Origin of the sequence: Clostridium sp. (assembly GCF_047777555.1) — a bacterium.
Lineage (GTDB): Bacteria > Bacillota > Clostridia > Clostridiales > Clostridiaceae > Clostridium_H.
On the sequence record NZ_JBKEEV010000001.1, the window covers coordinates 346,027 to 461,369 of the forward strand.

Genomic DNA, 115,343 nt, shown 5'->3' on the forward strand with positions numbered 1-115,343 from the left:
TTGAGAGATTAAAGAAGATTTTATATTAACGGAGGTAAAAAGTGTGGCTAAAAAGGAATATAGAGACAAAGTTATAGTAAAGCGAAGGATGCTGGTAGTTTTTGGCATGCTTTTGCTTTTGTTTTTTGGACTGACAATTAGATTAGGGTATATTATGATGGTAAAGTCTCCAAAGTATAAAAATATTGCTACAGATCAATGGACAAGTGAAGTTAAAATCGAGGCAAGAAGAGGAAAAATTTTGGATAGAAATGGTCAAGAGTTAGCAGTAAGCGCTAACGTATATAGAGTTGACTTAGATATGAATACTCTAAGACAAACAAAGGCAAAATATGAAATCGATGATGAAGAAATAGCATCAGCATTAGCTACAGCTCTTAATATGGACAAGGAAGAAGTACTTAAAACTCTAAAAAAGACTCTGCCAAGCGGATTACCTCTTGGTTCAGCTACTTTAAAAAGAAGAATTGAAAAAGAAGAGGCGGATAAGGTCAGAAACATTGAAATTAAAGGACAAAAATTGAGAGGAGTTATAGTATCACCTGATACAAAAAGGTATTATCCTAATGGGAATTTCCTAGCCCATGTATTAGGACATACAAGATCAGATGGAGAGGGCTTAACAGGCGTAGAATTAACCTATAATAAATACTTAGCAGGGATTCCAGGAGTAAAAATTGCAGAGACAGATAACAAAAGTCAAGATCTTCCTTATACAATTTCAGAATACACAAAGCCTGTACCTGGGAAAGATGTAGTACTTACTATAGACGAAATGATACAGCACTTTGCTGAGAAAGCTGCAGATCAAGCTTTAATTGATAACAAGGCTAAAGCGGTTACTGTTATGGTGATGAATCCTAAGAATGGAGAAGTGCTTGCTATGGCTAATAAACCAGATTATAATCCTAATTCTCCTTGGGAGGAAGGGAAGACATATGAAGAACTTCAAAAGAATTGGAGAAATAGGGCTGTCAGTGATACCTTTGAACCAGGTTCTATTTTTAAGGTTATAACAGCAGCTGCTGCTTTAGAAGAAAAAGTAGTAGATGAGGACAGTTATGAAGTTACCTGCGGAGGCGGTACAACCATTGGGAAAAGAACAATTCACTGTTGGAAAAGAACTGGTCATGGAACAGAAACATTTGCTGATATACTCAAAAATTCATGTAATGTAGGATTTATGGATTTAGGAAGAAAGTTAGGAGCAGAAAAGCTAAATAAACATATACAACTCTTTGGATTAGGCGAAAAAACCGGTATAGATCTTCCAGGAGAAGCGAAAGGAATAGTTAAGAAAACTGAAAATATAAGTGAAACAGATTTAGCTACCATATCTTTTGGTCAGACAAATACATTAACAGCTATACAGTATATGAGAGCTTTAAATGCAATAGCTAACGGGGGATACTTAATAAAACCTCATGTAGTAAAAGAAATAGTTCATTATGATGAAAATAATAAAAGAATAGTTGATGTGAATTTTGATAATATAGAACAGGAAAAGAAAAAAATTGAAGATGAAGATGTAATGGCTAAATTAAGAGGATATTTAGAAAAGGTAGTATCAGAAGGTGGAGGACAAAATGCTTTTGTAGATGGATATAAAATAGCTGGTAAGACAGGGACAGCACAAAAGGTTGTAAATGGTAAGTATGCTGCAGGTAAATATATTGCATCTTTTGGAGGCATGGCACCAGCTGATGATCCTAAAATTACTGTGTTTATATCTATTGATGAACCAGATCCATCTAAATACTATGCTGGACAGATTGCTGCACCAGTTGCAAAACAAGTATTTACTGATATATTTAATTATATGGCTCTAAATAGCAGCGATGCTGATAAAATTATGGTTAGAAATGTAACTGTTCCTGAAGTAAGAGGACTAAAAAAAGAAGAGGCTACAAAGATTTTAAAAGATGCTAAACTAAGTTATGAAATAACTGGTGATGGTGAATATATAGTAGATATGACGCCTAAACCAGGTTATGCCGTAAGCGAAGGCGGCAAAATAGTACTTTACAGCGGGGACTCACAAAACTATAATAAGGAAGTAGTGGTACCAAATCTTAAAGGATATGATAAGGATAAAGCTATAGAACTTCTTAAAAGCCTTGGAATTGAGGCTAAAATTATTGGAGAAGGAGTAGTATCTGAGCAGAGCATAGCAGCAGGAAACAAAGTAAATAAAGGCACTGCTACAATAGTTTTAACTCTTAATGAGTTTGGAGATTAAAAAAGAGAAATTTAAAAAGTTTTAACTTAAAGATAATATGTGATTAGCATAACCATGCTAATCACATTAATTTGTTAATTAAGAGGTGATTATTAATATGAAGCTTTCAGAAATATTACGAGGATTAGAGTACAGTGTTGTTCAAGGAAACATAGATTTAAACATAAGTGAAGTTCAATATGATTCGAGAAAAGTCAAAAAAGAAGATTTATTTGTTTGCATTGAGGGATTTAATGTTGATGGACATAAATATGTAAATAGCGCTGTTAAAAATGGTGCGGCAGCTATAGTTTGCAGCAAGGACTTAGAAGATAGTTTGAATTGTACTGTAATAAAAGTTAAGGATACAAGAGAAGCGCTTGCTGTAATATCAAATAATTTCTATAAAAATGCAGCAGAGACAATAAAATTAATAGGAATCACAGGAACAAATGGTAAAACGACTTCTACGTATATGATTAAATCGATTTTAGAGCATGCTGGATATAATGTAGGTCTTATAGGAACCATAGCAAATTATATTGGAAACGAAAAAATTAAATCGGAAAGGACTACACCTGAATCCTTAGAACTTCATGAATTGTTTAACAAAATGAAGGAAAAGGGTGTAGACTATTGTGTAATGGAAGTATCTTCTCATTCCTTAAGTTTAAATAGAGTCTATGGATTAAATTTCTCCCAGGCTATATTTACTAACTTAACTCAGGACCACTTAGATTTTCATAAGACCTTTGAAAATTATTACAAAGCTAAGCTTAAGTTATTTAAAAATGCAAAAAGTTCTATAATTAATGTAGATGATATGTATGGAAGAAGGATGCTTAAGGACATACCACAAGCTAGTGATATACTAACTTATTCCCTTGAGAGCGGAGATTTAATTGCAAAAAATATTATGAATCATTCAAGAGGAGCAGAGTTTGACTTATATTATAAGAATGATTATATACATATTCAGTTAAGTATTCCAGGAAGATATAATGTCTATAATGCTTTATGTAGCGCTGGAGCATGTATTAAAGAAGGAATTTCATTAGAAAAAATAAAAGAAGGGCTTGAAAAGGTAGTTGTTCCTGGAAGATGTGAAATAGCAACAAAAGATTACAATTTAGGATTTGATGTTATTATTGATTACGCTCATACTCCAGATGGATTAGAAAATATATTAAAAACAGCAAGAGAGTTTACAAAAGGAAGATTAATAAGCGTATTTGGATGCGGAGGAGATAGAGATAAGACCAAAAGACCTATAATGGGTAGAATAGGTTCAGAGCTATCGGATATAGCTATAATTACATCTGATAATCCAAGAACTGAAGACCCTATGCTTATATTAAAAGATATTGTAAATGGAATAGAGAAGGACAATTACATTTTAATTGAAAATAGGAAAGAAGCTATAAAAAAAGCCATGGAGATAGCTGAAAAAGGTGATGTTATAGTTGTTGCTGGTAAAGGTCATGAGGACTATCAGATACTAAAGGATAAAGTTATACATTTTGATGAAAGAGAAGTAATAAGAGATATTATAAAGGAGTTGTTTTAAGTGGAATCACTAAGTTTTGAAGAAATTGTTGAAGCAATAAATGGAAAAGTATACATAAATGCTGGCGATAATAAATATAATAATTTGAGTACAGATACAAGAAAAATATGCAAAGATAGTATATTTATAGCTCTAAAAGGTCAGAATTTTAATGGAAATGATTATATAAAAGAAGCTAGTGAGAAAGGTGCTAATCTTTGCATAGTTGATGAAATAAAATTTAAAAGTAAAGATCTAAGCAAAAGTACTTCTATTATATTAGTAGAAGATACAAAAAAAGCTTTGCTAGACTTAGCGGAGTATTACAGAAGTAAGTTAAAAGTAAAGGTAATAGGAATAACAGGATCAACAGGAAAAACATCTACTAAAGATCTAACCGCGGCAGCTTTAGGTTCTAAGTTCAAGGTTTTTAAAACAAAAGGTAACTTTAATAATGAAATAGGCCTTCCTTTGATGATATTTGAACTAGATAACAGCTATGATATAGCAGTTTTAGAAATGGGCATGAGCAACCTAGGAGAAATACACAGATTAGCAAAAACTGCAAGACCAGATATTGCTATAATGACTAACATAGGAATATCGCATATTGAAAATTTAAAAACTAGAGAAAATATCCTAAAAGCAAAAATGGAAATTACAGACTTTTTCACTAAAGATAATGTACTAATAGTAAATGGAGAAAATGATCTATTATCAACTATTTCTTCAAAAGAGTATAAAATAGTGAAAGTTGGGTTTAAAGAAGGAGACTTTAAGGCGATTGATATATTCACGGATGAAGAACACGTTGAATTTACTGTAGATGATGGAATAGAGAAGGAGAGGTTTAATATACCGGTTCCAGGTAATCATAATGTACTAAATTCCTTACTAGCAATTGCAGCTGGTAGAATTATGAATATAGAATACGGCAAATTAAAAGAAGGAATCAAAAATTTGAGCGCTACGTCAATGAGATTAGACATAATAAAAGGAAATAAATTTACTATAATTGATGATAGTTATAACGCAAGTCCTGATTCTATGAAAGCTGCTCTTGATGTAATGAGCACTATGAAGGTTGGTAGAAAGATAGCAGTACTTGGAACTATGAAAGAGCTAGGAGATGAGTCTTATAAGTTTCATAAAGAAGTTGCTAAATATGCCAAGGATAAAGGAATAGATTTACTTGTTACTATAGGAGAATTTAATAAGGCATATAAAGAAGGATTCAATGATGATGGTAAATTTAAGGAGTTCAACAATGTAGATGATGCTTGTGAATTTTTAGAAGAAAATATCAAAGAGAAAGATTGTATATTGATAAAAGCTTCAAGAAGCATGAAATTTGAAACTATAGTAAACAAGCTTAAAGCTAAAAACTGCTAAAGGAGATAGAATTATGAGTTTGATGATTTATTCAGTATTAGTAGCATTTATTATATCTATACTTCAAGGACCTATACTAATACCTCTATTGCATAAACTGAAATTTGGTCAAAATATAAGAGATGAAGGACCTCAAAGTCATAAAAAAAAGTCTGGAACACCTACCATGGGCGGAATTATATTCATTCTTTCTAGTATAATAACAGTGTTTATTGTATTAAAGAAACCAGGTTTTGAAACTTTACTTGCAATATTTGCTTTTGTGTCTTTCGGAATAATAGGGTTAGTCGATGATTTATTAAAAATAATACATAAAAAAAATGAAGGATTAAAGGCGTATCAAAAAATGTTATTACTCCTTATCGTATCATCGATAATCGCTTTTTATGCATATAATGATCCTAAGATAGGCAGCAGTATAATAGTTCCTTTTATACACAAGACATGGAATTTGGGAATTTTTTATGTACCATTTATAATATTGTACTTCGCAGCAACTACTAATGCTGTAAATTTGACAGATGGATTGGATGGTTTAGCTACAAGTATTACTTTGCTTGTTATAACTTTTTTTGCTGTGGTAAGCTATGCTACAGGCTATTATACACTTTCTATATTCTGCGCTGCAATAGGCGGAGGACTTTTAGGATTCTTGAGATATAACGCTCATCCAGCACAAATCTTTATGGGAGATACTGGTTCATTAGCATTAGGAGGAGCAGTAGCAGTAGTGGCTATGATACTGAAACTTCCTTTAATAGTTATAATTGTTGGTGGTATTTATTTAGCAGAAACATTGTCTGTAATAATTCAAGTTACATCTTTTAAGTTATTTGGAAAGAGAGTTTTTAAGATGAGTCCATTACACCATCATTTTGAACTGAGTGGGTGGCATGAAACGAAAGTTGTTTCAGTATTTTCTATAGTAACAGTAATATTGTGCTTGATTGGCTTTTTGTCCTTAATGCAAATGAATAGGTTAACTCTATAATCAATCTAAATAGGAGGATATGTTATGGAAAAACCCAAAAATAAAATGGGTCAGGTTGATTTTGTATTATTTACAACTATATTAATTTTAGTGGCAATAGGCATAATCATGGTATATAGTGCTAGCTCATATGCTTCACTGCACAGTAAAGCTTATAATTATGATGATATGTATTTTCTAAAAAAGCAGGGATTATGGGCAATTATAGGCAGTACTTTTATGATTATTGCTGAAAAAAGAGATTATCACAAACTAAAGAAAGATACAAAGTTTCTTATGATAGTAACAATAATTTTACTTTTTGCTGTATTTGCTTTTCCTGATAATCATGGAGCTAGAAGGTGGATATACCTTCCAGGAGGTGCTTCTATTCAGCCATCAGAAATTGCTAAATATGTAGTTGTACTATATTTGGCTAAAAGCATAGAGCAAAAGGGTGAAAAGATAAAAACATTCAGATATGGTATTTTGCCGTATTTGTTGGTATCAGGTTTCTTTGCAGGTATAGTACTGATGGAAAAAAATCTTAGTATTGCATCAGTTATAATGATTGTTACAATGATTGTATTATTTGCATCAGGCTGCAGGATAAAGCATATGGCTATGCTGTTTTCATTTGTATTTGCGGCAGGAATAACTTTTACAGTAACTGAGTCATACAGAATGAAGAGGCTTCTAAGTTTCCTAGATCCATGGAAAGATCCAAAGGGAGATGGATATCAATTAATTCAATCTCTTTTAGCCTTGGGATCAGGGGGAATATTAGGAATGGGTATTGGAAAGTCAAGACAAAAGTGCTACTACATACCAGAACCTCACAATGATTTTATATTCTCAATTATTGGTGAGGAACTAGGATTAATAGGATGTATTATCATTATTTGCTTATTCTTAGTATTTATTTGGAGAGGAATTAGAACAGCTGTGAGAGCTAAAGATATATTTGGTACTTTATTGGCTATAGGAATAACAGGAGTAATTGCCGTTCAAGCTATAATAAACATAGCAGTTGTAACTGGATCAATGCCTGTTACAGGGGTACCATTACCTTTTATAAGCTACGGAGGATCTTCTCTAGTATTTAATTTAATTGCCATGGGAGTGCTTCTTAACATATCTAGGCAGACTAATTAAAACTTAAATAAAAAAGCATTGTTCACAGGAGCGATGCTTTTTTGTATTATAATTACAAATATATTAATTTAATTAAAAAAAGTATTAAACAAGTTTAATCTTAATATATTATGTGGTATTATAGAGATAGAAATTTTAAAAGCTTTGAAAGGATTCAATTATGAAAAGTAGCTTAATATCAAAAAACAACTTTCAAAATAAATATGGAGAAAATGAGCTGATTCAAAAAAGAAGGAAAAGAAAAAAAATAAAGAGATATATACTTTTAAGTATCCTGCTCATATCTATAAGTATTATATTATGTTTGAAATTGCCATATTTTAATATTAATACTATAGAGGTAGAAAATAATAGAAATATAACTTCTAATGAGATTATAAAGTTATCAAACATTGAAATAGGAAAAAATATTTTCTATATAAATCTAAAGCGTAGTAAGACTAATATAATGAAAAACTCGTATATATTGGATGTAAAGATAAGAAGACAGTTGCCTAATAAGATTAAAATTCATGTAGAAGAAAGAACAGCAGTGTTTTATATTAAAAGAGGTGAAAAATATCTTGTAGTAGATAGTAATGGAGTTATATTAGAAGAAAAAGAAATAATAAATGGAATGAAGCTTATTAGACTTGATGGATTTGATAAAGATAATTACAAGGTTGGAGAAGTAATCAAAGTACAGGATACTAGAAAAATAGAGATTATAACTGAAATAACTAAGCTTATTAAAAATTTGAATGAAGGTATACCAGAACCATCTATAGTGGATTTAAAGGATTTAACGGATATAAAAATATGTTATGGTGATATGGTAATTAAATTAGGGACAAGCGATAACATGGAAAAAAAATATAACATGGCTATAAATATTTTAATGTATAACAAATTAGCAAATAAAAAAGGGTATATTGATGTAAGTTATAAAGGAGACCCAGTATTTTTAGTAGAAAGCTAGGAGGACCTTATATGAATAAGTTACGTTCGCAAATATCTGTAGGTATTGTATGCGTACTTTTAGGATTTATGATAACGTATCAGTTAAAGTCAATAATGAAACAACAAAAGGAAGCTGATGATAAAAGAAATGTGGCACAGATTACTGTAGAAATGGAACAGTTAAAAAAGCAAAAGCAAAGCTTAGAGGATAAAGTAAATGAACTTCAGACTCAGATTAAAAGCTACGAAGATGCTGCTTCCAACAATGATGAGTTAACAAAAGAAATAGTGAAAAAGTTAGAAGATACCAGAATACTTACTGGAAGTGTCACTGTAGAAGGAGAAGGTGCTATAATATACTTAACCCCTCAAAATGAGTTTTTCGGAGGAACTATGGAAGGGCCAACTATCATAGATACAGATTTAATTAGGATCGTAAATGAATTAAATGCAGCGGATGCAGAAGCTATATCTATAAATGATATAAGAATTACATCCAGGACTGGCATAAGAAACGCTGGTAACTATATTACAATAAATGATGAAAGAATTTCTCCGTATAGAAGGATTACTATTAAAGCCATAGGTAATAAAGCAAAGTTAAAGCAGGCCTTAGAGTTTCCAGAAGTGCTAAATACAGGCTTTGATGGATATGAGGTAAAGTATGAAGTAGTAGATAAAGTACAGATTAACAAGTATGATAAGAGTTTAAAGTTAGAATATGCTAAACCTATAGAAGATAAATAGAGGTGTTTTTATGATTATATTAATTGGACTTATATTAGGTACTATAATAGGAATGTTCTGGGATGTAAGTATTCCTTTGAAGTTTTCGCCGTATATTTCTGTTGCGATTTTTGCATGCTTAGATTCAGTTTTTGGAGCTATTAAGGCATCTATAGATAAAAAGTTTAGAGCAGATATATTTATTTCTGGTTTTTTTGGTAATGCCGTTTTAGCTGTTGCCCTTACCTACTTAGGAGATAAGCTAGGCATGCCAATATATTTGGCAGCTATAATAGTATTTGGAGAAAGAATATTTAATAATTTCTCTTCAGTAAGAAGGTTACTCTTAGAAAGGGCAAAGCCACATCAATGAGGTGATTAAATGAAGACTAATGAAGCTAATATATTTATTTTTATAGCTTCAATATTTATAGGAATACTGATAGCATCTAATATGAACTTTAGTGAAATTAATAATAAGGTATTTCTAACACCAGCAGAATATCAAGAAGCATATGATTATAACAGAAAGCTCACTAGTGACATTAAAAATTTAACTGAGAAATATTATGATTATTATGAAAAACTTCAAGCGTATAAAGAAAATAAAAATAATAAGGACGATGTATTAGAGGAAGTAAACAAAGAAATATATAATAATGATATTATACTAGGAAATGTAGATGTTGAAGGAGAAGGAATAGTAATAAACTTAAGCGATGCTAGTGATGAATTTCAAGAAAGTGTAGTAGATCCAACTGATTATTCAGCTAGGATAGTACATGATGCTGATATTGTGAATGTAATAAATGAACTAAAGGTTGCAGGAGCAGAAGCTATTTCTCTCAATGGACAGAGAATAACTGATAGATCTAGCATATTATGTTGGGGAGTTTTTGTTGAATTAGATGGAGTCAAGGTTCCTGGACCTTTTAACATAAAAGCAATAGGAAATAAAGATAAGCTATATAGCTATATGATAGCAGATGGTGGGTATATATCTTTTCTAAAAATTAGAGGAATTAAAGTTGATATTAGTAAATATGATAAAATAAAAATTTTAGCTAGCGATAAAAGCTATGATTATAGTTTTATGAGGGAATTAAAAGAAAAATAACTTGTAAGGAGACGGTGAAAGTGTCCATAGAGGAAAAAATTAATAATATTATTAATGAGATTCCAGAAAGTATTACCTTAGTTGCTGTTTCAAAGACTAGAAGCTTAGATGAAATGGAAGAAGCTTATAAAGCTGGTATAAGAGACTATGGTGAAAATAAAGTACAAGAACTTATAGAAAAAGAAGAAAAGTTCCACAAGGATGTCAGATGGCATTTAATTGGTCATTTACAAAGAAACAAAGTAAAGTATATTGTAGGTAAGGTTTATCTAATACATTCTTTAGACAGCATTAAATTATTAGAAGAAATAGAAAAAAGATATTCTGAAAAAGGAAAGATAGCTAATGCTCTAATTCAGATAAACATAGGAAAAGATCCTAATAAGACTGGGATTTTATTAGAGGAATTGGAAGATCTTATTGAAGCTTGTGAAAAGTGTAATAATGTTAAAATAAAAGGTCTCATGACTGTGCTTCCGAAGGAAAGTGAGGAAAAATGCAGAAAGTACTTTAATGATATGAAAAAAATATATGATTTACTGTCAAAAAAGAGTTATAATAATATAACAATGGAATATCTTTCAATGGGTATGACTGGAGACTATAGAATAGCTATTGAAGAAGGTGCCAATATTATTAGGATTGGTGAAGGAATATTTGGTAAAAGAATATATAATAATATTTAGGAGGGTGCAAAATGGCAGGTAAAATGATTAACAAAGTTATGGATTTTTTAGGTTTAGAAGAAGAAGCAGAAGAAATAGAAGAAGTAGAAAATGAAAATATAGAACAAGAAGAAGAACAGATAGAAAATGTATTTAATACAGCTGCTTCAAGAAAATCTAAAAATGGTAAAGTTGTAAGTATTCATACTACAGCCAGTGCAAAGATACTAATAGTTAAGCCTACTGATTATGATGAGGCAATAGAAATATGTGATAATTTAAAAAATAGAAAAATAATAGTAGTAAATATGACCAAACTTGAAGGAAAAATAGCTCAGAGGTTATTAGATTTTATGGGAGGAGCTAGTTATGCATTAGGTGGTTCATTAGAAGAAGTTGAAAAGGGAGTATACATTATTTCTCCATCTAATGTGGAAATTTCTAATGAATTAAAAAATGAATTATCAAGTAAAGGGATACTAAGTTGGACTAAGTAATATTGGAGGACAAAATGATATTGTTACAAAAGGCTTTTAGTTTGTTATTTTCCCTAATAGAATTACTAATAATGATTGATGTAATTTTGTCATGGGTATATATGAGAGAGAATTCTTTTACAAGGCTGATACATATCTTTACAGAACCTTTTTTGTCTCCAGGTAGGAAAATACAGGATAGGTTAATGCCAGGACTTCCAGTTGATTTATCTCCTATAATGGGATTGTTTATATTATGGATAATCGAATCTATAGTAAACACAGTATTAGGAATTTTTTAAGATGAATAAGAAAGAATTTTTAAGAAAAATAAACTATGAAGATAAGGTGATTTTATCAAATATATATGATAAAATCTTTCTTCATGAAAAAATAGGAAGACCCGTATATACAAATGAATTCTATCCACCTGTTATTTGGAAGAGTTTAATTAAGATTGGCGTGGAATTAAACTGCAAAATTAGTACTTATGGTGTTTTTGATGAAAGTGATAGAAGGCTTATCTGTATAATGTCAAAAGATGAAATTGATACTATATATGATTATCCAGTGGAGTTGTTAAAAATAAAGAATAAGTCTAATTTTGTTCAATTAAAACACGGTGATTTTTTAGGTGCTTTAATGAGTCAAGGTATAAAAAGAGAAAAATTTGGAGATTTAATATTGGAAGACCAAGATTGCTATGTCCCTGTATGCAGCGATATTTCAAAATTTATAAAGGAAAACTTGGTCAGAATAGGTAAAAGTCCTTGTGAAATTGAAACTATAGATGTAGAAAGTACTAAAGTTCCTGAATATAAATTCGAAAAAAGGAATATAGTGGTTACATCTATGAGAATTGATTCTGTGGTTGCGGGAATATGTGGTGTATCTAGAAATATTTCTGCAGATATGATTAAAAAGGGGTTAATTTTACTCGATTATGAAAAGATTGTAGAAAAAGATGTAAATGTAGATGTTGGCGCTATTATAACTGCTAGAGGATACGGAAAATTTGAAATTCATGAGATCACTGGTAAAACCCAAAAGGGTAGAGAAAAGCTAGTTATAAAAAAATACGTATAAGTATGGGGTGGATGACATGGTAATTACATCAATGGATATTAATAACAAGGAGTTTAAGAAGTCTCTTAGAGGCTATGATTGTGATGAAGTAGATGAATTCTTAGACAAAATTTCTGAAGATTATGAGATTATCTATAAAGAAAATTCATCTCTTAAAGAAAAAATAGAAATACTAGAAGAAAGATTAAAGCACTATGCCCAGATAGAGGAAAATATTCAGAAAACTTTATTATTAGCTCAAACCGCTGCAGAGCAAGCTAGAACTGCTGCTCAAAATGAATCTGAATTGCTAATTAGACAAGCAAATGAATCAGCTCAAAAAATAATAGATAAGGCTCACAATGATGTTATAAAGATACAGGATAATTACGAAGCTATGAAGCAAGAGTTTTTAAAATTTAGAGCTCAATTTAAGGGATTTATGAATGCACAATTAGATACATTCAATAGCTTGGAAAAAGAATTTATGAAAAATTATAATGTCGGAAGTGCGGTTGAGGTTTCGGATATTGTTAAGCCTAAAGAAATAGAAAATGAGTCTTTAGAGGAAAACGAGCAAGTTGATGATGATTTAGATTCTATAAAAAGTTTTTTTGTAAAAGACAACTAAAAGTCTCATATTGAGGCTTTTTATTTTTAGTTAAAAAGGGCATCATTGACAATAAAAAAGTATTACTGTATTCTATTATAAGCATATATACATATTTAAAGAAGGAGAGATATTATGATTATTGGAATTATTGGTGCTATGGATGAAGAAATTGAAATATTATTAAAAAATATTGAACTTATAAAGAAGGATAAAAAGGCAAGTATGGAATTCAATTTGGGAAAACTTTGGGAAAAAGATGTTGTTGTAGTAAGAAGCGGCATAGGCAAGGTGAATGCAGCAGTTTGTGCTCAAATTTTGATAGATGATTACAAAGTAGATAGAATTATTAACGTGGGAGTTGCTGGAGGCATAGGTAAAGAAATAATGCCTGGAGATGTAGTTATAGGTGATAGCTTGATTCAACATGATGTGGATACATCAGTATTTGGAGATGAGCTTGGACAGATACCTAGATTGGGAACTTACGATTTTAAAGCTGATTTGGATTTAGTTAGATTAGCGAAGAAGGTTTGTGAAAATTCTACAGAACATAAAAGCTTTATTGGAAGGATAGCCTCAGGTGATCAGTTTATAGCAAGTGTTGAGAAAATTAGATGGTTAAATGAAAAATTTAATGCTATTGCATGTGAGATGGAAGGTGCAAGTATAGCCCAAGTATGTTATTTAAATTCAATTCCTTTTGTAATAATAAGATCTATTTCGGATAATGCTAATAATGGAGCTCATATAGATTATGAAAGGTTTGTTCCAATTGGTGTAAAAAATTCTACTAATATATTAAAAGGTATGTTGCAAGCTATGTAGGTGATAATAAATGGATAAATTACTTGTTGAAAAAACAGATGAAAACTCATCTAGAGTACAGATAAAAGATGTAGTCATTGGAGGAAAGAAAAAGGTTATAATTTCTGGACCCTGTGCAGTGGAAGATTATGATATCATGCTTTCTATTGGCAAGAAATTAAAGTCCTTAGGAGTAGATATAATAAGGGGAGGGGCATTTAAACCTAGGACATCTCCCTACAGTTTTCAAGGACTGAAAGATGAAGGACTTAAAATATTAAAAAAAGTTGGAAAAGAAATAGGATTACCCGTGGTTAGTGAGATAATGGATACTAGAGATGTGGAGAAAGCTGTAGATTATATAGATATGATTCAGATTGGTTCTAGAAACATGTATAACTATAGTTTGCTGAAAGAAGTTGGAAAAACAAAAACTCCTATTCTTCTTAAAAGAGGTATGAGTTCAACCATAGAGGAATGGCTTTATGCAGCAGAATACATTATGGCAGAAGGTAATTATAATGTAGTGTTATGCGAAAGAGGTATACGTACCTTCGAAAACTATACAAGAAATACACTAGATTTAAATGCAGTTGCTGTAATAAAAGAAAAGTACAAATTGCCTATAATTGTAGATCCGAGTCATGGTACAGGAATAAGAGAACTGGTTCCAAGAATGTCTATGGCAGCTATAGCTGCTGGCGCAGATGGACTAGAAATTGAAAGTCATATAGTACCTAATGAAGCAATGTCAGATTCTTCACAGACTATTTCTATGGAAACACTAAAGAATATAATTGAAAATGTAAAAAAAATTAATATAGATTTTAGCCTAGTGTAATAAAATAAATTTCTTTGAAAAAAATAAATAACAGATTCTGATTATTATTTTAAAGGGGCTGTTATTATATGGATAAGGCTAAAATGGAACAGTTAAAAAAACGATTATTAGATGAAAAGTCAAGAGTGCTTAATCTTATAGAAAAAATAGAGGAGTTTGAAAACATAAAGTCTGATAATGAATTATCATCAGAATTATCTCTTTATGACAACCATCCGGCAGATACTGGGCAACAATTTTATGATAAAGCTAAAGGTGCCGCTCTTCATAAAAATGAAATTGAAATATTAAACTCTATAAATGATGCTTTAAAAGAGATAGATATGGGCACATATGGAAAATGTAAAGCTTGTGGAAGAGAAATTTCAGAAGAAAGATTAGAATTTATTCCTTATACTCAGTACTGCATTAATTGTAAAAAGGCTCAATACGAATCTATGCCTCCAGAAAATCATAATAGACCACCAGAAGAGGAAGTAATAGAAGAACCTTTTGGATATGGACATAATGATGGCTCAGATGCAATTGGATTTGACACTGAGGATAGCTATCAAAGCGTTGATAAATTTAACAGAATGGAAAATGTATATGATTATGGACATTATGGTGAAGATGATGATGAAATAGGATATGTGGAAGATGTAGAAAAGATAAGCAATGAACAATATAAAAGACAATTACCAGATTAAACAACTTACTATTATATGAAATAAATATTTTTACAGCTTATACTTGATATTGTAAAATTATTAATATTGTAATAAAACTTTATGTATAAGCTGTAAGTTATAGTTTACTATGGGGGGGATATTTTGGAGATTGCAATTATTATAATTGGAATATTAATGGACAGAATTACTAAAGTATGGGCCTTAAAGACTATAAAATTTGGAAATGATATAGTAATTATAAAAGACTTTTTTTCTATTCAATATTTAGAAAACAGAGGAGCTGCTTTCGGAATATTTCAAGGAAAGACTTTATTACTATCAATAGTAACTTTAATAGTAATTTTGGCAATAATATATTATTTAATAAAATATAAGAAGGAAATTCATAAACTGACTAGAATTAGTTTAGCTCTTATAATAGGAGGAGCTTTAGGAAATCTATATGATAGAATTATATATAAATATGTAGTAGACTTTATAATGTTACATTATAAAGATATATATTATTTTCCTACTTTTAATATAGCAGATATATTAGTAGTTGTGGGAACTGTAGCATTAGCAATTTCAATATTAAGGGAAGGTAAGTAATGGACATAGAACGACTAATTGTAGATGATGAACATGTTAATTTTAGACTAGATGTTTTTTTATCAAAAAACTATGAAGATAAATCAAGATCATACATACAAAAACTTATAGAAGAAGAAAATGTAAAGGTAAATGATAAAATAAAAAAAAGCAATTATAAGTTGAGACTAAATGATATTATTACTATAAATATTCCTGAAACTCAGGAGCTAATAGTAGAACCTGAAAATATACCTCTAAATATATTGTATGAGGATGAAGATGTTATAGTAGTAAATAAGCCACAAGGAATGGTCGTTCACCCTGCGCCAGGTAATTATAGTGGAACACTTGTAAATGCTCTATTATACCATTGTAAGGATTTATCAGGTATAAATGGTGTTGCAAGACCAGGGATTGTTCATAGAATAGATAAGGATACTTCTGGAATATTAGTAGTAGCTAAAAATGATAAGGCTCATAAAAGATTAGCAGAACAATTGAAAGAACATACAATGAAAAGAGAGTATATAGCTTTATTAGAAGGTAGACTAAAAAATGATGAAGGGATTATTGATAAACCAATAGGAAGAAATCCTAAAGATAGATTAAAGATGGGAGTAGTTGAAGGAGGAAAAAAGGCTGTAACTCATTATAAGGTCATAGAAAGATATGAGAAAAATACTTTAGTAAAATGTATTTTGGAAACAGGGAGAACTCATCAAATAAGAGTACATATGTCATATATAGGACATCCTCTAGTAGGAGATCCTATATATGGATTTAAAAAGTCGAAATTTAGTTTAAATGGTCAGATGCTTCATGCTAAAAAATTAGGGTTTATACATCCTTCATCAGGAAAATATATTGAATTTGAATCAGATTTACCAGATTATTTTAAGGAAGTATTGAGAAAGCTTTCTTAATAAATTATGGTTTATTATGAATTACTAAAATTACTTAATATAAAAGATGGGGAGGAGCAAATATGGAGTTTAAGTCGGTTCTTTTGGATGAAAAAGCAATGAAAAGAACTCTCACAAGAATAGCACATGAAATAATTGAAAAAAATAAGGGTGTAGAGAATTTATTGCTTGTAGGAATAGAAAGAAGGGGAGTTCCTATAGCAAAAAGAATAAGTAAACTTATAGAAGAGTTTGAAAACGCAAAGGTTGAAGTAGGTTCTGTAGATATAACTCTATATAGAGATGATTTAACAGAGATTGGGGAACAACCAATACTTAATAAAAGCTGCTTGGATATGGGAGTTAAAGATAAAAGGGTTGTTTTAGTTGATGATGTGCTCTATACAGGAAGAACAGCAAGAGCTGCTATGGAAGCTGTTATTAAATGTGGAAGGCCTGCTAATATTCAGCTGGCAGTGCTTGTAGATAGAGGACATAGGGAACTTCCTATAAGAGCCGATTATGTTGGTAAAAATGTTCCAACTTCAAGGAAAGAGATAATTTCTGTAATGGTTTCAGAAATTGATAATGAAGATTCTGTTAAAATATTTGAGACATAATTGCTGCAAAAGTGGCTGTTGCAAAACGAATATTTATAAACTATCATAAATAAAAGCCATGCATATAAGGAAATATATTTCCCTATTTATGCATGGCTTTTGATTTTATACAGGACTTTTATGCATATTGCAATAGCCACTTTTTATTTATATTTAATCTATTATTTGCTTTAGATTAGGTATTTCAGGTGTTACATATATAGTTTGGTTAGTATAATATATAACCATTCCAGGCTTTGCTCCACTAGGTTTTTTCACATTTCTTACTTGTGTATAATCTACGGGAACATTGGAAGAATTCTGAGACTTACTGTAATATGCTGCTAAGTTTGCAGCTTCCTTTAGGGTATTTTCCGGTATAGTATCTACACTTTTTATAATAACATGAGATCCAGGAATATTTTTAGTATGGAGCCAAATATCGTTTTTATGTGCAAATTTTAATGTAAGATAATCGTTTTGAATATTGTTTTTTCCTACATAAATATGAAATCCATCTGTAGAAACAAAATGCATAGGCTTTGACATCTTTGTTTTGCTGGACTTATATGATTTTTTAAATTTAATGTAGCCAGTTTCTATTAGTTCCTTTTTTATTTCTTCAATTTCAGCATAATTATCTACATTTTGTATATTTGTTAAAACGGATTGTAGGTATTCTAATTCATCATCATTTTGTTTAAGTTGTTCATAGGCAGATTCTTCTGATTTTTTTAACTTATTATATTTTTTATAATAAGATTGAATATTTTCTGAAGGAGTTTTGTTTTCATCTAAGTATATTTTTACTTTATCATAGTTTTCGCTGTAATAGTTGTCAACTTCGATTTCTTTCATGCCTTTTTTTAATGCATATATATTTGCAGTTAAAAGTTCACCAAATAGTCTATAGTTTTCTTTATCTTTACATTGTTTTAATGTATTGTTCAATATTTTACTCTTTTTAGTACATCTATTTATATTGTTAATTATAACCTTTTGAAGATCCGAACTTTTAGATTTTAATCTGTCTAACTTGTCTTTAGTAAAATAAAAATCTTCTATTAAATTGGATGGCGATGAATATGAAACCTTTATATATTCATTTAAACTGCTAAGTTCTATGCAATAAAAATCTATAAAATTTCTTTCGCTGCTCTTGTATAAGGTGTATTTAAAATCTTTAGTTAAGATTTTATTAATTATAATTTTAGTATAATCTAATATTTTATTTAGAAAACTTGCCTCTAAAGGTATATTATTTAATGTTAAATTGAAACATATTTCTGTAGATAAAGTTTTGCTTATACCGGTAAAGAGACTAGAAAACATGTATTTATTAAAATTTATATTGTTATCCTTTATATAAGCATAAACATCATTATAAGTAAAATTGAAAGGGTTGAGCTTATTGGACTTTGGAGGATAGATATATTTAACTCCTGGAAATATGCTTCTATAGGTATTTATATCAGAAGTAATATGTTTTATACTATCCATGACCATATTATCGCGTTCTCTAACTAATGTTATATTACTATGTCTTCCCATAATCTCAGTGATAAGGAAATATACACTATTAAATCCTAATTCATCTGTGCTTTCGAAACGAATAATTACAATTCTATCACTGTCTATTTGGCTTATATCTAGTATTTTAGCATTGGTAAGATACTTTCTAAGGACCATACAAAACATAGGAGCTTTCATAGGATTAGGTTTATTTAACTTAGTTAAATGTATCCTAGGGTAGGTAGAACTAGAACTTATAAGCAATTTGTGATTTATTCTCCCCTTACGTATGTTTAAAATTATTTCATCCTTTTCAGGTTGATTTATTTTATCAATTTTTCCTCCTATAATAACATTTTTCAATTCTTCTACTAAGCTAAATAAGAATATTCCATCTAATGCCATATTATCATCCTTTCTTAAGTTACAACTACATAGCTGCAAGGCAAGAAGTTTAAACACTTCACAAGTAGTTACTCTTTATAGTATAGTATTTACATAGACAATAATCAATAATTGAATAAGTAATAGAGAAAATACATTGGCCAAAAGTATGTGCTTTTTAATTGGAGGGATTTAATTGAAATTTACTAAGATGCACGGAACAGGAAATGATTTTATAGTTATTGAAGATTTAAATAGAAATTTGAAAGGAAAGGAGAGCGATATAGCGCAAAAGTTATGTAATAGAAGATTTGGAATTGGAGCTGATGGGATACTTTTTGTCAGAAAAAGTAGTATAGCAGATATAGAGATGAAAATTATAAATGCTGATGGGTCATATGCAGCTATGTGCGGTAATGGCATAAGATGTTTTGCAAAATATGTATTTGATAAAAAAATTATATGCAAAGACAAAATTAAAATTGAAACAGGAAACGGTGTTAAAATAGCTGATTTAACAGTTAAAAATGAAGAGGTTTCTGAAGTAACTATTGATATGGGGACTTATTCGTTAAACCCTAAATTAATACCAGCTGAATCAGAAGAAGAAATTATAAATAAAAATATAGTTGCAAATGGTAAGGAATATACTATAACTTCTATGCTAATGGGAGTACCTCATACAGTTATTTTTTGTAACTTAGATGATATAAATGTTGAAGAAGGAAAGTATATAGAAAAACATAACATGTTTTGTGAAGGTACTAATGTAAACTTTTGTGAGATAGTTAGCAGAAATGTTATCAAGGTAAAGACTTGGGAGAGAGGTGCAGGTCCAACTTTAGCTTGTGGAACAGGAAGTTGCGCATCTGTAGTAGCTGCTAAGTTATTGGGATATATAGATGATGAAGTAAAAGTAATGGTGCCGGGTGGAGAACTTTTAATCAAGCTGTTAGATAAAGAAGTACTTATGACTGGACCAGCAGTTACAGTTTTTGAGGGAGAAACAGTTTAGTATAAGTTTAATATGAAATGATAAAAATCCTATTTAATTAATGGGATTTTTATTTTTTGGAAAAATTGATTAAAAAGTTTTATGTTGGAAAGAATATGTAAATGATTTGATAATTAAATAAATTTAGTTATGGTGATAAATATGATGAATAGACTGGTAAAAGTTCTTATAAAAAATAATATCATAACAAAACTAGATTATGAAAACATAATAAATATTCAAAATACTACTGGAAAAGCAATGGATGAAATACTTATATCTAATGGATTTATTGATGAAAATATGTTTTATGAAATCATTGGTAAAGAATTTGATATAAAAAATGCAAACCTAGATAAAGCTTCCATTCCAACTAAAGTTATAAAAATTTTACCAAAGGAAATAGTAAAAAAATATTGTGTTATTCCATTTGATATAGAAGGAAATGATTTATATGTCGCTATGTACAATCCATTAAATGATTCTGCAATCGATGATATAAGGTTTATTACTAATAAGCAGGTTATTCCTTACATAGAGAAAAAAAGCAAAATACTCTGTGCAATAGAAAATTATTATGAGAATTATGAATCACAGAATCATAGTTATCTGATAAAGAAAAAAGTTGATGATGAAATAGTTGAAAAAACATCTATAGTTAAACTAACTGATTCAATAATTAGTGAGGCTATAAAAGAAAGAGCGAGTGATATACATATAGAACCAAGAGAAAATGACTCTATAGTGAGATTTAGAATTGATGGGTTATTAAAAGAAGAAATGATAATTCCAAAGGAAATATACTCATTAATATGTACTAGGATAAAGATAAAATCAGGTATGGATATATCACAAAAGCTGCTTCCACAGGATGGCAAAATGGGATATACATTTAATAATCAAGAATTTGATTTAAGGGTATCATCAATTCCAATTTTATATGGAGAAAAAATAGCAATAAGAATCCTATATAAACTAAGTAAAGGAATATATATAGAAAATTTATTAAATGATGTAACACAAAGAGAAGAAATAAAAAACATTTTGAGAAATCCAAACGGCATCATACTAGTGACTGGTCCAACTGGAAGCGGTAAGACCACTACTTTGTGTGCTATGTTGAATCATCTAAATTCTAAAGAAAAAAATATAATTACTATTGAAGATCCAGTAGAGTATGAAATACAAGGAATTAATCAAATGAACGTAAATAGCAAGGCTGGACTTACTTTTTCAACAGGACTTAGAAGTATACTAAGGCAAGATCCAGATATAATCATGGTTGGAGAAATAAGAGATGAAGAAACAGCTAAAATTGCTATAAAAGCGGCTATAACAGGCCATCTAGTATTATCTACTCTCCATACTAATGATGCTGCTAGTGCAATAGTAAGACTTGCTGATATGAATGTGCCTAATTATTTAATAGCCGATTCACTGGTTGCAGTAATTGCACAAAGACTTTTAAGAAATATATGTGAAAACTGCAAAATAGAATATAGTCCTACAGATAAGGAGAAGAAAATTTTATCATTAGATAATAATGTGAAGATTTTTAAGGGTGCAGGATGTAAATACTGCAATGGAACAGGGTATAAGGGAAGAAGTGCCATATTCGAAATTATGCATATCACTAATAATCATAGAGAATTGATAAGAAAAAAATCTTCTTCTCTTGAAATAAGCGAATTTAGTACAAAGAACGGGATGTCAACATTAAAAAATAAGTGCATGGAGCTGGTTATGAATGGAATTACAACAGTTGATGAAATGATGAGGATTTGTTATGAAAACATATAAATACAAAGCTTTAGATATGAAAGGAAAAATTGTTAGAGGTAAATATGCATTAAAAGATGAGAGAGAACTGTTCCATATAATTCATGAAAAAAATCTATTTTTATTAAATTATAGATTAAGTAAAAGTAAAGTTTTGTTTAGTAAAGTTACTTTTAAAGATATAGCTATATTTTGCAAGCAGTTTTCAGAGATATTAAAATCTGGAATAAATTTATCAAAAGGATTGGATATTCTCTGTACTCAAAGATTAAATTCTTCAATTAGGGATAGTTTATACAGCATAAAATGCGATGTAGAAAATGGCAAAGAAATTCACTCTAGTTTAAGTAATTTTCCTCAAATTTATCCTGAATTCATGATTCAAATGATAAAAATAGGTGAATATAGTGGTAATCTAGATAATATACTCTCTAGTCTGTCGGAATATTATATTGAACAATACAACATTCAAAAGAAGATAAAAACTTCATTAGTATATCCGCTATCGGTTCTTATTAGTACAATAATAATTGTGTTATTTCTTACTTTAAAAATATTACCTAATTTTATAAGCGATATTTCTAAAACTAGTGACTTATCTATAGATGCAGAAAGCATGATGAGTATAATGAATATGAATAAAGTAATTACATTCAATACATTTAAGATATCTTTTATAATTGCATGTATTTTATTATTGATTTTATATAAAAAGATGAATTTAACTAAAGTAATAAATCACTTTAAGTTTGAAGTCCCTATAATAAGTAAAGTTTTTTTAAGCATATGGGAAATTAACATTGCTAGAAGTTTAAATATTTTGATAAATAGCGGAATACCAATTATTTCTGCTTTTGAAATTATTAAGGATAGTGTAGATAATGATCAGATTAAAAGCAAATTATCTAAAGTCATTTCTGATATAAGAGAAGGAATGAGTTTATCCAAGGCTTTAGAAGAAGAAAGTTTGTTTGATAATATGTTTATATCAATGATATCTATAGGAGAAGAGACGGGAAATTTGGAAGATATGATAGAGAATGCAGCAGCAATTCATAAATTTGATATAGATGAAACAATACATAAAATTTCTAAGCTTGTTGAGCCAATTACTATACTAATAGTAGGTGGAATAGTCGTTTGTGTTATTATGAAAATTTTAATTCCAGTAATGAATACACTAGATTCAATTGAATCTATATACTAAGTATATGATTGTAAGGAGGAATAAGTTTGAAAAATAGGAAGCTATCTAAAAATAAAAAAAAGGGATTTACTTTAATTGAGCTTATAATAGTTATGTCAATAATATTAGTTATGGCCAGTTTTTTAATACCTAAATTCAATGGATATAGAGCTAAAGCTCAAAGATTAAAAGTAGTGGATACTGGAAGGCAAATTTACTTAGCAGTAATGGACAGTTATATTGAAGGAAATGAAAGTTTTAGCCAGCAAGGGATTGCCAAAACAACGGAAGAATTGCTAGGAATAGATAATATAGAATTTGATGAAAGTTCTAAAAATGTAATGAGCGTTAAATATGAAGTAGATAAAAAGCAATACTATTTGGAATTTAATACAACTAGTACTGGATTTAAGATTCAAGACAATGCGCATAATCAGATATATCCTCCAACGGATAGCATACAGGCGTTAGCTCAGGAGGAATAGAGTGCAGACATTACAAAATGGAAGTTATAAGGTAAAGACACACAAAGGAATAACTATGATTGAACTAATTATTGCTTTAAGCATATTAGCTATGGCAATAGGAGTTTGCATTACTAATTATTTTAAATTTTATGATAGTTGGACCAATAGTACTAGTGTAGATTTGTGTAATAACTATATACTACATATGATAAAAAATTCTGCGCTATATTGTAAAAATAAGAATAAAAGTGGATATCTATTATTTTCTGAAGAAAATAAGGTTAAATTTTTCTGTGGAAATAAAAAAATAGAAGAATATGAAATTCCATTGGAATTTAAGTTTAAAAATACAGAAAGCTTTTATAAAAGGATAAATATAAATAACTTGGGAGAAGTTTTAACATCGTGTACTATAAATTATCAAGATAAGCAGGGAGAACTTCATAGGATAACAATAAGGGTAGGAACAAGATATGTGCAGATTAAAAACGAATAAAGGTTATATTTTATTAGAAGCAGTTTTTAGTATAATTCTACTTTCTTTAGTACTGAGTTTTATTTTTAGTATGGAGATGAGAAATATAAATTTAAAAAAATATAATTTAGAGATAAATAAATATGCAGAGTTTCTAGAAGGTTTAAAAAACACATTGATTTTTAATAAAACTTATGAAGATATAAAAAATATAGCTTATGAAGGAGAAAATTTAAACGATGAGAGTTGTGCTACTAAAAAGTTATACATAAATAATGAAAATATAAATTTAGATGTTCTTAAAAACAAAGAATTTTCAGAAATAATTACTTTTGAAAAACCTAACAAATTACCATATTTAGAAATAAAAGTTCATGGAGAGCCTAATAATGTTATAAAACTTAACTTAAATCTTATATTTAGATTAGTTGATGAAACTAATAATATAAGCACTTCTTTTTATAAAGGGGATTACTAATAATGAAAAAAGGGTTTACTATAATAGAAGTTATAGTAGCAATGGGAATTGGGATAACTATATTGCTTATAGAGATAAATATGTTATCAACACAAGCAATAAAATACAAAAAATTTATAAAAGCCGATAGAGAAGAGAGTTATTGCAGAGAAGCCCTAAGATTTATAGAGGGTGAGGTTTATGCATTAGATAACAAATCTGTTAAAGTGAATGAAGACACTATAATCATAAAAAAACTTAACGGTGATGAGAATATAATAAAAGCTCTTAAAAAGTATAATGGCAAATTTAAAATTGTTATAACTTATAATAAGGTAAAAAATACAAGTAAAGTTACTGACACTATTATAGAAGATGTAGCTGCATTCAAAATCACATTAAAAGAAAATCTCATATTTATTTCTATAAATACATTAGAGGGAGAAAATTATGAAAGATGTTTCGGAATAGGAAAAAAAGAGGATATATTATGATAAGCACACTAATAATCAGTAGCGTTGTTATTGGAATGCTATTGTATGAGTATAAGCTTCGAATTATGGAAAAAAGGTATATTATAAGCACTATTGAAAGTGAGCTTAAATCTGATCCTTATGAAGAATATAGGGTGCATTTGTTAGCTAGTTTAAACAAGTATCTTAAGGATAATATAAAAACTTGGGATGATGAAAATATACATAATAAATTATTAGAATTAGATAAAAATAGATTGCATTATGAGGATTCTTTTGTGGAATATGACTCACAATCCAAAGAAATAATTTTATCTTTACATACTAGAGATGGATTAAGTAAAAAAGAGTTTTATAGATGTATACTCACTAAAAATGATAAAGAAGAAACAGTATGTAGTATAGCTAAAATTTAAAATTAAATAAGGAGATAGTAATACTATGGGAAGAAATATGCTATTAACTATATCTAAAGAATATATTAAAACTTTAGAATTTAATAATAAATTTTTGAAAAATAAAAAAATAGATTATGAATCTATGCTTAATGAGGAAAAGATTAATGTTAATTTTAAGAATAGAAATGTATATATAATTATAGAAGGTGAGGAAATATATATTAAGTATTTAAAGTTACCAAATATAAAAAACAAGCATAGTCTAAACTCTATTATTAAAAATGAATTAATTTTTATGTATGGGAAAAAGTCAGAAAATATATTTTATACTTACACTATTTTAAATGAAGAAAATAATGAATTAGAAGTTTTGGTTTTTTGTATATATTGTGATAAATTGAGCTGTTTAGAAAAATGTATTAATGATAATAGAGTAAAAAAAATAAATTTAATACAATTTTGCTTTTTAAATTATTTTGAAAAGAGAATAGAAGAAAAAGATTATGTATTCTTATTTAGATTTAATAATAGTTTATATATTTTAGGGGTAATGAAAAAAAGAATGATAGCTAATAGAATAATAAATGAAGTAGACTGTAATTATGACTTAATAGTAGATGGCTTAGATTATGTTTTACATAAGCTAGATCAATATAATGGAAAAGTATCGAAGATATATAGTGCTAATTTTAATGATAAAGAGTTTATAGATTATATTAACAATCTAATGAAATATAAATATGTAGATTTGGGAAGTTTAAGTAGTAATAAAATGATAGAATATTTTACTATAACGAGGAAATAGGTATGCAGGATCATAATTTTTTACCATTGTGGTATAGAAACAAAATAGAAAAGAAAAAAAGGATTAAGTTCAGAATTTACATGTGTATAATGTGTTTTATAATCGTGGTTGGAAGCGCTAGACTTTTTAAATACGAAAAAGAATTCAAAAGATTGAGAAATATGAATGATTTAAAAAGCAATAAGACTTTAAAGAATGAGGATAAAATAAATGAGACTCAGGTTATGAAATATGATACCATAAATGCTTTTAATAGTTTAAAAAAATATGTACAGGATAAAATAGTTTTTGATTCACTAGAAATAAGTGGAGAAGAGATTTGTGTGGAAAATAGTTTTAATAATATAAAAGCTGCTAGAAAAATGATAGAGAGTATAGAAAAAGGGAAGAGCTATAGAATTAAAAGTATAGATATACAAAATATAAATGAAAATAAGATTGTAACTAAAATAGAGTTAGAGGTAAAAGATGATGAATAGAGATTACAAAAAAGGTTCTATATTACTTATAGCACTAATTGGAATTATAATAATTATTGCTTTAAATTTTATTGTAGTCCAACGAATTTCTTTTCAAAAGGAAAAGCTAGAGAGCTTTTCTTATACAGACACTACAAAGAAAAAAGTCAGCAATATACAATACTCTAATATAATTAAAGATATAGAAAAGAGAGAATACATAAAAATTGAAAGAATAGTCAACAATATGGATAGTAATATAGTTAATATAAATTTGAAATTTAAAGGAACGCTATATCTATTAGAAATTTTTATTGAAGATATAAAGAACAAAGATAATTTTTACAGTGTAAGTTCCATAAAACTAAAGAGGGAGAACAATGAAACTTATATTGGAGAACTAAGTATAAATTTCATAGATGGTTATTAAAATAATAAAAATTTATGCATAAAATAAATCTATTTGCAAATATTCGCAAGTTTTGATAAAATATCATTGGTTACAATCAGGAGCTGAAAAAATTAAGTGTGTAAATACTGTTTTATTTCTTGATAAAGCATATGTTTATATATTTAGTTTGATACAAGAAAAAACTCTAAAAGCAATTAATTCATATTTAAAATATATAAGTCATGTTTTATAATATGATATAAAGTATAATATAGAGTAATAGATGTCCTTATATATTTTAAATGATGTAGAATTGGTGTTAATATATGTTTTAGAGTTATAATAAAATTTATAATTAATTAGTGGAGGGATACATAATGATTTCAGCTGGAGATTTAAGAAAAGGAACTACTTTTGAACTAGATGGACAAGTTTATAATGTAGTTGATTTTTTACACGTTAAGCCAGGTAAGGGAGCTGCATTCGTAAGAACAAAACTTAAGAATGTTAAAACAGGTGCGGTTACAGAAACAACTTTTAACCCAACTGCTAAATTCCAAGAAGCAGTTATTGAAAGAAAAGAAATGCAATACTTATATAGTGATGGAGAACTTTATTATTTTATGGATCAAGAAACTTTTGACCAAATTCCTTTAAACTATAGTCAAGTAGAAGAAGCCATTAAGTATTTAAAAGAGAACATGTTTGCAATAATTAAATTTTATAAAGGAGAGGCTTTCTCTGTTGAAGCTCCTAACTTTGTAGAATTGCAAATTGTTGAATGTGAACCAGGAGTTAGAGGAAACACTACATCAAATGTAATGAAACCAGCAAAATTAGAAACTGGAGCAATAGTTCAAGTTCCACTATTTGTAAATGAAGGAGAGACAATAAGAGTGGATACTAGAACTGGAGAATATATGGAGAGAGTATAACTACTCTAAGGGAGTGGTAAAATGAGTTCTCTTATATCAAGATTATCTTCTTTAAAAGAGGAAATTAAAGATATAGAATCTAAGGGCAATTTTAAAGAGTATAAGATCTTATCTGATATAAGTGATATTCTAATGGATATTGCTAAGAAAATAGATAAAACAGAGGATAGTATAAATGAAATTAACGAATATGTAACTGTCCTTGATGAAAATTTAGGCAATATAGAAGAAGAAATATATGGATTTGAAGATGAAGAAGAAGAGTTTAATAGCTATGATTATGTAGATATAGAATGTAACAAATGTCATGAAATTTTAGCTGTTGAAAAGGAATTTTTAAATGAAGAAGATGAATTAAAATGCCCTAATTGCCATAATTCCATATATTTAAAATAATAAAAAAATATTTAATAATTAAGCATATATGTTTGCAAATGAAATATTGCGAACATATATGCTTTTTTTATTACAGAAATTTATATTGAAAATAGTCGAAGAAACTTAAATATATTTGTGTTTTAATTTTTTTATTAAATGGAATAATTATAGAACCATATAAATAAAAATTTAATAAGAAAGGAGGATGAAAATTATGAACACTAAAGATATATTTTATATTTTACCTCAATCTATAAAAAACATTATTGAAAAGATAAAAGAACTGGAAAAACTTCAGGAGATAAGAATAAAAATAAATAAACCTATATTAATTTATGCTGACAACAAGGAAATTGTAACCAATTATATAGTTACAAAAGAAGAATTAAAAACAATTGTACAAAGAATTAGTAATTACTCAATTTATGCTTTTGAAGAAGAGATAAAGCAAGGGTATATTACTATAAAAGGCGGTCATAGGGTTGGGCTATGTGGCTCATGTGTTATTGATAACAATAAAATTAGGACTATAAAAAACATAGCTTCTCTAAACATAAGAATATGCAGAGAGGTTATAGGATGCTCAAAACAAGTAATGCCATACATAATTGAAGATAATAGAGTTCTAAATACTATACTGATATCTCCTCCTAAATGTGGAAAAACTACTCTATTAAGAGATATAAGTAAAAGTATATCAAGTGGAATGAAAATAGCAAATTTGAGCTTTGTTGGTAAAAAGGTTTGCATAATAGATGAAAGAAGTGAGATAGGAGGATGTTATGACGGAGTACCACAAATGGATGTAGGTTTAAGGACAGATATTCTTGATAATTGCCTAAAAAGTGAAGGGATTATGATGGCTATAAGAAGTATGGCTCCTGATGTTATTGTCTGTGATGAGATAGGAACATATAAAGATATGGAAAGTGTGTTAATGGCTATGAATTCTGGAGTAAATCTAATTACAACTATACATGGTGCAGGAGTGGAAGATTTATATAAAAGACCAGTCTTTAAAGAAATATTAGAAAATCAAGTGTTTCAAAGAGCTATAGTACTGAGCGGTTTGGGTGGTGTAGGTACAATCGAGTATATATATGATTTTAGCAAAAAAGAAAAACTATGGAGGAGATAGTATGCTGTATTTAAAGATAGTTGGATGCACTTTGATTTTATTATGTTCTTCGTTTATAGGTTTTTTATATGGTGAAAGTTTAAAAAAACGGGTTTTTCAGTTAAAAGAAATTGAACAAGCATTATTAGAACTTAGGAGCAAGATAATTTATGCAAACGAATCTCTTCCAGAAGCTTTTCAAGATATAGGGCATAAATGCAATAAGCCAATAGGAGGCATATTCTTAGAAATTTCTAACTTACTATATAGCAACGAGGTAGATAGCGTAAATGAAGGATTTAAAAGAATGTTCAAGCAAAATAGAGACAAGTTAAATTTGAAACAAAATGATATTGATATAATGCTAAATCTATCAAAATCTTTAGGAGAATCAGATATAGAGGGACAAAAAAGTATATTAGCATTGACCTTGGAAAATATAAAAAAGCAAATTCATGATGCAGAAATTGAAATGAATAAAAATGTAAAAATGTATAGATATCTCGGATTTTCCTTCGGGGCTATACTTACAATTATGATTATATGAGGGGGTATAGGAATGTTAGATGTGAGTTTAATTTTCAAAATAGCTGCTGTTAGTATATTAATTATTATTCTTGATAAAATTTTAGAGACTACTGGAAAAAAGGATTATGCCATAATAGCAAATCTAGCTGGAATAATCATTGTGCTGATGATGGTAATAAATCTTATAAATAAGTTATTTAGTACAGTAAGAACTATGTTCCAGTTTTAGGAGGAATGTATGGAGATAGTAAAGGTAGTTGCATTTACATTTGTTACACTATTTGTAGTGTTGGTATTTAAAAATAGAAGAAACGATCTAGCTATACACATTAGTATAGCAGCAGGAATACTAATTTTTCTATTTATGCTTGATAAGATTACTTCCGTATTACAATTACTTCAACAGCTCGCATTAAAGGCAAATATAGATTTTGTATATCTAAATATAGTATTTAAAATACTTGGAATTGCATATTTGGCGTCCTTTTGTAGTGAAATATGTAAGGATGCAGGAGAAAATGCATTAGCATCTAAGGTAGAGTTTGCTGGAAAAATATTGATTTTAGTATTGGCAATTCCTATCTTAATGGCAGTATTACAATCTATAATGAAAATTATGTGAAAAAGACATAGGAGTAAAATTATGAAAAGATTAATATTTATATTGTTACTGTTTTTGTTAATTCCTCTTAATGTACAAGCCTCTGAACCAGCACCGATGATGAAACAAGAGGAGATTCAGCAGGTTGAACAATTATATAATTATATGACAAATATGAAAACAAAATATGAAATTTTAAATGACGTAGATATAAAAACATATGTTGAGGATTACATGAAAAGTGGAGATGGTAAGCTTTCTACTAAAAAAATTTTTAAAGCATTGCTAAGTTATGGATTTAGAGAAGTAATAGCATGCGGGAAACTTATGTATATGATAATAATAATATGCATTATTTGTGCTCTTATAAATAATCTTGAGAATGCATTTAGTAATGGCAATCTATCAAATATAGCATATTTTGCATGTTATGCACTGCTTATAATATTGATATCTAGAACATTCTATATAGGTGTATCTACCGCAAGAGAAGCAATAAAAGATATGACTGACTTTATGGCAGCCTTAATGCCGGTTTTACTAATGTTATTAGCCTCTGTTGGAGGATTTTCACAAGCAGCTGTTATGGATCCTATAATAATTGGAGTTATAAATATAAGCGCTAGAATATTTATAAATTTAATAATACCTATTATTGGGTTATCTTTTGTAATACAATTTGTAAACAATATATCTCAAGAGTATAAAGTAGATAATCTATCAAAACTATTAAATAAATCTGCTCTTTGGATACAAGGGATTATAATGACTATTTTTATAGGAACTGTGACTATAAGAAGTATGGCTACAGCTACAATAGATGCTGTAGCAGAAAAAACTGCAAAGTTTGCTGTAGATAGCTTTATACCAATAGTTGGTAAAAGCCTTTCAGATGCAATTTCTACTGTAGCGGGGTATTCTTTACTTTTAAAAAATGCATTAAGTAGTATAGGATTAATTATTTTAATAGTAATACTAATATTTCCGGTAATTAAAATTGTAGTTATGGCATTTATATATAAATTGACCGCAGCACTTATAGAACCTATCAGCGATAGTAGACTAGTTAAGTGCATAGCTTCAGCAGGAGATTCTCTTATACTTATAAATTCATGCCTCATCAGCGTTTCAGTAATGTTTTTTATAATTATATCAATAATTGCATCTGCAGGCAGAAGTATTTTAGGAGGATAAAGGAGGAAAGATATGATAGATGCTCTTAAAGGATGGGTTATGAATGTTTGTACTGCTATATTTTTTATAACAGCAGTAGAAATGATACTCCCAAGTAACTCTATGAAAAAGTATACTAAGTTTGTTTTAGGATTAATTTTAATAACTGTATTGATCAATCCTATAATAAAAATATTTAATAATGATTTTAATATAGATAATTACATAGACGCAGCATCTGAATATTTTGATAATAAAAAATACGAGAAAAATTATGAAAAATATAAGAACAGTAGTATTGATAATACAACAGAAGTTTTTGCAAGTAATTTGGAAAACATGTGTACTCAGAAATTAAAAGAAAAATATCCTAAAGATAATTATAAAGTAGGTGTAGAAGTTAAATACGACGACAAAAAAGAAGAATTTATAATAAATGAAATAAAAGTTGGAGTTAGTGAGGGAAAAGTAAAGAAGATAGAAAAGGTGAATATAGGAAATAGTAAAGAAGTAAATGGTCAAGAAACGATTGATGATAAAAAAAGCCACAGCATTGTGGAATATCTCAGCGAAATCATTAGCATACCTAAAGAAAAAATTAAAGTTTATAAATTGTAGTTAAAATTTAAGTAAAAAGAGAGGGTGAACTTATGGATTTAAAAAAGATATTCAATCCAGACAAATTAAAAAGTAAAGCAAAGGAAAAGAGCGAGAAAAATTACATTACTAATTTATTTATATTACTTTTAATAGGAGTCTTATTAGCTGTACTCAGCAATACTTTTAAGGACGAAAGTGTTGCTGCATCTAATAGCAGCTCTGAAAATGTGAAAAATATAGAAGAAAATGCATCAACTGCGGCAAGTAAGGAGCAAGATGAAGTAATTGCTAAGGAAGAGGCAGAAGTGGAAAGAAAATTGAAGGACACACTGGAAAATATTCAAGGGGTAGGAAAGGTAAAGGTAATGATTTACTTTAAAGGGGGTGAAGAGCAGATACCAGCAATAAATATAAACGATTCTACTAGTTTAACTGAAGAAAAAGATACAGACGGAGGAACAAGAAAAATAACACAGAAAAACGATGGAAGAACTATTGTTATGATGAATACTGATAATGGAACAAAGCCTTTTGTAGTGAAGAAGTATAAGCCTGAGGTTACAGGAGTTTGTGTAGTAGCTGAAGGAGCAGAAAATAATTTAATAAAGCTCCAAATTCACAAAGCCGTTGTAAATTTATTTGGATTAAAAGAAAATCAAGTAAACGTGTACTCTATGAAAAAGTAACATATATTTAAGGTCAAAAGCATATAAATTTTTAAGAAAGATAAAATAAAAATAATCATAATTAGGAGGTATTTAAATGAATAAGAAACAAGGAGTCATTATTGTTGTTCTATTAGCACTTATTGTATGTGCTGGTGTACTAGCTACAAAGTTAAATGCAGATTTAGATTATGTAGCAGGAAACGACATAACAAACGGAAAGGACGCTATTTCACTTAATGATTCAAGCAAAAATACAAGTAGTTCAAATTATTTTGAGGAATCTCAAATTATAAGAGATAATGATGCAGCTCAGGCATTACAAAATCTAAAAGCATTAATAGATGATGAACATACATCAAAAGAAGATAGAGCTGAGTTATCTAAAAAGTATACTAATTTAGCTTTAGCAACTACTAATCAATCACAGATAGAAACTATTTTAAAGAGCAAAGGCTATGAAGATGTATTATGCTATGTTCAAGATAATAAAGTTACAGTGATTGTAAAATCATCTAAAAAGCTAAGTGAAAGTCAACAGAAACAGATCCAAGATGTAGTTATGGATGTTACTCAAATACGAGATGTAGAAATTCAATTAAAAGAATAATTATATTTGTAAAAACATGCTATGTTTGATATAATAATCTTAAGAATAATTTGTTTTGAAGTAATCAAAACAAGGGGGTACATAAATGGACGAAAATTTAAACAAGGAAATGGAAGCAGGTATCGTAAAGATATCAGACGAAGTAGTAGAAGTTATTGCAGGTCTAGCTGCTTCAGAAATAGATGGAATTGAAGGAATGAGTACTACATTAGTTGGAGGCATAACTCAAATTCTTAGTGGAAAGAAAAATGTCTCTAAGGGGATTAAAGTAAATGTAGGAGAAGACAGTGCTGCTATAGATCTGTATGTGGTGGTTAAATATGGTATTAAGATTGGTGATGTAGCTAAAAAGGTTCAAGAAAATGTTAAAAAGTCAGTAGAACTTATGACAGGATTAAATGTAACAGCAGTTAATGTTTATGTTCAAAATGTGGTGCTTCCTAAAGCGGAAGAAAAGATTAAAGAAAATGAAGATTAATTTTACACCCTCTGAAATCAGAGGGTGTTTCCATGTTTAAATATGCATAAGAATAAATAAGTTGATAATAATTAAAATATGCTTTATTTTTATATTAACTACATGAATTATAGGAGGAAAATATGAATAGAAGAAAAACAAGAGAAATAGCTATGAAATTATTATTTGAAATGAGCATTAATAAGGAATCGTACGAGGAAATATTAAACAACTTTAAAGAAAATACAGAGATGGATTTGCATGATGTGGATTTTAGTTATGTGGAAAGTATTATAAAAGGGATAAATGAAAATCTTGAACTCATAGATAGAAAAATAGAAAGTAATTTAAAAAATTGGAAGCTAAACAGGTTATCAAAAATAGATCTTTCAATACTTAGAATTTCTACTTATGAAATTGTGTTTAATGAAGATATACCAAATAAAGTTGCTGTAAATGAAGGCATAGAACTTGCTAAAAAATATTCCACTGATAACTCACCTTCATTTATAAATGGAGTTCTTGGAAGCATGGTACAGGAATAAATTATGATTTGGGGTGTGAGTAATGGGAATTAAACTGGATGGAAAAGAGCTTTCTAAAAAAATTCAGGAAGAGATCAAACAAATTATTAAATTTAAAAATACCAATGGAGAAAAAATTCCTTGTCTAGCTAATATTTTAGTAGGCAGGGATGATGCTTCAGCTTACTACATGAATAGTCAAAATAAACTATGTGCTAAGCTAGGTATAAAAGTAAAAAGTGTTTATTTAGAAAAAGATGTTGAGGAAGAAAGGTTGATAAAAGTTATAGAGAATTTAAATAAAGATGACAAAATAGATGGAATAATTCTACAACTTCCTCTTCCGAAACATTTAGATGAAGCTAAAATAACATCTTTCATATCCTATGAAAAGGATATAGATGCTCTTAGTACTTTAAGTTTAGGCAAGCTATATAAAGGAGAAAAATGCTTTATCCCGTGCACTCCTAAAGGAATAATAGAATTAATAAAAAGTACGGGCGTGGAAATAGAGGGAAAGCATGCTGTAATTATTGGACGAAGCAATATTGTTGGAAAACCAGTATCACAATTGCTTCTAAATGAGAATGCTACAGTTACTATTTGTCATTCTAAAACAAATAATTTGAAGGAAATTTGCTGTAATGCAGATATTTTAATAGTAGCTATTGGAAAACCTAGATTTATTACAAAAGAGCATATAAAAGCAGGAGCTATTGTGATTGATGTGGGTACTACAGTTATAGAAGGAACGCTTGTTGGAGATGTGTGTTTTGATGAAGTTTTAGAAAAAGCAAGTTTTGTAACACCAGTACCAGGGGGAGTTGGATCTATGACAACAACTATGCTTATAAAAAATTTATGTGAGGGATTAAATTAATATGCATATAAAGACATTAAGTGTTTCTCAATTAAATAATTACATAAAAAAAATAATGGATAATGATTTTATATTAAGGAACTCTTATGTTAAGGGGGAAATATCTAATTTTAAAATACACAACAGTGGACATATATATTTTTCTCTAAAAGATGAATATAGTAAGATAAATTGTATTATGTTTAAAAGCTATGCTGAAAATATTATTTCAATGCCTAAAGATGGAGATAATGTTATATTAAAAGGTAGAGTTTCTGTATATTCAAAGGATGGATTATATCAGTTTTATTGCGAAGAATTAGAAAAGGAAGGTATAGGAGACTTATTTTTAGAATTTGAAAAATTGAAAAAAAAGTTGTATAAGAAAGGAATATTTGATGATGAACATAAGAAAGATATACCGCCATATGCAAGAAAAATAGGTATAATTACATCTCCTACAGGAGCTGCTATACGAGATATAATAAATGTAACAAGAAGAAGAAATCCTACTGTAGAACTTATAATCTATCCATCACTTGTCCAAGGTGATAAAGCAAGCCATCAATTAATAGAAGGAATAAAGTATTTTGACAATAGAGATGATTTGGATTTAATTATACTAGCAAGAGGAGGAGGCTCTTTAGAAGAACTGTGGGCTTTTAATGATGAGAATTTAGCTTATGCTATATATAATTGCAATAAGCCGATTATAAGCGCTGTTGGACATGAAACAGATTTTACAATAAGCGATTTTGTCAGCGATATGAGAGCACCAACTCCATCTGCAGCTGCTGAGATAGCTGTATTTAGTTTAAATGAATTTGACAAAAAAATAGAAGCATATGAAGATAAAATATTTAAGACTATGAAAAATACTATAAGCTCCAAATATGATAACTTAAATATTCTTATTAACAATTTGAAGATTAATAATCCTATAAAATATATCGCAAATGAGTATATCAGATTGGATGGTATGAGAGATAAGTTGCTGTACATAATGAAATCAAAATTGGAGCATGAAAAAAGACATTTGGCAAAACTAAATTCTTTAATTCAAGCACATAATCCATTGAATATATTAAATAAAGGATTTTCTGTGATTGAAGATGAAAATAATAAATTAATAACTGATGTAGATCAGTTATCTAATAATAAAGTAATAAATGTAATTCTAAAAAAAGGTAAAGCTAAAGTTAGTTTAAATAATGTTGAAAAAATAGAATGATTGTGTTTAAAAGCTTTGGAGGTTTAATAATGGGAAAGAGGAAAGAGTCTTATGAAGATCTAGTGAATAAGTTAGAGTCTATTATTAAGCAAATGGAAGATGGTGAGCTATCTTTGGAGAGTTCTATGAAAAATTATGAAGATGGGATTAATATTTGTAATAGAATATATAAGTTGTTAAATGAAGCTGAAGGTAAAATAAAGGTTTTAACTGAAAGAGGAGAAATAAATTTTATAGAGGGCGATGAATAATATGGATATTAGTAGGTTAAAAATTGAAATAAATGATTGGCTAGAAAAGTATTTTGAAGGAAAAGGAAGTTATAATAGATTAATATATGAAGCTATGGAGTATAGTATTAAAGTGGGAGGAAAAAGAATAAGACCTATACTAATGCTGTGTACAGCTAATATTTATAAAGATGATTATGAATGTTTTATGCCAATTGCTTGTGCTTTAGAAATGATTCATACATATTCATTAATACATGATGATTTACCTTGTATGGATAACGATGATTTAAGACGTGGAAAGCCTACAAATCATAAAGTTTATGGTGAAGCTATAGCAGTATTGGCAGGAGATGGCCTTTTAAATGAGGCGATGAACATAATGTTTGAACTTTGTTTAAAAGGAGGAAAAAAAGAATTAGAAGCTTGCTCTATTATTTCTAAATCTGCTGGGGTTGAAGGAATGATAGGCGGACAGGTAGTAGACATTATTAGTGAGGGCAAAGAGATAAGCGATGAACAGCTATTTTATATGCATGAGCATAAAACAGGTAAGCTGATTAAAGCTGCAATAGTAGCAGGTGCTATTTTAGGTGGTGCAAAGGAAGAAGATATAAGAACTTTAAGCATTTTTGGAGAAAAGTTAGGTTTAGCATTCCAAATAAAGGATGACATATTAGATGTAATAGGAAACACAAAAACATTAGGTAAGAATATAAATAGCGATAAAAATAATAATAAAACTAATTTTGTTTCAAAATTTGGATTGAAAAAATGTGAAGAAATGTGCAAATCATTAACCGATGAATCACTAAGTTTGTTAGATAGGATTTACGGAAACACCGAAAACCTAAAGAATATAACTTTATTTCTCTTAGAAAGAGAATATTAATTAAGAACTTAAAATATTTAAAGACAGCAGAATGTAATGTAGTATTATAGGGAACTTTGAAATGTTTTAGTATGTGTGATATAATTTCAGTGTAAAATTAGGCAGTAGCAGTATATGTGAATACAAAGGAAAGATGATAATATGAAAAATATACTTGATTCCTATAGCAATATACATGATTTGAGAAAAATGTCATTTAAACAGCTGGAAAGATTAGCTCAGGATATAAGAAATTTTTTGATTGATAATGTATCTAAAACAGGAGGACACTTAGCTTCTAACTTAGGAGTTGTAGAGTTAACATTAAGCCTATATAAAGTATTTAATCTAGATGAAGATAAAGTAATATGGGACGTGGGACATCAAACTTATGTACATAAAATATTAACAGGAAGAAAAGACAAGTTTGATAAACTGAGACAGTTTGGAGGTATAAGCGGATTTCCTAAAAGGTGTGAAAGTAAATATGATATTTTTGAGACAGGGCATAGCAGTACATCTATTTCTGCATCACTTGGCATGGCTAGAGCTAGAGATTTAAGCAAAAAAAAGTATCACGTTATCTCTGTAATAGGTGATGGTGCTTTAACTGGCGGCATGGCTTTAGAAGCTCTCAATGATGTTGGAGATAGAAAGACAGATTTGATTATTATATTAAATGATAACCAAATGTCTATTGGTAAAAATGTAGGAGGATTATCCACTTATTTAAGTAGAATAAGAATTGATCCTAAGTATAATAAGTTTAAAGAAGATTTCAATGATACTTTAAGAAAAACCAGCATCGGGAATGGTTTAGCTGATTCCATAAGAAAGATAAAGTCTGGGATAAAGCAAATATTAGTACCGGGTATGTTTTTCGAAGATATGGGTATTAAATACTTAGGACCTATAGATGGACATAATATTAAAGAACTAACTAGGGTTATGTCTTTAGCTAAAGAAATAAAGGGACCAGTGTTAATACATGTTGTTACTCAGAAAGGTAAGGGATACAAATTTGCAGAAGAAAGTCCTGATGAGTTTCATGGAATATCGGCTTTTAACTTAGAAACAGGAAAAGTATCTAAAATAAGTGGAAAAACTTATTCTAAAGCATTTGGGAATGCTATAGTTAAATTAGCTTCTGAAAATGAAAAGATAGTAGGTATTACTGCTGCCATGAGAGATGGAACAGGATTGAAAGATTTTAGTCAAAAGTTTCCAGATAGATTTTTTGATGTTGGAATTGCTGAACAACATGCTGTAACATTTGCTGCTGGAATGGCTCAAGCAGGTTTCAGACCTATTTTTGCAGTATATTCTACTTTCCTTCAAAGAGCCTATGATCAAGTACTTCATGATGTATGTCATCAAAATCTTCCTGTTATTTTTGCCATAGATAGAGCAGGTATAGTTGGAAATGATGGAGAAACTCATCAAGGACTTTTTGATTTATCTTATTTATCGCATATGCCAAATATGACAATTGTTAGTCCAAAATCTATTGGAGAAATTGAGTACATAATGAGATGGGCTTTAAAACAAGATTTTCCTGTAGCCATTAGGTATCCTAGGGGAGGAGATAAAATAAATCTACCAATACAAAAGGAATATGCTAAAGGGAAATGGGAAGTTTTAAGGTCAGAAGGAGATATAGCTGTAATAGCTACTGGGAAAATGGTTGCAACAGCTGTTGAAGCTGCAGATAAAATGAAAACTATGGGAATTGATTTAACTGTTATAAATGCTTGTTTTGTTAAGCCTATTGATAAGAAGTTGATTTTAGAACTGGTTACAAAAGGATATAAAATAGTAACTCTAGAAGATAATGTGATTCATGGAGGCTTAGGAAGTTTAACATTAGAATACATAAATACAATAGAAAAAAATAGTGAAATCAAAGTATTAAATTTAGGATTTGAAGATAAGTTTATACCTCATGGAAATGTTGATGTTCTATATAAGTTGAATTATCTGGATTCAGATGGAGTTATTAAAAATATATTAAAAATCGTATAAGTTATAAATTTTAAAGGAGTCATGATATGGAAGCAGCAAAAAGCAAAAGACTGGATGTAATTTTGGTAGAAAGAGGTTTTTTTCAGTCAAGAGAAAAAGCTAGGGCTAGTATAATGGCTGGAGATATATTTGTAGATGGCCAAAGAGTAGATAAATGCGGACAAAAAATTAAAGAAAGCTCACATATAGAATTTAAAGGAAACGTAATGCCTTATGTAAGCAGAGGCGGACTAAAATTAGAGAAGGCAATTAAAAGTTTTAATATAGATTTAAATGGTAAGGTTTGCATGGATATAGGAGCATCTACTGGAGGGTTTACTGATTGTATGCTTCAAAATGGAGCAAAAAAAGTTTTTTCCATAGATGTAGGATATGGCCAATTTGCATGGAAATTAAGGACGGATCCTAGAGTTATTTGTATGGAAAGAACAAATGCAAGATATCTAACAACTAAGGATATTAATGATTATCCTGATTTTGCTAGTATAGATGTGTCATTTATATCTTTAAAAAAGATAGTTCCACCTATTCTTAACCTATTAACAGATAAAGGAGAAATAGTTGCGTTAATTAAGCCGCAGTTCGAAGCAGGAAGAGATAAAATAGGTAAAAAAGGGGTAGTGAGAGAAGCAAGCACTCATAAAGAGGTCATTAATGATATATTAAGACTTCTTTTAGAAAACAATCAAAAGATATTAGGTCTTGAACATTCCCCGATTAAAGGACCGGAAGGAAATATAGAATACCTAGTATACTTTACAAAAAATCAGAATTACAAAACAGACTTTGACTTTAGAATGGTAGACCTTGTCGTCGATTCTTCACATGAAAACTTGTAATTGGAGGAACAATGAAAAATATAGGTTTAAATATAAATAGTAGTAAATTTATTGATGCAAAGATAATAGATCACATAATAAATAAAATAACTCAGTTTATTAAAGATGCTGAAATTAAAATATATAGAGATTCTATTGATCTTGATAAAATTAAATCTAGAGAATTAGATATGATAATTGTTTTAGGTGGAGATGGGACTATTCTAAGAACAGCTAGAAGTATAGCTAAGTTTGAAGTTCCTATTTTAGGAATAAATATGGGGCATTTAGGATTCTTGACAGCAGTTGAAATTTTAGAAATTGAAAAGGCTATTGAAAATATAGGTAATGGAAACTACACTGTTGAAGACAGAATGATGCTTCAATGTGAGATTAGCAATAAAGGAAACATAAAAACATATAATTCTCTGAATGATATAGTTGTTTCAAAAGGAACTTTATCTAGAATATTAAATTATGAAATATATATAGATGATAAATTTTATACTTCTTTTAATTCAGATGGTGTAATAATTTCTACACCAACAGGCTCAACGGCATATGCTTTATCGGCAGGAGGACCTATAGTGTATCCTACATTAGATGTCATATCGTTGATTCCTATATGTCCTCATTCTATGCAGACGAGAAGCATTATATTAGAAAGTAGTAGTGAAATAAGCATTATAGTAAATAGTAAAAATGAACAAGTCTTTTTAACTATAGATGGACAGGAATCTATAGATTTAGAAAAGTCCAGGAAGATAAGAGTAAAAAAATATAACTTTAAGTGTAAGTTGATTAGAATAAATGGATATAATTATTTTGAAGTCTTAAGAAAGAAAATTTTTTAATTAATTTATGAATTAGGGAGATGAAAAATGAAAATTCAACGTCACGCCAGAATTTTAGAGATTATAAATACGAAAGACATAGAGACACAAGAGGAATTAGCTGAAGAATTAAAAAAGAGCGGTATGGATGTAACACAGGCAACGGTATCAAGAGATATAAAGGAATTAAAGCTTATTAAAGTTTTATCAAAAGACGGTAAATATAAATATGCTACTATATCTCAAAGCGATGGATTTTTGTCTGATAAATTAGTGAAAATATTTGCTAATACAGTGATTAGTGTTGAAAATGTTCAAAATTTTGTAGTTGTAAAAACTTTATCTGGTTCAGGTTCAGCAGCTGCGGAAGCTATAGACTCTATGAACTTTCAAGGAATTGCCGGAACTATAGCAGGAGACAATACTATATTTATTTTAGCTACAAGTGAAGATAAGGCTCAAGATATAGTAAAAAAGCTAAGAAGAATGCTTGCTTAGGAGTAGGAGGGGTGATATGCTTCTTCAATTAAATATTAAAAATTTTGCACTAATCGAAGATTTAACTATAAATTTTGAAAAAGGCTTTAATGTTTTAACTGGAGAAACAGGTGCAGGTAAATCTATATTAATAGATGCAATAAATTATGTTCTTGGAGATAAATTTAATAAAAGTCTAATAAGAACAGGTGAGAACAGAACTTTTGTAGAGGCTATTTTTGATATTGTGAACAGTAATACAAAAAAAATTATGAATGAAATGGAAATCGAATACAATGACTTATTGATTATAAGTAGGGAAACTTTTAAGTCAGGTAAAAGCATAGTTAAAGTTAACGGCAAATCAATATTACTATCTAACATAAAAAAGATAGCTAATACTCTTATAAATATTCATGGACAACATGAAAACCAAGAATTATTAGATTCTGTTACTCATATAAATTATTTAGATAAATTTGGTGATGATAAGTTAAATAATATTTTGAAGCAGTATGGTGAAAAATATAAGAAATTATTAGATATAGATAAAAAAATAAAACAATTAAGATCACAAGATGGAGAAAAGGAAAAGTTAAGTGACTTTCTTAAATATCAAATAGAAGAAATAAATAATGCTAAACTAAGAATAGGTGAAGATAAAGAATTAGAGGAAAGATATGCTATATTAAATAATGCTGAAAAAATAAATAATGCATTATTAAATAGCTACAATATTTTATATAATAGTAATGATACTTTTATATCCGTTTATGATTGCTTAAGTAGAGTTATTCGTGAACTTAAAACTATTGATAAACATATGGATAAATTGAAGACTATAACAAATTCTGTTGAAGAGACTTATTTTAATATAGAACAAACCATATCCGAAATTAGAAATATGCAGGAATCTATAACTTATGATAAAAATGAACTAGAATTTGTGAACAGCAGAATATTTCAAATAGACTCCCTAAAAAGAAAATATGGAAATACTATAGAAGATATTATAGAATATAAGAAAAAAATAGAAAAGCAATATGATGACATAATAAATAGTGAAAAAATTATTGAAGAATTGAAAAAAGAACGAATTGAAACTATTCAAGAATTAGCGTGCTGCGGAAAAGAAATACATAATATACGAGTAGATATTGGTAAAGTATTAGAAAAAAGAATAAAAAAAGAATTAGACTATGTCGGGCTTGAAAAGAGCATATTGAGAATTAAAATTGATTTCCAAGATGAATTCTATAATAATGGATGTGATAAAGTTCAGTTTTTGATATCAACTAATCCAGGAGAACCTTTAAAAGCTTTAGATAAGGTAGTTTCAGGAGGAGAACTATCTAGAGTAATGTTAAGCCTAAAGACTGTTTTTGTAGATAAAGATGAAATTCCATCCGTTATATTTGATGAAATAGATACTGGAATTAGTGGAAGAATAGCTCAAAGAGTTGCTGAGAAGATGTATTTGATTTCTAATGCACATCAAGTATTTTGTGTGACTCATCTACCTCAAATTGCAAGTATGTCAGATGCTCATTTTTTAGTTTCTAAGGATGTAGTAAATGAAAAGACTTTTACTAGTATAAAAGAAATAGATAGCTTACAAAAAGAATATGAAATAGCAAGAATGATAGGAGGTTCAGAAATTACCGAACTTACATTAAAAAATTCTAAAGAAATGGTTAATCTTGCCTATAATCGAAAAAAGGAATTGGTTCTACATAAAAATAATTCATAATCAGTATATGATTATGAATTATTTTTTCGTTTTTTTTAAATTAATTTCATATATTTGTTTCTTTATTAAAGTATTACTCTGTATACAAGTATACATTAGCATAATTAAAATCTAAAAGGGCAAATTAAACTTGAATAAAGTATGTTATGCAGGAGGTATAAAAATGAAAAACAAAAAAAAATGCATAATATGCTGGAGTTTGATTCCTATAATGATTTTAGTTATGCTTTTATATTTTAAAACTCAAAGTATACCAAGCACAATTTTTTTAAGAGAAGGTCAGGAATTAAAATCCAATTATATTATAAAGTTAAATAAAACCGATTTTAATATTGAAAAATCAAAAGTTGGAGATGAAGTAGTAAATGTAAGCTTATTAGGTATAGTTCCAATTAAGTCAGTTTCTGTAAGATCCGTGCCGGAAGTTTATGTATATCCTGGTGGAACGCCAGTAGGAGTAAAATTAAATACTAAAGGCGTTTTAGTCGTAGCTCTTTCAGATGTAGAAGGCATAAAAGGGAAAATAATGAGCCCTTCAGCAGAGAGTGGTATACAGGTAGGGGATATAATAACAAAAGTTAATGGAGTATCTATAAATAGTTCTGAAGAGCTTATTGAAGAAATAAATTCAAATAAAAATAGAGAGTTAAATATTATGGTAGAAAGAAATAGTAATATTTTAGAAAAGAAAGTGAAACCTGTAAAGGATAAAACAGATAATGTATATAAAATTGGTTTATGGGTAAGAGATTCCACTTCTGGGGTAGGAACATTAACATTCTATGACAGTAAAAGTAAAAAATTTGCTGCACTTGGTCATCCTATAACAGATGTTGATACTGGTACAATATTAAAAATTAATAAAGGAGAAATTGTTGAATCTTCTATTATTTCCATAAGAAAAGGAGAAAAGGGAAGCCCAGGAGAGCTTAGAGGCATATTTATAAATGAAGAAGAAAACTTAGGAAACGTAAATAAAAATACTTTATGTGGAATATATGGTAATGGAAATGAGAAATTAATTTCTAGTAAATGTAATAAACCTATAAAAATTGCGCTAAGAAATGAAATAAAAGAAGGCCCAGCTAAAATATTAACCACAATAGATGGATCAGAGCCTAAATTATATGATATTAAAATTGAAAAATTATTGTCTCAAGATAATCCAGGTCCAAAGAGTATGGTAATAAAGGTAACAGATGAAGAACTTTTAAAGAAAACCGGCGGTATTGTTCAAGGTATGAGTGGAAGTCCGATAATTCAAGATAATAAGCTAGTTGGAGCAGTTACCCATGTTTTAATTAACCGACCAGATGTAGGGTATGGAATATATATAGAATGGATGCTTAAAGATGCTGATATTTTAGCAAAATAATCTAGTAATTAATTATATATAATAGTAAAATAAGAGATAGCACGAGCTATCTTTTATTTTATTATTTTATCCTAATTTTAGAAAAAATTTCTAAATAAGAAGGAAATATTATTCTTTTGTCGAATAAATAATTTGTTAGCAAATGGAATGAAATTGTGGAGGAGAGATATATATGGAAAATAATAAAATAAGTGTAGTAATCGCAGATGATAATAAAGAATTTTGTAATATTCTTAATGATTATTTACTAAATCAAAGGGATATTGTTGTAACAGGGGTTGCAAAAGATGGTATTGAAGCTTTAAAGTTAATTCAAGAAAAAAGACCTGACTTAGTTGTTCTTGACATAATTATGCCGCATTTAGATGGACTAGGAGTTTTAGAAAGGCTAAATGCTATGAATATTGATCCTTTGCCAAGAATAATTGTATTATCAGCAGTGGGACAAGATAAGATTACTCAAAGAGCAATTACTCTTGGTGCAGATTACTATGTGGTAAAGCCGTTCGATATGGATGTGTTTACTAAGAGAATTAGACAAATGTTTAATAACACAATATCGGGAGAACAAACTAGAAAGACAGTCTCTTTAATAGAAACAGAGGAGATAAATGTTAGAAGGAATGAACCACTAGACTTAGAATCTGAAATAACAAATATAATACATGAAATAGGTGTACCAGCGCATATAAAAGGATATATGTATCTTAGAGAAGCTATTAGTATGGTTGTTAATGATGTTGAACTTTTGTCAGCTGTTACAAAAGAACTATATCCATCAATAGCTAAGAAATATAATACTACTGCAAGCCGAGTAGAAAGAGCTATAAGACATGCTATAGAGGTTGCATGGTCACGAGGACAAGTTGAAACTATAAATAGAATATTTGGATATACGATACATAATGGAAAAGGTAAGCCAACAAATAGTGAATTTATAGCTATGGTTGCAGATAAATTAAGGTTAAAAAATAAAGTTAGCTAGTATATAAATCTTATCTAAAAAACTATTTATGCATATAACTTCTTTTGTAATCATAAACATAAAAAAGATGATTAACAAAAGGAGGAGTATAGAGTGAAAGACAATAAGACTTCATATAAGTTAATAAATCATATAAGTGAAAATTTAATCTTATATTTAATTACTGTACTGTTTTTATGTATAGGTATAGTAATTGGAATGTATTCTGTTAAATATATGGGCAGCGTAGAAAAATCTAACCTTATAACTTATTTTAGAAATCTTTGTGAAACAATTAATGGAGCTCAAGTAAGTAGAAGATATGTTTTTATTGAGGCTATTAAAAATAATATGATTATTATTTTAGCCATATGGTTTTTAGGGCTTACTATATTGGGAACACCTATAATATTAATTATTGATTTATTTAAGGGATTTACCATAGGTTTCACATCTAGTCTATTCATAAATGGGTTAGGTAGCAAAGGAATTCTAATAGACTTACTTATTGTTTTTCCTCAAAACATTGTTTATATACCATGCATTATTGTTTCATCAGTACTTGCAATAGAGTTTTCTTTAATGCTTTTAAAAAATATTTCTGCCAAAACCATAAATAAGGGCGGAAATTTAACCCAGATAGCAGCATACTCTACATTATTCATTTTTATAACTGTGTTTATGTTTGTAGGTTTTATTATTGAAGGATATATATCTCCAAACATATTAAAATTTATAGCATATAGTGGAGTAAATTTTATAATATGAATGCTAATAAATATATACTAGCCTATAGATTTCTTGTGCTGCTATTAAAGTGCTATCTTATAATTTTTACGCTTGGAATACTTATTCCTAAAATAATTGATTTCATATTATGTAAATTTATTATTGAGTTTAATAGATATAGAGATATTACCTTTGTGTTTAATGTTTTAAGTGTATATGAGATTATATTATATAAATATACTTATATGGTTAATACATTCTTTAAATTATGATACAGTTACTAATCATTATATAAGCTGGAGATATAATATGAATAATAATATTTACTTGACAGAATTTATTGAAAAAATGAAAAAAAACAAATTGAGCAGCAATACTATTGATGCATATAGAAGAGATGTTTCTAAGTTTCTATCATTTTTAAATGATAGAAATGATGATGTTTTGAAGATAGACACTTTAGCTATAATGTCTTATGTGCAAGTATTAAAAAGGCAGGGTAAAGCTAACAGCTCAATTATAAGAAATTTAGTAGCAATACGAAGCTTTTATAAGCATTTAGTAAACATAGGAAAGATCAACGAAACTCCATTTTTTAATTATCAGATACCTAAAAATAAAAGAATTTTTCCTGAAATTCTTACTGTAGATGAAGTAGATAGGTTTTTAGCTACTCCCAATTGTACCGATTATAAGGGCATACGAGATAAAGCAATGCTAGAACTTATGTATGCTACAGGTATTAAAGTATCAGAATTACTAAATTTAACTGTATTTGATGTAAATTTAAAATTATCTTATATTAGATGCAAAAAAAACAGCAACAAAGAGCGAATTATACCAATAGGGAATTATGCAGTAGAGTGCATAAAGAATTATATAAAAATTAGGGACAAACTCTATACGGATAATTCAGAATTGCTGTTTTCTAATATAAGAGGTGGGAAAATGACTAGACAAGGTTTTTGGAAGATAGTAAGAGCTTATGCAAAAAAAGCTAAGATCAATAAGAAAATTAACTCATACACTCTAAGACATTCTTTTGCAGTACATCTTCTTCAAAATGGTGCTGATATAAAAATAGTCCAAGAACTTTTAGGTCATAATACTATGGCTACTACTCAAATTTATGCTAGTGTATATAAACAAAATAAAATAGCTGATGTTTATAAAAAAGCACATCCTAGAGCTTAAATGCTTAAGATGTGCTTTTTTATTTCAAATAATAAATACTGTGATAATCTTATTTAAATTGGTAAAACTAAAATTATAAATCTATAGGTAACTAGAAAGGGGATAATTATGAAGATTAAGAACAAATTATTAATATGTATAATTTTATTAATATCTTTCATTAGTCATATTTTTACCATAAATACAAAAGCAATAGAAGTAGAAGGAGAAGGAGAAGGAGGGCTTGATATAGAAGCAAGATCAGGGCTTCTAATGGAACCATCTACTGGTAAAATTATATTTGAAAAGAACATACACGAAAAATTTGCACCAGCATCTGTAACAAAAATAATGACTATGCTTTTAACTATGGAAGCTGTAGATTCTGGGAAAATAAAAATGTCTGACAAAGTTATAGTAAGTGAAAATGCTAAAAAAGCTGGGGGTAATGGCAGCAGTAGTATGCTTTTAGATACAGGAGAAGTTAGAACAGTGGAAGAATTAATAAAAGGCGTTGCCATAGCTTCGGGAAACGACGCAGCAGTGGCATTAGCAGAATATATAGCTGGAAGTGAAGCTGCTTTTGTAAACATGATGAATAATAGAGCTAAAGAGTTAGGTATGAATGATACAACTTTTAAAAATTGTCATGGACTTTCTACAGAGGGGCACTTAAGCAGCGCTTATGACATAGCAACAATGTCTCGTGAATTATTAAAGCATGATAATATACTAAAATATACGGGAACATATATAGAAACCATATCAGAAGGTAGAAAACAACCTATTGAACTTGTAAATCATAATAAGCTAGTAAGATTTTACAAGGGATGTGACGGATTGAAAACTGGATTTACAAGTGAAGCAAAGTATTGTATATCGGCTACGGCTACAAGAAACAACATTAGGATGTTAGCTGTGATAATGGGTGCTCCTACTTATAAAATAAGAAATCGTGATGCAAGTATGCTAATGAATTATGGATTTTCTAAATTTGAATCTAAGAAGGTTTTAGCTAAAGATAGTGATATACAAAAAGTAAATTTAAATAAGAAAGGCAATAAGTTCTTTTTTGCTAAAGCTAAAGAAGATTTAGTATTAGTATTAGAGAGAGGAATAGATAATAAAATAGAAACTAAAGTCGTATTAAACGCTAATAAAAAAGAATATAAGAAATACGAAGTTATAGGATATTGTGAAGTATACGTAAATGGCAAACTTTATAATAAGGTGCCAGTTTATAGCGATAGGGATGTTAAAACTTACAACGTGCTAGATAGTGTAAAATACAATCTTATGAACTTATTTGATAATGCAATATAGATATTAAAAAGTCCACAGCGTTAAGGAATGTGGACTTTTTGTTTGTAGTATTATAATATAAATTTATATTATAAAGATAGAGGTAAAACTTATGAATATATTATCTCATTTTAACTATAATGAACTAACTATAATAAATTTAATAAAAAAAGAGTGTCTAAAATATAACACAAAAGCTTATTTAGTGGGTGGAGTAGTAAGAGATTTTTTGCTGAATAAGAAACCAAAGGATATAGATATATGTATAGAATGCAATCCTATTAGTATTATAAAGGGAATTGATTCTATAAAAGAATATAAGTATTATGAAAAATTTCAAACCAGCACCATAACATTTAAAAATGGAGTTATAGTGGATTTAATAAGATGTAGAAAGGAAGAATATGAGTTTCCAGGAGCTTTGCCTAATATAATACCATCAAATATTTATGACGATTTGTATAGAAGAGACTTTACTATAAATGCTATAGGATACGATATAACAAATGATAAAATCATAGACCCTTATAATGGCATAGCAGATTTAAGAAGTAGAATAGTTAAGAAAGTGCATGTAAATAGCTATAGTGAAGATCCAACTCGTATATTTCGAGCTATAAAATATGCTAATAGGTATAACTTTTATATAAATGATATATATGAAATAGGAAAATGTATAGAGGCGCAGGTTTTTAATACTATAAGTTCAGATAGAATTGTAAGGGAAATTTTAATGACATGCAGCGAAACAAACTGGATAAAAAATATATTAATGTATAATGAACTAGGAATATTTGAAATAGACCTTAATTTATTTAACAGAGTGAAAAAGATTTATAATCATATATCTATAGATGACAGAGTAATAAATCTATTTATTTCTATGAAGAGTGTAAATCATAGGCAACTACTTATTAATAATTCAGTATTAAAAAAAGAGTTAAAATCTGCTTTTAGAGATTTTGAAAATCTAACCTATAAATTAGATAAATTACTCCATAGTGATGTCAGCAATTTCAATATTTATAATGTATTAAGCAGGATGAGCGATATTGATATAAAATTAATAAGTTTTAATAAGTCATATAAATATTTAATACTTAACTATATAAAAAACATGAAGAATATATCATTAAATGTAACTGGTAAGGATTTAATAAATTTAGGAGTGAAAAAAAGTGAGCAATATAAAGAAATACTTGAACGCTTGTTATCTTTAAAATTGAATACTGGTATACTTAATGAGAAACAATATTTACATACAAAACTAGGAGAGATACTTAAATGTCAATAAACATAAAAATTGAAAATTTTGAAGGACCTTTTGACTTATTATTACATTTAATAAAAAAGAATAAAATGGATATATATGATATAAGAATATATGATATTACGACTCAATACCTAGATTATATTAATAATATGAAAGAGATGGATCTTGAAGTAACTTCTGAATTTATTGTCATAGCAGCCACTCTTTTAGAAATAAAGTCAAAAATGCTTCTTCCTAAGGAGAATGTAGATAGTGAAGACATGGAAGAAGAAGATCCTAGAAAACATTTAATGGATAAACTTATAGAATATAAAAAGTTTAAGCAAGTTGCAGGTTGGCTTAGAGAAAAAGAAAAAACTTCTAAGATTATGTTTTCCAAAAAGCCTGAGATTATTGAAGATAAGAAAGCAAATTATAATGCCGAAGAATTATTGCAAGGTATTACTATACTTAAATTATTTAATATATATAATAATTTAATGACTATTTATAATAATAAAATGAATATAGGAAATACGGTAGAAAGGGAAATTCCTATAGATAGATTTAAAGTTGAAGATAAGATTGAAGAATTGAGCAAAAGAATTTATAAAGAAAAAAGAATAATTTTTTCAAAAGTTATAGATGAATGTGATAGTAAGATTGAAATAATTGTATCATTTTTAGCATTATTAGAATTAATAAAATTAAGAATGGTATCAGTAGTACAGGAATATAACTTTAAAGAAATATATATAGAGGAGATAAAAGGCAATGAAGATTAAAGGTGGAGATCAATTAGAGATGAATGAGGTATCTATGAAAAAAAGATACTTTTCAATAATAGAATCAATATTATTTGTAAGTGGAGAGGCTATGAATATTAAGGAAATAGCTTATATATTAGAGTGTGATATAGAATATACATATAAATTATTACAAGAATTAAGAGAAGAATACGAGAAGGAAGAAAGAGGAATATTATTAATCAATATGAATGATGAATATACTCTTGTTACTAAGTCAGAAAATAGTGATTTTATACAAAAGTTATTAAAAACTAATAGTAGACAATCCTTATCAAGAGCTGCCTTAGAAACTTTAGCGATAATAGTATATAGACAGCCTATTACGAGGGTAGAAATTGATGAAATTAGGGGTGTTAAAAGCGATAAAGCAATTCAAACACTGCTAGAGAGAAATTTGATAAAAGAATCTGGAAGAAAGCATGTTTTGGGAAGACCAATAATGTATGGAACAACAGATGAATTCTTAAGATACTTTGGATTACAAGATTTGGAGCAAATGCCCTCATTAGATGAGTTCATTCAGGATGCTGAAGAGGAAGAATGATATTACTATTCTTCCTCTTCAGTGTCTTTACATTCCTTATCAGCTTTGGTTGTCTTTTTAAACATATCAATAAACTGAGGTATTTGATCTAGTACTCTATCAAAAATATTTATGTTATTTTGATCGACAGGAAGCAATCTTATTAAATCATCCTTTATAATTAAAAATGCTACAGGTTTTACAGAAACCCCTGAACCAGATCCTCCACCAAAAGGGTAATTTTCATGGTCTTCTTTTGTTTTTATTGAGTAGAATTCGCTTCCTCCAGATACGAATCCCAATGATACTCTAGAGATAGGAATTATAGTAGTTCCATCAGCAGATTTTATAGGATCGCCTACAACAGTATTGATATCTATCATATCTTTTAAATTTTCAAGTGTACTTTTCATTAAACTTTCAATAGGATGTGATTCCATTCAGCTTACCTCCTTAGGATTTAAATAAAGTTTACTTTCTTTCTTTGCATATATAAGTACCGTTATAGCTATATAGATAATTTTAACTAAACTTATAAAAATTATACTTTTTATTGTAAAGCTTAAAATTACTTTATTGAAAATTGGTTTAACATTTGATTTAAACTTTTTTATTCTAAATATGTGAGATATTAAATTATATACGATACTAGATATGCTTTGAAGTATTCCATATAAAAGTGCTGTTATAAAGGCATCTTCTACGCCATAGCATAAATCTATATACAAATTTAGGGAAGGTTTAAATATAATATTATTAAAAAATTTATTGTGCAATTTTTTAATGATATTTATATAAAAACTTTTAGGATGAAAATCATTATTAATATCTGTTGACTTTTTATGAAATTTTTTGAAATCATATATTTTAAGTTTGTATAAATAAACAATAATATTATTATCCTTATATTCAAAAGTTATATATATAGGAAATGGAATAAAAAGAACCAAGCATACAATAAGTAACCAAATCACAAGTATTCCTCCAAGTTTCTTAATAGTTATTATTATTACCAGTATTTACTGATAATATAAGTTTTTTATAAAACTAAAAAATGTCTTTTTAGTTTACATATTTTTTATTATGTAAATTTAAATAAAAAATGTAAACCGGAAAAAGTTTCTTGATTTATTAATATAAAATATGAAAAAAATAAATGTAAATGGAGGTGGCTAAATATGAAAGGCAAAACTAAACTATGTTTAACAATATGTCTACTTATACTATTTAATATAATTTTCCCCTACAAAGCAGAAGCTAAATCTAAAAGTTTATATGTTGATGCTAGAAGTGCAATAGCTATGAGCAGCAAGTCTAAAACTGTGCTTTATGAAAAAAATTCTAACATGTTAATACCAATAGCTAGTACCACAAAAATTATGACTTCTTTGGTAGCACTGAAATATGGAGATTTAGATATGAAAATAGAAATATCAGAGAAAGCAGCTAATATTCATGGGTCTCAGGTGGGATATAAAAAAGGAGAAGTTATAACCTTAAGAGAATTACTTTATGGCCTTATGTTAAGATCCGGTAATGATGCTGCAATAGCCATTGCTGAAGGAATAAGCGGAAGTGTGAATGAATTTTTAAAATTAATGAACGAATATGCATTGCAGATAGGTGCCATTAATACGCATTTTGAATCTCCTCATGGACTGGATAGTCAGTACCATTATTCAACTGCATATGACTTAGCTTTAATTACATCAAAAGCTAAGGAAAATAAAATTTTCAACAAAATCGTAAGCTCTAAAGACGTAGATGCAAATGAATATGGATTTACAAGAAGTTATCATAATATTAATAAGCTACTATATCAAATTCCAAATGCAAATGGAGTTAAAACAGGATATACAGGTGGTGCAGGGAAGTGCTTAGTTTCATCTATACATGATGAAAAGGATGATATAATTATAGTAGTCCTTAATAGTAATAAACGATGGGACGAAACAAGAAAAATTTATGATTATATTAAACAAAATTTTAAATTTCAACAAATTGCAGCTAAAGGAGAAATAATAGACAATATAGTTTATGATGGAAATAAAAACATAAAGTTAATTTCAAGTGAAGATGTGATAATTCCAGTAGCAATAGAAGAAAATTTGGAAACAAAGGTCATAAAGCCAACCAAGATACCACGAAAGATTGATTCTGAAACTCCACTTGGAAGACTATGTATTTATAAAAATGGAAGTTTAATAAAAACTACTGTATTGATGAGTAAAGATAATATGGACACTAAAAAACATAAAAATATTAAGGAAATTATAAAAAATTTTTTAAAAAGAAGCTAAGGCTTCTTTTTTATTTTATATGTTAATATTATCTAGAAAAATGTAAGTTAGATGTATTTTTTACTCAATAAAATAATATAAATTATAGTGTACTATATTGAGTGGGGGTAATTTAATGATAATAACATTAAATTATAAGGATAATAGAAAAGAAGTACTAAATGAAGAAGAGGCTAAAAAAGCTATTGAAAGTATTAATTATTTAAAGCTTATAAAATATTTTATGGCATCTAAAAAAATTGAAAAAGTTAACATAAAGGCGCTAAATAAAGAAATACGAATAGATGAACTTAAGTCTATTGAAGTTTTATTATAAATAGGCGGCACCACTACAAAATATAAGTCTTAGTAGAATTAAGGCTTATATTTTTTTCTATGCGTTTTTATTATATTCTCAATAAATGGAAGAAGATTTTCCGTTCTGCTTAATTTTATAGATAATAGTGTAACAAAAGGATAGCAAGTAAAATATTTTATTAGTATAGTTGTTAATAGGAGGCATTAGGATGGAATATGAGATCATTGATTGTATAGATGCTGGAACTGAATATTGTCCTTGCAATTTGGCCGAAACAGGGGACTGTATTCTATGTTCGGAACTTAATAGTAAGACTTTCTGCGACTGTATAAACTGGAAAGGGACTTGTATATATCAGGAATATATATGGAATGGAAATAAAGCTAAAAATGGAAGAAAGCATTATCTATGCAACATAGTTGATAAGAAAAAAATTGATAATAAATTGATAATACTTACTATTAAAGTTCCATATGATTTAAGCCAATCTTTAGTGTGTCCTGGAAGTTTCGTGTTTTTGAGAAATCCTTCCTGCGAAGAATACTTTAATGCTCCAATTTCAATTATGGACATAGATACTCTCAATAATACAATAACAGTAGCCATAGAAGTTGTTGCATCCAAAACTAAGAAAATAGATGAATTAAATAAGAATCAAGATATTTTAGTAAAGGGTCCTTATTGGAATGGTGTTTTAGGAGTGCGGCATATACTGAATGCAAAAAAGGGAAATTCCATAATTATAGCAAGAGCTATAGGACTAGCACCAATGATACCGATTATGAAAAAACTCTGTGCTAATGAAAATAACGTTACATTGATTTTAGACAAGGCTGAGTATAATGAGAACTTTGTAGAAGATTATATTAAATTATATAATGTAAAAGTTATAGAATGCTCTACTTTTGATTGCGGAGAGCTGACAAATGATTTAAAGAAAATATTACAAAATATGGTGAATGAATATGATATTAATTTAATACATTGTTCTGGAGCTGATATTCTTATATATAAAATTATGGAGTATTTAGGAGATGACTTCAATTATTCTTGCTGTAATAATGCAAAGATGTGCTGTGGTGAAGGAGTATGTGGAGCGTGTACGGCAAGATTTAAAGGGCATATAGTTAAAAGGCTATGTAAATTACAAGTTGACCCTAAGTACATTTTTGAAGGGAGGAGACTAATATGAAGGTTATTATAATAGGCGGAGGCTGGGCAGGATGTGCAGCGGCTATAACTGCTAAAAAAGCTGGAGCTCAAGTGGTATTATACGAAAAAACTGATATGATATTAGGACTTGGGAATGTTGGCGGAATAATGAGAAATAATGGGAGATACACGGCTAGCGAAGAATTAATAGCACTTGGAGCTGGTGATTTAATAAATATAACAGATAAAAATAGTAGACATAAGAATATAAATTTTCCAGGACATGAGCATGCATGGCTATATGATGTTAATAGAATAGAAGCAGAAGTTAGAAAGTATCTAAAAGATATGAATATAGAATTAAAGCTTATATCTAGAGTTGTAAATGTAAAAAAAGAAAATAATAAAATTATAGGCATATACACAAGTGATGGAAGCTATGAGGAAGGAGATGTGTTCATAGAAACAACAGGAACAACAGGACCTATGGGCAATTGTCTAAGATATGGAAATGGATGTTCTATGTGCGTTTTAAGATGTCCTTCATTTGGCCCAAGAATAAGCATAAGCCAAAGAGCTGGAATTGAGGATTTAAGAGGAGAAAGAGCAGATGAGGTATACGGAGCATTTAGTGGTTCTTGTAAACTATGCAAAGAAAGTATAGATAAAGAAATAGTTGATGAATTGGAGGAAAAAGGAGTAGTAGTATTAAAGGTTCCTGAAGAAGATGTTAATTTAGATAAACTAAAAATAAAAGTTTGCCAACAATATGCTTTAAAAGAATTTGCTGAGAATGTAGTATTATTAGACACAGGACATGTAAAGTTAATGACATCTTATTATCCATTGGAAAAGTTAAGAAAAATTAAAGGATTAGAACATGTAAAATATATAGATCCGTATGCTGGCGGCAAAGGGAATTCAATAAGATATTTGGCAATTACTCCTAGAGATAATACTATGAAAGTAAAGGGTGTAGATAATTTATTCTGTGGAGGAGAAAAGGCAGGTTTATTTGTAGGACATACGGAAGCAATATGTACAGGTTCTCTTGCTGGGCATAATGCTGCCAGATATGCAGCAGGTAAGGAGTTACTAAGCTTACCGAATGAAACTGTTATTGGTGATATTATAGATTTCTCAAATAAGAGATTCTTGGAGGACAAGGATAGAAAGAGCAGATTCACTTTTGCAGGTTCAATATATTTTGATAGAATGAAAAAGTTAGGATTGTATACAATTGATAAAAATGAAATTAAAGATAGAATTAAAAAACTTGGATTGGAAAATATATTTACAAAAAAATTAGTATAAAAATAATAAAAAAGCTCAATTTGGATATAAATTGAGTTCAGGCTGTTGATAAACATATTTTGTCAACAGCTTTTTTATGTTTATTTCAAAAATAATGGGTGTCCAGCCATACATACGAGTATAGGAGTTTTTTGCTGCTTATTTAAATTTTTTAGAACTAGCAAATAAATCTTTGCAGTTTTAGTAGTCTCTAAAACTTTTGCTAATTCATAAAGAATATATAGTTAAAAAGAGATAGCTTAGGAAAATCGCATGCTACTAAATAATGATTTAACTAATATTAGTAGTTGTGATAGTAATGACAATGTAGAAGTATTTGAAGGAAAAAGGACACATATTTGTAGATATGAACTTTTATAACAATACAATGGCTAAAGAATTATTTGAAAGTCATATAATAGCTCATACTTGCTTTGACAATGAATATTACTGGGCTACAAAAGAGCAGTATAGGGGCAAAGGAACTTCAATTTACATTGTAGATGTATTTGGAATAAAAGATTTGAGACAAAAAGTAAAAGATGCCGAAGTAGTGGTAATATACTTAAAAGCTGATGAAAGCACTAGGTATAAACGAATAGTAAAGGCTCGCGGAAATGAAAGTCTAAAAAGAATTGAACATGATAAAGAAGTATTTAAAATAGTTCTTTGTGATTATGTAATAGATGCAAATAGAGGTATAAAAGAAGTTTTACAAGATGTTAAAGAAGTTATTAGAAGCAAAAAGTAATGGAACAATATAAATGAAAAATGTCTAAAGAGAGTAGAGTTGCAGCGTCCTATTCTCCTTAGACAATCAATTGAAATTAATTAATCAGCACTGGTGTAACCAGCTATATAGTGAATATGACCGTTTTCAAGTTTTACTCTAGTTTCAAAGTAGTGATAATGAAGTCCATTAGGTAGCATTATTGCTGGACCTGTTTTGGTTTCATAATCATGCTCGTGCTCGTGGTTATAGGTTGTTTCGCCTTTCATGGAATGAGTATGAGGTACTCTGCTTGGTGCTTTGGATGTAACACCGCCATAATGATGAATGTGACCATGGTTGTATGTTGTTGTGCCTGAGTAACTATGAGAATGTTCCACTATAATTCCTCCAAAATATTTCTATGCATTAACAATATATGTATAACTTAGAAGTGTTGTTACGCTAAGAAATTTGGATGAGAGTTAAAGAAAGGGGCAATTGGTATGAATTAGATAGACAAGCTAAATGATCTAATGGATGGCAGAATTAAATTGCATGAGCAAGATTAAAAATATGAAGAGAAATTATAAAGCACAAATATTTTTAATAATTCTGTAGAAAATGAAGTTTTAAAAAATGAAAAGCTGATTAACAAATTACAAGAGGAAATAATTAGTAAAAAAACACTAATTAGTAAAAAAACACTAATTAGTAAGATAGATAATAAAGTTGAGATGCTTTATAATAACAACTATAGGTGATGAAAATACTGGCATAAGAAGACATATCGATGGAATAATAGATGAATGTATTATACCTATAATACAAGATATCTATAAAATCGAAGTTACGCATAAAATAACTACGCCAGGATCAATAAATAGTCAAGTAATAGAAGCAATATATAATGCTGATTTAGTAATAGCTAATTTAACGGAATTGAATCCAAATGTGATGTATGAACTGGCATTTAGACATGCAATTAGAAAACCATTAATAATGATTATGGAATATGGAGAAACGAAAATTTCTTTCGATAATAAATGCAGAAAAAATTATTTTTTACGATAATGACTTCCAAGGAGCTATAGAGTTTAAAGAAAAATTAAAGAAAATGGTAGATTCAATTCAGAGATTAGAGCGATGGAGCTGCATTTGTTGATGTTGAAAACAACCAAATAAAAACCTCATTTAGAAAGAAAGAGTTTGATGAAAATGCAAAAGCAATATTGGAGGTGTTAAAAAAGCATGACATTAATTGAGTGCCCATTAAAGAAAAAACAAGTAGAAGAATATGAATGCTATGAACTTTCCATGGCTTCAGAGGGACTAGCTCCAAAAACATATTTGTCAAAGGATGAAAAAGAGATAGGTAAATTAAAAAAGATATGTTTAGATTGTCCTAATCATAGAAATGATTAATTAGCACTTATTAAGTAAAAATGGTAGGTGCTTTTTTATATTCCAAATTAATATTAGCAATTATTTAAGTCTTAGAAATAAGGCTTTTTTATTTTATCTTTTTAAAAGTTGTAAGACGTAAAAGAAACAAGTATCAATATCGAAAAAGTTAAATTCGTAAAAAACGTAATGTATTGGAAAAATGAAAAATGAAAAGAGAATTTTTTAAAAGAATTAGGCTTAGAAGATACAATCATAGATAAAATTATGGCTGAAAACAGAAGGATATTGAAAAACAAAAGAAAGAAGTTGATAAGCTATCATAAAAAATAAAAAACCTTGAAGGAGAGCTAGAAATTAATAAGCAGACATTAGAAGAAGCTAAAAAAGGAATATTGGTACTCAAACTATTAGAAGATTAGAAGAAATATCTGGTGATTTGCCAAAAAGGTTTAAAAGACACAAGATATAGAAAAATTAGAGAATTAACTATTAGCTGTTGAAATATATCGCAAAAGTTAACTGCTACGTTGTATAAAATTTTTAAACTGTCATATAATGTAATTAATTATATTATATTATATAAGGAGATGAACTAAATGGGATTATTTAGTGGCAAGGAAGATAAGCCAAAAGTGGATTCAAGAGAAGGTTATGGAGAGCAAGTTTCAGAGTTTTTGCTTCAGGGTGAATCTATAGAAGAAATTTATCCATTATTATTTGATTTCTTATGTTTCACAAATAAGAGATTAATTTTTGTTGATAAGGATTTAAGTTTTAAAGAACCAAAAACCACAATAGTTACTATTCCGTACAATAAAATAAATGGCATTGGATTAGTAAAAAATGAAAAAGTATTTGCTTTTACAGATGAATTAATACTAAATACTAAGGCAAAGAACTATGATTTAAAGTTTATAAAAGGTACTAATATCAAAGAAGTATATAATAAAATAGTGGAAAAAATATTATAAGAGCTTGGTGCATATCAAGTTCTTTTTTCTTTACCTTTTTATTCAATTTTCAAAGGTATAAGATGTTGAATATTAAAATAAAATGGCTCAAGGAAAGAAAAAATCTAGCTTTTTTACTATTTTAATATTTTATTTTAATAGTTATCAACATATATTTAATTTTATTGCAAAATACTAACATATAAATACTTATTATATAAAAAACAATGAGAAAGGGGAAGAATTTATGAAAATAGTTGTTATAGGTTGTACGCATGCTGGAACAGCAGCTATATTAAATACTGCAAATTTATATCCAGATGCTGAAATAACTGTTTATGAAAAAAATGATAATATATCATTTTTATCTTGTGGAATTGCTCTATATGTAGCAGGTGTAGTAAAAGACCGTCAAGGTTTATTTTATTGTTCACCAGACAAATTAGAAGAATTAGGTGTAGAAACTAAAATGATGCATGAAGTATTAGATATAGACATAAATAATAAAGAAATTAAAGTAAAGAATTTAAAAGATAATAATATTTTTAAGGATAACTTTGATAAGTTAATAATTACAACAGGATCATGGCCAATAATGCCTAAAATTGAAGGAATTGATTTAGAAAATATTCTTTTATCCAAAAACTTTTACCATTCTAATACAATAATTGAAAAAGCCAAGAATGCAAAAAACATAATAGTAGTAGGTGCAGGATATATTGGAGTTGAGTTAGCAGAGGCTTTTGAGATGAATGGTAAAAATGTAACACTTATAGATGCTCAAGATAGAATTTTAAGTAAATATTTAGATAAAGAATTTACTGATATGGCTGAAGATGTTTTTAGGGAACATTCAATAAAATTAGCCTTAGGAGAAACAGTTAAAAAATTTGAAGGAAAAAATAAAAAGGTTTCTTTAAAATATTAATAAGAAAAGGAAGTGTTTATAATGGCAAGAGTAATTACAAATAAGAACGAATATGAATGCCCTATCAAAATCAACTGATTTAGTTATACAGAAGAATATAAAAATTTATTAAAGAAAAATGCAAAACTTGAAGAGGAAATTGAAATACTAAAAAAAGCTATGGGCATATTCGCAAGGAAGTAACTAGTATATTTGAATTCATTACTAACAACAAGAAGTATCATGATATTAAGCTTATGTGTAAGGTTCTGAAAGTATCGCGTAGTTCTTATTATAAATATTTAAATAAGAAACCAAGCAAGCGTGAGCTTGAGAATGAAATCATATGTAACAAGATTATAGATATCCATAAGGCAAGCAAGAATCGATATGGAGCACCCAAAATAAACGAATCCTTGAAAGCTGAGGGAATAAATATTAGTTTAAAGAGGACGCAGCGATTAATGAAAAAAATTAGGGATAAAATCTATAACTATAAAAAAATATAGACCCACATCATCTAAAAGGAAGATAGAAGAACAAGAAAACGTTTTAAAAAGAGATTTCCAAGCTAATACTATCAATGAAAAATGGGTAACTGACATAACTTACATTCATACTGTTAAAGATGGCTGGTGCTATTTAGCTTCAGTAATGGACTTATATAGTAGGAAAATAATTGGCTACGCCATGTCTAGATCTATCGATACTTCATTAGCTCTACGAGCTGTTAAAAATGCTATAGAGCTACAAAAACCTACTAAACCCTTAATCCTCCATAGTGATTTAGGGTGTCAATATACAAGCAATGCTTTTAAGGAATACATAGCTGCAACAAAGATTATTACACATTCATTTAGCTCCAAAGGATGCCCGTATGATAATGCTTGTATTGAATCTTTCCATGCTTCATTGAAAAAAGAGGAAGTTCATATAGTTAAATACTTTGATTATGATACTGCAAGATTAGCAATCTTTGAATATATAGAATCCTGGTATAACAGAAAAAGGATACATAGTAGCATAGGATATATAACTCCTCAAAAGTGTGAGGACTTAGCTAAAAATTCTGCATAATTTGTTCAACTTTTTGTGTCCAAGATATTGACATAGGTCCAGTTTCGAGAGTAATTACAAATAAGAACGAATATGAAGCTGATTTAGTTATACTATGTATTGGATTTAAACCTAATACAGATATACTTAAAGGTAAAATTGATATGCTAGATAACGGAGCAATTATAATAGATGAATATATGCGAACTAGTAATAAGGATGTATTCGCAGCTGGAGATAATTGCGCTGTATTATATAACCCTACAGGAACATATGAATATATTCCTTTAGCAACTAATGCAGTTCGTATGGGAACATTAGTTGCTAGGAACTTAATTAAACCAACTACAAAGTATATCGGAACTCAAGGTACTTCTGGAATTAAGATATATGATTATAATATTGCTTCAACAGGCTTAACAGAATATTCAGCTAAACTTAAGGATATAAAAGTTAAAGAAGTAACAGTTGAAGATAGTTATCGCCCTGAATTTATGCCTACTCATGATAATGTAAAATTAAAGATAGTTTATTCAGAGGATTCAAGAATAATTCTAGGGGCTCAGATAATATCCAAGGTAGATTTAACTCAAGCTATAAATACTATATCTGTATGTATTCAAAGAAAAATAACAATAGATGAATTAGCATTTATAGACTTCTTCTTCCAGCCTAATTATAATAAGCCATGGAACTTGCTAAATCAAGCTGGATTAAATGCTAATTAGCATCAAATAGAATAAAAAAGTATACATAATAATTATTATGTGTACTTTTTTAAATTGTAACCAAACATTTCTCAAAATTTAAAATAATTATATGTAATTATTAAACTAATTACACGCATATAGTACTTATATAAAAATAAAAAATTTAGGGGGAATAGCCATAGTCAATATGCTCTTAGGAATAATAACTTATATAGTTATTTCTATATTCATAATGATTATTATATACAATCAGAAAAATATTATAGAAAAGTTTCTTATAAATCTTATATTTTTGATGATAGGGACCATTAGTGTATTGGCAGAATTATATATAGCTATACATATTCCTAAAAATGAAGAAGTTGTCTATCTCAAAAAGCCAATTATTTTTAGCATATTATTTATTTCTCTATTGCTTATGTTGATGTTGCATAACATGTATTATATATGGAAAGAAATAAATTCATTAGAAAATACTCAAATAAAGTGGCAAAAATTAATGTATAATAACAGATTCCTTTTCTTCATTGCTAGTATAACTATATCAATTTCTATAGTGATTTTTGCTTATGGATTTCTTTATTACATAATTAACAATCTTCCACCTAATATTATTTCTGATTTAAATGGTAATTTCATGGATGATGGAAGGAAAAAAAGTTTTGTTGATTGTATATATTTTAGTGGAGTTACTTTTTTTACTGTAGGTTATGGAGATATGATTCCAAAAGGAGTATTTTTATGTATATTAGTTTTGCTAGAAATGGTTACTTCTTATATATTGAGCATTATTTCCATACCAATATTACTATCTATACTTGTAGGAAGACAAGAAAGTATGTACATCAAAAAATAAAATATATAAAAAGACAAGGGCACGTTTAATCCCTTGTTTTTTTAGGAGGTTTAGGTCCAATATATTGGTAATAATAGCATTGAATCCTTCCATTATATAATTTTCGATTCTTATCAGATTTTTTACCAAAGAATTTCTCAAATTGGTCATAAGAAGTAATTATGAAATATGACCAGGTATCTAACTTCCTAAAGGTTTTCCCCATATCTGAATATAAAAGCTCAACCTCTCTCTTATCACTTAATCTTTCTCCATAAGGAGGATTACATACTATAGTTCCATAATGTTTTTTAGAGCTAAGTGCTGTAACTTCTTGTGCCTGAAAATGAATGCAATCATCTACACCAGCTTTTTCTGCATTTTTTCTAGCTATAGAGATTACCTTATCATCAATGTCATATCCAAATATGTTAAATTCTTTATCATACATTATAGCTTCATAAGCTTCTTTTCTTGCCTTTTTCCAAGTTAAACTGGAAATAATAAAATCCCAATCTTCACATGCAAAATTTCTATTAAGACCAGGAGCTATATTTTTAGCAATTAAAGCTGCTTCAATAGGAATGGTCCCTGAACCACAAAAAGGATCCACAAAGTTTCTATCATATCTCCAATTACTTAAAAGTACTAAAGCTGCAGCTAAAGTTTCTTTCAAAGGAGCTGCACTTCCAATTTCTCTATATCCTCTTTTATGAAGAGCATCTCCACTTGTATCTAAAAGCACAGTAGCAGTATCATTTAATATAGATATTAATATAGGATACTTACTACCACTTTCGCTAAACCACTCTATAGAATAGGATTCTTTTAATTTTTCTACTATTGCTTTCTTGGTTATTGACTGTATGTCTGATAAGCTAAAAAGTTTAGATTTAACGGATTTAGCGTTTACTATAAAGTTTGCATCTTCTGGAAGATAGTCTGCCCAATCAATATGTTTCACTCCTTGAAATAACTCCTCAAATGTGGTTGCTTTAAATTCAGATAATTTTATGTATACTCTATCTGCACACCTTAACCAAAGATTAGATTTACATATACATTCTTCATCACCATTATAAGTGATCTTCCCATTTTCAACTTTTAAATTACTGTATCCTAATCTTTTTAACTCTTTTGCAACAATTGATTCTAATCCAAATGCAGCAGTAGCTATTATGTCGTAGTTTGCCATATAAACTTCTCCCTTTCCTTAAGGTAATATTTTTCCTCTAATATATCATTATAGAATATAAAAAACAATCAGTTTCATTAATATAGTATATAATATATTTATCCATTATTCATAAGCAAAGATTGGAGAGAGTAGTATGAGCCAATGTGTTATATGCGGAGAACAAGGTGAAAAACATCACATAGTTTATAAAAGTCAAGGCGGCTTAGATATTCCAATGAACTATGTGTTTTTATGCCATTATCATCATCGAGGTTTAGATGGCCCTCATAAAAATAGAGAAATTGATTTGAAGTATAAAAGAATGCTTCAGAATAAAATTATGAATATATTAAAAAATGACTTTTATACCTTAGATGAGATATCAAAAATCCTAGAAATTAATCCTTTTCAAATAAAAATATTATCAAAGGAAATAAGAAGATATAAGTTAGGTTATAAAAAGATGGATATTATAAAACGAATTATGGGTGGAAAATTATATTAAGTTCAAGTATAATGTCACTTGGAAAAGAATGATAAATAATAAAACATTGAAGGTGGTAAATCTTGAAAGAAAGACTGCAAAAGTATATGGCTGCTTGTGGAGTAGCCTCAAGAAGAAAATGTGAAGAAATAATTAAAAATGGAAGAGTAAAAGTTAATGAAAAAGTCATTACAGAATTAGGCTATAAAATTGATCCTCTAATAGATAATGTTTACATAGATTCAAAACTTATTAGTTTAGAAGAAAGAAAAGTTTATATTGCTTTGAACAAGCCTGAAGGATATGTCTCTACTGTAAAAGATGAAAGGGGAAGAAAAACCATATTAGATATAGTAAAAGTTGATGAAAGAATTTTTCCTATAGGGAGATTAGATTATAATACATCAGGGTTGTTGTTACTTACAAATGATGGAGATATATATAATCGAGTAATTCATCCTCGTCAGCAGATCAATAAAGTATATATAGCTAGTATAAGAGGAGTACCTTCTGAAAATGAAATAAACAAGTTTTGTAATGGAATTGATATAGGTGGATATATTACAGCTAAAGCCGAATTTAAAATTTTAAAAAAGATAAATTCTAATTGTCAGGTAGAAATAATAATTCACGAAGGAAAGAATAGACAAATAAGACGTATGTGTGAAGCTATAGGTCATCCAGTCATCACTCTAAAAAGAGTAGCTGTTGGCAAGATATCTCTAGGAAACTTAAGAAAGGGAGAGTGGAGATACTTGCATGAAGATGAAGTGAATTACTTAAAAAATTTATAACATAGGATGAAGTTTTAATAAATATGCATTATATATTGATAAATAATTTAATTGGTGTTAAAATGAAATAAAAATTTCACTTTGTTGCAATATAAGAAGGGATTGAATATACATGGACGACAACAATCAGGATTTGATGAAAACAATACAAATGAAATTTCCAAGGTTAAGCAAAGGACAGAAGCTTATTGCTGAATACATATTAAAGCATTATGATAAAGCGGCTTTTATGACTGCAGCGAAACTTGGAAATAGTGTAGGTGTAAGTGAATCTACTGTAGTTAGATTTGCAAATGAGCTAGGTTTTAGTGGATACCCTAAATTACAAAAATCTTTACATGATTTAATAAAAAACAAATTAACAACAGTACAGAGAATCGAAATATCAAATAGTTTGATTAATCAAGAAAACGCCTTAAAAGGTGTATTAAAAGCAGATATGGAAAATATAAGGGCTACTTTAGAAAAAATTAATCATAAAGATTTTGAAGAAGTAGTAAACAGTATTTTTAATTCTAGAAGGATATATATTATTGGATTGAGAAGTTCTACAGTATTAGCAGAATTTCTTGGATTTTATTTAAATATGATTTTAGATAATGTAAAGGTAGTAAAGCATGGTATTAGTGATATTTTTGATCAAATGATAAATATAACAGAAGAAGATTTGGTTATTGGAATCGGATTCCCGCGATATGCAGCAAGAACTGTTGAAGTCTTAGAATTTGCTCAAAGTAAGGGAACAAAAGTTGTTGCTATAACAGATAGTCTTCTATCTCCACTGGCAACTAGAGCTGAATATACATTAATAGCTCAGAGTAATATGGCATCTTTTGTTGATTCGCTAGTTGCTCCGCTTAGTGTAATTAACGCTTTAATAGTTGCAGTTGGATTGCGTGAAAAGGAACATATTTCAAGTCTATTTAAAGAGCTGGAAAATATTTGGGAAGAATATCAAGTATACTCTTATAAAAAAGATGAATAGTTATATTATGAAAGTAAGGAATTGTACATAGTTTCTTACTTTTATTTTTTTATTTATAATTAGCGTGTTTAATGAAATTTTATATACTTGAATAAAATGTTTCATTGTATTAGATTATAATAGTGATAAGTTTATGAATAGTTTATAATTCTGGTTACTAAAATTAATGAGGTGGACGAATGAAAACAGTTATAGTCATAGGTGGCGGACCCGCAGGCATGATGGCAGCGATTTCTGCTGCTGATAAATATAAGGTTATATTACTTGAAAAGAATGAAAAATTAGGTAAAAAATTATTTATTACTGGAAAAGGAAGATGCAATGTAACAAATGCAAAAGATATAAGCGAGTTCTTTGAGAATATTCCAGTAAACTCTAATTTTATGTATAGCAGTTTATATTCTTTTACAAATCAAGATACAATGAACTTTTTTAATAAACTAGGAGTAAAACTAAAAGTGGAACGGGGTGATCGAGTATTCCCGGAGTCAGATAAATCATCTGACATTATAAAGGCTTTTGAAAATGAATTACATAAGAAAAATGTGAATATAATGTTTAATTCTAAAGTGGATAGAATTGAATGTAATGGCAAAAAAATAACAAAAGTAATTCTTAAAGATGGGAAAAAACTACCAGCAGATTATTTTATATTTGCTACAGGTGGATTATCTTATCCTAAAACAGGTTCTACAGGTGAAGGATTACTATTTGCCAAAGAACTTGGACATAATATAATAAATCCTAAGCCATCCTTAGTTCCTATAGAAGTAGAAGAAAAATGGGTAAAAGATCTTCAAGGGTTATCCTTGAAAAATATAAAATTTATTATTAAAGATGATAAAGGTAAAATACTATATGAAGAATTTGGTGAGATGATCTTTACACACTTTGGAATATCTGGACCTGTAGTTCTTAGTGGAAGTAGAGTTGTTAACTTAAAACCTAATTTAAGAGCGATAATTAATTTAAAACCAGCTTTATCTTCTGAGGAATTAGATAAAAGGATACAAAGAGATTTTGCTAAAAACTTAAATAAAGATTTTAAAAATGCTCTTAATGATTTACTTCCTAGTAAAATTATAAATACTGTAGTACAGTTAAGTGGAATAGATGAAAGTAAAAAAGTAAATTCCATAACCAAGGAAGAAAGGAAAAGACTCGTTTATCTTCTTCAAAACTTTGAGCTAAAGATTAAAGGATTAAGACCTATATCGGAGGCTATAATTACATCAGGTGGGATAGATGTAAAGGAAATCGATCCTTCTACAATGAAATCTAAGATAATTGATAACTTATATTTTGCTGGAGAAATGATAGATGTAGATGGATATACAGGCGGTTTTAATATTCAAATAGCTTTATCTACAGGTTATTTAGCTGGTATAAGCGTTGGTATAGATTAAATATTAATTTATTTTGAAGGATTTTTATATTTTTCCTAGAATATAAATTAAGAGGTTCTGTTTAAGAAAGGCGGTATTAATTTGAGAATAAGTGTAGCAATTGATGGTCCCGCAGGAGCAGGAAAAAGTACTATAGCAAAAATGGTTGCAGATAAATTTAATCTTATGTACATAAATACTGGTTCAATGTATAGAGCTATCACATTAGTAGCTCTAGAGCATAATATTTCATATGAAGACGTTGATGGTTTATGTAAATTAATGAATGATTTAGATATGGAATTTCAAAATAATGAATTAATATTAAATGGAGAAAACATTAATGATAAATTAACCCTTCCTAATATAAGTGATAATGTTTCAAATTATGCAGCAGTGTTAGAAGTGAGAGAAAAGTTAGTACATTTACAAAGAAAAATGTCTGAAAAATACAATGTTATAATGGATGGTAGGGATATTGGAACGGTTGTATTAAAGGATGCACCTTTCAAATTCTATCTAACCGCTTCTCCTGAAGAAAGAGCTCGAAGAAGGTATAATGAATTATCAGAAAAAAATATAAATGTTAACTATGATAAAATATTAGAAGAGATAAAAAAGAGGGATTATATAGATTCACATAGAGAGATAAATCCGTTAGTTAAAGCTAAAGATGCAATAGAAATTGATACAACATCAATGACTATTGACGATGTTGTTAATATGATATCGAGCTATATAAGTAACAATTTGAATAACATAAACAAGTAAGGTAGTGATAAAGTGAAAAAAATAACATTAGCAGATAAAGCTGGTTTTTGCTTTGGAGTTAAAAGAGCAGTTGATACAGCCTTAAAATATAGAGAAGAATATGATAGACCAATATATACTTTAGGTCCCCTAATCCACAATAACGATGTGGTTGAATTCTTGAAATCAAAAGATATACATTCTATAGAGATAGATGAATTATATTCTTTAAAAGAAGGAGACGTTATAATAATAAGATCTCATGGAATATCTCCTAGAATAGTTGAAATATTAAAGAAAAAGAAATTAATAATAGCAGATGCTACATGCCCATATGTGGCACATATACAACAAAAAGTAGAAAAGTACTATAAATCAGGGTATAGCGTAGTTATAGTTGGAGACTATACTCATCCAGAAGTAATTGGGATAAATGGCTGCTGTGATGATAAAGCCATAGTATCAAAAGATGGTTCTAATATTACAGAACTTCCTTCAAAAGTGTGTGTAGTATCACAAACTACTGAAAAGCAAGAAAATTGGGAAAAAGTAATAAATATTATAGCAAAGCAATGCAAAGAATTTATCGCATTTAATACAATATGCAACGCTACTCAAATAAGACAAAGGGCTGCTCGTGAGTTATCAAGTCAAGTAGATACTATGATAATCATAGGTGGACGTCATAGTTCAAATACAGCAAAATTATATGAGATTTGCAAGGAAAATTGTAAAAATACTATACATGTAGAAAATTCAAGTGAAATATCTAATGAAGTAATTAAAAACAGTAAGAATATAGGTGTTACAGCAGGAGCTTCAACACCTGATTGGATTATAAAGGAGGCTATATTAAAAATGAGTGAAGGTAAAGAGTTAGAATTTAATGAGCAATTAGCTTTTATGGAGCAAAATGATGTTCAAATTGCTGTTGGAGATGTGATAGAAGGAAAAATCATTTCATTAAATGATAAAGAGGCATTTGTTAATATTGGTTATAAAAAAGATGGAATTATTCCTTTAAAAGAGGTTACAAGAGATGAGAATGTGAGCATTAAAGATATTTTTAATGTAGGAGATACAGTAAAAGCTAAGGTAGTAAGTCTTAGAAATGATGATGGATATGTAGTATTATCAATGATTGAAATTGAAAGGGAAAAAGCATATGAGGAATTAAAATATGCTTTTGAAAATAAAGAAGTTATAAAATTATTAATTAAAGAGGTAGTTAATGGAGGCGTTATAGGAAGATATAAAGGAATAAGAGTGTTTATTCCAGCTTCTCATATAGAACTTCATCATGTTGACGATTTAGAATCCTATATAGGAAAAGAATTAGATGTAAATATAATAGAATATAAGATTCAAAGAAGAGGAACTAAAATAGTTGCTTCTAGAAGAGAGATACTAATAAAACAACAGCTAGAAAGAGAAAATAAGACATGGGAAAAGCTTCATAAGGATCAAATTGTAGATGGAGAAATAAAGAGAATAACTAATTTTGGAGCTTTTGTAGATATAGATGGTATAGATGGTTTGCTACACGTTTCTGAAATTTCTTGGGGAAGGATTGATAAGCCAGGAGATGTGCTAAAAGTAGGTCAGAAAATAAAAGTATATATATTAGAAGCAGATAAAGAAAATAGAAAATTGTCTTTGAGCATAAAGAAACTAATACCTAACCCATGGAATGATATAGAAGAAAAGTATCCTATAGGTAATATGGTTTTAGGAAAAGTTGTTCGTTTTGCTGATTTTGGTGCTTTTATAGAATTAGAACCTGGTGTAGATGGATTAGTTCATATTTCTGAAATAAGCTACAAGAGGATCAATAAGCCACAAGATGTGTTAAAAATAGGAGAACAAGTTAAAGCTAAGATAATAAATGTAAATAAGGAAGAAAAGAAAATTAGCTTGAGCATAAAAGAAGCTGAATAAATATAAAAATAAGTCCAAAAGAAAACCTAAATATTTTCTTGTGGGCTTATTTTTGTAATATTTATTTGTCTATACATTGTATACTTTGATAATTTTTTCTAAAGAAGGTTGAACTAATGTATAAATTTTGTATGCTTAACAAAAATAATATTAATGATTTTAGACTCCTTAACAGATATAGGACTAATTTTAATAAACTTAATAAAGACTTTTTTCATGAATATCATAATTTAAATCAATTTCAACGAATATTAATCAAAAGACGAGTAAGGTTATTAAAAGACGACCATAGATATATAGGATACCTATGGACAGAAACTAAAGGAGACTCCAATTGTTTTATTAATTCTATGTATATAGCAGAGGATTCAGATGTTTTTAAATATTATAGATTATTACTAAATTCTATAAGAGCAAATTCTATTATATCTTACACTTGTGAGAAGAATGATATAAATTATGATATACTCATGAGATTAGGATTTAATAAAGTTAAAGCATTGTTTGAAATGAAGATAGTCTTAGACTCTATATTTCAAATCGAATCATTAAGCCATGTAAAATTTCATAAGGTTATTCGAGGAAGAGATGAAAAGTTAAGGTGTATTATACAAAATAATATATTTAATAGCGATAATAGAATTCCGTTAAAGGTTGAAGATATTTACTATGATGAAATGCAAGATTATTATTGTGAGGACGGAGCAATACTTATGAAGGTAAATAATATTTATATAGGATATGGACAAATTATTATGAAAGATAATTACCCTTATGTAGTAAATTTTGGAGTAATAGAAGATTATCGCAACAAAGGTTATGGAAAGATGCTACTAAAGTATATTTTAAATATATTATATAAAAAGGGGAAAAAGTTAGTTAAAATAAATGTAGATTCTGAAAATAAATTAGCTATTAAATTGTATGAAAGTGTGGGATTTATAAATGATAAAGAGAGATCTCAATGGATATTAAATAACAAAAAATAATCTTAAAACTAAAAAGAGATATCTCTTTTTAGTTTTAAGATTATTTCATTTCAAATAAATTTTCTTTGGGGATATAGCTAGATTTAAGATTTATTATGTTCTCAGATTGAAATTTAGTGAAGTAACTTCTATCATAAATGCAATTCATTTGAGAATTAAAGCTGCTTTCATTAAATTGCTTTTTTTCTTTTATATCATACATAAAATCCCTCCTCGACAGTATTATTTGCATAAATTAGCTTTTATATAATTATTTTTAAAATTTCAAAAAGAATATAAAAGTCTTTAAAAATAAACCTAAATTATATATAATTAATAGATGTATACTATTAAGTTGTAAACTAAAGCAAAGCTTATAGAAAGGAAAGGATTAATTACATGGCTAATTTAAATCAAAAATATTATATAGATACTTGGGGTTGCCAAATGAATGAAGAGGATTCTGAAAAGATATCAGGACTCTTAAAAGGAACAGGATATAAAAGAACAAATATAAAAGATGAAGCGGATATAATCATATTTAATACATGCTGTGTTAGAGAAAATGCAGAGCAAAAGGTATATGGACATTTAGGTTCTTTAAAAGCCTTAAAAAGAAAAAAGCCAAATCTTATAATAGTAGTTACTGGATGCATGATGCAGCAGAAAGGTATGCCAGACAAGGTTATGAAAAAATTCCCATACATAGATATTATTGCTGGTAGTTACAATTCTTATAAGCTTCCTGAATATATTGAGAGAGTAAAAACAGAAGGAAACTCTATTATTGAAGTGTGGAATAAGGAAAAAGGCATTGTTGAAGGATTGCCAGTGGATAGACTTAGTGCTGTCAAGGCTTTTGTAACAATTATGTATGGATGCAATAATTTTTGCTCTTATTGTATAGTTCCTTATGTAAGAGGAAGAGAAAGAAGCAGAAAACCTGAAAATATTATTGATGAAATAAAAGATTTAGTATCTAAAGGATATAAGGAAATCACCTTATTAGGCCAAAATGTAAATTCATATGGGAAAGGGCTAGAACCAGAAATTGATTTTGCAGAGCTTTTAAAAAGAGTTAATAAAGTAGAAGGACTTGAAAGAATAAGATTTATGACTTCTCATCCAAAAGATGTTTCAGATAAGTTAATAAGTGCTATGGCAGAATGTGAAAAAGTATGTGAACATGGTCATTTTGCACTACAATCTGGTTCAAGTAGAATTTTGGAAAAAATGAATAGAAAATATACAAGAGAGCAATATTTAGAATTAGTTAAGAAATTAAGGAAAGCTATGCCTGATATAGCTATTAGTACTGATATTATTGTTGGATTCCCGGGAGAAACAGAAGAAGATTTTGAAGATACATTAAGTATTGTTAAAGAGATAGAATTTGACTCTGTATTTACTTTTATATACTCTCAAAGAGAAGGGACTCCAGCAGCAACTCATGAAGAGCAAATTCCAGAAGATGTAAAACATGAAAGATTTAATAGATTAGTTAAGGTGGTTAATGATATTCTTGCTAAAAAGAATAAAGAATATGAAGGTAAAATTGTAGAAGTTTTAGTAGAAGGCCCTAGTAAGAATGATGAAACTAAACTTATGGGTCGAACAAGAACTAACAAACTTGTAAATTTTGAAGGTAACGACGATATTATTGGAACATTGGTTAAAGTTAAAATTACTAAGGCACAATCATTTTCATTAATAGGTGAAATAGTATAGAAGCTCTCTAAAAAGAGCTTTCTATACTATTTATGTTATTACAAGGAGGGAATATATATGGCTCTTACTCCGATGATGCAACAATATTTAGAGGTTAAACAAAAAAATAAAGACTGTATCTTATTTTTTAGGTTAGGAGACTTCTATGAAATGTTTTTTCAAGATGCAGAAATTGCAGCAAGGGAACTTGAATTAGTTTTAACAGGTAGGGATTGTGGTTTAGAAAAAAGAGCTCCTATGTGCGGCATACCATATCATGCGGCTAATTCGTATATAAGTCGACTTGTAAATAAGGGATATAAAGTAGCTATATGTGAACAATTAGAAAACCCTTCTGAAGCTAAAGGAATTGTAAAAAGGGATGTTATAAAAATAATAACTCCTGGTACATATTCTGATTCTGCATTTCTAGAAGAGACAAAGAATAATTATATTATGAGTTTATACGTAGAAAACGAATTAGTTTCTATGGCTTTTGCCGACATATCAACTGGGGATTTTGAATGCACATATAGCAATTATAATGTTTCTATAATTTTAGATGAAATATCAAAGTTTATGCCAAGTGAAATTATAATTGCAGATAGTGCGGAAGATAACTTAATAAATTCTATAAATGAACGTTTTCAACTTACACTAACTATAAAAACAAATGACTATTTTAAAACTAATTCCATAGAAAATTTAAAAAAACAATTTCCTGACTTTGACCCTAATAATTATGAAGATATTGTTATTAATGGGTGCAATGGCTTGTTAAGCTATATAATAGAAACTCAAAAAATAGCTTTACTTCATATAAATAATATAGAGTATTATAATTTAGTTGATTATCTAGTTATAGATATTAACTCTAGAAGAAATCTAGAACTTACTGAAACTTTAAGAGATAAGTCTAAAAAAGGCTCGCTGCTATGGGTTATTGATAAGACTGTTACTGCTATGGGTGCAAGGCTTCTTAGAAGATGGTTAGAACAACCTCTAGTTAATAAGGAGCAAATAGAACACAGATTAGATTCAGTAGGTGAGATAATGTCTAACCAGCATTTATACGATGAATTAAAAAATTATTTAAAGGATGTCTATGACATTGAAAGACTGGTAGGTAAGATTTCTTCTAAAAATGTAAATGCAAAAGAATTATTGTCTTTAAAAAATTCTATTCAAAAGTTGCCGTATATAAAAAGTATATTATCAAATAGTAAAAGTTTTATATTAAAAGGAATATATAATGATTTAGATTGTCTTGAAGATGTTTATGCTCTTTTAGATAGTGCTATATTAGAAAATCCAGCTTTATCCTTAAAGGAAGGCGGAATAATAAGAAATGGATATAATAAAACTATTGATGAATTAAGAGATGCAAAATCCCATGGCAAACAGTGGATAGCATCTCTTGAAGAACAAGAAAGAAACGCAACTGGAATTAAGTCTTTAAAAGTAGGATATAACAAGGTATTCGGTTATTATATAGAAATAACGAAATCCAATTTAAACTTAGTGCCAGAAAACAGATATATAAGAAAACAAACCTTAGCTAATTGCGAAAGATATATTACCCCAGAATTAAAGGAAGTAGAAGATAAAATATTAGGGGCTCAAGACAAATTAATTGAATTAGAATATAATGTATTTGTTGCAGTAAGAGAAACAATAGAAAAACATATTAATAGAATGAAAAAAAGTGCCAAAATGATCTCTGAAATAGATTGTTTGTGTTCTCTTGCCATAGTTGCACTTGAAAATAATTACTGTCGACCTGATATTTTAGAAAAAGGAGCTTTGTATATAGAAGAAGGCAGACATCCTGTAGTAGAAAAAATGATCCCTCATAATACTTTTGTAGCTAATGATACCTATATAGACAATGAGAACCAGCAATTAATGTTAATAACAGGCCCTAACATGGCTGGAAAATCTACATATATGCGACAAGTTGCTTTAATAAATATACTTGCTCAAATAGGAAGTTTTGTCCCAGCAAAAAAGGCTTCAATTGCTATTTGTGATAAAATATTTACGAGAATAGGAGCATCTGATGATTTAGCACGAGGTAAAAGTACGTTTATGGTTGAGATGTGGGAAGTTGCAAATATATTAAATAATGCTACAAGCAGAAGTCTTATCTTATTAGATGAAGTAGGACGTGGCACTAGTACTTATGATGGACTTAGTATAGCATGGTCAGTTATAGAGTATATTTGTACTAATAGTAGATTAAAAAGTAAAACGTTATTTGCAACTCATTATCATGAACTTATATCATTAGAAGGGAAAATTAGAGGAGTAAAAAATTACTCTATAGCAGTAAAAAAACTTAATAATGATATAGTTTTTCTTCGAAAAATTAGTGAGGGTGGAGCAGACGAATCCTATGGAATTGAAGTGGCAAAGCTTGCTGGTATTCCTGAAGAAGTTATTTCAAGAGCTAAATCCATATTATCCAATTTAGAAAGAAAAGAAAATAAAGAAAGCAATTATAGCGAAACAAATACAGAGAATTCAATATTAAAAGAAGTATGTGTTTCTAACTCTAAAGAGGGCAGCGTAAATAATATAAAAAACAATACAAAGCAAGTTGAATTCATAGATATAGAGAAAGATAATTTATTAAAAGAAATTTTATCTATAGACATTTTAAATATGACACCTATGGAAGGTTTCAATAAGTTATATCAAATAATTACCAAAGCAAAGTCCCTATTTTAATTAACAGGAGGTGACATATCTGAAGAGAATTAATGTGCTTGATAAGGATATTTCTAATAAAATAGCTGCAGGAGAAGTTGTAGAAAGACCGGCTTCAGTAGTAAAAGAATTGATTGAAAATAGTATTGATGCAGAAGCAAAAAATATAATCATAGAAGTTAATAATGATAATGATGACCAAAAGATAAAAATATCAGATGATGGAATCGGCATTCATTATGATGATATAGAAAAAGCTTTTCTTCCACATGGAACTAGTAAGATCTTAAAAATAGATGATTTATACTCTATTAATACATTCGGTTTTAGAGGTGAAGCTTTACCAAGTATTTCTGCAGTTTCTAAAGTAAACTTGAAAAGTAGAAGTAAATATAGTGAATCTGGAAGAGAAATTTATATATCTGGTGGAAATGTTGAATATATAAAAGATGTTGGATGTAGTATTGGAACTACTATTGAAGTATCTAATTTATTTTTTAATGTTCCTGCTAGGCAAAAGTTTTTAAAGAGTAAACAAAGAGAAACAAGTCTAATATCTAATATCGTAAATAGGTTAGCATTAGCAAACTATGATGTATCATTTAAATACTATATCAACGAGAAAAAGTCTCTTATAACATTTCCTTCGAAGGATGTTAAAGATACTATAAGATCAGTTTATGGCAAAAACATATATAATAATATAATTAGTTTTGAGAAACATTCAGATATTGCATCTATATATGGGTATATAGGTAATTCTGAAATAAGCAGAGGAAGTAGGAATAATCAAAGCATTTTTGTAAATAAAAGATATATAAAGAGCGCTTTAATTACTTCAGCCGTAGAAAGTGCATTTAAGTCTTTTTTGACAATCAATAAGTTTCCATTCTTTGTTTTGTTTTTAGAAATCTATCCTGAAATGGTGGATGTTAATGTTCATCCCGCCAAGGCAGAAATAAAATTTCAAGAAGAAAGATTGATATATAAGCTGGTATTTGAAGGAGTCCATGAAGCACTTGCTAAATTTATGAAAAACTCCTTTAAGATTAATGATAATCCTGTTTCAATAAGTAGTGAAGAGGATAATTCCATTGTGCAGCTTCCTATGGATTTGAAAGGAAAAGATATTTTTACATCCTATCCTTCAAAAAGGGAAGAGGTTGAACTTAATAATCTATTTTTTGAAAAATCAAATATTAGTAATGATGTAAAATATAAAAATATTTCTAAAGAAGACGATAAGGTATTAGAAGATAAATACAAGGTTATTGATAAATCTAAAAATAATAAAAGCCTTAAAATAGGTGAGCCGAAATTTCCATATTTAAATATAATAGGCCAATTTAATAACACATACATTTTAGCTCAAGAGTCTAATAATTTTTATATTATAGACCAACATGCTGCTCATGAAAAAATTTTATTTGAAAAATTTAAAAACCAAATTGAAAATAGAGAGGTTATATCACAGATTTTAATTACTCCCATAATTGTGGAACTAAGTAGTGATGATTATGTATACTATGCAGAAAACATGGAAATATTTAATAAAAGTGGATTCTTGATCGAAGATTTCGGAGATAACACAATAAGTATAAGAGAGGCTCCTATGCTTCTTGGGAAAGCAAGTGTAGAAGAATTCTTTTTAGAAATTTTAGATAATGTAAAAAATATGGGATCAGGAAAGGCTACAGAAGTAAATTATAATATAATCGCTTCTCTTGCATGTAAAGCTGCTATCAAAGCAAATCATCCATTGACAGGTAGAGAAATGAATGCGTTAATTGAAGAATTAAGATACATAAAAGAACCATTTAATTGTCCTCATGGTAGACCTACTATTGTGAGAATATCATTAACCGATATAGAAAAAAAGTTTAAAAGAATACAATAGAAAATAGCGGCATATTAATTGAAGGAGAGATTGAATGAACAAGGATTTATTTATTCTGGCAGGACCTACAGCTGTTGGAAAAACTGCAATTTCTATAGAGTTAGCTAAAAGGTTAAATGGAGAAATAATATCTGCAGATTCCATGCAAATTTATAAATATATGAATATAGGTTCAGCTAAAATTAAAGAAACTGAAAAACAAGGAATACAACATCATTTAATAGATTTTCTTGATCCTCAGCAAGAATTCAGTGTTGCAGAATTTAAAAAGAAAGCTACAGATGCTATAAATCGAATTTATGAAAAACGCAAGCTTCCTATGGTAGTTGGAGGAACTGGTTTTTATATTAATTCATTAATATTTAACTATGATTTCGCAAACACATATAAAGATGAAAACTATAGAGAATATTTGAAACTTCTTGCAGAAGAAAAAGGAAAAGAGTATGTTCATAATTTACTTAAAGAAGTCGATGAAGAATCTTATAAAAGGCTTTATCCTAATGATCTAAAAAGAGTAATCAGAGCATTAGAAGTTTATAAACTTACAGGAAAAACAATTTCTCAGTATAATATGGAGCAGGATATATACAATATTCCGTATAATGTACATTATTTTGTCTTAACTATGAATAGAAATAAGTTATATGAAAGAATTAATAAAAGAGTAGACATGATGATTGATGAAGGCCTAATAGAAGAGGTAAAGAATCTTAAAGATATGGGATGTGTTCCTAATATGCAATCAATGAAAGGAATAGGATATAAAGAGATTCTTTGTTATCTTGATGGTGAAATGACATTAGAAGAAAGCATAGAAGCCATAAAAAAGAACAGTAGAAACTATGCAAAAAGACAGTTGACTTGGTTTAGAAAAGATAAAAGAGCAATTTGGATAGATAAGGATAACTATCATAGTGATATGGAGATAGTTATGGATATAATTAAAAAATTTACTTCAAGTATAGCATAAATCTGAAAAATTCCTTTATTTTAATAAAATATTGTTGGAGGTAATATCAATGAGTAAGCCAATTAATAACTTACAGGATGTGTTTTTAAATAATGCTAGAAAAAATAAAATATCCGTTATTATATATTTAACTAACGGATTCCAACTTAAAGGCAATGTTAAAGGATTTGATAATTTTACGATAATTTTAGATAATGATGGTAAACAAATGATGGTATATAAACACGCGGTTTCTACAATAGCACCCGCAAAGCCAATATTATTCAATCAAGAAGATAATGTTTAAAATAGGCATATATTTGCCTATTTTTTTCATGTGTGCTAATATATTTATTGGCTACTAACTGTAGTTTATCATACTATAAAAGTGAGGGTTTACATATGATTAAACAGATGAAAGAGTTTTTAATTAGCAAGTATGGCATAAATAACAAAGTATTAGACTTATATGAACATGCTATAAATGATGTAAAAGTTGAATTTAATATTTTAGATGATATAAGAGAATTTAATCAAGCAAAAGTATTAAATGCATTACAGGAAGAGAGAATTAGCGAATCCCATTTTACTAATTCTAGCGGTTATGGATATGGAGACATAGGTAGAGATTCATTGGATAAGGTTTATGCAAGAGTTTTTAATTGTGAAAGTGCTCTTGTAAGGCCTCACTTTGTAAATGGAACTCATGCGTTAGGGACAGCCCTATTTGGCAATTTAAGACCTAATGATACAATGCTATCAGTTTGCGGTGATCCTTATGATACTCTTCATGGCATAATAGGAATAGATGGAAAAGATGGAATGGGTTCTTTAAAAGAATTTGGAGTAAAGTATAAGCAATTAAATTTAATCAATGAAGGCAAACCTGATTTTAAAAGTATAGAAGAAGCTTTATTATCAGATAAAAGTATAAAATTAGTTCATATTCAGAGATCAACAGGTTATGGATGGAGAAACGCTTTAACAATAGAAGATATACGAAAAATTATAAACTGTGTAAAACAAATTAGAAATGATATAATTTGCTTTGTGGATAATTGTTATGGTGAATTTATAGATACTTTAGAACCTACGGATGTTGGAGCTGATCTAATAGCTGGATCATTAATTAAAAATATAGGAGGCGGTATAGCTCCTACAGGTGGTTACATAGCTGGTAAAAAAGAATATGTAGAAAAAGCTTCATATAGATTAACAGTTCCTGGAATAGGAGGAGAGTGCGGATCTACTTTTGGTGTTGTACGTTCTATGTATCAGGGATTATTTTTTGCTCCTCATGTAACTATAGAAGCATTAAAAGGTGCTATATTTTGCTCAAGGTTAATGGAACTTGCAGGTTTTGATGTGCTTCCTAAATTTAATGATAAGCGAAGTGATATAATTCAAGCTATAAAGTTTAATGACAAAGAAAAGCTAATTCAATTCTGCAAAGGAATTCAAGCTGGTTCACCTGTAGATTCTTTTGTAGAATGTGAACCATGGGATATGCCAGGTTATACAGACCAAATTATAATGGCAGCAGGAGCTTTTATACAAGGCTCATCAATTGAACTATCAGCAGATGCACCAATTAGGGAACCTTATATAGCATATCTTCAAGGAGGACTTACCTTTGACCATGCTAAGATAGGTATTCTCATAGCTTTAAGCAGAATTATAGCGTAAAATAACTGCAAGTAGATAACATTTAATTATAGCGTATCTACTTGCAGTTATTTTAATATCTCCTAAATAGTCCGACTAATTTTCCAATAATCTTACAGTTTTCTACGATTATTGGAGACATTGATTTATTTTCAGGTTGGAGTCTGATAAAACTTTTTTCTTTAAAAAACCTTTTAAGTGTAGCTTCATTATCGATTAGAGCAACTACTATATCACCATTTTCTGCATAGTCAGTTTTTTCTATAATAGCTAAGTCTCCATCCAAAATTCCAGCTTCAATCATACTTTCTCCCGTAATAGAAAGCATAAATAATTCTTTGTTACTTGGCATAAAATTTAGGGAGATAGGAAAGGTATCTTCAATATTTTCTACGGCCAATATAGGTGTACCAGCAGGTACTTTTCCTATTATAGGTATGTTTACTATTTCTTTTTTTATCATGGGTTCTTTCAGTATTTCTATGGCTCTTGGCTTTGTAGAATCTCTTCTAATGAGACCTTTTTTTTCTAATCTTGCAAGATGACCATGTACAGTTGATGTTGAACTCAATCCTACACCTTTACATATTTCTCTAACTGAAGGAGGATAACCTTTCTCGAGTATTTGCTTTTTAATAAATTCATATATTTCAGTTTGCTTATCTTTTCTTATTTCATCCATTCAAAACACTCCTTATTTCATATTCTAAATTATAACATAAATTTTGGATAATATCAAACAAATGTTCTATTATTATTGATTGTGCTAAAATCATCTGATATAATACAATAGATAGGAGAGGTGATACAAATGTTTAAAACTTGTGTGTTTGAGTCTGGCAAAGTATGTAACAATTGTGGAGAGTGTAATATATGTGATTTAGATTCAAATAAATTGTGTAACAACTGCGGTAAGTGTTTACAACTAGAAGGGTATGACGTTAAAGCTATAAATATTGATGAAATAGTAGATGATATATCTGAAGTTGATGATGTAATAAATGAATATGATGCATGCGAGGAAGAAGAAATAGAAGATATAGATAGTTTAGCACTGTTAAATAAAGATTTAAAGGATTCTGATATTAGTGTAGAATACATAGATGACGTAGATGGTTTAAATGATTTATTAGATAATATAGATAATAATGATGGAGTAATAAAAGAGGTTTTTCCAGGATTAATAGTAGTAAATAAAAAAGCTAAAAAATAATAAAAACGAAAAAATTTCTTTTTAAGAAATATTCTTTAAAAAGAAACTTTTTCGTTTTTTATTCACTCTTCACTTAAAGGGTTCGAACTGACAGCTTGTCTTAAAGTCTCATCATCTACATGAGTATATATTTGAGTTGTAGATACATTTTCATGACCAAGTATCTTTTGAAGACTACGAATATCTACATTTCCGTATTTATACATGAGAGTGGCAGCAGTATGCCTTAATTTGTGAGGAGAATACTTTTGATAATCAAGACCCGCTTTGGAAATATACTTTTTAACTAACAATTCAACACTTCTTTTGTTTATTCTTCTATTATTTCTACTTATAAATAGAGCGTCTTTATCTTTTTCATCTAACTTATTATTTTTTGTTAAGCGAATGGGAAGATAAGTATGTAAAGCTTTTAAGCAAGCAGTATTCAAATATACAGTTCTTTCTTTGTTACCTTTACCTATAATAGTCAGAGTGTCTGTTTTTATTTTTGAAATATCTATACTACACAGTTCAGAAAGTCTTAACCCGCAATTAAGAAATAGGGTGATTATACAATAATCTCTTTCTTTATTTTCTCCATCTATACATGACAATAAAAGCTTGCTCTCATCTAAAGATAAGTATATAGGATTTCTTTTATTTATTTTTGGAGTTTCTAGCTCTAAGGCTGGATTCTCTTCAATTATTTTTGCCTTGCTATATAAGTATTTAAAAAAAGATTTTAAAGAAGCGACTTTGCGAGCACGAGCATAGTTACCATTATTTCTATAGTTTTCTGTAAAAGATATAAAGGCGTAAAGATCTGATAATTTAATTTTTTTTATTAATTTTTCGTCTATATCATCTATAGGGATTTCTTCAAAATCTATGTCATCTTTAATATAGCCTCTATAAAGCTTTACAAATCTAAAAAACATGGAGAGATCATATTTATATCCATTAATTGTGTTTTTAGATTTTCCTTTAATAGTGCTAAGATAGTTTAAAAATTCATTTAAACATTCTGGTAATGTTGGATCGAATACATTTGATAAATTATAATTCATTATGCCCTCCTTTTTTGCCCTCCTAACTTCGCTAAATGTATATTTAGCGAAGTTAATAAGGCAATCCTGAAATTAGATTTTACTATATTATACAATAAAACTAATACTACTTGTAATACTTACTAGTTTTAATTTAAAATCTATCTAAAGCATATGAAATATATCTAAAAAAATAATTTCAAAGTTAATTCAATTAGACCCTTTATAGTTATTTAATTTTTTAAAATTTAAAAATTAAATAAATCCATACATTTTATATATGGATTTATTTAGATAAAACTTACACATTTATTGTTACATTAATATCTATTTGATCTTTATATTTTTTAATAACTGGAGTTACTGTATTAGTTATAAATTCTTCAACTTGATTAGCAGCCCTTCCTATAAAATTTTCAGGAGTTATTATAGAACGTATTTCTTCTTCGCTCATATAAAAAGAATTATCATTTACTATTCTTTCTATTAAATCATTGTCAAGACCTTCTTCTTTAACCATTTTAGCTGCTTGCATAGATAGGATTCTTATTTTTTCATGAAGTTCTTGTCTATCCCCTCCTCTTTTTACGGCCTCCATTAATATATTTTCTGTAGCCATAAAAGGTAACTCTTTATTTATATGGGATTGAATTACTTTCTCATAAACAACCATGCCTTTTGATACATTAATATATAAATTTAAGACTCCATCTAATGCTAAAAAACATTCAGAAATAGCTAATCTTTTATTAGCCGAATCATCCAAAGTCCTCTCGAACCATTGTGTCGCTGCAGTTATGGCTGGATTTAAAGAATTTATAATTACAAATCTACTTAATGCACTAATTCTTTCAGATCTCATAGGATTCCTTTTATAAGCCATAGCAGATGAACCCACCTGTTTTTCTTCAAACGGTTCTTCCATTTCTTTCATACTCTGCAGAATTCTTAAATCGTTGCTAAACTTATAAGCACTTTGAGCTATTTCAGAAAGTGTATTTAATATAATTGAATCTACTTTTCTAGGATAAGTTTGACCTGTGACTCCATAAGTTGAGTCAAATCCCATTTTATGAGCTACTAGAGAATCAAGTTCCTTTACTAAAGATTCATTATTGTTAAATAATTTCATGAAACTTGCTTGAGTTCCAGTAGTCCCTTTAACACCTCTTAATTTTAATTTACTTATAACAAATTCTAGATTCTCTAGATCTAAAATTAAATCTTGTATCCAAAGCGTAGTTCTTTTACCTACAGTAGTTAACTGGGCTGGTTGTAGATGAGTAAAACCTAATGTAGGAAGACTCTTATACTTTATAGCAAAGTTGGCTAAGTTTTCTATTATCTTAATAATTTTATTTCGTATGAGCACAAGAGCTTCTCTCATAATTATTAAATCCGTATTATCTCCTACAAAGCAGCTTGTTGCTCCTAAATGTATTATACCTTTAGCATTAGGACATTGTAATCCATAAGCATACACATGACTCATTACATCATGTCTTATTTCTTTTTCTTTTTTTTCTGCATCCTCATAGTTTATATTTTCTATATTTGATTTCAACTCTTCTATTTGTTCCTGAGAAATATTTAAACCTAATTCTTTTTCGCTTTCAGCTAAAGCTACCCAAAGTTTTCTCCAGGTTTTATATTTCATATTATCGGAAAACAAGTAGGACATTTCAGGAGAAGCGTATCTACTGTTTAATGGAGAATTATAACTATCTCTTTTCATACAAAAAAACCTCCGCAACAAATATTATTAAAATCAACGAATGATTTATTCATATTATATCATATATTATATGTAAAATTAAATATATTTGTTCGTAATTTTGCAAGTATAATCAAGTATAATAAGGTTCTATTTTATTACCAAACCTAATATAATCTACTAATAAGTACATAATTTCATTTAACAGGAGGTACATATGTATGTATAAGTTAAGTTTAATAGACAAAATTTCCTTGCTTGTAATTATAATCGGTGCTATTAACTGGGGGCTTATAGGTTTATTTAACTTTAATCTTGTAAAGTTTATCTTTGGTGCTATACCTTTACTTCAACGAATAATCTATATAGTAATAGGGTTATCTGGAATTAATGCCCTATTATTTATTAAAAAAGTAAGTGTAGATAAAAATAAATAAAAGGCTAGTAGTAGCCTTTTATTTATTATTCAAGAGATTCAATTAGTTTTGCCATTTCTTCAGCAGCTAATGTTTCATCATCGCCAGATGCTGTAATTATGACTTTAGAATCTTTAGTAACTCCTAATGATAAAACTCCTATTAAGCTTTTTACATTAGCTTTTTTATCATTATATTCTAAATATATTTCTGATTTAAATGAAGATGCCTTTTTTACTAGTAAAGTAGCAGGGCGTGCATGTAAACCTGTTGAACTTTTAACTATTGCTTCTTTTTTTACCATAAATATCACCTCTATTTAAATTTTTAATTAATACTATTATATTATATCATTATATTAATATTTCTCAACTTTTAAATTAGAATTTTATATCTAAATTAGAAGTTTATATATAAAATTTTCAATTCTACTTAAGCCTATTTCAATTTCTTTCATAGAAATAGCATATGAAAGTCGTACATAGTTATCCAAACCAAAAGCTATTCCAGGAATAACAGCTACCTTTTCCTCAGATAATAAGCATTCTGCAAATTCCATAGAGTTACTAATTACTTTACCATTAATTTTTCTACCATAGTACTTGCATACATTGAGCATAATATAAAACGCTCCTTCAGCATTTATGCAGGATACATTATTAATTGAGTTAATTCTATTAATCATATAGTTTTTTCTTTTTTCAAATTCTTTCACCATATTATACAAGTCTTCTTGAGGACCAGTTAAAGCTTCTAACGCAGCATATTGAGCTATGGATGTAGGATTAGAAGTAGTATGACTTTGAATACTTGACATTAGCTTAATTATATGTTCATCCCCAGCTACATATCCTATTCTCCAACCTGTCATAGCATAAGATTTAGAAACACCATTAATTACAATAGTTCTTTTATAAGCATCTTCATTTAAACTTGAAATACTTATGTGAATATTATCTCCATATATCAATTTTTCATATATTTCATCAGATATTATTAATAAATCATGGCTTTTTGCAAAATCAGCTATAGCCGATAATTCTTCTTTGGAATAAACAGCTCCTGTAGGGTTATTAGGGCTATTTATTACAATACATTTAGTCTTACTACTTACCTTTTTTTCCAAAGCTTCAACTGTGCACTTAAAATTATCTTTTTCTTGACATTCCACAAAAATTGGGACTCCTCCAGAAAGCTTTACTAGTTCCGGATAACTTACCCAATATGGAATAGGGATAAGAACTTCGTCACCATAATTTAAAACTGCTTGAAATACATTTGATAAACATTGTTTTGCACCGGTAGAAACTATTACTTGATCAATTGTGTATAACAAGTTATTATCCTTTTTAAATTTTTCGATAATGGCCTGCTTTAATTCAATTATGCCAGAGGCAGGAGTGTATCTAGTTAAGCCTAGATCTATAGCTTTTTTAGCTGCTTCCTTAATATTTACTGGCGTATCAAAGTCAGGCTCTCCTGCTCCAAAACTGATTATATCAATTCCCTCTTTAGCCATTTGTTTTGCTTTAGCTGTTATAGCTAGTGTTAATGAGGGAGATATGTTTTTTGCTTTTTCTGATACTATCATTACAATATTTTCCTCCATCTTTTTACTATATGTAATATATATTATAACATAATTAGTTTATCTTAAATATTAAATAATAGATGATAAATAATAATTTATAAATTTAACCACAATAATATCCTTTAAAGATAAAGTTTATTATCTAGGTTGAACAATTAATTTTATAGCCGTTCTAGTTTCATCATCTATTTGTACGTCAGTAAATGCTGGAATACAAATTAGATCTATTCCACTTGGAGCAACAAAGCCACGTGCAATAGCAATAGCTTTAACTGCTTGATTCAATGCCCCTGCACCAATTGCTTGAATTTCTGCTGAACCAACTTCTCGTAATACGCCAGCTAGCGCGCCAGCCACAGAATTTGGATTAGATTTAGCTGATACTTTTAGTATTTCCATAATTAACCTCCCATAATGCGATCATTATTTTATAAATATATATTCAATATTTCTACAAAAAAGATAAAAACCCTTTATTTTGCTATTATAAAATTGCAAAATAAAGAGTTTTTTATTTTATAAATTTATCGTGCATAATCAATTGATCTAGTTTCTCTTATAATATTAACTTTAATTTGACCTGGATATTCCAATTCATTTTCTATTCTTTTAACAATATTTCTTGCCATTTCTATGCAACCATAATCATCAATTTCCTCTGGTTTAACCATAATCCTAATTTCTCTTCCTGCTTGTATAGCATAAGACTTTTCTACACCTTCATATGAATTAGCTATTTCTTCAAGTTTTTCTAATCTTTTAATGTACGCTTCTAAGGTTTCTCTTCTTGCTCCAGGCCTAGCTGCTGATATAGCATCTGCTGCCTGAACAAGTATAGCTTCAATCGAATCATACTCAACATCACCATGATGTGCTGCTATAGCATTTACAACGATATGTGATTCATGATATTTTTTAGCCATTTCTGCACCTATTAACGCGTGAGGACCTTCTACTTCATGATCAACTGCCTTTCCTATGTCGTGAAGTAAACCTGCTCGCTTAGCTAAGGTAGGATCTATGCCAAGTTCTGAAGCCATAAGTCCAGCCAAATAAGCAACCTCAATAGAATGCTTTAGGACATTTTGACCATAACTAGTACGATACTTTAATCTTCCTAATAGCTTAATTAACTCTTGATGAAGACCATGTATTCCTGTCTCAAAAGTAGCTTGTTCGCCTTCCTCTTTTATTTCATTTTCTACTTCTTTTTTAGCTTTCTCTACCATTTCTTCAATTCTTGCAGGATGAATTCTTCCATCAATTATGAGTTTCTCAAGTGCAATTCTAGCTACCTGCCTTCTAATTGGGTCGAATCCTGATAAAATTACAGCTTCAGGAGTATCATCGATTATAAGATCAACTCCAGTTAAAGTCTCTAAAGCCCTTATATTTCTTCCCTCTCTACCTATAATTCTACCTTTCATTTCATCGTTAGGCAAGGAAACCACATGTACAGTACTTTCAGCTACATGATCAGCAGCGCATCTTTGAATTGCCGTTGAAATTATTTCTTTTGCTTTTTTATCTGCTTCTTCTTTAGCTTTGCTTTCCATGTCTTTAATCATAACCGCTAAATCATGTTTGATTTCTTTTTTAGTTTCTTCCAGCAATAATTGACGAGCTTCTTCGGATGATAAATTAGAGAGTCTTTCAAGTTCTTCTCTTTGCGCTTCATATAGCTTATCTACACTAGATTCCTTTTCTGCAATTTCCTGCTGTTTCCTATTAAGAGCATCTTCTTTCTTTTCAATAGCGTCACTCTTCTTATCCAATAATTCTTCTCTTTGGATAATTCTTCTTTCCAATCTCTGAATTTCGTTACGTCTTTCCCTTGATTCCTTTTCAAAATCATTTCTTAGTTTATGCACTTCTTCTTTTGCTTCTAAAATTGCTTCTTTTTTTATTGATTCAGCTTCTTTTTCAGAATCTTCAATAATTCGTTTTGCTTTAATTTCAGCTTCTACAATTTTAGCTTGTGATATATTTTTTCTAACATATATTATCACAAATACAGAAATCAGCACTGCAATAACTATTAAAACGTATAATCCCAAAACAACACCTCCTGACTTTATCCAATTAGAATAAAAAATTAAGCGTCATCGAAGTTTAGAAAAGGTGTTATGTTTGTTTATATATAAATCATTTATACATGTTAAACCAGTATTTGTATTCATTTTATATTATTTTTAAATTCGTGTCAAGTTTGTAAAAAAAATGCCATAGGTTTCGCATCTAAATTACAGAGAAAATTTCACTTTTACTTGAATTGTTATTTCTTACACTTATAAGAAGGAATGCGAAACTCGCAGACCATTATGGCATAAAAATAGCATTTCTTTATAGTTAAACTATTATATAAAGAAATGCTACTTTTAGTAAAATAAATTTTATCAAATACTATTTAGTCGAACCTTTATTCTCAGTATCAACATTTTCAGGAACAACATTATTCATTCTTTGTGGTAATCCCTGCTTATTTCTTATTTGATTTTCTATTTCAAATAAAATATTAACATTTTCTCTCAAAAACTGTTTAGCATTTTCCCTTCCTTGACCTAATCTTATATCCTTGTAAGAAAACCATGCTCCACTTTTTTCAACTATCCCATTATCTACCCCTACATCAAGTACATTACCTTCATATGATATCCCACTACCATACATTATATCAAATTCTGCTTGCTTAAAAGGAGGAGCCACTTTATTCTTTACTACCTTTACTCTGGTTCTGCTGCCTAAAAATTCATCTCCTTGCTTAATTGTATCTATTTTTCTAACATCTAGCCTTACAGATGCATAAAATTTTAATGCTCTACCTCCTGGTGTAGTTTCTGGGTTTCCAAACATCACTCCAACTTTTTCTCTTAATTGATTTATAAAGATCGTAGCACACTTTGACTTATTTATAGAACCAGTTAGCTTTCTAAGGGCTTGAGACATAAGTCTTGCTTGAAGCCCAACATGTGAGTCTCCCATTTCTCCTTCTATTTCTGCTTTTGGAACTAAAGCTGCAACAGAGTCTACTACAATTACATCTATAGCTCCAGATCTCACTAAAGCTTCGCATATTTCTAAAGCCTGTTCTCCCGTATCTGGTTGAGATACTATTAAATTATCTATATCTACTCCTAATGCTTTTGCATATATTGGATCTAGTGCATGTTCCGCATCTATAAATGCTGCAGTTCCACCAGCTTTTTGAGCTTCAGCTATAATATGTAAAGCTACAGTAGTCTTACCAGAAGATTCAGGTCCATATATTTCGATTATTCTGCCTCTTGGTACTCCTCCTATTCCCAAAGCTATATCTAAAGACAAACTTCCAGTAGATATTGCCTCTATATTAAGAACATGATCTTCACCAAGCTTCATTACTGAACCTTTTCCGAATTGCTTTTCAATTTGACTTATAGCGGCTTGTAAAGCCTTCATTTTTTCATTATTCATATTATTCATCCCCTACCAGGGTCACACTCCTTTCAATTTCGAACGTATGTTCCTACTTAAATTATACATTATATCTATAAGTAGGTCAAGTGGGTATAATAAAAGTTCCTATTTATGTATTTATAGGAACTTTTATTATAATTATAACCTTTTTATTTTAAATTAATCAACGATTAGTACTAATTGCTTTTTTATTTTTTACAAAGTAATCAACTCCTGAAATTACGGTTATAATAACAGCAAGAGTTACACTTATATATGTAATATACCTTACATATATTGCATTATGTACTAAAGATACTAATCCAAAAATTATAGCAATTATTTGAATTACTGTTTTTATTTTTCCCCACCAACTAGCTGCTATAACTATTCCTTCAGATGCAGCAACTGCCCTTAAACCTGTAACAGCAAACTCCCTACCAATGATTATCATTGATACCCAAGTAGGAATAATATTATATTCAACTAACGATACTAGGGCTGAGGTTACAAGTAATTTATCAGCTAATGGATCCATAAACTTTCCGAAGTTTGTTATCTCATTTCTACTTCTAGCTATATACCCATCTAGTTTATCTGTTAAAGCTGCAATTATAAAAATAAATATAGCTATAAGAATAGAGGAACTCTTATTTAAAGCCATAAAAATTAAGAAAATGGGTACCAAAATAGTTCGAATTATCGTAAGTTTATTCGCAAGATTCATGACAAACAACTCCTATTAAATCATATTCTAAGGCATCGGTTATTAATACGTCAATAAACTCTCCTATACTTAATATTTTATCACATTTAAAGAAAATTGCACCATCTATTTCAGGAGCCATTTCATAATTTCTTCCAAACCAATAATCATCATTTCCTTTTCCTTCTACAATTACTTTATATGTCTTGCCAATTTTATGCTTATTTTTTTCCTTAGATATGCCTTGTTGAATCATCATTATTTCTTCTAATCTACTATCCTTTATTTCTTCACTAACTTGATCATCCATTTTAGCTGCAGGGGTATCTTCCTCTTGAGAGTATTTAAAAACCCCTAAATTATCGAATTTGATATCTTTTACAAATTCTCTTAATTCATTAAACTCTTCTTCAGTTTCTCCAGGGAAGCCAACTATAAGAGATGTTCTAAGAACTAATCCATTTATTAAGCTTCTCATTTTCTTTATATTATTTGTAATAAGTTCTTTACTACTTTTCCTATTCATTCTTTTTAGAACAGAATTACTTATATGTTGTATAGGAATATCTAGGTATTTACATACTTTATTATTGTTAGCTATTTCATCTATAAATTTATCAGTTATTTCTTCAGGATAAGTGTATAATACTCTAATCCATTCTAAATTTTCTATTTTTGAAATAGCCCTTATTAATTCATGCAGCTTATTTTCTTTATATAGATCTATACCATACACAGAAGTGTCCTGTCCAACGAGAATTATTTCTTTAACTCCCATTGAAACTAATTCATTTGCTTCCCTAACTATACTTTCTATACTTCTACTTCTATACTTTCCTCTTATTTTAGGAATAATACAATAAGTACAAAGATTATCACAACCCTCAGAAATTCTTATATAAGCAGTATGACTTTCAGTAGTTAAAATTCTCTTACCCTCGTTTATAGATACATCACTATAATCACATACACAAATTTTATTTTTACTAGCATTAAAAAAATTATCTATATATTTCTGTATATTTGCATATTCATTAACTCCAAGCATAATATCAATTTCTGGTATTAACTTGTGAAGTTCTTCTGAATATCTTTGAGTAAGACATCCAGTTGCAATAAGCATCTTACAGTTCTTCTTTTTATAATCAGCCATCTCGATAATTGCATCTATAGATTCTTGTTTTGCACTTTCTATAAATCCACAAGTATTTACTATCAATATATCAGCTTTATTAGGGTCATTTATTATTTCATTGTTTTCGCTCAATTTTCCTAATAAAAGTTCTGAATCTATTCTATTCTTATCACATCCTAAACTTATAAGTCCAACTTTATATTTAGTCACTAAATTTCCTCCTTAATATACAAACATTATTTTTATCATAAAATTTATTTTAAAGCTATTGAACGAATTTAACAAGTAGTAATTTAAATATTATTTTCTAATTATCACTTTTTGTTATAGTATCAACTAATACCTGTCTAGGCTTGCTTCCATTTCTTCCGGATATTACACCCCTTGTTTCCATTTCATCTATTAACCTTGCTGCTCTGTTATACCCAATTCTAAGCTTTCTTTGTAAAAGAGATGTAGATGCTTGACCTGTTTCTATAACAATTTGTATTGCTTCATCTATGAGCTCATCACCTTCATTTTCTTTCTTATTGATATCAGCATTTATTTCATTAATAATGCTTTCTTCATACTTTACCTCGTTTTTTTTGAGACTTTATAAAGTTTACCACCTTTTCGACTTCTTCTTCTGAAATAAAGGCACCTTGTATTCTAATCGGTTTTGATTCTCCAACAGGATAAAATAGCATATCTCCTTTACCAAGCAGCTTTTCAGCACCAGCAGAATCTATTATGGTTCTAGAATCTATTTGGCTAGATACAGCAAATGATATTCTAGAAGGTATATTTGCTTTAATAACTCCAGTTATAACATCTACTGAAGGACGTTGAGTTGCTATAACTAAATGCATTCCAGCAGCTCGTGCCATTTGTGCCAATCTAGCAATATATTCCTCCACCTCTCCTGGAGATACCATCATTAAATCTGCCAATTCATCAATTATGATTACAATCCACGGCAGTTTTTCTTCTATTTTTCCCTTATTAAAAAGTTCATTAAATCCTTCTATATTTCTAACATTGTTTTCTGCAAATAAATTATATCTTCTTGTCATTTCTGTAACAGCCCAATTTAATGCTCCAGCAGCTTTTTTAGGATTAGTAACTACAGGTATTAGCAAATGAGGAATACCATTATATACATTTAGTTCAACTACCTTTGGATCAACTAACAAAAGTTTGACATCCTCTGAAGAGTATTTATATAATAAGCTTATTATTAAAGTATTAATACATACACTTTTACCAGAACCTGTTGCACCAGCGATTAATAAATGGGGCATTTTAGATAAGTCTGAAACAACACAATTTCCACCTATATCTTTTCCCACAGCAAAAGCTATATTTTTATTAAAGTTCTTAAATTCATCTGAATCTATTACCTCTCTTAAATATACAGAGGATACTATTTTATTAGGGACCTCTATTCCAACAGCACTCTTACCTGGAATAGGAGCTTCGATTCTAACAGAAGAAGCAGCTAAACTTAAAGCTATATCATCGGATAGATGAGTTATTTTACTTACTTTTACGCCAGAGCTAGGTTGCAATTCAAACCTAGTAACTGATGGCCCTTTAGTAACCTGTATTACCTTAGCATTTACTCCAAAACTAGCTAAGGTTTCCTCTAATTTTGTTGCACTATTTATTAATTCCTTTTTACTATTTTTATTATGGTTATCGCTAGGATTATGGTTTAATAGTTGAAGAGGCGGAAAAACATATTCTCTATTATAATTATTACATTTTTGATTTAATTCATTGTTTAATTGTTTGTTGATTTGTTCGTAAACTTCCTTATCTGTTTTCAGAATTATTAGATTTTTTAACTATATTAGTCTTAAGGCCAGTATCAACTATTTTAGGTTCTAAAATTTTAATTTCTTTATCGGATTCCTCATTGGTTTTTAAATTCTTCTATATTATGTACTGATTTCAAAAAGTTAATAATTTTCACTTTGTTATTTAAGTCTTTTATTAAAGATGATTGTTCTTCATCTTTACCTTGATCTTTAGCTTGATTTTCTTTATTCTTAATAATACTTTTTCCTTTAACTTTTTCAATTAAAAATTTATCAAGTTTAAGTACATGAAAAAGCTCATTTATAGATATTTGCATTATTAAAATTCCAGATATAATATATATAGCTATAAATATTATATATGATCCTATGTCTCCAAATAGTTTATACAATGGAATATCAATCAAATAGCTAAGTATTCCCCCATGAAAATGGCCTGTCTTACTATATATTTTATGTATACCTGAAATCCAATTACCTTCAGTATAATATTGCTTAATATATATCATTTGTATAAACATAAGTGAATTTATCAACAGAGTCATTATTCCATAAAATCTTTTATTAAAAATAATCTTACCTTTTTTAATTATAAAACTTATTCCTACGAAAACTAACAATAAAGGGAAAAAATATGCTCCTAATCCAAAAAGAGAAAAAAGAAATTTTTTTATTGTTTTTCCCATTAATCCAGAAGAATTTGTTGCAAACACACTTAGTAGCATCAATATACCTATAGTAATAAATATAACACCTTTTATATCATTAGATATATTTGATTTGCTATAGGTATTTTTCTTAACCATATTATCACCTCTGTTTCTAAATTCTACACTTTGCGGAATTATCCTTTTATATTATAAAACAAAACTAGCTAGAGAAAAACCCTTAGCTAGTTTCTTTGCTTTTTACTATCAATCAATTCCTCTAATTTTTTTATGGCGTTACTTAATCCTCCAACCTCATTAATTAACTTATAATCAACTGCTTGCTTTCCAATTAAAATTGTGCCCATATCATTTAATAATTCGTCTGTTTGCAGCATTAATTTTCTTAAAGTATCTTTTTCTATTTCTGAAGTACGAGTGATAAACTCTATAATACGTTCTTGCATTTTATTAAAATACTCAAAGGTTTGAGGGACACCTAATACTAACCCATTCATTCTAATTGGATGAATTATCATGGTTGCAGAAGGAGATATAAAGGAATAATCAGCAGATGTAGCAAGAGGTACACCAATAGAATGCCCTCCTCCTATAACTAGAGATACAGTAGGCTTACTTAAACTATTTATCATCTCAGCAATAGCAAGACCAGCTTCAACATCTCCACCTACAGTATTTAAAATAATTAATACACCTTCTACTGATTTATTAGTTTCTATAGCCACTAGTTGTGGAATCACATGTTCATATTTAGTAGCTTTAGATTGCGGAGGTAACACAGAATGGCCTTCTATTTGGCCTATTATTGGCAGTATCTGAAACCTCTGAGCAATTTCATTAGCATTTGGAATTCCTAATTCTTTTATGGAATCAAGCTTATCCTTTTGATTTTCTTTATTAGTGTTTTTTTCAGTCATAATCATACCTCCTATTTTCAAGTATAGTTTTTACTTAAGAGGTAATGACTATACATACTATTTATTGTCTAAATTAAATTCCTTGTGTAAAGCATTGATGGCTAGTTCAGCATATTTAGACTCAACTAAACACCAAATTGTTGTGTGGGAATCTGCAGTTTGCAGTACATCTATTTTATTTTTTATAAGAGATTTCAATATTTTTGCCATTATACCTGGAATTCCACGCATTCTAGAACCTATTATAGCAATCTTACTGCAATTATCTATATAAGAATATTTTAAATTAAGCATATTCATTATATCTTTAAATCTAACAATGTCTTTTTTATCTATTGTAAAAATTTTTTGATTTGGGAATACATTTATTAAATCTATGCTTATTAGATTATCTGCAAGTACTGGGAATAAATCATGATAATTTTCATTATTTAAATTCTCTTCTAACTCTATTTTTATCTGAACTCTATTATCCATATGGGTAATTCCAGTAATTACATTCGTATTATTCAATGCGCCTGTATTATCAATAATCGTACCACTACAATCACTCATAGTATTTTTAATTACCAAAGGTATATTTCCCTTCATTGCAATTTCCACTGCTCTAGGATGAATTACTTTTGCACCTTGATCTGCAAACTGAAATACTTCATTATAACTTATCTCTTCTATAAGCGATGCATCTTCAACTATTCTAGGATCTGCTGTCATGATACCATCTACATCGGTATATATTTCAATTTCTTCTGCATTTAGTGCTACTCCTAAAAGAGCAGCAGTAACATCACTGCCTCCTCTTCCTAGAGTTGTCATAAACCCGTCTTCACTTATGCCTTGAAAGCCAGCCACTACTGGTATTTTGTTTTCTTCTAGTAACTTAAGCAATCGACTTGTGTCAACTTCTTTTATACTAGCATTGTTAAAATTATCATCAGTTTTTATTCCAGCCTGTCCACCAGTTAATGGAATAGCACTTATATTTTCTAAATATAGCTCATTGCACATTACTACGGTACTTATAATTTCTCCACAACTCATTATAAGATCCGCAGCTAAATGGTTACTGGTTTTAAACTCTTCTGTTAAAAGCGATAGTAACGAATCTGTTGCATAAGGATCGCCTATTCTTCCCATAGCAGATACGACAACAACAGGAGAATAACCTTCACTTTTAGCTTTAAGTATTTTATTAATCGCTAACCTTCTTTTTTCACGAGTAGATACTGAAGTACCGCCAAACTTTTGAACCAAAATTTTCATATTTAGCCTCCAAAATAGATTATTTATAGCTTTTTTTAAATTGAGATTCTTCTACGTCAACAATTATTGTTTTTGTTCCAATTTTATTTACATATTCCCATGGCAATTCTAATAAATCATTATTCTTAAAAAGGCTAAAGTGGGATTTGTGATTATTAATTACGAGTAACTTTAGATTTCCCTCTTCATCAATTATAATATCGTTATTATAAAGATAATTATATTTTTCACCATTGCTAATATTAATTATTTCATATTTTTCAATATCACTATATAACTTTACTCTATCATCCATAATTATTCCTCCTTAATACATATCATAAGTATATCTATGATATGTATTAAGGATATATTCTTAATATATTTTGCTTTATTCAGCAAAATAAAAAGGCATCTCTGCCCTTCTACTCTATTCATCAGTACTTTTATCTTGTTTTTCTTCTGAGTCTTTGATTGCATCCTTTCTTGAGAGATTTACTCTTCCCATAGAATCAATTTCCGTAACTTTAACTAGTATTTCATCTCCTACCGAAACAATATCTTCTACTTTATTTACACGCTTAACATCAAGCTTAGATATGTGTACTAATCCTTCTTTGCCAGGTAATATCTCTACAAATGCACCAAAATTAGATATTTTAGTGACCTTTCCTAGATATATTTCGCCTTCTTTTATCTCCCTTGTATAGCCGTCTATCATTTGTAGTGCCTTATTTCCTGATTCATAGCTTTCAGCTGTTACGAATACTGCTCCATCATCCTTAATATCAATCTTGACTCCAGTCTCATCAATTATTTTGTTTATTGTTTTTCCGCCAGCTCCTATTACATCCTTAATCCTAGCAGGATTTATATTCATTGTAAATACTTTTGGAGCATATACAGATACTTCTTTTCTTGGGCCGTCTATACACTTTTTCATAACTTCTAGTATAGACAATCTTGCTTCTCTAGCATCTGCCAACGCAGTTTTTATACAATTATTAGATAATCCTTCTATTTTTGTATCAACTTGTATAGCAGTAATTCCCTTTTCTGTACCTGCTACCTTAAAATCCATATCTCCAAAGAAATCTTCTAATCCTTGTATATCTGTTAAAATTTCTTCTTGTTGTAAATCTTTACTTGTAACTAATCCCATTGCTATACCAGCTGCTGGTCTTTTTATAGGAACACCTGCATCTAATAAAGCAAGAGTGCTGCCACATACACTTGCTTGAGATGTGGAACCATTAGAACTTAATACCTCAGAAACTAACCTAATAGCATAAGGAAATTCCTGTTCACTCGGTATTAAAGGCTCAAGTGCTTTTTCAGCTAGAGCACCATGACCAATTTCTCTTCTATTTGGACCTCTTAAAGGTTTAACTTCTCCTACACTATATGATGGAAAGTTATAATGATGCATATATCTTTTTGAAGTTTCTTCTTCTATACCGTCTAATATTTGCACTTCACTTATAGATCCTAAAGTTGCTACAGTTAATACTTGAGTTAGTCCTCTTGTAAACAACCCACTTCCATGAGTTCTTGGCAAAATAGAAACTTCAGATGAAAGCGGTCTGATTTCCTTAAAATCTCTACCATCTGGTCTTCTCTTTTCATTTAAAATCATATTTCTTACTATTTCTTTTTGCATATTATATACTGCTTCACCTAAATCAAGTAAATTATCTGGATACTTCTCTTTAAATTGTTCATCGATCTTTTCCTTGACTTCATCCATTGCTTTATTTCTTAAATCCTTATCTGTATTATACATAGCTTCTTTTATCATATCAAAGGAAAAATCTCTAACCTCTTTTTCGATATTCTTGTTAATCTCATAAGGTATAAACTCTGCTTTAGGTTTTCCATACTGTTTCATAACTTCTTCTTGGAAACGAGCTATTTTTTTACACTCTTCAAATCCAAACATTATTGCATCATACATTACATCTTCGGGTATTTCTTCACCACCAGCTTCTATCATCATAACTCTTTCTTGAGTAGCACAAACTGTTAAATCTAAAATACTTTCATCTCTTTGCTTAGATGTAGGATTTATAACAAATTCATTATTTATTAATCCTACCGATACTGTACCAACAGGTTTTGTAAATGGTATGCTTGATAAACATAATGCTAGCGAAGCTCCATTCATAGCTAATATATTGGGTAAATTATCTTGCTCAACAGATAAAACTGTACAAACAATCTGAACATCATTTCTATATCCTTTTGGAAATAAAGGTCTTAGTGGTCTATCAATAGCCCTAGCATTTAATATGGCCTTATCAGAAGGTCTTCCTTCTCTCTTAATAAACCCACCAGGTATTTTACCAACAGCATACAATCTTTCTTGATATTCTATGCTTAACGGAAAAAAGTCTACTCCCTCCCTAGGAGCATCTGAAGCATTAGCATTTACAAGTACTACAGTATCACCGTAACTTATTTTTAAAGCGCAATCCGACAACATTCCTAGTTTGCCAAATTCACCTCTTAGCTTTCTTCCAGCTATTGTTGTTTCAAAAACTTGATTCATAATGTACCTCCCTTCAATATCCACATACATTAGTATTATTGCCTATTTATATTAATTTAATAAAGCATATGTAGATTATCCCTAAAATAATAGAGCGGAACTAGCCCGCTCTAAAACTATTTTCTTAATTCTAATTTTTTTATTAAAGAACGATATCTTTCGATGTCTTGCTCCTTTAAGTAATTTAAAAGACCTCTTCTTTTACCAACCATCATTAAAAGACCTCTTCTTGAATGATAATCTTTCTTATGTTCCTTTAAATGGTCATTTAAATGATTGATTCTTTCTGTTAATAAAGCAACTTGAACCTCTGGAGAACCAGTATCTCCTTCGTGTGTTGCATATTTATTAATTATTTCTAACTTTCTAGCCTTTTCCATAAAAACACCTCCGCATTTATAATCCCCATTATTCCATGAATACCGCCGGCCAGTCAATATTCATAGGATAAGGTTCGAAAAATATTATAGCATATAACTGGTAAAAAGTAAATTATTTTTTATATTTAGTCTATTTTAAATTCAATATTCTGCTTTTCAGCATAATTTTTATCTTTTTCTAATTGTTTTGATAAAATTTCTACAGATTCAAATTTCTTCTCATCTCGTATTCTTTTATAAAAATATATTTTTACAAATTCATTATATATATCTTTGTTAAAATCAATAATATGAGTTTCTATACTTAATTTTTTATCTTTTACTGTAGGATTATATCCTATATTAGTTATACCTTTATATTTTTTTCCGCTATATTCTACAATCGTATAGTATACTCCACCACGTGGTAATACAAGATTTTTATTATAGTCTAAATTTATTGTTGGAAAGCCTATTTTCTTCCCTAGTTGTTTACCGCTTACTACCTTTCCTTCTAAGAAAAAAGGTCTATTTAAAAATCGGTTTGCTTTAATTATATCTCCTTCTGAAATAAGATGTCTTATTCTTGAACTACTAACTATTTCATCATTAACTTTTATTGGAGCTATAACATTTAATTCAAATCCTAAGGAATTACTTAAATCCTTTAGCAATTCTATATCTCCTAAGTTTTTATATCCAAACCTATAGTTAAAACCTACAATAAGTCCTTTTGCATTATAAGACTCAATTATATTTTGTATAAATTTTTCTGGAGCAATTTTCATAAACTCTTCATTAAATTCCACATAATTTAGAATATCTATGCCAGCATCTTTTAAAAGTTCCGTTTTAGCTTTATTATTTATAATTAACTTAGGAGCTATTTCTTCGTTAATAATTGTTAAAGGATGATTTTTAAAAGTAAATACCATACTTTTAGCATTATTAGCTCTGGCTAATTCTATAGTCTTGTTTATAAGATTCATATGTCCTATATGAAGCCCATCAAAGCTTCCTAGCGCTATATACGTTTTATTGTCCAACTTAATATTAAAGTTATCTTCATATACTATCATCTTGTTTTCTCCTAAAGTAACAATATTTCTAATTTTAATCCGTCAGAATTTCTTAATCCAATACCTAAAAATTTTTCATCATAAGTGTAAATTCTATACAATTTGTTTAATTGTATAGAATTTAAGAGTCTTCTATCGCCAACTCTAACTCCATTACGCAATAATTTCTCAACATTTGAATTTACTTTTACTTTATCATAGTTATTTAAAACCATATCTATAGGAATTATATGTTCATTCAAATTCGTCTCTTTCAAATCTTCTAGAAATAATGCATTTTCTTTATTGAATTTTCCACTTTGTATTCTTTCTAAACTCCACATTGCAGCACCGCAACCAAGTTTCTTACCTATATCATAGCATAAGCTTCTTATATACGTTCCTTTAGAGCATTTAACTCTAAAAGAAACATAAGGTATACTTATACCTAAAATATCAATATCATATATTGTTATTGGTCTTGCATTTCTTTGTATTTCTATACCATTTCGAGCAAGTTCATATAACTTTTTTCCATTTACTTTAATAGCAGAATACATAGGTGGAACTTGAAGTATGTTCCCTTTGAAAGAATTTATAGATGATATTATATCTTCTTCAGATATAGTAACTTCGTCTGTTGTTATAATTTTACCCTCTCTATCATAAGTATCTGTTGTAATACCTAATTTTAATTTACACTCATATATTTTAAAATCATTCATGATATAATTAACAATTTTTGTAGCTTTTCCTATACAAATTGGTAAAACTCCACTAGCCAATGGATCTAATGTTCCAGTATGACCAACCTTCTTTATTTTCGTTAATTTTCTTACAGCCTTTACAACATCAAAAGAGGTCATTCCAACTGGCTTATAAATATTTAGTACTCCATCCATTATATCAACTCTTTTTCTATTTGTTTAATTAATATAGATTTAATTTCTTCTAAAGATATATTAGTTGAAAATCCAGCAGCTCTAACATGTCCTCCTCCATTAAACATTTCCGCAATTTTTCTTACGTCTACTTTTTTCTTAGATCTCAAACTAACTTTGGTTATACAATCACATTCTTTAAGTAAAATTGCAACTTCTACAGTATCTATCTGAGTTCCTAAATTAACTAAATCTGATGTATCAGATTTATCAATATTAAATTCTTCTATCATTTCTTTTGTGACTTCCATTATGCATAGTCTTCTACTTAATTCTAGCTGCATTTTTTCAATAACTTTTCCTTGAAGTCTAAGCCTTTCAAAGCTTATATTCTCGAATATTTTTCTATGAATTTCAGAGAAATCTATTTTTTTATCTATCAACTCTCCAGCTATTTTATGAGTTAGCTTTGTTGTATTAGAATGTCTAAAAGACCCTGTATCTGTAAGTATTGATGTATAAAGGCATGTGGCGATGTCTTTATCTATATTTACATTTAAAGTATCTAATAATTCATAAATAATTTCAGCTACTGCAGCTGCCTTTATATCTATATAATTTAAATCGCCATAATTGTCATTAGATATATGATGATCAATATTAATTAAAGTATATCCCCTGTTATTTAAATCAATATCAGCATTTATTCTTTCAAAGTTACCGCAGTCTAGTACAATAACAGTATCTGTATCTTCTAGAACATAGCTCAAGTCTTTGCTTATTCTATCACAATAAGGTAAATAATAAAAAGTTTCTGGTACTTCTTCTTTTGAAATTATATATGCGTTTTTGCCCATATTAAGAAGTCCCTGCATTAATGCAAGGGAACTTCCTAATGAGTCTCCATCAGGAGATATATGGCATGTGATACCTACTTTTTTACTTTCCTTTATTTTTTCTATAATATTACTTGGTATCATGTTTGTCTTGCTCCTTTAAATCACTTAGAATCTCATTAATATGCATACCATGTTCTATGCTTTTATCTACTTCAATTATTATTTCAGGTGTATATCGCAATTTAACTCTATGCCCTACTTCTCGTCTAATAAAACCGACTGAATTTTTTAGGGCCTCAATGCTTTCTTTTTCTCTTCATCTGTACCAAAAATACTTATAAAGGCTTTTGCATATCTTAAGTCATTTGTAACTTCCACTCTTGTTACACTTACCATTGCAGTAAGCCTAGGATCATTTATATCGTATTGAATTATATTGCTAATTTCCTTTTTTATCTCTTCATTTATCCTACCTAATCTATATTTCGCCATATAACTCTCTCCTCTAAAGTATACAAATTATAGACTCTTAGGCTTTACTTCTTCCATAACGAAAACCTCAATCATATCTCCTTCTTTAAGATCATTAAACTTTTCTATTGATAATCCACACTCATATCCAGCTGCTACTTCTTTTGCATCATCCTTAAATCTCTTTAAAGATGAAATTTCTGACTCGAATATTACAATACCATCTCGTATTACTCTTGCTTTGCTATTTCTTGCTATTTTCCCATTTAACACATAGCAGCCAGCTATAGTTCCAACACTTGATATTTTATATACAGCTCTAACTTCAGCATTTCCTAAGATTACTTCCTTATATTCTGGCTCTAGCAAACCTAACATGGCTGATTTTATATCCTCTAGGGCATCATATATAATTCTATATGTTCTGATATTAACTCCTTCTTTTTCTGCTAATGAAGTTGCATTATTAGATGGTCTAACATTAAAACCTATTATAACCGCATTTGAAGCTGATGCTAATGTTACATCTGTCTCACTAATAGCCCCAACTGCACCGTGAATAACTCTTACTTTAACAGATTCTGTTGATAATTTTTCAAGTGATTGAGTAACCGCTTCAACAGATCCTTGAACATCTGCTTTAACTATTACATCAAGTTCTTTAACTTTACCTTCTTGAATTTGACTATATAAATCTTCAAGCGAAACTTTATTGCTTGATTTCATTCGTTCTTGTCTTAATTTTTCTTTTCTAGCTTCAGCCATATTTCTAGCTGTTTTTTCATCCTTAACTACATTAAATCTATCTCCAGCATCTGGCACTTCTGAAAGACCAAGTATCTCTACTGGTATTGATGGGCCTGCTGATGATATATTATGTCCTTTATCATCAAACATAGCTCTTATTCTGCCATATGTAGTTCCAACTAATATTGAATCTCCTACTTTAAGAGTACCATTTTGAACTAATAGAGATGCTACTGGACCTCTCCCTTTATCAAGTTTTGCCTCTATTACTGTACCTTTAGCTTTTCTATTTGAATCAGCTGTCAATTCTTCCATTTCAGCTGTTAGAAGAATCATTTCAAGTAATGAATCAAGCCCTTCTTTTGTATGGGCTGAAACAGGAACAGTTACTATATCTCCTCCCCAATCTTCTGGGATAAGATTATATTCAGTTAGTTCTTGTTTAACCCTATCAATATTTGCACCTACTTTATCAATTTTATTAATAGCTACTATTATAGGCACATTTGCTGCTTTACAGTGATTAATTGCTTCAACAGTTTGAGGCATTACTCCATCATCTGCAGCAACTACAAGAATTACTATATCAGTAATTTGCGCTCCTCTTGCTCTCATAGTAGTAAAAGCTTCATGTCCAGGAGTATCTAAAAATGTTATTTTTTCATTATTGACTTCTACAGTATAAGCACCAATATGTTGTGTAATTCCACCGGCCTCTGTTTCTGTAATCTTTGATTTTTTTATAGCATCAAGTATAGAGGTTTTACCATGGTCTACATGGCCCATTACTGTTACAACAGGTGGCCTTTTTTCATAATTTTCTTCATTAATATCTTCGTCATTATCTTCATCATCCTTATCAACTGGTAAAGGCTCTTCTTTTTTTATAACTAACGCATCAAATTTTTTCTGCTAATTTTTCAGCAGTATTAAAGTCTAATTCCTGATTTATAGCAGCCATTACTCCCATAAACATGAGTTGTTTTATAACTTCTGTAATAGGTTTCTTTAATTTATCTGATAATTCCTTAACAGTAATAGTGTCCTCAATTTCTATAACTACTTCTTCTGCTAAAGTAGATTCATTATCATTTTCTTTTCCATTTGTCTTACTTTTTATACTGTCTTTTTTAGAATTTTTCTTTTTTGTTTTTTACCTTAACTGAATTATCTAACTCTTCCTCATATTCATCTATTATACTTTTTGCTATAGAAATATTTTCTTTTCCGCTGCTTTCATTCTCACCGAAAATTTCCTTAATTAATTCTGCATCTTCTTCATCCAAGACACTCATGTGATTTTTGACTTTTATATCGAACTCACTTGAAAGGATATCTATCAATTCTCTACTAGTTATATCTAATTCCTTTGCTAATTCGTAAACTCTCGTTTTAGCCAAAACATTCACCCCCAATTAGTATTTAATTTTTATTTTATATGGAGCCTATCTTTATATTGATTAATTTGTAACTTCCGTTAGTTCTCTCCTAAAATTTCACTTTTTAGCTTGTTATAAACATCTTCGCTTATCTTTACGCCAAGATTTCGTTCTAATCGCTTTGTTTTAAAAGCTTGTTCTAAACATTTAAGATCCCTACATATATAAGCTCCTCTTCCAGGTTTCTTACCTGTTAAATCCACAAAGATTTCTTCATCTTTATTCTTTACAATTCGTATAAGTTCCTTTTTAGGCTTCATAGATGAACAACCAGTACACATTCTCTGAGGTACCTTTTTTGTCTTCATAAATAACCTCTACCGCCTTTCTCAAGAAAATTACTTTGAAACTTGAGATTTACTTTTAATATCTATTCTCCAACCAGTTAGCTTTGCAGCTAATCTAACATTCTGTCCCTCTTTACCTATAGCTAAAGAAAGTTGATTGTCTTCAACTACTATTTTTGCTGATTTATTATCTTCATCGATTTCAACATCTAACACTTTAGCAGGACTAAGAGCATTGGCAATATACTTTTCAGGAAGTTTATCCCACTTAATTATATCTATCTTCTCATTTTTTAGCTCATTAACTATATTTTGAACTCTCATACCCTTTGGACCAACACATGCGCCAGTAGCATCAATGCTCTCGTCATTAGAATAAACTGCAATTTTAGTCCTTGAACCAGCTTCCCTTGAAATACTTTTAATTTCAACGACTCCTGTGTAAATTTCCGGAACTTCTAATTCAAATAACCTTTTTACTAAGCCTGGATGAGTTCTTGAAACTACCACTTGAGGTCCTTTAGTAGTATTTTTTACTTCAACTATATATAACTTTAGTCTATCATTAAAATTATATTCTTCACCTGGCATCTGTTCATTAGGACCTAAAACTGCTTCTATTTTTTCTAAGTCTACAAATACATTACCCTTATCTTTTCTTATAACAGTACCTGTAATTATATCATATTCTTTAGCAATAAATTCATTGTAAATAACTTTTCTTTCTGCTTCTTTTATTCTTTGAATTACAACTTGTTTAGCTGTTTGAGCTGCTATTCTTCCAAAACTTTTAGGAGTAACTTCAATGTCTACAACATCTCCTAATTCATATCTTGGATCTATTTTTCTTGCTTCTTCTAACGAAATTTCATTTACAGTTAAAACTTCTTCACTAACTTCTTTAGGAGTATATACATGTATTTCACCATTATCTCTGTCTATGGTTACTTTTACATTTTGCGCATTGCCTCCTACCTTAGCATAGTTTTTTTTATATGCAGATACTAAAGCATCCTCAACAGTTTCAAACAGCAAATCTTCGCTAATTCCTTTTTCCTTCACAATCTCTCTTAAGGCTTCAATAAATTCGCCATTCATCTTTCACTCCTCCTAAAACTCCCCTTTTAAAGTAACCTTTTTAATCTTTTCTCTTGGAATATTAATTTCTAAATTTTCAACTTCAATTGTAATTATATCTTTACTAAAATCTATCAATTTTCCTTCAAAAAGTTTTTTACCTTCATGTGGTTTTGATAGCTTTATTAATACATCATAATTAACATATTTATGTAGATGTTCATCATTATACAGTACTCTTTCAATACCAGGAGAAGATACCTCTAGATAATAACTATCTTCAATGGGATCTTCATTATCTAGCATATCACTGATTTCCCTACTAACAATTTCACAATCTTCTAATGATATTCCTTTTTCATTATCTATATATACTCTAAGATAATTTTCGTTATTTTCTTTTATATATTCTATATAATACAACTCATAATTTAATCCTAATACAATTGGTTTAATTAGATAATTTAATTTATTTATCAATGCATCATTTTTCATCTTCAACCCTCCTTAATCTTAGTTTTCCTCATTTACTAATAAATAAACAAATATTAATGAAAAACGCAACAATCTTGTTGCGTTTTTACAAATATAAAGAGTGGGTTTTTATCCCACTCATATGCTAAAATTTATCTGCTAACTATTTCTATTTCATTTTAACACACTAAAAATTCTATTTCAAGGGATAAAGCTAAATCATTTTATAATGTTACCAAATAATAAAACTTTATACTTACAGTTTACATATTTTTTATTTCATTCATTAATTCTTCTATCAATCTTTCTTCTTTAACCTTCTTTAAAACCTTTCCCTTTTTAAAAATTAATCCTTCCCCATTGCCTCCAGCTATTCCTATATCAGCTTCTCTTGCTTCGCCAGGTCCATTAACTACGCAGCCCATTATGGCAATTTTTAAGTTCTTATTACAAGAAGATAATTTTTCTTCTACCTCGCTTGCTAACTTTATCAAATCAATATTTGTTCTCCCGCATGTAGGACAAGAAATAAATTCTATACCATCATTTTTATACCCTAAAGCCTTCAGTATTTGTTTACCAACTTTTACTTCCTCAACAGGATTTCCTGTAAGTGATACTCTTATGGTATCCCCTATACCCTCTGCTAAAAGCGTACCTATTCCAACACTAGATTTAATCGTTCCTCTCCATATCGTTCCTGACTCTGTAACTCCAATATGTAATGGATAGTCTACTTTTGAAGAAATCATTCTATAGCTTTCTATCATTTGCATTACATTAGAGGATTTTAATGATATAACTATATCATTAAAATTAATACTTTCTAAAATATTAACATGTTTTAAAGCACTTTCCACTAATGCTTCCGGACATACTTTCCCATACTTATTTAATAAATCTTTTTCTAGGGAACCAGAGTTTACACCTATTCTAATTGGAATTCCTTTACTTTTTGCAGCTTCAGCTACTAATTTAATTTTATCAATATTTCCTATATTACCTGGATTTATTCTTAAAGCTGATATTCCATTATCTATTGCTTTAAGCGCTAATCTATAGTCAAAATGTATATCAGCTACAACAGGGATATTTACATTTTCTACTATTTTTTTTAGAGCTTCAGCAGCTTCCATATCTGGTACTGCACATCTTGTTATATCACATCCAGCGCTTTCTAATTCATTTATTTGTTTTATAGTTGAAGTAATATCACGAGTATCTGTATTGTTCATACTTTGAACACTTATAGGAGAATCTCCTCCAATATATATGTTTCCAACTTTTATTTTTCTAGTTTTTTTTCTATTCATAAAATCATCACCTATATTTTATAGTTTGATTGGATACAGTACATCTTTTATTGTTACTAAAATCATAAGTAGAAGTAATAATGCAAACCCGATAGTATTTATTAAACCTATTTTGTCTTTATCTATTTCCTTTCTAGTTATGAGTTGATATATAGACACAAATATCCAGAATCCATCTAATGCAGGAAATGGTAGGAGATTAAAGATACCTAGTTGAATACTGATAAATGCACAAAATACAATTAAGTTTATCAATCCCGCTTTTGATACAGCCCATGTAACCCTTATTATCGTTACAGGTCCACCTACATCATTTTTCGATGCTTTGCCTGTAAAAATCATTCCTATGGATTGAAATGTCTGTTTTATAGTAGAAATTGTTTCTTTAAATCCATAACTTATAGATTGATATATAGATGGCTTTTCTACTGCGGTAGAATAAATTCCTACCATATAGCTATTATCTTTATTATTCTTTACAGGTTTTATTTTTAAAAGATTTTTCTTCAGAATTTCTTATTAGTGTTATATTTATAGTATTTCCTTTTGCAATGTTAATCTGTGTCACAAAGTCTTCCCAAGTAGAGATACTGTGATTATTAACCTTAGTTATCTTGTCTCCGCTCTTTATTCCAGCTTTCATAGCTGGACTTTGAGGGATTACATCACTTACTATTGGAACTAAAAATCCCTTCAAATAACTCACAAATGAAAATAAGACTATAGCTAAAAGTAAATTCATTATAGGCCCAGCAGCTACTATGCTTAATCTTCTAAGAGGTGATTTATTAGTAAAAGCTCTTTCATCTAAACTTTCTTCTTCTTCACCCAACATTTTTACATATCCACCTATAGGAACTGCTCTTATAGAATATAATGTCTCTTTTCCCTGAATTCCAAACACCTTTGGTCCCATACCTATAGCAAACTCTTCTACTTTTACTCCATTGAACTTCGCTAAAGCAAAATGGCCTAATTCATGAATTATTATTAAAATACTAAAGGCCAAAATAACTACTAAAATATTCAATATAATCTGCAAAAAAACATTCCCCTCCTCTTAAATTTTATATTTATTATTTATAAAAGTTCTTACTTTATTTTCTGCATCCAAAATATCTTGTAAATCTAAAATCTTTTTATTCTCAAATTTATTCATACACTCTTCAATCAAATCTATTATCTGCAAATAACTTATCTTTCTATTCAAAAACAAATCTACTGCTGCTTCATTAGCAGAATTTAAAATTGTTGGCATTATACCTCCAGCTTTTCCAGCTTCATAAGATATCTTTAGCCCCTTAAAGTTTTTCAAATCTGGTTCATCAAATGTCAGATTTTTAATTTTATAAAAGTCTAATCTATCTACAATTCTCTCTTCTCTATTGGGATAATTAAGAGCATATTGAATAGGAAGTCTCATATCTGTGCTAGCTAACTGAGCCATAACGCTTCCATCTTTATATTCTACCATAGAGTGAATTATACTTTCTGGATGTATTACAACTTGTATACAATTATAATCTATACTAAATAACCAATGAGCTTCTATAACCTCTAATCCTTTGTTAATTAGTGTTGAAGAATCTATAGAAATTTTTTTCCCCATATTCCACTTTGGATGTTTTATTGCTTGTTCTGGTGTTATAGCAACTAAATCTTCTTTAGTTTTTCCTCTAAATGGACCTCCAGAAGCGGTAAGTAAAATTCTATTTATAGAATTAAATTTATTTCCTTGAAGGCATTGAAATATGGCAGAATGTTCAGAATCTACTGGAAGTATATTAACTCCATAGGCCTTAGCCGCTTTCATAACTAATTCTCCGCCTGTAAACCAAGGTTTCTTTATTAGCTAATGCTATATCTTTACCTGCCTTTATAGCCTCTAATGTTGGTACAAGACCTATCATACCAACTATGGATGTAACTACTATATCAACTTCATCTAATGTGCATATTTCTGTTAATCCTTTCATTCCATATAATACATTAATTTTAATATTGTTTATATTACAATATTCTTTGGTTTTTTCGAATGTATTTTTGTCATTAATTGCAACATATTTAGGATTAAATTTCTTTATTATTTCAATAGTTTTTTCATAGTTTTTATTGGAAGAAAAAGCAATTAATTTAAATTTATGACTTTGTTCTTTAATTACACTTAAAGTTTGAGTACCTACTGAACCAGTAGCACCTAAAATACTTACATTTTTCATATATATAAACTCCTATTCTAAACAGAAAATATTATTACTTCATTCATTAATATATAATACAAAACGCTTTTAAATTATTATAGTTAATAAGTATAAAACAGCACCCTAATTATAATAGTTTGATATTATATAATTATAACTAGATTCCTATTACGATTGATATATAATAATATACTATAACTGATGAAAAAAGTATGCTATCAAATCTATCCAATATGCCACCATGGCCTGGAATTAAATTACTATAATCTTTAACATTTACATATCTTTTTATGGATGAAGCCGCTAAATCTCCAAATTGACAAAATAGTCCGCTGAATAGTCCTATTAGAAAAAAATTAAAAATAGGTATATTGACCCCAATTTTATTCAGAATAACTCCATATATGCCGCATGAAAGAGTACTTCCAATCAATCCTCCTATAGAACCTTCAATTGTTTTTTTAGGGCTAACTTTGGGACATAATTTATTTTTCCCAAAATATTTACCAACATAATACGCCATTGTATCACACATCCAAGAAGATATAAAAACAAGCCAAACTAAATATTCTCCATAGTCTTTTCCATTTATAAGTACTATGAAACTAAAAAAAATCGATATATATATATAACCTAAAATTGTGATAGAAATGTCTATAAAATTATATTTTTCATTAATAACAGGTATGCAAAGCATCATGAATATAGATATAATTACAGCAGAAAATATCATACTATAATTTATATTATTGTCTATAAAAAAGATATAGTAAATTATGCATAAAATATATGCAATAATACTTAATGGTCTTATATTATCTTTTTTAGCAATACTAAAAAATTCATACATTCCAAATAAAGACAGGATCATTACAAGAAACTTAAGGTATATGCCACCTAAAAATAATACTACAATCAATGGTGATAAGATTAATGCACCTAAATATCGTTTATCCATATCTGTTCACTCCTATTTTAACCCGCCAAAGCGTCTATCTCTATTTTGATAATCATATATAGCTTTTCTTAGATCTTCTTTTTTAAAATCAGGCCACTTTACATCAGTATACCAAAATTCTGAATATGCACACTGCCATAATAAAAAATTGCTTAATCGTTGCTCTCCAGCTGTTCTTATTATTATATCTGGATCAGGAAGTGCTTTAGTATATAAATAATTGGATATTAGTTCTTCATTTATTGATTCTATTTTTAAATTATTATTTTTTATATCTTGTGCTATTCCTTTTATTGCATGTACTAATTCATTTCTTCCACCATAGTTAAGGGCAAGATTCAAAACTAATCCACTATTATGTTTAGTTCTCTGATATGCTTTATTTAACTCATCTTGGCAAATTAGAGGAAGCTTAGATATATCTCCTATATGCATTACAACAACATTTTGTTCATCTAATTCTGCAATTTCGCTCTTCAAGTATTCAATTAGAAGTTTCATAAGTGCATTAACTTCATCCTTAGGTCGTTTCCAATTTTCTGTTGAAAATGCGTATAAAGTGAGATATTTTATCCCTAGATTACTACATTCTTTAACTATATCTCTTATAGTTTCAACTCCAGCCTTATGTCCTAGCGTTCGAGGCATTTTTCTTTCTTTTGCCCATCTACCATTTCCATCCATTATTATAGCAATATGCTTTGGAATACGCTTCAAATCAATGTCTATATTAGAAAAGTCTTTTCTCTTATTATTGAAATTTAAAAAGTTTATCATACTAACTACTCCATTCAAATTATTTATAAAAGTTTTAAAATACCTGCGTTTTCGCAGGTATTTTAAAACTTCTATGTTTTTTATATAACTTAAACCGCCATTATTTCTTTTTCTTTCATATCAACAACATCATCAATTTTTTTTACATATTTGTCAGTAGTTTTTTGAATAGAATCTTCAGCATCTATAGCCTCATCTTCTGTAATCTGATTTTCTTTTTTTAAATTTTTGATTTTATCATTAGCTTCTCTTCTTATAGATCTTATAGCAATTTTAGCATCTTCTCCTGCTTTTTTTACCTTTTTAACGATTTGCTTCCTTGTCTCCTCAGTAAGTTCTGGAATGATAAGTCTAATAACTGAGCCATCATTTGAAGGATTTAACCCTAAGTCTGATTGAAGTATAGCTTTTTCAATACTTTTAATAGAGTTTTTATCCCAAGGTTGGATCATTAATACTCTAGGCTCTGGAGAAGATATATTAGATAATTGATTAATAGGAGTTTGAGAACCATAGTATTCTACAGTAATCCTGTCAAGCATAGATGGGTTAGCCTTTCCTGCCTTCATAGACGCAAGTTCCTTTTTTAAAACTGCAAGAGTCTTTTCCATCTTTTCTTGGGATTTATTTATGATATCTTTTGTCATTATATTACCTCCCTTTATTATTTTGATACTATAGTACCAATTTTTTCACCTAAGGCTACTTTTTTAATATTATTTGGTTCATCAAGTCCAAAAACTATGATAGGGATATCATTGTCCATACATAGAGAAGTAGCTGTAGAATCCATTACCTGTAAGCCCTTTTCTAAAACTTCTATATATGTAAGTTTATCAAATTTTTTAGCATCATCAAATCTATTAGGATCTTTATCATAAACCCCATCTACCTTTTTGGCAAGTAAAATAGCATCTGCTTCAATTTCAGCTGCTCTTAGTGCAGCTGTCGTATCCGTAGAAAAATATGGGTTTCCTGTTCCTGCTGCAAATATAACAACCCTCTTTTTTTCTAAATGTCTCATAGCTCTTCTTCTTATAAAAGGTTCAGCAATCTCACGCATCTCAATAGCAGTTTGAACCCTTGTATTAACTCCTATATTTTCTAAAGAATCTTGCAACGCAAGAGCATTTATGCATGTAGCTAACATTCCCATATAATCAGCAGTAGTCCTATCCATTTCTTCTCCATTTCTACCACGCCAAATATTGCCACCGCCTACTACAGCACCGACCTCTATTCCCATGTCTACAAGTTCTTTTATTTCCTCAGCGATTCTTTTTGTTACATTAAAATCAATTCCAAATCCTTTTTCTCCGCTTAAAGCTTCTCCTGAAAGTTTAAGCATTATTCTTTTATATTTAGATGGACTCATAATAATATTATACCTCCAAAATTCCAAAAATTACAGTTTTTTATATTACAATATTCGTTATAATTTTAAAAAAAGAGAACACTACGTGTTCTCTCTTTATTAACTTTTATTTATTATTATTTACCGATCTGTTTTTGTACTTCTTCTGCAAAGTTTTCTTCTTTCTTTTCTATACCTTCTCCTCTTTCATATCTAACGAATGAGTCAATTGATATAGGAGAACCTATTTGTTTAGACTTCTCTTCAAGTAATTTCTTTATTGTATAGTCTGAATTTTTTACCCAAACTTGGTCAACTAAACATACTTCTTTAAGATATTTTTTTATTCTGCCTTCAACCATTTTCTCAACTATTTTTTCTGGTTTTCCTTCATTTAATGCTTGAACTCTATAAATTTCTCTTTCCTTATCAAGTGCTTCTTGATCAACACTATTTTCATCTAAAAATAATGGATTTGCTGCTGCAACTTGCATTGCCAAATCTTTTCCAAGTTGAAGTAAAGAAGAGTCCTCTTTTTCACAATTAAGTTTAACTAATACACCTATTTTTCCATCTCCGTGGATATAGCTGCTAATAACTCCATTTTGTACTGTTAACTTTTCAAATCTTCTTATATTCATATTTTCGCCTATTTTTGCTATTAAAGCAGTCAAAGCTTCTTTAACTGTTATATTAGAATCGTTTATAAACTTTTCTTCAAGCAATTGATCTACAGTTGTTACATTTGAAGAAGCTATTTGTTTTGCAATGGAATTTGTAAAGTTAATAAATTGATCATTAACAGCAACAAAATCTGTTTCACAGTTAACTTCTAAAACAACAGCTGTTTTATTATCATCTGTTACATAAGTTACAACTAATCCTTCTGCAGCTACTCTTCCTGCCTTTTTAGCTGCTGCAGCCAAACCTTTTTCTCTTAAGAACTCTATAGCTTTTTCCATATCACCATTAGATGCTGTTAAAGCCTTTTTACAGTCCATCATTCCTGCGCCAGTTCTTTCTCTTAATTCCTTAACCATTCCTGCAGTAATCATGTATATCACTCCTAACAAGTTTAATTTAAATTATTCAGCTAATTGTTCACCTTGTTTTCCTTCAATTATAGCATCTGCTAATTTAGCAGTTATTAGTCTTACAGCTCTTATAGCATCGTCATTTCCAGGTATTACATAATCAACCTCATCTGGATCACAGTTTGTATCAACTATTGCTACAACTGGAATTCCAAGAATTTTAGCTTCTGCTATAGCATTTTTTTCTTTTCTTGGATCAACTACAAACATAGCACCTATGTTATTTGAATCCATATTCTTAATTCCACCAAGATTTCTTTCTAATTTTTCTTTTTCATTTCTTAATTTTATAACTTCTTTTTTAGGAAGAACTTCAAATGTTCCATCTTCTTCCATTCTTTCTAATTCTTCTAATTTGTTTATTCTTGTCTTTATAGTATTGAAATTTGTAAGCATTCCGCCTAACCATCTGCTATTAACGAAATACATTCCAGCTCTTACACTTTCTTCTTGTATAGCTTCTTGAGCTTGCTTTTTAGTTCCTACAAATAGAACTTCCTTTCCATCTGCAACAACATTTTTAATAAATTCATAAGCTTCCTCAACTTTTTTCACAGTTTTTTGCAAGTCAATTATATATATACCATTTCTTTCTGTGAATATATATGGAGCCATTTTAGGGTTCCATCTTCTTGTTTGATGTCCAAAGTGAACACCTGCTTCTAATAATTGTTTCATTGAAATTACTGACATTAATATTACCTCCTGTTTGGT

Annotated in this window: 121 protein-coding genes and 7 pseudogenes (1 of these 128 running past the window's edge); 89 read left to right on the forward strand and 39 right to left on the reverse strand. The window is 28.9% G+C overall.

Annotated elements, in window-relative coordinates; translation table 11 throughout:
• The 21 genes from ACFWTK_RS01675 to pyrR all read left to right on the forward strand — a co-directional run.
• Positions 1-29, forward strand: partial view of a hypothetical protein gene (locus ACFWTK_RS01675; protein WP_415874415.1) — the end only. It extends 466 nt beyond the left edge of the window; 29 of the gene's 495 nt are visible here — the last part of the coding sequence; its start codon lies beyond the left edge, outside the window; its stop codon occupies positions 27-29.
• Between the two features lie 14 nt (positions 30-43).
• Positions 44-2,239 (forward strand): stage V sporulation protein D, encoded by a 2,196-nt coding sequence (locus ACFWTK_RS01680; protein ID WP_415874416.1) that lies wholly within the window; start codon positions 44-46, stop codon positions 2,237-2,239.
• A gap of 97 nt (positions 2,240-2,336) precedes the next feature.
• Positions 2,337-3,785, forward strand: coding sequence for a UDP-N-acetylmuramoyl-L-alanyl-D-glutamate--2,6-diaminopimelate ligase (locus ACFWTK_RS01685; RefSeq protein WP_415874417.1), 1,449 nt, complete (start codon positions 2,337-2,339; stop codon positions 3,783-3,785).
• Positions 3,786-5,156, forward strand: coding sequence for a UDP-N-acetylmuramoyl-tripeptide--D-alanyl-D-alanine ligase (locus ACFWTK_RS01690; protein ID WP_415874418.1), 1,371 nt, complete (start codon positions 3,786-3,788; stop codon positions 5,154-5,156).
• A gap of 13 nt (positions 5,157-5,169) precedes the next feature.
• Positions 5,170-6,147: a phospho-N-acetylmuramoyl-pentapeptide-transferase gene (gene mraY / locus ACFWTK_RS01695; protein WP_415874419.1), complete on the forward strand. Its 978-nt coding sequence runs from the start codon at positions 5,170-5,172 to the stop codon at positions 6,145-6,147.
• A gap of 24 nt (positions 6,148-6,171) precedes the next feature.
• Positions 6,172-7,281 (forward strand): stage V sporulation protein E, encoded by a 1,110-nt coding sequence (gene spoVE, locus ACFWTK_RS01700; RefSeq protein WP_415874420.1) that lies wholly within the window; start codon positions 6,172-6,174, stop codon positions 7,279-7,281.
• A 160-nt stretch (positions 7,282-7,441) separates the two neighbouring features.
• Complete coding sequence (locus tag ACFWTK_RS01705) at positions 7,442-8,239, forward strand: cell division protein FtsQ/DivIB (RefSeq protein WP_415874421.1); 798 nt, start codon at positions 7,442-7,444, stop codon at positions 8,237-8,239.
• Positions 8,240-8,250: 11 nt separating this feature from the next.
• Complete coding sequence (locus ACFWTK_RS01710; protein ID WP_415874422.1) at positions 8,251-8,967, forward strand: DUF881 domain-containing protein; 717 nt, start codon at positions 8,251-8,253, stop codon at positions 8,965-8,967.
• A gap of 10 nt (positions 8,968-8,977) precedes the next feature.
• Entirely contained in the window at positions 8,978-9,319 is a 342-nt protein-coding gene (locus tag ACFWTK_RS01715) for a small basic family protein (protein WP_415874423.1), read from the forward strand.
• Positions 9,320-9,328: 9 nt separating this feature from the next.
• Entirely contained in the window at positions 9,329-10,063 is a 735-nt protein-coding gene (locus ACFWTK_RS01720; protein ID WP_415874424.1) for a DUF881 domain-containing protein, read from the forward strand.
• Complete coding sequence (locus tag ACFWTK_RS01725; RefSeq protein ID WP_415874676.1) at positions 10,060-10,749, forward strand: YggS family pyridoxal phosphate-dependent enzyme; 690 nt, start codon at positions 10,060-10,062, stop codon at positions 10,747-10,749. The genes ACFWTK_RS01720 and ACFWTK_RS01725 overlap by 4 nt, the downstream gene beginning before the upstream one ends.
• Positions 10,750-10,760: 11 nt before the next feature.
• Complete coding sequence (locus ACFWTK_RS01730) at positions 10,761-11,225, forward strand: cell division protein SepF (protein ID WP_415874425.1); 465 nt, start codon at positions 10,761-10,763, stop codon at positions 11,223-11,225.
• Positions 11,226-11,239: 14 nt separating this feature from the next.
• Positions 11,240-11,506: a YggT family protein gene (locus ACFWTK_RS01735; RefSeq protein WP_415874426.1), complete on the forward strand. Its 267-nt coding sequence runs from the start codon at positions 11,240-11,242 to the stop codon at positions 11,504-11,506.
• 1 nt (position 11,507) lies between these two features.
• Complete coding sequence (locus ACFWTK_RS01740; protein ID WP_415874427.1) at positions 11,508-12,290, forward strand: RNA-binding protein; 783 nt, start codon at positions 11,508-11,510, stop codon at positions 12,288-12,290.
• Positions 12,291-12,306: 16 nt separating this feature from the next.
• Positions 12,307-12,900 carry a DivIVA domain-containing protein gene (locus ACFWTK_RS01745; protein WP_415874428.1) on the forward strand — a complete coding sequence of 198 codons (594 nt, stop codon included), beginning with the start codon at positions 12,307-12,309 and terminating at the stop codon, positions 12,898-12,900.
• A 114-nt stretch (positions 12,901-13,014) separates the two neighbouring features.
• Positions 13,015-13,707, forward strand: a complete 693-nt coding sequence (locus ACFWTK_RS01750; RefSeq protein ID WP_415874429.1) for a 5'-methylthioadenosine/adenosylhomocysteine nucleosidase — start codon at positions 13,015-13,017, stop codon at positions 13,705-13,707.
• Between the two features lie 10 nt (positions 13,708-13,717).
• Positions 13,718-14,527, forward strand: a complete 810-nt coding sequence (gene aroF / locus ACFWTK_RS01755) for a 3-deoxy-7-phosphoheptulonate synthase (RefSeq protein ID WP_415874430.1) — start codon at positions 13,718-13,720, stop codon at positions 14,525-14,527.
• Positions 14,528-14,595: 68 nt separating this feature from the next.
• Positions 14,596-15,216: a TraR/DksA C4-type zinc finger protein gene (locus ACFWTK_RS01760; protein WP_415874431.1), complete on the forward strand. Its 621-nt coding sequence runs from the start codon at positions 14,596-14,598 to the stop codon at positions 15,214-15,216.
• 123 nt (positions 15,217-15,339) lie between these two features.
• Positions 15,340-15,789 carry a signal peptidase II gene (gene lspA, locus ACFWTK_RS01765; RefSeq protein ID WP_415874432.1) on the forward strand — a complete coding sequence of 150 codons (450 nt, stop codon included), beginning with the start codon at positions 15,340-15,342 and terminating at the stop codon, positions 15,787-15,789.
• Complete coding sequence (locus tag ACFWTK_RS01770; RefSeq protein ID WP_415874433.1) at positions 15,789-16,694, forward strand: RluA family pseudouridine synthase; 906 nt, start codon at positions 15,789-15,791, stop codon at positions 16,692-16,694. Before lspA ends, ACFWTK_RS01770 begins: the two co-directional genes overlap by 1 nt.
• A gap of 62 nt (positions 16,695-16,756) precedes the next feature.
• The gene (gene pyrR, locus ACFWTK_RS01775; RefSeq protein WP_415874434.1) at positions 16,757-17,293 is read left to right on the forward strand and encodes a bifunctional pyr operon transcriptional regulator/uracil phosphoribosyltransferase PyrR; all 537 of its coding nucleotides are present in this window, start codon (positions 16,757-16,759) and stop codon (positions 17,291-17,293) included.
• A 153-nt stretch (positions 17,294-17,446) separates the two neighbouring features.
• On the opposite strand, the gene ACFWTK_RS01780 is transcribed toward pyrR, so the two are convergent.
• A complete protein-coding gene (locus ACFWTK_RS01780; RefSeq protein WP_415874677.1) occupies positions 17,447-19,189 on the reverse strand; it encodes an Rqc2 family fibronectin-binding protein in 1,743 nt (580 codons plus the stop codon).
• Between the two features lie 175 nt (positions 19,190-19,364).
• On the opposite strand from ACFWTK_RS01780, the gene dapF reads away from it, so the two are divergent.
• From dapF to scpB, 40 genes are all read left to right on the forward strand, one after another.
• Positions 19,365-20,183, forward strand: coding sequence for a diaminopimelate epimerase (gene dapF, locus ACFWTK_RS01785; RefSeq protein WP_415874435.1), 819 nt, complete (start codon positions 19,365-19,367; stop codon positions 20,181-20,183).
• 144 nt (positions 20,184-20,327) lie between these two features.
• Positions 20,328-21,962 (forward strand): GspE/PulE family protein, encoded by a 1,635-nt coding sequence (locus ACFWTK_RS01790; RefSeq protein ID WP_415874436.1) that lies wholly within the window; start codon positions 20,328-20,330, stop codon positions 21,960-21,962.
• On the forward strand, positions 21,949-23,148 hold the full coding sequence (locus ACFWTK_RS01795; RefSeq protein WP_415874437.1) for a type II secretion system F family protein: 1,200 nt from the start codon (positions 21,949-21,951) through the stop codon (positions 23,146-23,148). Before ACFWTK_RS01790 ends, ACFWTK_RS01795 begins: the two co-directional genes overlap by 14 nt.
• A gap of 26 nt (positions 23,149-23,174) precedes the next feature.
• The gene (locus ACFWTK_RS01800; RefSeq protein WP_415874438.1) at positions 23,175-23,612 is read left to right on the forward strand and encodes a type II secretion system protein; all 438 of its coding nucleotides are present in this window, start codon (positions 23,175-23,177) and stop codon (positions 23,610-23,612) included.
• Position 23,613: 1 nt separating this feature from the next.
• Positions 23,614-24,090, forward strand: coding sequence for a pilus assembly FimT family protein (locus tag ACFWTK_RS01805; RefSeq protein ID WP_116485970.1), 477 nt, complete (start codon positions 23,614-23,616; stop codon positions 24,088-24,090).
• The gene (locus tag ACFWTK_RS01810) at positions 24,068-24,547 is read left to right on the forward strand and encodes a hypothetical protein (RefSeq protein WP_061857370.1); all 480 of its coding nucleotides are present in this window, start codon (positions 24,068-24,070) and stop codon (positions 24,545-24,547) included. The genes ACFWTK_RS01805 and ACFWTK_RS01810 overlap by 23 nt, the downstream gene beginning before the upstream one ends.
• 2 nt (positions 24,548-24,549) lie before the next feature.
• Complete coding sequence (locus ACFWTK_RS01815) at positions 24,550-25,020, forward strand: type II secretion system protein (RefSeq protein WP_061857371.1); 471 nt, start codon at positions 24,550-24,552, stop codon at positions 25,018-25,020.
• On the forward strand, positions 25,017-25,415 hold the full coding sequence (locus ACFWTK_RS01820; RefSeq protein ID WP_061857372.1) for a hypothetical protein: 399 nt from the start codon (positions 25,017-25,019) through the stop codon (positions 25,413-25,415). The genes ACFWTK_RS01815 and ACFWTK_RS01820 overlap by 4 nt, the downstream gene beginning before the upstream one ends.
• A gap of 25 nt (positions 25,416-25,440) precedes the next feature.
• Positions 25,441-26,202, forward strand: coding sequence for a hypothetical protein (locus ACFWTK_RS01825; RefSeq protein ID WP_061857373.1), 762 nt, complete (start codon positions 25,441-25,443; stop codon positions 26,200-26,202).
• Between the two features lie 2 nt (positions 26,203-26,204).
• Positions 26,205-26,681, forward strand: coding sequence for a hypothetical protein (locus ACFWTK_RS01830; RefSeq protein WP_415874439.1), 477 nt, complete (start codon positions 26,205-26,207; stop codon positions 26,679-26,681).
• A complete protein-coding gene (locus ACFWTK_RS01835) occupies positions 26,671-27,090 on the forward strand; it encodes a hypothetical protein (RefSeq protein WP_415874440.1) in 420 nt (139 codons plus the stop codon). The genes ACFWTK_RS01830 and ACFWTK_RS01835 overlap by 11 nt, the downstream gene beginning before the upstream one ends.
• 338 nt (positions 27,091-27,428) lie before the next feature.
• The gene (gene efp, locus ACFWTK_RS01840) at positions 27,429-27,986 is read left to right on the forward strand and encodes an elongation factor P (protein ID WP_415874442.1); all 558 of its coding nucleotides are present in this window, start codon (positions 27,429-27,431) and stop codon (positions 27,984-27,986) included.
• Positions 27,987-28,007: 21 nt separating this feature from the next.
• Positions 28,008-28,382, forward strand: coding sequence for a CD1247 N-terminal domain-containing protein (locus ACFWTK_RS01845; protein ID WP_415874443.1), 375 nt, complete (start codon positions 28,008-28,010; stop codon positions 28,380-28,382).
• A gap of 196 nt (positions 28,383-28,578) precedes the next feature.
• Entirely contained in the window at positions 28,579-29,502 is a 924-nt protein-coding gene (spoIIIAA, locus tag ACFWTK_RS01850; RefSeq protein WP_415874444.1) for a stage III sporulation protein AA, read from the forward strand.
• A gap of 1 nt (position 29,503) precedes the next feature.
• Positions 29,504-30,028, forward strand: coding sequence for a stage III sporulation protein SpoIIIAB (spoIIIAB, locus tag ACFWTK_RS01855; RefSeq protein WP_415874445.1), 525 nt, complete (start codon positions 29,504-29,506; stop codon positions 30,026-30,028).
• A 12-nt stretch (positions 30,029-30,040) separates the two neighbouring features.
• On the forward strand, positions 30,041-30,238 hold the full coding sequence (gene spoIIIAC / locus ACFWTK_RS01860) for a stage III sporulation protein AC (protein WP_061857379.1): 198 nt from the start codon (positions 30,041-30,043) through the stop codon (positions 30,236-30,238).
• Positions 30,239-30,247: 9 nt separating this feature from the next.
• Positions 30,248-30,631, forward strand: coding sequence for a stage III sporulation protein AD (gene spoIIIAD, locus ACFWTK_RS01865; RefSeq protein WP_415874446.1), 384 nt, complete (start codon positions 30,248-30,250; stop codon positions 30,629-30,631).
• 21 nt (positions 30,632-30,652) lie between these two features.
• Positions 30,653-31,804, forward strand: coding sequence for a stage III sporulation protein AE (gene spoIIIAE, locus ACFWTK_RS01870; RefSeq protein ID WP_415874447.1), 1,152 nt, complete (start codon positions 30,653-30,655; stop codon positions 31,802-31,804).
• Positions 31,805-31,816: 12 nt separating this feature from the next.
• Positions 31,817-32,401 (forward strand): stage III sporulation protein AF, encoded by a 585-nt coding sequence (spoIIIAF, locus tag ACFWTK_RS01875; RefSeq protein ID WP_415874448.1) that lies wholly within the window; start codon positions 31,817-31,819, stop codon positions 32,399-32,401.
• A 32-nt stretch (positions 32,402-32,433) separates the two neighbouring features.
• A complete protein-coding gene (gene spoIIIAG, locus ACFWTK_RS01880) occupies positions 32,434-33,069 on the forward strand; it encodes a stage III sporulation protein AG (RefSeq protein ID WP_415874449.1) in 636 nt (211 codons plus the stop codon).
• A 76-nt stretch (positions 33,070-33,145) separates the two neighbouring features.
• Positions 33,146-33,658, forward strand: coding sequence for a SpoIIIAH-like family protein (locus tag ACFWTK_RS01885; RefSeq protein WP_415874450.1), 513 nt, complete (start codon positions 33,146-33,148; stop codon positions 33,656-33,658).
• A gap of 85 nt (positions 33,659-33,743) precedes the next feature.
• Positions 33,744-34,136 (forward strand): Asp23/Gls24 family envelope stress response protein, encoded by a 393-nt coding sequence (locus tag ACFWTK_RS01890; RefSeq protein ID WP_415874451.1) that lies wholly within the window; start codon positions 33,744-33,746, stop codon positions 34,134-34,136.
• 122 nt (positions 34,137-34,258) lie between these two features.
• Positions 34,259-34,660 carry a transcription antitermination factor NusB gene (nusB, locus tag ACFWTK_RS01895; protein ID WP_415874452.1) on the forward strand — a complete coding sequence of 134 codons (402 nt, stop codon included), beginning with the start codon at positions 34,259-34,261 and terminating at the stop codon, positions 34,658-34,660.
• 22 nt (positions 34,661-34,682) lie between these two features.
• Positions 34,683-35,519 (forward strand): bifunctional 5,10-methylenetetrahydrofolate dehydrogenase/5,10-methenyltetrahydrofolate cyclohydrolase, encoded by an 837-nt coding sequence (locus ACFWTK_RS01900; protein ID WP_415874453.1) that lies wholly within the window; start codon positions 34,683-34,685, stop codon positions 35,517-35,519.
• 1 nt (position 35,520) lies between these two features.
• Positions 35,521-36,729: an exodeoxyribonuclease VII large subunit gene (xseA, locus tag ACFWTK_RS01905; protein ID WP_415874454.1), complete on the forward strand. Its 1,209-nt coding sequence runs from the start codon at positions 35,521-35,523 to the stop codon at positions 36,727-36,729.
• 29 nt (positions 36,730-36,758) lie between these two features.
• Entirely contained in the window at positions 36,759-36,980 is a 222-nt protein-coding gene (locus tag ACFWTK_RS01910; protein WP_415874455.1) for an exodeoxyribonuclease VII small subunit, read from the forward strand.
• 1 nt (position 36,981) lies between these two features.
• On the forward strand, positions 36,982-37,851 hold the full coding sequence (locus ACFWTK_RS01915) for a polyprenyl synthetase family protein (RefSeq protein ID WP_415874456.1): 870 nt from the start codon (positions 36,982-36,984) through the stop codon (positions 37,849-37,851).
• A 141-nt stretch (positions 37,852-37,992) separates the two neighbouring features.
• Positions 37,993-39,852, forward strand: coding sequence for a 1-deoxy-D-xylulose-5-phosphate synthase (gene dxs, locus ACFWTK_RS01920; RefSeq protein WP_415874457.1), 1,860 nt, complete (start codon positions 37,993-37,995; stop codon positions 39,850-39,852).
• Positions 39,853-39,878: 26 nt separating this feature from the next.
• On the forward strand, positions 39,879-40,691 hold the full coding sequence (locus tag ACFWTK_RS01925) for a TlyA family RNA methyltransferase (RefSeq protein WP_415874458.1): 813 nt from the start codon (positions 39,879-39,881) through the stop codon (positions 40,689-40,691).
• Positions 40,692-40,702: 11 nt separating this feature from the next.
• Positions 40,703-41,524 (forward strand): NAD(+)/NADH kinase, encoded by an 822-nt coding sequence (locus tag ACFWTK_RS01930; protein WP_415874459.1) that lies wholly within the window; start codon positions 40,703-40,705, stop codon positions 41,522-41,524.
• Between the two features lie 27 nt (positions 41,525-41,551).
• The gene (locus tag ACFWTK_RS01935; protein WP_415874460.1) at positions 41,552-42,001 is read left to right on the forward strand and encodes an arginine repressor; all 450 of its coding nucleotides are present in this window, start codon (positions 41,552-41,554) and stop codon (positions 41,999-42,001) included.
• 16 nt (positions 42,002-42,017) lie between these two features.
• Positions 42,018-43,730 (forward strand): DNA repair protein RecN, encoded by a 1,713-nt coding sequence (gene recN / locus ACFWTK_RS01940; protein ID WP_415874461.1) that lies wholly within the window; start codon positions 42,018-42,020, stop codon positions 43,728-43,730.
• A gap of 163 nt (positions 43,731-43,893) precedes the next feature.
• Positions 43,894-45,105, forward strand: coding sequence for a SpoIVB peptidase (spoIVB, locus tag ACFWTK_RS01945; protein ID WP_415874462.1), 1,212 nt, complete (start codon positions 43,894-43,896; stop codon positions 45,103-45,105).
• 172 nt (positions 45,106-45,277) lie between these two features.
• On the forward strand, positions 45,278-46,090 hold the full coding sequence (gene spo0A / locus ACFWTK_RS01950; RefSeq protein WP_415874463.1) for a sporulation transcription factor Spo0A: 813 nt from the start codon (positions 45,278-45,280) through the stop codon (positions 46,088-46,090).
• A 93-nt stretch (positions 46,091-46,183) separates the two neighbouring features.
• A complete protein-coding gene (gene spoIIM / locus ACFWTK_RS01955) occupies positions 46,184-46,837 on the forward strand; it encodes a stage II sporulation protein M (RefSeq protein WP_415874464.1) in 654 nt (217 codons plus the stop codon).
• A 270-nt stretch (positions 46,838-47,107) separates the two neighbouring features.
• Entirely contained in the window at positions 47,108-47,992 is an 885-nt protein-coding gene (xerD, locus tag ACFWTK_RS01960; RefSeq protein WP_415874465.1) for a site-specific tyrosine recombinase XerD, read from the forward strand.
• Between the two features lie 108 nt (positions 47,993-48,100).
• Entirely contained in the window at positions 48,101-49,294 is a 1,194-nt protein-coding gene (locus ACFWTK_RS01965) for a D-alanyl-D-alanine carboxypeptidase family protein (protein WP_415874466.1), read from the forward strand.
• 91 nt (positions 49,295-49,385) lie between these two features.
• Positions 49,386-50,567 (forward strand): CCA tRNA nucleotidyltransferase, encoded by a 1,182-nt coding sequence (locus ACFWTK_RS01970; protein WP_415874467.1) that lies wholly within the window; start codon positions 49,386-49,388, stop codon positions 50,565-50,567.
• Entirely contained in the window at positions 50,558-51,310 is a 753-nt protein-coding gene (locus ACFWTK_RS01975) for a segregation/condensation protein A (RefSeq protein WP_415874468.1), read from the forward strand. Before ACFWTK_RS01970 ends, ACFWTK_RS01975 begins: the two co-directional genes overlap by 10 nt.
• On the forward strand, positions 51,300-51,878 hold the full coding sequence (scpB, locus tag ACFWTK_RS01980; RefSeq protein WP_415874469.1) for an SMC-Scp complex subunit ScpB: 579 nt from the start codon (positions 51,300-51,302) through the stop codon (positions 51,876-51,878). The genes ACFWTK_RS01975 and scpB overlap by 11 nt, the downstream gene beginning before the upstream one ends.
• A gap of 5 nt (positions 51,879-51,883) precedes the next feature.
• Here scpB and ytfJ read toward each other — a convergent pair whose 3' ends face one another.
• Together ytfJ and ACFWTK_RS01990 are read right to left on the reverse strand one after the other, a co-directional pair.
• Complete coding sequence (ytfJ, locus tag ACFWTK_RS01985) at positions 51,884-52,297, reverse strand: GerW family sporulation protein (protein WP_415874470.1); 414 nt, start codon at positions 52,295-52,297, stop codon at positions 51,884-51,886.
• On the reverse strand, positions 52,298-52,831 hold the full coding sequence (locus ACFWTK_RS01990; protein WP_415874471.1) for a DUF2953 domain-containing protein: 534 nt from the start codon (positions 52,829-52,831) through the stop codon (positions 52,298-52,300).
• A gap of 204 nt (positions 52,832-53,035) precedes the next feature.
• Here ACFWTK_RS01990 and ACFWTK_RS01995 point away from each other — a divergent pair, with 204 nt between their 5' ends.
• From ACFWTK_RS01995 to ACFWTK_RS02015, 5 genes are all read left to right on the forward strand, one after another.
• Positions 53,036-54,157, forward strand: coding sequence for a D-alanyl-D-alanine carboxypeptidase (locus tag ACFWTK_RS01995; protein ID WP_415874472.1), 1,122 nt, complete (start codon positions 53,036-53,038; stop codon positions 54,155-54,157).
• Between the two features lie 115 nt (positions 54,158-54,272).
• A complete protein-coding gene (locus ACFWTK_RS02000; RefSeq protein WP_061857407.1) occupies positions 54,273-54,473 on the forward strand; it encodes a hypothetical protein in 201 nt (66 codons plus the stop codon).
• A gap of 190 nt (positions 54,474-54,663) precedes the next feature.
• Positions 54,664-55,647: a sulfide/dihydroorotate dehydrogenase-like FAD/NAD-binding protein gene (locus tag ACFWTK_RS02005; protein WP_415874473.1), complete on the forward strand. Its 984-nt coding sequence runs from the start codon at positions 54,664-54,666 to the stop codon at positions 55,645-55,647.
• Positions 55,644-56,921, forward strand: coding sequence for an FAD-dependent oxidoreductase (locus tag ACFWTK_RS02010; RefSeq protein ID WP_415874474.1), 1,278 nt, complete (start codon positions 55,644-55,646; stop codon positions 56,919-56,921). The genes ACFWTK_RS02005 and ACFWTK_RS02010 overlap by 4 nt, the downstream gene beginning before the upstream one ends.
• A 316-nt stretch (positions 56,922-57,237) precedes the next feature.
• A complete protein-coding gene (locus tag ACFWTK_RS02015) occupies positions 57,238-57,651 on the forward strand; it encodes a guanylate kinase (protein ID WP_415874475.1) in 414 nt (137 codons plus the stop codon).
• 80 nt (positions 57,652-57,731) lie between these two features.
• Here the strand turns inward: ACFWTK_RS02015 and ACFWTK_RS02020 are convergent, their stop codons facing one another.
• Positions 57,732-58,010: a YmaF family protein gene (locus ACFWTK_RS02020; RefSeq protein ID WP_415874476.1), complete on the reverse strand. Its 279-nt coding sequence runs from the start codon at positions 58,008-58,010 to the stop codon at positions 57,732-57,734.
• 331 nt (positions 58,011-58,341) lie between these two features.
• On the opposite strand from ACFWTK_RS02020, the gene ACFWTK_RS02025 reads away from it, so the two are divergent.
• The 8 genes and pseudogenes from ACFWTK_RS02025 to ACFWTK_RS02060 all read left to right on the forward strand — a co-directional run bounded on the left by ACFWTK_RS02025 (position 58,342) and on the right by ACFWTK_RS02060 (position 63,495).
• Complete coding sequence (locus ACFWTK_RS02025; protein ID WP_415874477.1) at positions 58,342-58,683, forward strand: hypothetical protein; 342 nt, start codon at positions 58,342-58,344, stop codon at positions 58,681-58,683.
• Between the two features lie 177 nt (positions 58,684-58,860).
• The gene (locus ACFWTK_RS02030) at positions 58,861-59,034 is read left to right on the forward strand and encodes a hypothetical protein (RefSeq protein WP_415874478.1); all 174 of its coding nucleotides are present in this window, start codon (positions 58,861-58,863) and stop codon (positions 59,032-59,034) included.
• Between the two features lie 578 nt (positions 59,035-59,612).
• Complete coding sequence (locus ACFWTK_RS02035; RefSeq protein ID WP_415874479.1) at positions 59,613-59,987, forward strand: PH domain-containing protein; 375 nt, start codon at positions 59,613-59,615, stop codon at positions 59,985-59,987.
• A gap of 226 nt (positions 59,988-60,213) precedes the next feature.
• A pseudogene (locus ACFWTK_RS02040) lies at positions 60,214-60,879 on the forward strand (NAD(P)/FAD-dependent oxidoreductase); the annotation flags it as partial.
• Between the two features lie 251 nt (positions 60,880-61,130).
• The gene (locus ACFWTK_RS02045; protein ID WP_415874480.1) at positions 61,131-61,382 is read left to right on the forward strand and encodes an IS3 family transposase; all 252 of its coding nucleotides are present in this window, start codon (positions 61,131-61,133) and stop codon (positions 61,380-61,382) included.
• Positions 61,354-61,950 carry an IS3 family transposase gene (locus ACFWTK_RS02050; protein WP_415874678.1) on the forward strand — a complete coding sequence of 199 codons (597 nt, stop codon included), beginning with the start codon at positions 61,354-61,356 and terminating at the stop codon, positions 61,948-61,950. Before ACFWTK_RS02045 ends, ACFWTK_RS02050 begins: the two co-directional genes overlap by 29 nt.
• Before the next feature lie 35 nt (positions 61,951-61,985).
• Positions 61,986-62,657, forward strand: a pseudogene (locus ACFWTK_RS02055) (FAD-dependent oxidoreductase); the annotation flags it as partial.
• A gap of 418 nt (positions 62,658-63,075) precedes the next feature.
• Positions 63,076-63,495: a potassium channel family protein gene (locus ACFWTK_RS02060; RefSeq protein WP_415874481.1), complete on the forward strand. Its 420-nt coding sequence runs from the start codon at positions 63,076-63,078 to the stop codon at positions 63,493-63,495.
• Positions 63,496-63,520: 25 nt separating this feature from the next.
• Here ACFWTK_RS02060 and ACFWTK_RS02065 read toward each other — a convergent pair whose 3' ends face one another.
• Positions 63,521-64,669 carry a THUMP domain-containing class I SAM-dependent RNA methyltransferase gene (locus ACFWTK_RS02065; protein ID WP_415874482.1) on the reverse strand — a complete coding sequence of 383 codons (1,149 nt, stop codon included), beginning with the start codon at positions 64,667-64,669 and terminating at the stop codon, positions 63,521-63,523.
• Positions 64,670-64,805: 136 nt separating this feature from the next.
• Between ACFWTK_RS02065 and ACFWTK_RS02070 the strand changes: the two genes are divergently transcribed.
• From ACFWTK_RS02070 to ACFWTK_RS02100, 7 genes are all read left to right on the forward strand, one after another.
• Positions 64,806-65,156 carry an HNH endonuclease gene (locus ACFWTK_RS02070; protein WP_415874483.1) on the forward strand — a complete coding sequence of 117 codons (351 nt, stop codon included), beginning with the start codon at positions 64,806-64,808 and terminating at the stop codon, positions 65,154-65,156.
• A 62-nt stretch (positions 65,157-65,218) separates the two neighbouring features.
• Positions 65,219-65,929: a pseudouridine synthase gene (locus tag ACFWTK_RS02075; protein ID WP_415874484.1), complete on the forward strand. Its 711-nt coding sequence runs from the start codon at positions 65,219-65,221 to the stop codon at positions 65,927-65,929.
• A gap of 112 nt (positions 65,930-66,041) precedes the next feature.
• On the forward strand, positions 66,042-66,914 hold the full coding sequence (locus tag ACFWTK_RS02080) for a MurR/RpiR family transcriptional regulator (protein WP_415874485.1): 873 nt from the start codon (positions 66,042-66,044) through the stop codon (positions 66,912-66,914).
• A 179-nt stretch (positions 66,915-67,093) separates the two neighbouring features.
• Positions 67,094-68,320, forward strand: coding sequence for an NAD(P)/FAD-dependent oxidoreductase (locus ACFWTK_RS02085; protein WP_415874486.1), 1,227 nt, complete (start codon positions 67,094-67,096; stop codon positions 68,318-68,320).
• A 75-nt stretch (positions 68,321-68,395) separates the two neighbouring features.
• Positions 68,396-69,070: a (d)CMP kinase gene (gene cmk, locus ACFWTK_RS02090; protein WP_415874679.1), complete on the forward strand. Its 675-nt coding sequence runs from the start codon at positions 68,396-68,398 to the stop codon at positions 69,068-69,070.
• A gap of 12 nt (positions 69,071-69,082) precedes the next feature.
• Entirely contained in the window at positions 69,083-70,987 is a 1,905-nt protein-coding gene (locus ACFWTK_RS02095) for a bifunctional 4-hydroxy-3-methylbut-2-enyl diphosphate reductase/30S ribosomal protein S1 (RefSeq protein ID WP_415874487.1), read from the forward strand.
• 116 nt (positions 70,988-71,103) lie between these two features.
• Positions 71,104-71,976, forward strand: a complete 873-nt coding sequence (locus ACFWTK_RS02100; protein WP_415874489.1) for a GNAT family N-acetyltransferase — start codon at positions 71,104-71,106, stop codon at positions 71,974-71,976.
• A 40-nt stretch (positions 71,977-72,016) separates the two neighbouring features.
• Here the strand turns inward: ACFWTK_RS02100 and ACFWTK_RS02105 are convergent, their stop codons facing one another.
• Positions 72,017-72,178, reverse strand: a complete 162-nt coding sequence (locus ACFWTK_RS02105; protein ID WP_415874490.1) for a hypothetical protein — start codon at positions 72,176-72,178, stop codon at positions 72,017-72,019.
• A 176-nt stretch (positions 72,179-72,354) separates the two neighbouring features.
• Between ACFWTK_RS02105 and miaB the strand changes: the two genes are divergently transcribed.
• The 6 genes from miaB to ACFWTK_RS02135 all read left to right on the forward strand — a co-directional run bounded on the left by miaB (position 72,355) and on the right by ACFWTK_RS02135 (position 80,906).
• Positions 72,355-73,683 (forward strand): tRNA (N6-isopentenyl adenosine(37)-C2)-methylthiotransferase MiaB, encoded by a 1,329-nt coding sequence (gene miaB / locus ACFWTK_RS02110; RefSeq protein WP_415874491.1) that lies wholly within the window; start codon positions 72,355-72,357, stop codon positions 73,681-73,683.
• A 57-nt stretch (positions 73,684-73,740) separates the two neighbouring features.
• Complete coding sequence (mutS, locus tag ACFWTK_RS02115) at positions 73,741-76,392, forward strand: DNA mismatch repair protein MutS (protein WP_415874492.1); 2,652 nt, start codon at positions 73,741-73,743, stop codon at positions 76,390-76,392.
• A 19-nt stretch (positions 76,393-76,411) separates the two neighbouring features.
• Entirely contained in the window at positions 76,412-78,268 is a 1,857-nt protein-coding gene (gene mutL, locus ACFWTK_RS02120) for a DNA mismatch repair endonuclease MutL (protein WP_415874680.1), read from the forward strand.
• Between the two features lie 34 nt (positions 78,269-78,302).
• Positions 78,303-79,241 carry a tRNA (adenosine(37)-N6)-dimethylallyltransferase MiaA gene (gene miaA, locus ACFWTK_RS02125; protein WP_415874493.1) on the forward strand — a complete coding sequence of 313 codons (939 nt, stop codon included), beginning with the start codon at positions 78,303-78,305 and terminating at the stop codon, positions 79,239-79,241.
• Positions 79,242-79,290: 49 nt separating this feature from the next.
• Complete coding sequence (hfq, locus tag ACFWTK_RS02130; protein ID WP_415874494.1) at positions 79,291-79,527, forward strand: RNA chaperone Hfq; 237 nt, start codon at positions 79,291-79,293, stop codon at positions 79,525-79,527.
• 95 nt (positions 79,528-79,622) lie between these two features.
• Complete coding sequence (locus tag ACFWTK_RS02135) at positions 79,623-80,906, forward strand: aminotransferase class I/II-fold pyridoxal phosphate-dependent enzyme (RefSeq protein ID WP_415874495.1); 1,284 nt, start codon at positions 79,623-79,625, stop codon at positions 80,904-80,906.
• 52 nt (positions 80,907-80,958) lie between these two features.
• Here ACFWTK_RS02135 and lexA read toward each other — a convergent pair whose 3' ends face one another.
• The gene (gene lexA, locus ACFWTK_RS02140) at positions 80,959-81,567 is read right to left on the reverse strand and encodes a transcriptional repressor LexA (RefSeq protein ID WP_415874497.1); all 609 of its coding nucleotides are present in this window, start codon (positions 81,565-81,567) and stop codon (positions 80,959-80,961) included.
• A gap of 129 nt (positions 81,568-81,696) precedes the next feature.
• On the opposite strand from lexA, the gene ACFWTK_RS02145 reads away from it, so the two are divergent.
• Positions 81,697-82,098, forward strand: a complete 402-nt coding sequence (locus ACFWTK_RS02145; protein ID WP_415874498.1) for a hypothetical protein — start codon at positions 81,697-81,699, stop codon at positions 82,096-82,098.
• 62 nt (positions 82,099-82,160) lie between these two features.
• Here the strand turns inward: ACFWTK_RS02145 and ACFWTK_RS02150 are convergent, their stop codons facing one another.
• Together ACFWTK_RS02150 and purB are read right to left on the reverse strand one after the other, a co-directional pair.
• On the reverse strand, positions 82,161-83,147 hold the full coding sequence (locus ACFWTK_RS02150; protein WP_415874499.1) for a tyrosine recombinase XerC: 987 nt from the start codon (positions 83,145-83,147) through the stop codon (positions 82,161-82,163).
• 280 nt (positions 83,148-83,427) lie between these two features.
• Positions 83,428-84,861 carry an adenylosuccinate lyase gene (gene purB, locus ACFWTK_RS02155; protein WP_415874500.1) on the reverse strand — a complete coding sequence of 478 codons (1,434 nt, stop codon included), beginning with the start codon at positions 84,859-84,861 and terminating at the stop codon, positions 83,428-83,430.
• Between the two features lie 200 nt (positions 84,862-85,061).
• Here purB and ACFWTK_RS02160 point away from each other — a divergent pair, with 200 nt between their 5' ends.
• On the forward strand, positions 85,062-85,277 hold the full coding sequence (locus ACFWTK_RS02160) for a DUF378 domain-containing protein (RefSeq protein ID WP_415874501.1): 216 nt from the start codon (positions 85,062-85,064) through the stop codon (positions 85,275-85,277).
• 25 nt (positions 85,278-85,302) lie between these two features.
• Here the strand turns inward: ACFWTK_RS02160 and ACFWTK_RS02165 are convergent, their stop codons facing one another.
• From ACFWTK_RS02165 to rpsB, 30 genes and pseudogenes are all read right to left on the reverse strand, one after another.
• Positions 85,303-85,560 (reverse strand): HPr family phosphocarrier protein, encoded by a 258-nt coding sequence (locus tag ACFWTK_RS02165; protein ID WP_415874502.1) that lies wholly within the window; start codon positions 85,558-85,560, stop codon positions 85,303-85,305.
• A 90-nt stretch (positions 85,561-85,650) separates the two neighbouring features.
• Positions 85,651-86,847, reverse strand: a complete 1,197-nt coding sequence (locus tag ACFWTK_RS02170; protein ID WP_415874503.1) for a pyridoxal phosphate-dependent aminotransferase — start codon at positions 86,845-86,847, stop codon at positions 85,651-85,653.
• Between the two features lie 138 nt (positions 86,848-86,985).
• A complete protein-coding gene (locus tag ACFWTK_RS02175) occupies positions 86,986-87,246 on the reverse strand; it encodes a stage V sporulation protein S (protein ID WP_415874504.1) in 261 nt (86 codons plus the stop codon).
• A gap of 125 nt (positions 87,247-87,371) precedes the next feature.
• On the reverse strand, positions 87,372-88,886 hold the full coding sequence (gene rny / locus ACFWTK_RS02180) for a ribonuclease Y (protein ID WP_415874681.1): 1,515 nt from the start codon (positions 88,884-88,886) through the stop codon (positions 87,372-87,374).
• Positions 88,887-89,250: 364 nt separating this feature from the next.
• On the reverse strand, positions 89,251-90,300 hold the full coding sequence (recA, locus tag ACFWTK_RS02185; protein WP_415874505.1) for a recombinase RecA: 1,050 nt from the start codon (positions 90,298-90,300) through the stop codon (positions 89,251-89,253).
• 166 nt (positions 90,301-90,466) lie between these two features.
• A complete protein-coding gene (pgsA, locus tag ACFWTK_RS02190; protein WP_415874506.1) occupies positions 90,467-91,009 on the reverse strand; it encodes a CDP-diacylglycerol--glycerol-3-phosphate 3-phosphatidyltransferase in 543 nt (180 codons plus the stop codon).
• Complete coding sequence (gene rimO / locus ACFWTK_RS02195; protein ID WP_415874507.1) at positions 90,993-92,333, reverse strand: 30S ribosomal protein S12 methylthiotransferase RimO; 1,341 nt, start codon at positions 92,331-92,333, stop codon at positions 90,993-90,995. The genes pgsA and rimO overlap by 17 nt, the downstream gene beginning before the upstream one ends.
• Positions 92,334-92,430: 97 nt before the next feature.
• A pseudogene (locus ACFWTK_RS02200) lies at positions 92,431-94,731 on the reverse strand (DNA translocase FtsK 4TM domain-containing protein).
• Between the two features lie 86 nt (positions 94,732-94,817).
• A complete protein-coding gene (locus tag ACFWTK_RS02205; RefSeq protein ID WP_415874508.1) occupies positions 94,818-95,510 on the reverse strand; it encodes a ClpP family protease in 693 nt (230 codons plus the stop codon).
• A gap of 57 nt (positions 95,511-95,567) precedes the next feature.
• Positions 95,568-96,773, reverse strand: a complete 1,206-nt coding sequence (gene dapG / locus ACFWTK_RS02210; RefSeq protein ID WP_415874509.1) for an aspartate kinase — start codon at positions 96,771-96,773, stop codon at positions 95,568-95,570.
• Positions 96,774-96,792: 19 nt separating this feature from the next.
• Positions 96,793-97,068 (reverse strand): YlmC/YmxH family sporulation protein, encoded by a 276-nt coding sequence (locus tag ACFWTK_RS02215; RefSeq protein ID WP_415874510.1) that lies wholly within the window; start codon positions 97,066-97,068, stop codon positions 96,793-96,795.
• A 114-nt stretch (positions 97,069-97,182) separates the two neighbouring features.
• On the reverse strand, positions 97,183-99,300 hold the full coding sequence (locus ACFWTK_RS02220; protein ID WP_415874511.1) for a polyribonucleotide nucleotidyltransferase: 2,118 nt from the start codon (positions 99,298-99,300) through the stop codon (positions 97,183-97,185).
• A gap of 116 nt (positions 99,301-99,416) precedes the next feature.
• On the reverse strand, positions 99,417-99,680 hold the full coding sequence (gene rpsO, locus ACFWTK_RS02225; protein WP_415874512.1) for a 30S ribosomal protein S15: 264 nt from the start codon (positions 99,678-99,680) through the stop codon (positions 99,417-99,419).
• Between the two features lie 125 nt (positions 99,681-99,805).
• Positions 99,806-100,738: a bifunctional riboflavin kinase/FAD synthetase gene (locus ACFWTK_RS02230; protein ID WP_415874513.1), complete on the reverse strand. Its 933-nt coding sequence runs from the start codon at positions 100,736-100,738 to the stop codon at positions 99,806-99,808.
• Positions 100,739-100,749: 11 nt separating this feature from the next.
• Positions 100,750-101,619, reverse strand: coding sequence for a tRNA pseudouridine(55) synthase TruB (gene truB, locus ACFWTK_RS02235; protein ID WP_415874514.1), 870 nt, complete (start codon positions 101,617-101,619; stop codon positions 100,750-100,752).
• The gene (locus tag ACFWTK_RS02240; RefSeq protein WP_415874515.1) at positions 101,619-102,578 is read right to left on the reverse strand and encodes a DHH family phosphoesterase; all 960 of its coding nucleotides are present in this window, start codon (positions 102,576-102,578) and stop codon (positions 101,619-101,621) included. Before ACFWTK_RS02240 ends, truB begins: the two co-directional genes overlap by 1 nt.
• Positions 102,565-102,929: pseudogene (gene rbfA, locus ACFWTK_RS02245) on the reverse strand (30S ribosome-binding factor RbfA). Before rbfA ends, ACFWTK_RS02240 begins: the two are co-directional and overlap by 14 nt.
• 27 nt (positions 102,930-102,956) lie before the next feature.
• A pseudogene (infB, locus tag ACFWTK_RS02250) lies at positions 102,957-105,055 on the reverse strand (translation initiation factor IF-2).
• A gap of 77 nt (positions 105,056-105,132) precedes the next feature.
• Positions 105,133-105,402, reverse strand: coding sequence for an RNase P modulator RnpM (gene rnpM, locus ACFWTK_RS02255; RefSeq protein WP_415874516.1), 270 nt, complete (start codon positions 105,400-105,402; stop codon positions 105,133-105,135).
• A 30-nt stretch (positions 105,403-105,432) separates the two neighbouring features.
• Positions 105,433-106,479 (reverse strand): transcription termination factor NusA, encoded by a 1,047-nt coding sequence (nusA, locus tag ACFWTK_RS02260; RefSeq protein ID WP_415874517.1) that lies wholly within the window; start codon positions 106,477-106,479, stop codon positions 105,433-105,435.
• Positions 106,480-106,491: 12 nt separating this feature from the next.
• Positions 106,492-106,953, reverse strand: a complete 462-nt coding sequence (gene rimP / locus ACFWTK_RS02265; protein WP_415874518.1) for a ribosome maturation factor RimP — start codon at positions 106,951-106,953, stop codon at positions 106,492-106,494.
• 242 nt (positions 106,954-107,195) lie between these two features.
• Positions 107,196-108,245: a flavodoxin-dependent (E)-4-hydroxy-3-methylbut-2-enyl-diphosphate synthase gene (gene ispG, locus ACFWTK_RS02270; RefSeq protein ID WP_415874519.1), complete on the reverse strand. Its 1,050-nt coding sequence runs from the start codon at positions 108,243-108,245 to the stop codon at positions 107,196-107,198.
• 18 nt (positions 108,246-108,263) lie between these two features.
• A pseudogene (rseP, locus tag ACFWTK_RS02275) lies at positions 108,264-109,275 on the reverse strand (RIP metalloprotease RseP).
• A gap of 30 nt (positions 109,276-109,305) precedes the next feature.
• Positions 109,306-110,464: pseudogene (dxr, locus tag ACFWTK_RS02280) on the reverse strand (1-deoxy-D-xylulose-5-phosphate reductoisomerase).
• A 139-nt stretch (positions 110,465-110,603) separates the two neighbouring features.
• On the reverse strand, positions 110,604-111,404 hold the full coding sequence (locus tag ACFWTK_RS02285; RefSeq protein ID WP_415874520.1) for a phosphatidate cytidylyltransferase: 801 nt from the start codon (positions 111,402-111,404) through the stop codon (positions 110,604-110,606).
• Positions 111,405-111,416: 12 nt separating this feature from the next.
• On the reverse strand, positions 111,417-112,181 hold the full coding sequence (locus tag ACFWTK_RS02290) for an isoprenyl transferase (protein WP_415874521.1): 765 nt from the start codon (positions 112,179-112,181) through the stop codon (positions 111,417-111,419).
• Positions 112,182-112,270: 89 nt separating this feature from the next.
• On the reverse strand, positions 112,271-112,828 hold the full coding sequence (gene frr / locus ACFWTK_RS02295) for a ribosome recycling factor (protein WP_415874522.1): 558 nt from the start codon (positions 112,826-112,828) through the stop codon (positions 112,271-112,273).
• A gap of 17 nt (positions 112,829-112,845) precedes the next feature.
• Complete coding sequence (pyrH, locus tag ACFWTK_RS02300) at positions 112,846-113,556, reverse strand: UMP kinase (RefSeq protein WP_415874523.1); 711 nt, start codon at positions 113,554-113,556, stop codon at positions 112,846-112,848.
• Positions 113,557-113,672: 116 nt separating this feature from the next.
• Positions 113,673-114,590 carry a translation elongation factor Ts gene (tsf, locus tag ACFWTK_RS02305; RefSeq protein ID WP_415874524.1) on the reverse strand — a complete coding sequence of 306 codons (918 nt, stop codon included), beginning with the start codon at positions 114,588-114,590 and terminating at the stop codon, positions 113,673-113,675.
• Positions 114,591-114,620: 30 nt separating this feature from the next.
• On the reverse strand, positions 114,621-115,322 hold the full coding sequence (rpsB, locus tag ACFWTK_RS02310; protein WP_415874525.1) for a 30S ribosomal protein S2: 702 nt from the start codon (positions 115,320-115,322) through the stop codon (positions 114,621-114,623).
• Between the last annotated feature and the right edge of the window lie 21 nt (positions 115,323-115,343).

What these genes read in the sequence shown, in the direction of transcription:
- ACFWTK_RS02060 (WP_415874481.1), top strand. Translation starts at nt 63,076, where the DNA reads ATGTATTATATATGGAAAGAAATAAATTCATTAGAAAATACTCAAATA.
- ACFWTK_RS01720 (WP_415874424.1), top strand. Translation starts at nt 9,329, where the DNA reads ATGAAGACTAATGAAGCTAATATATTTATTTTTATAGCTTCAATATTT.
- dapG (WP_415874509.1), bottom strand. Translation starts at nt 96,773, where the DNA reads ATGAAAATTTTGGTTCAAAAGTTTGGCGGTACTTCAGTATCTACTCGT.
- ACFWTK_RS01835 (WP_415874440.1), top strand. Translation starts at nt 26,671, where the DNA reads ATGATGAATAGAGATTACAAAAAAGGTTCTATATTACTTATAGCACTA.
- xerD (WP_415874465.1), top strand. Translation starts at nt 47,108, where the DNA reads ATGAATAATAATATTTACTTGACAGAATTTATTGAAAAAATGAAAAAA.
- ACFWTK_RS01770 (WP_415874433.1), top strand. Translation starts at nt 15,789, where the DNA reads ATGGACATAGAACGACTAATTGTAGATGATGAACATGTTAATTTTAGA.
- recN (WP_415874461.1), top strand. Translation starts at nt 42,018, where the DNA reads ATGCTTCTTCAATTAAATATTAAAAATTTTGCACTAATCGAAGATTTA.
- ACFWTK_RS01760 (WP_415874431.1), top strand. Translation starts at nt 14,596, where the DNA reads ATGGATAAGGCTAAAATGGAACAGTTAAAAAAACGATTATTAGATGAA.
- efp (WP_415874442.1), top strand. Translation starts at nt 27,429, where the DNA reads ATGATTTCAGCTGGAGATTTAAGAAAAGGAACTACTTTTGAACTAGAT.
- ACFWTK_RS02080 (WP_415874485.1), top strand. Translation starts at nt 66,042, where the DNA reads ATGGACGACAACAATCAGGATTTGATGAAAACAATACAAATGAAATTT.
- spoVE (WP_415874420.1), top strand. Translation starts at nt 6,172, where the DNA reads ATGGAAAAACCCAAAAATAAAATGGGTCAGGTTGATTTTGTATTATTT.
- ACFWTK_RS02105 (WP_415874490.1), bottom strand. Translation starts at nt 72,178, where the DNA reads ATGTATGATATAAAAGAAAAAAAGCAATTTAATGAAAGCAGCTTTAAT.
- mutS (WP_415874492.1), top strand. Translation starts at nt 73,741, where the DNA reads ATGGCTCTTACTCCGATGATGCAACAATATTTAGAGGTTAAACAAAAA.
- dxs (WP_415874457.1), top strand. Translation starts at nt 37,993, where the DNA reads ATGAAAAATATACTTGATTCCTATAGCAATATACATGATTTGAGAAAA.
- ACFWTK_RS02150 (WP_415874499.1), bottom strand. Translation starts at nt 83,147, where the DNA reads ATGAATTATAATTTATCAAATGTATTCGATCCAACATTACCAGAATGT.
- ACFWTK_RS02165 (WP_415874502.1), bottom strand. Translation starts at nt 85,560, where the DNA reads ATGGTAAAAAAAGAAGCAATAGTTAAAAGTTCAACAGGTTTACATGCA.
- rimP (WP_415874518.1), bottom strand. Translation starts at nt 106,953, where the DNA reads ATGAAAAATGATGCATTGATAAATAAATTAAATTATCTAATTAAACCA.
- ACFWTK_RS02035 (WP_415874479.1), top strand. Translation starts at nt 59,613, where the DNA reads ATGGGATTATTTAGTGGCAAGGAAGATAAGCCAAAAGTGGATTCAAGA.
- ACFWTK_RS02215 (WP_415874510.1), bottom strand. Translation starts at nt 97,068, where the DNA reads ATGGATGATAGAGTAAAGTTATATAGTGATATTGAAAAATATGAAATA.
- ACFWTK_RS02070 (WP_415874483.1), top strand. Translation starts at nt 64,806, where the DNA reads ATGAGCCAATGTGTTATATGCGGAGAACAAGGTGAAAAACATCACATA.
- ACFWTK_RS01705 (WP_415874421.1), top strand. Translation starts at nt 7,442, where the DNA reads ATGAAAAGTAGCTTAATATCAAAAAACAACTTTCAAAATAAATATGGA.
- ACFWTK_RS02100 (WP_415874489.1), top strand. Translation starts at nt 71,104, where the DNA reads ATGTATAAATTTTGTATGCTTAACAAAAATAATATTAATGATTTTAGA.
- hfq (WP_415874494.1), top strand. Translation starts at nt 79,291, where the DNA reads ATGAGTAAGCCAATTAATAACTTACAGGATGTGTTTTTAAATAATGCT.
- pgsA (WP_415874506.1), bottom strand. Translation starts at nt 91,009, where the DNA reads ATGAATCTTGCGAATAAACTTACGATAATTCGAACTATTTTGGTACCC.
- spoIIIAA (WP_415874444.1), top strand. Translation starts at nt 28,579, where the DNA reads ATGAACACTAAAGATATATTTTATATTTTACCTCAATCTATAAAAAAC.
- ACFWTK_RS01890 (WP_415874451.1), top strand. Translation starts at nt 33,744, where the DNA reads ATGGACGAAAATTTAAACAAGGAAATGGAAGCAGGTATCGTAAAGATA.
- ACFWTK_RS02065 (WP_415874482.1), bottom strand. Translation starts at nt 64,669, where the DNA reads ATGGCAAACTACGACATAATAGCTACTGCTGCATTTGGATTAGAATCA.
- ACFWTK_RS01715 (WP_415874423.1), top strand. Translation starts at nt 8,978, where the DNA reads ATGATTATATTAATTGGACTTATATTAGGTACTATAATAGGAATGTTC.
- ACFWTK_RS02230 (WP_415874513.1), bottom strand. Translation starts at nt 100,738, where the DNA reads ATGATAGTATATGAAGATAACTTTAATATTAAGTTGGACAATAAAACG.
- ACFWTK_RS01685 (WP_415874417.1), top strand. Translation starts at nt 2,337, where the DNA reads ATGAAGCTTTCAGAAATATTACGAGGATTAGAGTACAGTGTTGTTCAA.
- ACFWTK_RS01845 (WP_415874443.1), top strand. Translation starts at nt 28,008, where the DNA reads ATGAGTTCTCTTATATCAAGATTATCTTCTTTAAAAGAGGAAATTAAA.
- recA (WP_415874505.1), bottom strand. Translation starts at nt 90,300, where the DNA reads ATGAATAATGAAAAAATGAAGGCTTTACAAGCCGCTATAAGTCAAATT.
- ACFWTK_RS02145 (WP_415874498.1), top strand. Translation starts at nt 81,697, where the DNA reads ATGTTTAAAACTTGTGTGTTTGAGTCTGGCAAAGTATGTAACAATTGT.
- ACFWTK_RS02010 (WP_415874474.1), top strand. Translation starts at nt 55,644, where the DNA reads ATGAAGGTTATTATAATAGGCGGAGGCTGGGCAGGATGTGCAGCGGCT.
- ACFWTK_RS01740 (WP_415874427.1), top strand. Translation starts at nt 11,508, where the DNA reads ATGAATAAGAAAGAATTTTTAAGAAAAATAAACTATGAAGATAAGGTG.
- ACFWTK_RS01825 (WP_061857373.1), top strand. Translation starts at nt 25,441, where the DNA reads ATGGGAAGAAATATGCTATTAACTATATCTAAAGAATATATTAAAACT.
- ACFWTK_RS01900 (WP_415874453.1), top strand. Translation starts at nt 34,683, where the DNA reads ATGGGAATTAAACTGGATGGAAAAGAGCTTTCTAAAAAAATTCAGGAA.
- ACFWTK_RS02220 (WP_415874511.1), bottom strand. Translation starts at nt 99,300, where the DNA reads ATGAATCAAGTTTTTGAAACAACAATAGCTGGAAGAAAGCTAAGAGGT.
- ACFWTK_RS01710 (WP_415874422.1), top strand. Translation starts at nt 8,251, where the DNA reads ATGAATAAGTTACGTTCGCAAATATCTGTAGGTATTGTATGCGTACTT.
- ACFWTK_RS01735 (WP_415874426.1), top strand. Translation starts at nt 11,240, where the DNA reads ATGATATTGTTACAAAAGGCTTTTAGTTTGTTATTTTCCCTAATAGAA.
- ACFWTK_RS02290 (WP_415874521.1), bottom strand. Translation starts at nt 112,181, where the DNA reads ATGATAAACTTTTTAAATTTCAATAATAAGAGAAAAGACTTTTCTAAT.
- spoIIIAE (WP_415874447.1), top strand. Translation starts at nt 30,653, where the DNA reads ATGAAAAGATTAATATTTATATTGTTACTGTTTTTGTTAATTCCTCTT.
- ACFWTK_RS02175 (WP_415874504.1), bottom strand. Translation starts at nt 87,246, where the DNA reads ATGGAAATACTAAAAGTATCAGCTAAATCTAATCCAAATTCTGTGGCT.
- ACFWTK_RS01970 (WP_415874467.1), top strand. Translation starts at nt 49,386, where the DNA reads ATGAATATATTATCTCATTTTAACTATAATGAACTAACTATAATAAAT.
- ACFWTK_RS01885 (WP_415874450.1), top strand. Translation starts at nt 33,146, where the DNA reads ATGAATAAGAAACAAGGAGTCATTATTGTTGTTCTATTAGCACTTATT.
- xseA (WP_415874454.1), top strand. Translation starts at nt 35,521, where the DNA reads ATGCATATAAAGACATTAAGTGTTTCTCAATTAAATAATTACATAAAA.
- ACFWTK_RS01745 (WP_415874428.1), top strand. Translation starts at nt 12,307, where the DNA reads ATGGTAATTACATCAATGGATATTAATAACAAGGAGTTTAAGAAGTCT.
- truB (WP_415874514.1), bottom strand. Translation starts at nt 101,619, where the DNA reads ATGGATGGAGTACTAAATATTTATAAGCCAGTTGGAATGACCTCTTTT.
- rpsO (WP_415874512.1), bottom strand. Translation starts at nt 99,680, where the DNA reads ATGGAAAAGGCTAGAAAGTTAGAAATAATTAATAAATATGCAACACAC.
- ACFWTK_RS01820 (WP_061857372.1), top strand. Translation starts at nt 25,017, where the DNA reads ATGATAAGCACACTAATAATCAGTAGCGTTGTTATTGGAATGCTATTG.
- ACFWTK_RS01930 (WP_415874459.1), top strand. Translation starts at nt 40,703, where the DNA reads ATGAAAAATATAGGTTTAAATATAAATAGTAGTAAATTTATTGATGCA.
- ACFWTK_RS01925 (WP_415874458.1), top strand. Translation starts at nt 39,879, where the DNA reads ATGGAAGCAGCAAAAAGCAAAAGACTGGATGTAATTTTGGTAGAAAGA.
- nusB (WP_415874452.1), top strand. Translation starts at nt 34,259, where the DNA reads ATGAATAGAAGAAAAACAAGAGAAATAGCTATGAAATTATTATTTGAA.
- ACFWTK_RS01750 (WP_415874429.1), top strand. Translation starts at nt 13,015, where the DNA reads ATGATTATTGGAATTATTGGTGCTATGGATGAAGAAATTGAAATATTA.
- ACFWTK_RS01915 (WP_415874456.1), top strand. Translation starts at nt 36,982, where the DNA reads ATGGATATTAGTAGGTTAAAAATTGAAATAAATGATTGGCTAGAAAAG.
- nusA (WP_415874517.1), bottom strand. Translation starts at nt 106,479, where the DNA reads ATGAATGGCGAATTTATTGAAGCCTTAAGAGAGATTGTGAAGGAAAAA.
- ispG (WP_415874519.1), bottom strand. Translation starts at nt 108,245, where the DNA reads ATGAATAGAAAAAAAACTAGAAAAATAAAAGTTGGAAACATATATATT.
- spoIIIAC (WP_061857379.1), top strand. Translation starts at nt 30,041, where the DNA reads ATGTTAGATGTGAGTTTAATTTTCAAAATAGCTGCTGTTAGTATATTA.
- spoIVB (WP_415874462.1), top strand. Translation starts at nt 43,894, where the DNA reads ATGAAAAACAAAAAAAAATGCATAATATGCTGGAGTTTGATTCCTATA.
- purB (WP_415874500.1), bottom strand. Translation starts at nt 84,861, where the DNA reads ATGAAAAGAGATAGTTATAATTCTCCATTAAACAGTAGATACGCTTCT.
- frr (WP_415874522.1), bottom strand. Translation starts at nt 112,828, where the DNA reads ATGACAAAAGATATCATAAATAAATCCCAAGAAAAGATGGAAAAGACT.
- ACFWTK_RS01810 (WP_061857370.1), top strand. Translation starts at nt 24,068, where the DNA reads ATGTGCAGATTAAAAACGAATAAAGGTTATATTTTATTAGAAGCAGTT.
- aroF (WP_415874430.1), top strand. Translation starts at nt 13,718, where the DNA reads ATGGATAAATTACTTGTTGAAAAAACAGATGAAAACTCATCTAGAGTA.
- ACFWTK_RS02000 (WP_061857407.1), top strand. Translation starts at nt 54,273, where the DNA reads ATGATAATAACATTAAATTATAAGGATAATAGAAAAGAAGTACTAAAT.
- ACFWTK_RS01790 (WP_415874436.1), top strand. Translation starts at nt 20,328, where the DNA reads ATGAATAGACTGGTAAAAGTTCTTATAAAAAATAATATCATAACAAAA.
- ACFWTK_RS01965 (WP_415874466.1), top strand. Translation starts at nt 48,101, where the DNA reads ATGAAGATTAAGAACAAATTATTAATATGTATAATTTTATTAATATCT.
- lexA (WP_415874497.1), bottom strand. Translation starts at nt 81,567, where the DNA reads ATGGATGAAATAAGAAAAGATAAGCAAACTGAAATATATGAATTTATT.
- ACFWTK_RS01795 (WP_415874437.1), top strand. Translation starts at nt 21,949, where the DNA reads ATGAAAACATATAAATACAAAGCTTTAGATATGAAAGGAAAAATTGTT.
- ACFWTK_RS02205 (WP_415874508.1), bottom strand. Translation starts at nt 95,510, where the DNA reads ATGACTGAAAAAAACACTAATAAAGAAAATCAAAAGGATAAGCTTGAT.
- ACFWTK_RS01975 (WP_415874468.1), top strand. Translation starts at nt 50,558, where the DNA reads ATGTCAATAAACATAAAAATTGAAAATTTTGAAGGACCTTTTGACTTA.
- ytfJ (WP_415874470.1), bottom strand. Translation starts at nt 52,297, where the DNA reads ATGGAATCACATCCTATTGAAAGTTTAATGAAAAGTACACTTGAAAAT.
- ACFWTK_RS01730 (WP_415874425.1), top strand. Translation starts at nt 10,761, where the DNA reads ATGGCAGGTAAAATGATTAACAAAGTTATGGATTTTTTAGGTTTAGAA.
- spo0A (WP_415874463.1), top strand. Translation starts at nt 45,278, where the DNA reads ATGGAAAATAATAAAATAAGTGTAGTAATCGCAGATGATAATAAAGAA.
- ACFWTK_RS01910 (WP_415874455.1), top strand. Translation starts at nt 36,759, where the DNA reads ATGGGAAAGAGGAAAGAGTCTTATGAAGATCTAGTGAATAAGTTAGAG.
- ACFWTK_RS02160 (WP_415874501.1), top strand. Translation starts at nt 85,062, where the DNA reads ATGTATAAGTTAAGTTTAATAGACAAAATTTCCTTGCTTGTAATTATA.
- spoIIIAD (WP_415874446.1), top strand. Translation starts at nt 30,248, where the DNA reads ATGGAGATAGTAAAGGTAGTTGCATTTACATTTGTTACACTATTTGTA.
- ACFWTK_RS02030 (WP_415874478.1), top strand. Translation starts at nt 58,861, where the DNA reads ATGACATTAATTGAGTGCCCATTAAAGAAAAAACAAGTAGAAGAATAT.
- rpsB (WP_415874525.1), bottom strand. Translation starts at nt 115,322, where the DNA reads ATGTCAGTAATTTCAATGAAACAATTATTAGAAGCAGGTGTTCACTTT.
- ACFWTK_RS01935 (WP_415874460.1), top strand. Translation starts at nt 41,552, where the DNA reads ATGAAAATTCAACGTCACGCCAGAATTTTAGAGATTATAAATACGAAA.
- ACFWTK_RS02135 (WP_415874495.1), top strand. Translation starts at nt 79,623, where the DNA reads ATGATTAAACAGATGAAAGAGTTTTTAATTAGCAAGTATGGCATAAAT.
- ACFWTK_RS02170 (WP_415874503.1), bottom strand. Translation starts at nt 86,847, where the DNA reads ATGATAGTATCAGAAAAAGCAAAAAACATATCTCCCTCATTAACACTA.
- miaA (WP_415874493.1), top strand. Translation starts at nt 78,303, where the DNA reads ATGAACAAGGATTTATTTATTCTGGCAGGACCTACAGCTGTTGGAAAA.
- pyrR (WP_415874434.1), top strand. Translation starts at nt 16,757, where the DNA reads ATGGAGTTTAAGTCGGTTCTTTTGGATGAAAAAGCAATGAAAAGAACT.
- pyrH (WP_415874523.1), bottom strand. Translation starts at nt 113,556, where the DNA reads ATGAGTCCATCTAAATATAAAAGAATAATGCTTAAACTTTCAGGAGAA.
- mraY (WP_415874419.1), top strand. Translation starts at nt 5,170, where the DNA reads ATGAGTTTGATGATTTATTCAGTATTAGTAGCATTTATTATATCTATA.
- tsf (WP_415874524.1), bottom strand. Translation starts at nt 114,590, where the DNA reads ATGATTACTGCAGGAATGGTTAAGGAATTAAGAGAAAGAACTGGCGCA.
- ACFWTK_RS02045 (WP_415874480.1), top strand. Translation starts at nt 61,131, where the DNA reads ATGTGTAAGGTTCTGAAAGTATCGCGTAGTTCTTATTATAAATATTTA.
- ACFWTK_RS02240 (WP_415874515.1), bottom strand. Translation starts at nt 102,578, where the DNA reads ATGATACCAAGTAATATTATAGAAAAAATAAAGGAAAGTAAAAAAGTA.
- miaB (WP_415874491.1), top strand. Translation starts at nt 72,355, where the DNA reads ATGGCTAATTTAAATCAAAAATATTATATAGATACTTGGGGTTGCCAA.
- rnpM (WP_415874516.1), bottom strand. Translation starts at nt 105,402, where the DNA reads ATGAAGACAAAAAAGGTACCTCAGAGAATGTGTACTGGTTGTTCATCT.
- ACFWTK_RS01815 (WP_061857371.1), top strand. Translation starts at nt 24,550, where the DNA reads ATGAAAAAAGGGTTTACTATAATAGAAGTTATAGTAGCAATGGGAATT.
- ACFWTK_RS02085 (WP_415874486.1), top strand. Translation starts at nt 67,094, where the DNA reads ATGAAAACAGTTATAGTCATAGGTGGCGGACCCGCAGGCATGATGGCA.
- spoIIIAG (WP_415874449.1), top strand. Translation starts at nt 32,434, where the DNA reads ATGGATTTAAAAAAGATATTCAATCCAGACAAATTAAAAAGTAAAGCA.
- scpB (WP_415874469.1), top strand. Translation starts at nt 51,300, where the DNA reads ATGAAGATTAAAGGTGGAGATCAATTAGAGATGAATGAGGTATCTATG.
- spoIIIAB (WP_415874445.1), top strand. Translation starts at nt 29,504, where the DNA reads ATGCTGTATTTAAAGATAGTTGGATGCACTTTGATTTTATTATGTTCT.
- ACFWTK_RS01830 (WP_415874439.1), top strand. Translation starts at nt 26,205, where the DNA reads ATGCAGGATCATAATTTTTTACCATTGTGGTATAGAAACAAAATAGAA.
- ACFWTK_RS02005 (WP_415874473.1), top strand. Translation starts at nt 54,664, where the DNA reads ATGGAATATGAGATCATTGATTGTATAGATGCTGGAACTGAATATTGT.
- ACFWTK_RS01995 (WP_415874472.1), top strand. Translation starts at nt 53,036, where the DNA reads ATGAAAGGCAAAACTAAACTATGTTTAACAATATGTCTACTTATACTA.
- spoIIIAF (WP_415874448.1), top strand. Translation starts at nt 31,817, where the DNA reads ATGATAGATGCTCTTAAAGGATGGGTTATGAATGTTTGTACTGCTATA.
- ACFWTK_RS01780 (WP_415874677.1), bottom strand. Translation starts at nt 19,189, where the DNA reads ATGGCATTAGATGGAATATTCTTATTTAGCTTAGTAGAAGAATTGAAA.
- ACFWTK_RS02285 (WP_415874520.1), bottom strand. Translation starts at nt 111,404, where the DNA reads ATGGATAAACGATATTTAGGTGCATTAATCTTATCACCATTGATTGTA.